Annotated in this window: 96 protein-coding genes, 9 tRNA genes and 1 other RNA gene (1 of these 106 running past the window's edge); 45 read left to right on the top strand and 61 right to left on the bottom strand. The window is 66.5% G+C overall.

Annotation, left to right across the window (positions count from 1 at the left end):
• The 5 genes from KJ554_13240 to KJ554_13260 form a co-directional block, all read left to right on the top strand.
• A partial coding sequence (locus tag KJ554_13240; protein MBU0743300.1) for a DUF4837 family protein occupies positions 1 to 267 on the top strand: 267 nt, incomplete at its 5' end.
• Positions 268 to 374: 107 nt separating this feature from the next.
• Entirely contained in the window at positions 375 to 1,655 is a 1,281-nt protein-coding gene (locus tag KJ554_13245; GenBank protein MBU0743301.1) for a nodulation protein NfeD, read from the top strand.
• Position 1,656: 1 nt separating this feature from the next.
• Positions 1,657 to 2,418 carry a slipin family protein gene (locus KJ554_13250; protein ID MBU0743302.1) on the top strand — a complete coding sequence of 254 codons (762 nt, stop codon included), beginning with the start codon at positions 1,657 to 1,659 and terminating at the stop codon, positions 2,416 to 2,418.
• Positions 2,415 to 3,197 (top strand): porin family protein, encoded by a 783-nt coding sequence (locus tag KJ554_13255; GenBank protein MBU0743303.1) that lies wholly within the window; start codon positions 2,415 to 2,417, stop codon positions 3,195 to 3,197. Before KJ554_13250 ends, KJ554_13255 begins: the two co-directional genes overlap by 4 nt.
• Before the next feature lie 244 nt (positions 3,198 to 3,441).
• The gene (locus tag KJ554_13260; GenBank protein MBU0743304.1) at positions 3,442 to 4,281 is read left to right on the top strand and encodes a ParA family protein; all 840 of its coding nucleotides are present in this window, start codon (positions 3,442 to 3,444) and stop codon (positions 4,279 to 4,281) included.
• A 26-nt stretch (positions 4,282 to 4,307) separates the two neighbouring features.
• Here KJ554_13260 and KJ554_13265 read toward each other — a convergent pair whose 3' ends face one another.
• Both KJ554_13265 and KJ554_13270 read right to left on the bottom strand, forming a co-directional pair.
• Positions 4,308 to 4,967: an MBL fold metallo-hydrolase gene (locus tag KJ554_13265; GenBank protein ID MBU0743305.1), complete on the bottom strand. Its 660-nt coding sequence runs from the start codon at positions 4,965 to 4,967 to the stop codon at positions 4,308 to 4,310.
• Positions 4,968 to 5,029: 62 nt separating this feature from the next.
• A complete protein-coding gene (locus tag KJ554_13270; protein ID MBU0743306.1) occupies positions 5,030 to 6,364 on the bottom strand; it encodes an inositol-3-phosphate synthase in 1,335 nt (444 codons plus the stop codon).
• Between the two features lie 365 nt (positions 6,365 to 6,729).
• On the opposite strand from KJ554_13270, the gene KJ554_13275 reads away from it, so the two are divergent.
• The 32 genes from KJ554_13275 (at position 6,730) to KJ554_13430 (ending at position 37,200) form a co-directional block, all read left to right on the top strand.
• Positions 6,730 to 7,809 carry a DegT/DnrJ/EryC1/StrS family aminotransferase gene (locus tag KJ554_13275; GenBank protein ID MBU0743307.1) on the top strand — a complete coding sequence of 360 codons (1,080 nt, stop codon included), beginning with the start codon at positions 6,730 to 6,732 and terminating at the stop codon, positions 7,807 to 7,809.
• A gap of 129 nt (positions 7,810 to 7,938) precedes the next feature.
• A complete protein-coding gene (locus KJ554_13280) occupies positions 7,939 to 8,661 on the top strand; it encodes a sugar transferase (GenBank protein MBU0743308.1) in 723 nt (240 codons plus the stop codon).
• A gap of 142 nt (positions 8,662 to 8,803) precedes the next feature.
• Positions 8,804 to 9,832 carry a Gfo/Idh/MocA family oxidoreductase gene (locus tag KJ554_13285; GenBank protein ID MBU0743309.1) on the top strand — a complete coding sequence of 343 codons (1,029 nt, stop codon included), beginning with the start codon at positions 8,804 to 8,806 and terminating at the stop codon, positions 9,830 to 9,832.
• A gap of 15 nt (positions 9,833 to 9,847) precedes the next feature.
• Positions 9,848 to 10,975, top strand: coding sequence for a glycosyltransferase family 4 protein (locus KJ554_13290; protein MBU0743310.1), 1,128 nt, complete (start codon positions 9,848 to 9,850; stop codon positions 10,973 to 10,975).
• Positions 10,976 to 11,038: 63 nt separating this feature from the next.
• A tRNA-Gly gene (locus tag KJ554_13295) sits at positions 11,039 to 11,114 on the top strand.
• 148 nt (positions 11,115 to 11,262) lie between these two features.
• A tRNA-Cys gene (locus KJ554_13300) sits at positions 11,263 to 11,337 on the top strand.
• A gap of 113 nt (positions 11,338 to 11,450) precedes the next feature.
• Positions 11,451 to 11,538 (top strand) — tRNA-Leu (locus tag KJ554_13305).
• 64 nt (positions 11,539 to 11,602) lie between these two features.
• A complete protein-coding gene (locus KJ554_13310) occupies positions 11,603 to 12,748 on the top strand; it encodes a glycosyltransferase (GenBank protein ID MBU0743311.1) in 1,146 nt (381 codons plus the stop codon).
• Entirely contained in the window at positions 12,745 to 13,722 is a 978-nt protein-coding gene (locus tag KJ554_13315; protein MBU0743312.1) for a glycosyltransferase, read from the top strand. The genes KJ554_13310 and KJ554_13315 overlap by 4 nt, the downstream gene beginning before the upstream one ends.
• A 196-nt stretch (positions 13,723 to 13,918) precedes the next feature.
• Positions 13,919 to 15,826, top strand: a complete 1,908-nt coding sequence (gene dnaK / locus KJ554_13320; protein ID MBU0743313.1) for a molecular chaperone DnaK — start codon at positions 13,919 to 13,921, stop codon at positions 15,824 to 15,826.
• Between the two features lie 289 nt (positions 15,827 to 16,115).
• Positions 16,116 to 16,973 (top strand): RNA polymerase sigma factor RpoD/SigA, encoded by an 858-nt coding sequence (locus tag KJ554_13325; GenBank protein MBU0743314.1) that lies wholly within the window; start codon positions 16,116 to 16,118, stop codon positions 16,971 to 16,973.
• A 54-nt stretch (positions 16,974 to 17,027) separates the two neighbouring features.
• Positions 17,028 to 17,104, top strand: a tRNA-Val gene (locus KJ554_13330).
• A 90-nt stretch (positions 17,105 to 17,194) separates the two neighbouring features.
• Entirely contained in the window at positions 17,195 to 19,114 is a 1,920-nt protein-coding gene (gene thrS / locus KJ554_13335) for a threonine--tRNA ligase (protein ID MBU0743315.1), read from the top strand.
• A gap of 210 nt (positions 19,115 to 19,324) precedes the next feature.
• Complete coding sequence (gene infC, locus KJ554_13340; protein MBU0743316.1) at positions 19,325 to 19,822, top strand: translation initiation factor IF-3; 498 nt, start codon at positions 19,325 to 19,327, stop codon at positions 19,820 to 19,822.
• A gap of 81 nt (positions 19,823 to 19,903) precedes the next feature.
• Positions 19,904 to 20,107 (top strand): 50S ribosomal protein L35, encoded by a 204-nt coding sequence (rpmI, locus tag KJ554_13345; GenBank protein MBU0743317.1) that lies wholly within the window; start codon positions 19,904 to 19,906, stop codon positions 20,105 to 20,107.
• Positions 20,108 to 20,145: 38 nt separating this feature from the next.
• Positions 20,146 to 20,499: a 50S ribosomal protein L20 gene (rplT, locus tag KJ554_13350; protein MBU0743318.1), complete on the top strand. Its 354-nt coding sequence runs from the start codon at positions 20,146 to 20,148 to the stop codon at positions 20,497 to 20,499.
• A gap of 76 nt (positions 20,500 to 20,575) precedes the next feature.
• On the top strand, positions 20,576 to 21,604 hold the full coding sequence (pheS, locus tag KJ554_13355) for a phenylalanine--tRNA ligase subunit alpha (protein ID MBU0743319.1): 1,029 nt from the start codon (positions 20,576 to 20,578) through the stop codon (positions 21,602 to 21,604).
• Positions 21,601 to 24,057 (top strand): phenylalanine--tRNA ligase subunit beta, encoded by a 2,457-nt coding sequence (gene pheT / locus KJ554_13360; protein ID MBU0743320.1) that lies wholly within the window; start codon positions 21,601 to 21,603, stop codon positions 24,055 to 24,057. Before pheS ends, pheT begins: the two co-directional genes overlap by 4 nt.
• A 59-nt stretch (positions 24,058 to 24,116) precedes the next feature.
• Positions 24,117 to 24,389 (top strand): cell division protein ZapB, encoded by a 273-nt coding sequence (gene zapB, locus KJ554_13365; protein MBU0743321.1) that lies wholly within the window; start codon positions 24,117 to 24,119, stop codon positions 24,387 to 24,389.
• A gap of 68 nt (positions 24,390 to 24,457) precedes the next feature.
• The gene (locus KJ554_13370) at positions 24,458 to 24,751 is read left to right on the top strand and encodes a cell division protein ZapA (protein ID MBU0743322.1); all 294 of its coding nucleotides are present in this window, start codon (positions 24,458 to 24,460) and stop codon (positions 24,749 to 24,751) included.
• A gap of 18 nt (positions 24,752 to 24,769) precedes the next feature.
• Positions 24,770 to 24,945, top strand: a non-coding RNA gene (gene ssrS, locus KJ554_13375) — 6S RNA.
• A 68-nt stretch (positions 24,946 to 25,013) separates the two neighbouring features.
• Positions 25,014 to 26,576, top strand: a complete 1,563-nt coding sequence (gene rny, locus KJ554_13380) for a ribonuclease Y (GenBank protein ID MBU0743323.1) — start codon at positions 25,014 to 25,016, stop codon at positions 26,574 to 26,576.
• Between the two features lie 50 nt (positions 26,577 to 26,626).
• A complete protein-coding gene (locus tag KJ554_13385) occupies positions 26,627 to 27,505 on the top strand; it encodes a bifunctional 5,10-methylenetetrahydrofolate dehydrogenase/5,10-methenyltetrahydrofolate cyclohydrolase (protein MBU0743324.1) in 879 nt (292 codons plus the stop codon).
• Positions 27,502 to 28,404: a polyprenyl synthetase family protein gene (locus KJ554_13390; protein MBU0743325.1), complete on the top strand. Its 903-nt coding sequence runs from the start codon at positions 27,502 to 27,504 to the stop codon at positions 28,402 to 28,404. Before KJ554_13385 ends, KJ554_13390 begins: the two co-directional genes overlap by 4 nt.
• A 176-nt stretch (positions 28,405 to 28,580) precedes the next feature.
• Positions 28,581 to 30,491 carry a 1-deoxy-D-xylulose-5-phosphate synthase gene (gene dxs, locus KJ554_13395; GenBank protein MBU0743326.1) on the top strand — a complete coding sequence of 637 codons (1,911 nt, stop codon included), beginning with the start codon at positions 28,581 to 28,583 and terminating at the stop codon, positions 30,489 to 30,491.
• An 18-nt stretch (positions 30,492 to 30,509) separates the two neighbouring features.
• Positions 30,510 to 31,394 carry an NAD(+)/NADH kinase gene (locus KJ554_13400; GenBank protein MBU0743327.1) on the top strand — a complete coding sequence of 295 codons (885 nt, stop codon included), beginning with the start codon at positions 30,510 to 30,512 and terminating at the stop codon, positions 31,392 to 31,394.
• 1 nt (position 31,395) lies between these two features.
• Positions 31,396 to 33,165 (top strand): hypothetical protein, encoded by a 1,770-nt coding sequence (locus KJ554_13405; GenBank protein MBU0743328.1) that lies wholly within the window; start codon positions 31,396 to 31,398, stop codon positions 33,163 to 33,165.
• 41 nt (positions 33,166 to 33,206) lie between these two features.
• Positions 33,207 to 33,283, top strand: a tRNA-Arg gene (locus KJ554_13410).
• A gap of 202 nt (positions 33,284 to 33,485) precedes the next feature.
• Positions 33,486 to 33,866, top strand: coding sequence for a hypothetical protein (locus KJ554_13415; protein ID MBU0743329.1), 381 nt, complete (start codon positions 33,486 to 33,488; stop codon positions 33,864 to 33,866).
• 81 nt (positions 33,867 to 33,947) lie between these two features.
• Positions 33,948 to 35,243, top strand: a complete 1,296-nt coding sequence (locus KJ554_13420; protein ID MBU0743330.1) for a nucleotide sugar dehydrogenase — start codon at positions 33,948 to 33,950, stop codon at positions 35,241 to 35,243.
• A gap of 29 nt (positions 35,244 to 35,272) precedes the next feature.
• Complete coding sequence (locus KJ554_13425; protein MBU0743331.1) at positions 35,273 to 36,217, top strand: SDR family oxidoreductase; 945 nt, start codon at positions 35,273 to 35,275, stop codon at positions 36,215 to 36,217.
• A 26-nt stretch (positions 36,218 to 36,243) separates the two neighbouring features.
• Positions 36,244 to 37,200, top strand: coding sequence for a polysaccharide biosynthesis/export family protein (locus KJ554_13430; protein MBU0743332.1), 957 nt, complete (start codon positions 36,244 to 36,246; stop codon positions 37,198 to 37,200).
• Between the two features lie 18 nt (positions 37,201 to 37,218).
• Here KJ554_13430 and KJ554_13435 read toward each other — a convergent pair whose 3' ends face one another.
• The gene (locus KJ554_13435) at positions 37,219 to 38,220 is read right to left on the bottom strand and encodes a flippase-like domain-containing protein (protein ID MBU0743333.1); all 1,002 of its coding nucleotides are present in this window, start codon (positions 38,218 to 38,220) and stop codon (positions 37,219 to 37,221) included.
• Between the two features lie 297 nt (positions 38,221 to 38,517).
• Between KJ554_13435 and KJ554_13440 the strand changes: the two genes are divergently transcribed.
• The 4 genes from KJ554_13440 to holA all read left to right on the top strand — a co-directional run bounded on the left by KJ554_13440 (position 38,518) and on the right by holA (position 42,318).
• Complete coding sequence (locus KJ554_13440; protein ID MBU0743334.1) at positions 38,518 to 39,228, top strand: sugar transferase; 711 nt, start codon at positions 38,518 to 38,520, stop codon at positions 39,226 to 39,228.
• A 141-nt stretch (positions 39,229 to 39,369) separates the two neighbouring features.
• Positions 39,370 to 40,791, top strand: coding sequence for a sigma-54 dependent transcriptional regulator (locus KJ554_13445; GenBank protein ID MBU0743335.1), 1,422 nt, complete (start codon positions 39,370 to 39,372; stop codon positions 40,789 to 40,791).
• Entirely contained in the window at positions 40,778 to 41,287 is a 510-nt protein-coding gene (locus KJ554_13450; GenBank protein ID MBU0743336.1) for a hypothetical protein, read from the top strand. Before KJ554_13445 ends, KJ554_13450 begins: the two co-directional genes overlap by 14 nt.
• Positions 41,287 to 42,318, top strand: a complete 1,032-nt coding sequence (holA, locus tag KJ554_13455; GenBank protein ID MBU0743337.1) for a DNA polymerase III subunit delta — start codon at positions 41,287 to 41,289, stop codon at positions 42,316 to 42,318. Before KJ554_13450 ends, holA begins: the two co-directional genes overlap by 1 nt.
• A gap of 154 nt (positions 42,319 to 42,472) precedes the next feature.
• Here holA and KJ554_13460 read toward each other — a convergent pair whose 3' ends face one another.
• Entirely contained in the window at positions 42,473 to 42,826 is a 354-nt protein-coding gene (locus KJ554_13460) for a hypothetical protein (protein MBU0743338.1), read from the bottom strand.
• A gap of 153 nt (positions 42,827 to 42,979) precedes the next feature.
• Between KJ554_13460 and KJ554_13465 the strand changes: the two genes are divergently transcribed.
• A complete protein-coding gene (locus KJ554_13465) occupies positions 42,980 to 43,369 on the top strand; it encodes a PqqD family protein (protein ID MBU0743339.1) in 390 nt (129 codons plus the stop codon).
• Positions 43,370 to 43,436: 67 nt separating this feature from the next.
• Here the strand turns inward: KJ554_13465 and KJ554_13470 are convergent.
• From KJ554_13470 to KJ554_13520, 11 genes are all read right to left on the bottom strand, one after another.
• A tRNA-Arg gene (locus tag KJ554_13470) sits at positions 43,437 to 43,513 on the bottom strand.
• Between the two features lie 86 nt (positions 43,514 to 43,599).
• Positions 43,600 to 44,124: an adenine phosphoribosyltransferase gene (locus KJ554_13475; GenBank protein MBU0743340.1), complete on the bottom strand. Its 525-nt coding sequence runs from the start codon at positions 44,122 to 44,124 to the stop codon at positions 43,600 to 43,602.
• A 17-nt stretch (positions 44,125 to 44,141) separates the two neighbouring features.
• Positions 44,142 to 44,858 carry a LysM peptidoglycan-binding domain-containing M23 family metallopeptidase gene (locus KJ554_13480; GenBank protein MBU0743341.1) on the bottom strand — a complete coding sequence of 239 codons (717 nt, stop codon included), beginning with the start codon at positions 44,856 to 44,858 and terminating at the stop codon, positions 44,142 to 44,144.
• Between the two features lie 327 nt (positions 44,859 to 45,185).
• A tRNA-Pro gene (locus KJ554_13485) sits at positions 45,186 to 45,263 on the bottom strand.
• A gap of 44 nt (positions 45,264 to 45,307) precedes the next feature.
• Positions 45,308 to 45,817 (bottom strand): small multi-drug export protein, encoded by a 510-nt coding sequence (locus tag KJ554_13490; GenBank protein MBU0743342.1) that lies wholly within the window; start codon positions 45,815 to 45,817, stop codon positions 45,308 to 45,310.
• Entirely contained in the window at positions 45,810 to 46,481 is a 672-nt protein-coding gene (locus KJ554_13495; GenBank protein ID MBU0743343.1) for a protein-L-isoaspartate(D-aspartate) O-methyltransferase, read from the bottom strand. The genes KJ554_13490 and KJ554_13495 overlap by 8 nt, the downstream gene beginning before the upstream one ends.
• A complete protein-coding gene (gene surE / locus KJ554_13500) occupies positions 46,478 to 47,251 on the bottom strand; it encodes a 5'/3'-nucleotidase SurE (GenBank protein ID MBU0743344.1) in 774 nt (257 codons plus the stop codon). Before surE ends, KJ554_13495 begins: the two co-directional genes overlap by 4 nt.
• Positions 47,248 to 47,937, bottom strand: a complete 690-nt coding sequence (locus KJ554_13505; protein MBU0743345.1) for a glycosyltransferase family 2 protein — start codon at positions 47,935 to 47,937, stop codon at positions 47,248 to 47,250. Before KJ554_13505 ends, surE begins: the two co-directional genes overlap by 4 nt.
• A 126-nt stretch (positions 47,938 to 48,063) precedes the next feature.
• Positions 48,064 to 48,516, bottom strand: coding sequence for a response regulator (locus KJ554_13510; GenBank protein ID MBU0743346.1), 453 nt, complete (start codon positions 48,514 to 48,516; stop codon positions 48,064 to 48,066).
• Positions 48,513 to 50,417: a PAS domain S-box protein gene (locus KJ554_13515; protein ID MBU0743347.1), complete on the bottom strand. Its 1,905-nt coding sequence runs from the start codon at positions 50,415 to 50,417 to the stop codon at positions 48,513 to 48,515. Before KJ554_13515 ends, KJ554_13510 begins: the two co-directional genes overlap by 4 nt.
• Positions 50,414 to 52,066 (bottom strand): SDR family oxidoreductase, encoded by a 1,653-nt coding sequence (locus KJ554_13520; protein MBU0743348.1) that lies wholly within the window; start codon positions 52,064 to 52,066, stop codon positions 50,414 to 50,416. The genes KJ554_13515 and KJ554_13520 overlap by 4 nt, the downstream gene beginning before the upstream one ends.
• A gap of 530 nt (positions 52,067 to 52,596) precedes the next feature.
• Between KJ554_13520 and KJ554_13525 the strand changes: the two genes are divergently transcribed.
• Both KJ554_13525 and KJ554_13530 read left to right on the top strand, forming a co-directional pair.
• Positions 52,597 to 55,008, top strand: a complete 2,412-nt coding sequence (locus tag KJ554_13525) for a GldG family protein (GenBank protein ID MBU0743349.1) — start codon at positions 52,597 to 52,599, stop codon at positions 55,006 to 55,008.
• On the top strand, positions 55,008 to 57,551 hold the full coding sequence (locus tag KJ554_13530) for a GldG family protein (GenBank protein ID MBU0743350.1): 2,544 nt from the start codon (positions 55,008 to 55,010) through the stop codon (positions 57,549 to 57,551). Before KJ554_13525 ends, KJ554_13530 begins: the two co-directional genes overlap by 1 nt.
• Here the strand turns inward: KJ554_13530 and KJ554_13535 are convergent.
• The 27 genes from KJ554_13535 to uvrC all read right to left on the bottom strand — a co-directional run bounded on the left by KJ554_13535 (position 57,548) and on the right by uvrC (position 89,701).
• A complete protein-coding gene (locus tag KJ554_13535; protein MBU0743351.1) occupies positions 57,548 to 58,576 on the bottom strand; it encodes a right-handed parallel beta-helix repeat-containing protein in 1,029 nt (342 codons plus the stop codon). The genes KJ554_13530 and KJ554_13535 overlap by 4 nt on opposite strands.
• 85 nt (positions 58,577 to 58,661) lie before the next feature.
• Positions 58,662 to 59,624, bottom strand: a complete 963-nt coding sequence (locus tag KJ554_13540; GenBank protein MBU0743352.1) for a hypothetical protein — start codon at positions 59,622 to 59,624, stop codon at positions 58,662 to 58,664.
• Between the two features lie 450 nt (positions 59,625 to 60,074).
• Positions 60,075 to 60,151 (bottom strand) — tRNA-Pro (locus tag KJ554_13545).
• A gap of 87 nt (positions 60,152 to 60,238) precedes the next feature.
• Positions 60,239 to 60,625, bottom strand: a complete 387-nt coding sequence (locus KJ554_13550) for a MerR family transcriptional regulator (protein ID MBU0743353.1) — start codon at positions 60,623 to 60,625, stop codon at positions 60,239 to 60,241.
• 27 nt (positions 60,626 to 60,652) lie between these two features.
• A complete protein-coding gene (locus KJ554_13555; protein MBU0743354.1) occupies positions 60,653 to 61,666 on the bottom strand; it encodes an NAD(P)-dependent glycerol-3-phosphate dehydrogenase in 1,014 nt (337 codons plus the stop codon).
• Between the two features lie 17 nt (positions 61,667 to 61,683).
• A complete protein-coding gene (gene plsY, locus KJ554_13560) occupies positions 61,684 to 62,349 on the bottom strand; it encodes a glycerol-3-phosphate 1-O-acyltransferase PlsY (GenBank protein ID MBU0743355.1) in 666 nt (221 codons plus the stop codon).
• A gap of 12 nt (positions 62,350 to 62,361) precedes the next feature.
• Entirely contained in the window at positions 62,362 to 63,672 is a 1,311-nt protein-coding gene (gene der / locus KJ554_13565) for a ribosome biogenesis GTPase Der (protein MBU0743356.1), read from the bottom strand.
• A 93-nt stretch (positions 63,673 to 63,765) separates the two neighbouring features.
• On the bottom strand, positions 63,766 to 65,067 hold the full coding sequence (locus KJ554_13570) for a DUF512 domain-containing protein (protein MBU0743357.1): 1,302 nt from the start codon (positions 65,065 to 65,067) through the stop codon (positions 63,766 to 63,768).
• Positions 65,068 to 65,328: 261 nt separating this feature from the next.
• Positions 65,329 to 65,404: transfer RNA gene (locus KJ554_13575), tRNA-Gly, on the bottom strand.
• 55 nt (positions 65,405 to 65,459) lie between these two features.
• On the bottom strand, positions 65,460 to 66,404 hold the full coding sequence (gene miaA, locus KJ554_13580) for a tRNA (adenosine(37)-N6)-dimethylallyltransferase MiaA (GenBank protein ID MBU0743358.1): 945 nt from the start codon (positions 66,402 to 66,404) through the stop codon (positions 65,460 to 65,462).
• Positions 66,405 to 68,207, bottom strand: a complete 1,803-nt coding sequence (gene mutL, locus KJ554_13585; GenBank protein MBU0743359.1) for a DNA mismatch repair endonuclease MutL — start codon at positions 68,205 to 68,207, stop codon at positions 66,405 to 66,407.
• 95 nt (positions 68,208 to 68,302) lie between these two features.
• Positions 68,303 to 70,477, bottom strand: coding sequence for a GAF domain-containing protein (locus KJ554_13590; GenBank protein ID MBU0743360.1), 2,175 nt, complete (start codon positions 70,475 to 70,477; stop codon positions 68,303 to 68,305).
• A 93-nt stretch (positions 70,478 to 70,570) separates the two neighbouring features.
• Positions 70,571 to 73,225: a DNA mismatch repair protein MutS gene (gene mutS, locus KJ554_13595; GenBank protein ID MBU0743361.1), complete on the bottom strand. Its 2,655-nt coding sequence runs from the start codon at positions 73,223 to 73,225 to the stop codon at positions 70,571 to 70,573.
• Positions 73,222 to 74,295: an SPOR domain-containing protein gene (locus tag KJ554_13600; protein ID MBU0743362.1), complete on the bottom strand. Its 1,074-nt coding sequence runs from the start codon at positions 74,293 to 74,295 to the stop codon at positions 73,222 to 73,224. The genes mutS and KJ554_13600 overlap by 4 nt, the downstream gene beginning before the upstream one ends.
• Positions 74,292 to 75,464: a hypothetical protein gene (locus KJ554_13605; GenBank protein MBU0743363.1), complete on the bottom strand. Its 1,173-nt coding sequence runs from the start codon at positions 75,462 to 75,464 to the stop codon at positions 74,292 to 74,294. Before KJ554_13605 ends, KJ554_13600 begins: the two co-directional genes overlap by 4 nt.
• A gap of 18 nt (positions 75,465 to 75,482) precedes the next feature.
• On the bottom strand, positions 75,483 to 75,779 hold the full coding sequence (locus KJ554_13610) for a LapA family protein (protein ID MBU0743364.1): 297 nt from the start codon (positions 75,777 to 75,779) through the stop codon (positions 75,483 to 75,485).
• A 30-nt stretch (positions 75,780 to 75,809) separates the two neighbouring features.
• Positions 75,810 to 77,144 carry a tRNA (N6-isopentenyl adenosine(37)-C2)-methylthiotransferase MiaB gene (gene miaB / locus KJ554_13615; GenBank protein ID MBU0743365.1) on the bottom strand — a complete coding sequence of 445 codons (1,335 nt, stop codon included), beginning with the start codon at positions 77,142 to 77,144 and terminating at the stop codon, positions 75,810 to 75,812.
• 15 nt (positions 77,145 to 77,159) lie between these two features.
• Positions 77,160 to 78,497 carry a tRNA (N(6)-L-threonylcarbamoyladenosine(37)-C(2))-methylthiotransferase MtaB gene (mtaB, locus tag KJ554_13620; protein ID MBU0743366.1) on the bottom strand — a complete coding sequence of 446 codons (1,338 nt, stop codon included), beginning with the start codon at positions 78,495 to 78,497 and terminating at the stop codon, positions 77,160 to 77,162.
• Between the two features lie 82 nt (positions 78,498 to 78,579).
• Positions 78,580 to 80,592, bottom strand: a complete 2,013-nt coding sequence (locus tag KJ554_13625; GenBank protein ID MBU0743367.1) for a 30S ribosomal protein S1 — start codon at positions 80,590 to 80,592, stop codon at positions 78,580 to 78,582.
• A gap of 318 nt (positions 80,593 to 80,910) precedes the next feature.
• A complete protein-coding gene (cmk, locus tag KJ554_13630) occupies positions 80,911 to 82,413 on the bottom strand; it encodes a (d)CMP kinase (GenBank protein ID MBU0743368.1) in 1,503 nt (500 codons plus the stop codon).
• Positions 82,410 to 83,510, bottom strand: a complete 1,101-nt coding sequence (locus KJ554_13635; GenBank protein MBU0743369.1) for a histidinol-phosphate transaminase — start codon at positions 83,508 to 83,510, stop codon at positions 82,410 to 82,412. The genes cmk and KJ554_13635 overlap by 4 nt, the downstream gene beginning before the upstream one ends.
• Positions 83,511 to 83,540: 30 nt before the next feature.
• Positions 83,541 to 84,293: an rRNA pseudouridine synthase gene (locus KJ554_13640; protein MBU0743370.1), complete on the bottom strand. Its 753-nt coding sequence runs from the start codon at positions 84,291 to 84,293 to the stop codon at positions 83,541 to 83,543.
• Positions 84,277 to 84,993: an SMC-Scp complex subunit ScpB gene (scpB, locus tag KJ554_13645; GenBank protein MBU0743371.1), complete on the bottom strand. Its 717-nt coding sequence runs from the start codon at positions 84,991 to 84,993 to the stop codon at positions 84,277 to 84,279. Before scpB ends, KJ554_13640 begins: the two co-directional genes overlap by 17 nt.
• Entirely contained in the window at positions 84,990 to 85,841 is an 852-nt protein-coding gene (locus KJ554_13650) for a segregation/condensation protein A (protein MBU0743372.1), read from the bottom strand. The genes scpB and KJ554_13650 overlap by 4 nt, the downstream gene beginning before the upstream one ends.
• A gap of 12 nt (positions 85,842 to 85,853) precedes the next feature.
• On the bottom strand, positions 85,854 to 86,837 hold the full coding sequence (trpS, locus tag KJ554_13655; protein ID MBU0743373.1) for a tryptophan--tRNA ligase: 984 nt from the start codon (positions 86,835 to 86,837) through the stop codon (positions 85,854 to 85,856).
• Positions 86,838 to 86,936: 99 nt separating this feature from the next.
• Complete coding sequence (locus KJ554_13660) at positions 86,937 to 87,842, bottom strand: site-specific tyrosine recombinase XerD (protein ID MBU0743374.1); 906 nt, start codon at positions 87,840 to 87,842, stop codon at positions 86,937 to 86,939.
• The gene (gene uvrC, locus KJ554_13665; GenBank protein MBU0743375.1) at positions 87,839 to 89,701 is read right to left on the bottom strand and encodes an excinuclease ABC subunit UvrC; all 1,863 of its coding nucleotides are present in this window, start codon (positions 89,699 to 89,701) and stop codon (positions 87,839 to 87,841) included. Before uvrC ends, KJ554_13660 begins: the two co-directional genes overlap by 4 nt.
• Before the next feature lie 51 nt (positions 89,702 to 89,752).
• On the opposite strand from uvrC, the gene rpsT reads away from it, so the two are divergent.
• The gene (gene rpsT, locus KJ554_13670; protein MBU0743376.1) at positions 89,753 to 90,004 is read left to right on the top strand and encodes a 30S ribosomal protein S20; all 252 of its coding nucleotides are present in this window, start codon (positions 89,753 to 89,755) and stop codon (positions 90,002 to 90,004) included.
• Between the two features lie 83 nt (positions 90,005 to 90,087).
• Here the strand turns inward: rpsT and dapB are convergent, their stop codons facing one another.
• From dapB to KJ554_13765, 19 genes are all read right to left on the bottom strand, one after another.
• A complete protein-coding gene (dapB, locus tag KJ554_13675; protein ID MBU0743377.1) occupies positions 90,088 to 90,822 on the bottom strand; it encodes a 4-hydroxy-tetrahydrodipicolinate reductase in 735 nt (244 codons plus the stop codon).
• Between the two features lies 1 nt (position 90,823).
• Positions 90,824 to 91,729, bottom strand: coding sequence for a 4-hydroxy-tetrahydrodipicolinate synthase (gene dapA / locus KJ554_13680; protein ID MBU0743378.1), 906 nt, complete (start codon positions 91,727 to 91,729; stop codon positions 90,824 to 90,826).
• Positions 91,722 to 92,549 (bottom strand): diaminopimelate epimerase, encoded by an 828-nt coding sequence (gene dapF / locus KJ554_13685; GenBank protein ID MBU0743379.1) that lies wholly within the window; start codon positions 92,547 to 92,549, stop codon positions 91,722 to 91,724. The genes dapA and dapF overlap by 8 nt, the downstream gene beginning before the upstream one ends.
• Positions 92,546 to 93,778, bottom strand: a complete 1,233-nt coding sequence (locus tag KJ554_13690; protein ID MBU0743380.1) for an Ig-like domain-containing protein — start codon at positions 93,776 to 93,778, stop codon at positions 92,546 to 92,548. Before KJ554_13690 ends, dapF begins: the two co-directional genes overlap by 4 nt.
• A gap of 3 nt (positions 93,779 to 93,781) precedes the next feature.
• Positions 93,782 to 94,699, bottom strand: a complete 918-nt coding sequence (gene argF, locus KJ554_13695) for an ornithine carbamoyltransferase (protein ID MBU0743381.1) — start codon at positions 94,697 to 94,699, stop codon at positions 93,782 to 93,784.
• Between the two features lie 46 nt (positions 94,700 to 94,745).
• Complete coding sequence (gene hslU, locus KJ554_13700) at positions 94,746 to 96,158, bottom strand: ATP-dependent protease ATPase subunit HslU (GenBank protein MBU0743382.1); 1,413 nt, start codon at positions 96,156 to 96,158, stop codon at positions 94,746 to 94,748.
• On the bottom strand, positions 96,095 to 96,649 hold the full coding sequence (gene hslV, locus KJ554_13705; GenBank protein MBU0743383.1) for an ATP-dependent protease subunit HslV: 555 nt from the start codon (positions 96,647 to 96,649) through the stop codon (positions 96,095 to 96,097). The genes hslU and hslV overlap by 64 nt, the downstream gene beginning before the upstream one ends.
• A gap of 28 nt (positions 96,650 to 96,677) precedes the next feature.
• Positions 96,678 to 97,628, bottom strand: a complete 951-nt coding sequence (locus tag KJ554_13710; GenBank protein ID MBU0743384.1) for a tyrosine-type recombinase/integrase — start codon at positions 97,626 to 97,628, stop codon at positions 96,678 to 96,680.
• 24 nt (positions 97,629 to 97,652) lie between these two features.
• Positions 97,653 to 99,017 (bottom strand): methylenetetrahydrofolate--tRNA-(uracil(54)-C(5))-methyltransferase (FADH(2)-oxidizing) TrmFO, encoded by a 1,365-nt coding sequence (trmFO, locus tag KJ554_13715; protein ID MBU0743385.1) that lies wholly within the window; start codon positions 99,015 to 99,017, stop codon positions 97,653 to 97,655.
• On the bottom strand, positions 99,017 to 101,662 hold the full coding sequence (gene topA / locus KJ554_13720; GenBank protein MBU0743386.1) for a type I DNA topoisomerase: 2,646 nt from the start codon (positions 101,660 to 101,662) through the stop codon (positions 99,017 to 99,019). Before topA ends, trmFO begins: the two co-directional genes overlap by 1 nt.
• Positions 101,663 to 101,685: 23 nt before the next feature.
• A complete protein-coding gene (locus tag KJ554_13725; GenBank protein MBU0743387.1) occupies positions 101,686 to 102,024 on the bottom strand; it encodes a DUF494 domain-containing protein in 339 nt (112 codons plus the stop codon).
• 85 nt (positions 102,025 to 102,109) lie between these two features.
• The gene (gene secA, locus KJ554_13730) at positions 102,110 to 105,136 is read right to left on the bottom strand and encodes a preprotein translocase subunit SecA (GenBank protein MBU0743388.1); all 3,027 of its coding nucleotides are present in this window, start codon (positions 105,134 to 105,136) and stop codon (positions 102,110 to 102,112) included.
• Positions 105,137 to 105,157: 21 nt separating this feature from the next.
• Positions 105,158 to 105,838: a hypothetical protein gene (locus KJ554_13735; protein ID MBU0743389.1), complete on the bottom strand. Its 681-nt coding sequence runs from the start codon at positions 105,836 to 105,838 to the stop codon at positions 105,158 to 105,160.
• A 19-nt stretch (positions 105,839 to 105,857) separates the two neighbouring features.
• Positions 105,858 to 108,044 (bottom strand): transglycosylase SLT domain-containing protein, encoded by a 2,187-nt coding sequence (locus tag KJ554_13740; protein ID MBU0743390.1) that lies wholly within the window; start codon positions 108,042 to 108,044, stop codon positions 105,858 to 105,860.
• Positions 108,041 to 110,863 carry an immune inhibitor A gene (locus tag KJ554_13745; protein MBU0743391.1) on the bottom strand — a complete coding sequence of 941 codons (2,823 nt, stop codon included), beginning with the start codon at positions 110,861 to 110,863 and terminating at the stop codon, positions 108,041 to 108,043. The genes KJ554_13740 and KJ554_13745 overlap by 4 nt, the downstream gene beginning before the upstream one ends.
• 24 nt (positions 110,864 to 110,887) lie before the next feature.
• A complete protein-coding gene (guaA, locus tag KJ554_13750; protein MBU0743392.1) occupies positions 110,888 to 112,438 on the bottom strand; it encodes a glutamine-hydrolyzing GMP synthase in 1,551 nt (516 codons plus the stop codon).
• 19 nt (positions 112,439 to 112,457) lie between these two features.
• Positions 112,458 to 114,002, bottom strand: a complete 1,545-nt coding sequence (purH, locus tag KJ554_13755; GenBank protein MBU0743393.1) for a bifunctional phosphoribosylaminoimidazolecarboxamide formyltransferase/IMP cyclohydrolase — start codon at positions 114,000 to 114,002, stop codon at positions 112,458 to 112,460.
• Positions 113,981 to 114,886 (bottom strand): phosphoribosylaminoimidazolesuccinocarboxamide synthase, encoded by a 906-nt coding sequence (locus KJ554_13760; protein MBU0743394.1) that lies wholly within the window; start codon positions 114,884 to 114,886, stop codon positions 113,981 to 113,983. The genes purH and KJ554_13760 overlap by 22 nt, the downstream gene beginning before the upstream one ends.
• A gap of 65 nt (positions 114,887 to 114,951) precedes the next feature.
• Positions 114,952 to 115,343, bottom strand: the end of a protein-coding gene (locus tag KJ554_13765; GenBank protein MBU0743395.1) for a DNA internalization-related competence protein ComEC/Rec2. It continues 2,140 nt past the right edge of the window; 392 of the gene's 2,532 nt are visible here — the last part of the coding sequence; its start codon lies beyond the right edge, outside the window; it ends in the stop codon at positions 114,952 to 114,954.

Below are 115,343 nucleotides of genomic sequence, written 5' to 3' on the forward strand. Positions count from 1 at the left end.
CACCAGGAGGAGCTCGACCCCGTGTCCTTCGTATGGTCGCACGAGACGATCGCCGGGCTCCGGGCCGTCAAGCTCGCCGGCAACTGGACGAGCCGCCGGGTGGAGGTGGGCGGCCCGTTCTGGTGCTATTTCGTCGCGGACGAGGCGCGCGGGCGGATTTTCTGTCTCGACCTGCTCGTCTATGCTCCGAACAAGGAAAAGATGGATTTTTTCAGACGGCTGCGGGCCCTGCTGGAGACGTTCTCGCTCACGGCGCCCGGAACCTGATGCGGAGGAGGGACATGCAGGCGAGGCTTCCGGACCCTATGACGCGGCGTAGAGCGATCGCGCTTGTCCTGTGCATTTCGGCGGCGGTACTGTGTCCGGCGCCGCTCATGCAGGCGGCGGCTGCGGCGGAGAGCGGATTCGCCGATCCTGAATCCCCGATCGTTCTGGTCTTGCACTGGCAAGGGGGCATCGGCCCCATCGCCGTCGAATACCTGACGGAAGGGATCGTCCGGGCCGGGGAGCAGCGCGCTGAACTGCTGATCCTGGCCCTGGACACGCCGGGCGGTCTGGATACGTCCATGCGCGACATGGTCCGGTACATTCTTGCCTCGGAGGTGCCGGTGGCGGTCTTCGTCTGGCCGGCCGGATCTCGCGCGGCCTCGGCGGGCGTTTTCCTGCTGGCGGCCTCGCACGTGGCCGCCATGGCGCCGTCGACCAACGCCGGGGCGGCCCATCCGGTGAACATGGGCGGCGAGATGGACGAGGTGATGTCCGGCAAGGTGACCAACGACGCCGTCGCCTATCTCACGGGCCTGGCCGCGGGGCGAGGTCGCAGCACTGGCTGGTGCGAAGACGTCGTGCGCGAGAGCGTCTCCGTTCCGGCGGATAGCGCACTGGCCCTGGGCATGATCGACGTAGTGGCGGCGGATGTCGGTGAACTGATCGTCTGGTGCGACGGGCGCTTCCCGGCCGGGGGCGGCGCCGTGATGCGGACCGCCGGCGCCTGGGTCGTGGAGATGCCGCTCAGCTGGCGGCAGAAATTCCTGCGTACGATAACCGACCCGAACATCGCGTACATCTTCCTCATGCTCGGCATCTATGGCATCTTCTTCGAGTTGAGTCGGCCCGGCGCCGTGCTGCCGGGCGTCGTGGGTGTGCTGGGACTCCTGCTGGCAATGCTCGCCTTCCAGGGCCTGCCGGTGAACTACGTGGGGGTGCTGCTGTTGCTGCTGGGCGTTATTCTGCTCCTGCTCGAGATCAAGATCACCAGTTACGGTGCGCTGGCTGTGGGGGGGACGGTTTCCCTTTTGCTCGGGTCGGTCCTGCTCTTCGAAAACGCAGGTCCCCTGGGTACGCTGTCTCTCAAGCTGGTGTTGCCCGTCGTGGTATTCACGGTGTTGCTGATTCTCGGGCTGGTGGGCTTGGGCCTGAAGGCGCAACGCAAACCGCCCGCGTCGGGTCAGCAGGCCATGACGGGTATGATCGGGTCGGTAGTCAAGGTCGTGGCGGACGCCACTGATGGCGGATGCCAAGGCGTGATCGCGGTATTCGGCGAGTATTGGTCGTTCGATGCTGACACTCCCGTGCGCGTGGGTGACCGCGTGATCGTGACGGGGTGCGAAAATGGCCGGGTGCGCGTGCGTCCGGCTGCCAACCCGGGAGGCTGACATGCAATTCCTGACCTTGGGCGTGGGGCCGATCATCCTGCTGGTGCTGGTGATCCTGGCGAATGCCGTCCGTATCCTCCGCGAATACGAGCGCGCGGTGGTGTTCAGGCTGGGGAGGCTGAATGGGGTCAAGGGGCCAGGTCTGATCCTGCTGATACCGGTGATCGACCGCATGGTCAAGATCAGCTTGCGGACGATACCCATGGACGTGCCGCCCCAGGACGTCATCATGCACGACAATGTGTCGGTGAAGGTCAACGCCGTCATCTACTTCCGGGTCGTGCAGCCGGACAAGGCCGTGATCAACGTGGAGGATTACCTGTACGCCACCAGCCAGGTCGCCCAGACCACGTTGCGCAGCGTGATGGGGCAGGTGGAAATGGACGATCTGCTGTCGAAACGGGACCAGCTGAACCTCCAGATCCAGGAGATCATCGACAAGCAGACGGATCCCTGGGGCATCAAGGTCAGCACCGTCGAGATCAAGGACGTCGATCTGCCGGTGGAGATGCGCCGCGCCATGGCGCGGCAGGCCGAAGCAGAACGCGAGCGGCGCGCCAAGGTCATCCACGCCGACGGCGAACTGCAGGCCAGCCATAAGCTCGCCGAGGCCGCAGCCATCATCTCCCGGGACCCGGCCGCCATCCAGCTGCGCTACCTGCAGACCGTGACGGAAGTGGCGCGGGAGAACAACTCGACGACGATTTTCCCGATCCCGGTGGACATCATCAGCCACCTCCTGAACCGGAAAGACAAGGAATGACCGCCCTTTTGCCCAGATGCGGCGTCCGGCGGTGTCCCCTGCTGCCGGTGGCCGCCGCGGCATTGCTGGCTGTGTGCACCCAGGTCGCGGTCTCCTACGCCGACGCATATGTGCTCGAGCCCAAGCGTGGGCGCACCAGGCCTGTCTCCGAGGCGAGCCTGCCGGTCGAGGCGGCGTGGGGTCTCTCGGTGGTGGTCGGCGCCAGCGCCGGCGGCGACGTCTTCCGTGTGAAGGAAGAGCTGACCACGGACTGGACGGCGCCGGTCGCAGGGGAGACTTTCCAGGCCCAGCGGTTCACGGTGACCCTGGACGAGAGTGTCCTGCTTGGCTTCTGTCTGGCGCGCCGCATGACACCGCGGGGCTGGTTATGCGTCGATTTCTCCTGGACCGAAATGGATGCCACCGCCCTGGCCAATGACTCCCAATTCGTTAAACTCGTGCACTACGACACCTTGACGATGGTGTGGATCGGCCTGGGCTGGGAGCAACGACTGCTGGACACCCCGCTTGCACCCTTCCTCAGTGCGGGTGTGGGCTACCTGGACGTGAGCGCCAGGGCGGATTACCTGTCGCAGTCGAAGCTCGCACCCAGGATCGGCGCGGGCGCGTTCTACAGCCTTGCCGGTGCCTGGCGGTTGCGGGGGGAGATCTCGGATACGGTCGTTCAGTTGAGATCAGAGGGGATCACGGAGGCGAACTGGCCTTTGACTGCGGCGTACAAGGAGGTGGGGCCGCAACACCTGATGGGTTTGTCCTTCGGATTGGCCGTACTCTTCTGACAGAATGTCCCGATTATGAGAATAAGGCATATAATCGATCCATAGATCCAGCCATTCATTAGTTAATGTATTACCTTGATTGTATATCGTATTTGGCTGTGCCGTATGTTATTAAAGAATATTCACGTTCGCGCAGAATGACATGACTGTACATTCGGGTTGCATGCAAGTGTCGATTGCGTTTAATTGCATGCTTGTCGTCTAGCTGTCGTGAAACGTCCTCGCGCCGAACAGGGAGTATTCCATGGGCAATGTGATCGCCGTCGTGAATCACAAGGGAGGGTCGGGCAAGACGACCACCGCCTTGAATCTGGCCGCCGGACTGACCCGATACAGCGATATCACCTCCTCCTGCCTCGTCATCGACATGGATCCGCATTGCTGCGCAACATCCACACTGCTCGGGAAACCGGATGGCGAACCTCCGGCCCGTTCGATCTTCGACGTGTTACGCCGGGCCATCACACCGCAGGACGGCATAACCTCGACGGTCTTCGACGAGAACATCGACGTGATACCTTCCAGCCCGTCACTGGACAGCATCTCCCGCACCCAGATCACCGACCGGCTGGTGAAGGTGACCCAGGGGCTGGCCTCCTCGTACGGCTGGATCATCATCGACACGCCGCCCAACCTGGGGATCCTCACGCAGAACGCCCTGGTCGCCGCCGATTACGTGCTGATCCCGACGCCGTGCACGGGGCTGGCCGTATCGACGATGGACCAGCTGCGCGCGACCATCGAGAAGGTACAGGAACGTCAAAACATCTGGCTGCAGATAATTGGTGTGCTGGTGACCCTCAAGGACGGTCGTACGGACCTGCAGAAGCACGTGGCTAAGCAGATGCGCAGCCAGTTTAAGAACGCCGTCTTCAAGACCATGATCACCAACAACATCAAGATCGAAGAGGCGCCCTCGCACTTCAGGAGCATCTTCTCATACGACTCGGGCTGTCTGGGAGCTTCCCTGTACCGGGATTGGATCAAGAGCGAGTTGTTGCGGCGACACAAGCTGCTCGAGAAGAAGAAGGGCGACAAGCTGGAGGCCCTCAACACCGCCGCCCTGCAGGCTCCGAACAAGTAGGGTTCCGCGGGTATCGGGTCGTGGAATCAGTCCAGGCGCACGAAGGGATTGCTCGCCATCTCTTCGCCGACAGTGGTCGCAGGACCGTGCCCCGTATGGAGCACGGTCTTCTCGTCCATGGTGTAGACGAGGGTGCGGATGCTTCTGGCGAGCGTGTCGAAGTCGCCGCCCGGCAGGTCGGTCCGACCGATCGATCCCGCGAAGATCACGTCTCCAACCAGGGCGCTGTCCCCGAAATGAAAGATCAGATGGCCGGGGCTGTGGCCGGGTGACTGGAGCCAGCGCAGGTCGCCGCCGGCGAAGGGCAGCTTGCCCCCGGCTCCGGCCGGCAGCAACTCCCAGCGCGGAGTCGCCACCGGGAGGAACCCGTACATGGCGCGGGCGCCATTGAGGTTCTCGATCAGGGCGCGATCGTGAGGATGCACCAGCAGGGGGAGATCCCATTCGGCCTGAATCATGGCGGCGGCGGAGATGTGATCGAAGTGGCAATGTGTACAGAGCAGGTACGACAGTCTGCAGGCGGAGGCTTCGACTGCGGCCAGCAGCACGTCCGGGTCATCGCCGGGATCCACCAGCGCCGCCACGCCGGCGGCCGGGGACGAGAGCAGGTAGGCATTCATCAGCAGCGGACCGACGGTCAGGCAGCGCAGTTCCCAGTCCGTGTGCTCGAGGCCTGGCAGGGGCATGTCGATTCCCGGTCTTCAAGGGAGAGGCCGGCCGCTTGGCCGGCCCCCTTCTGCGGTCGGCGTCACCGATCGTCCAGGGAGACATCTTCGTAGTACTCCCGGCCGAGGTGTGTGATCAGCTCTTCGCCCATCATCCAGCGCAGGGTGTTCTTGAGTTTCTTCTGCTGGATGAAGAGGTCGTGTTCGGGATAGAGCCCCTCGGGAGTGACCGGGCTCTTGAAATAGAAGGACAGCCATTCCTGGATCCCGGAAAGACCGGCGCGTCTGGCCAGGTCGAGGAAGAGTGCCAGATCGAGCACGATCGGGGCGGCCAGGATGGAGTCTCGGCAGAGGAAATCCACCTTGATCTGCATGGGCATACCCAGCCAACCGAAGATGTCGATGTTGTCCCAGCCCTCCTTGTTGTCGCCGCGGGGCGGGTAGTAGTTGATCCTGACCTTGTGGTAGAGGTCGCCGTAGAGATCCGGGTAGAGCTCCGGCTGGAGGATCGTGTCCAGTACGCTCAGCTTCGATTCCTCCTTGGTCTTGAAGCTCTCCGGATCATCCAGGACTTCGCCGTCGCGGTTGCCGAGGATGTTGGTGGAGAACCAGCCGTTCACTCCAAGCAGGCGGGCCTTGAAGCCGGGGGCGAGGATGGTCTTCATCAGCGTCTGGCCCGTCTTGAAGTCCTTGCCCATCGTGGGCGTGCCCGTCTCCAGGGCCAGCTGCTCCAGGGCCGGGAAATCGGCGCTAAGGTTGGGCGCGCCGTTGGCATAGGGTATGCCCATCTTGATGGCCGCGTAGGCGTAGATCATGCTCGGCGCGATGTCGGGATGATTGTTGCGCAGGCCGTTCTCGAAGGACTCTACCGTCTGGTGCACGTCGGACGGCTTCATGTAGATCTCGGTGGATCCGCACCAGACCATGACCAGTCGATCGCAACCCTTCTCCCGCTTGAAGTTCTCCATGTCGGCCATCAGCTGCTCGGCGAGCTCCATCTTATCGGCCCCCTGCTTGACGTGGGTGCCGTGGAGCTTCTTGACGTAGTAGTTGTCGAACACGGCCGGCATGGGTTTGATGGCGCTCAGCTCGGCCTCAAGTTCCAGCAGGAGCTCCCGCGGCAACACGCCGGCGGTCAGCGCGGCATCGAAGATGGAATCCTCGAAGATGTCCCAGCCGCCGAATTCGATGGCACCGAGATCGGCCAGGGGCACGAAATTGCGGACCAGGGGCTGGCGGTTGTCCGTCCGCTTGCCCAGCCGGATATGTCCCAGCTGGGTGAGGCTGCCGATGGGCAGCCGAAGCCCCTTGCGTACCGCGATTACTCCGGCCATGAAGGTCGAGGATACGGCGCCCATGCCTGGCGTGAGAATGCCCAGCTTACCTCCTGCAGGCTTGACTTCCAGGCCAGTGGTCATGTCTAGCTCCTCTCTTTGCTGCTATTTTCGCTCATGCCGGCGGGGTGTAGACCGGGCGGCAAGACAGTGGCGACGAGGATTCCGGCGACGGCGGCGCCTCTGGGCGGGGTCATGCCGGCATGAAGGTCGACTCGCACGAATAAACCTCATCGACGTATGAACGCAAGCCTTTTGTATGCCCCGGTGCCGATGTGTAATTTTTCTTTCGCGCGCCAGGATTCTGGTATATTAATGGCTTCCAACGCAAGGAACATATTTTGCCGATGGGCAAAGCAACCCGGCGCTGCATTTTCCCCGAGCCGGCAGCCGATTTGCCGTGGGGACGACTCCCAGCCATAAGGAGATTCACGTCCATGACGCGCCAGATGATGGTCCCATTTCTCGACCTCAAGGCCCAGATCGCGCCGCTGCGAGCGGAACTGGACGCCGCGATCGCGGATGTCGTGGACAACACCGCGTTCATCCTCGGCGACCGATTGGCCGGCTTCGAGCGCGATTTCGCGAGCTTCTGCGGTTGCCGCGAGGCCGTGGGCGTCGATTCCGGCACCCAGGCCCTGCACCTGATCCTGCGCAGTATGGGTGTGGGGGAGGGCGACGAGGTCGTCACCGTGCCCAACACCTTCATCGCGACCGTGGAAGCGATCGTGTACACCGGTGCCACGCCCGTCTTCGTGGATGTCGATCCCGACACCTGGCTCATGGACCCGTCCGCCCTCGCAGGCGCCATCACGCCGCGCACCAAGGCCATCCTTCCCGTGCATCTTTTCGGCAACGTGTTGCCGTGGGACGAACTGGTGGCCGTGGCGGGGGATATCCCGCTGGTCGAGGATGCCTGCCAGGCTCACGGGGCTCGGTTCGACGGCCGCAGGACCGGGAGCCTGGGGCTGGCAGGTGCCTTCAGCTTCTATCCGGGCAAGAATCTCGGCGGTTTCGGGGACGGCGGCATGGTCGTGACGGACGACGCCGACATGGTCGCGCTGCTGCGCAGTCTGCGTCACCATGGCCAGGGTGATAAGAACCTGCACGACCACATCGGCTACACGGGCCGCCTCGACGCACTGCAGGCCGTCGTGCTGGACATCAAGTTGAAACATCTGGACACCTGGAACGCGAAGCGCCGGGAGGTGGCCGGACACTACCGCGAGCGTCTCGAGGGGACGTATCGCATGCCGGCCGTGGTTCCCGGAACGGAACCCGTACACCATCTTTTCCCCATCCAGGATCGCGACGCCGCAGGTCTGATCACCCGCTTGAAGGAACATAACGTGTTCTGCGGCAGGCACTACCCGGTTGCATGCCACCTCCAGCCGGCATTGAGTGGATTAATCGCCGAAGGCACATCCTACCCGGTGGCGGAAGACTTGTGTGAAAATATCGTTTCCTTGCCGATTTTTGCAGAAATGACGCATGAAATGGTAGACTTCGTGTGCGATCTTCTGCTATAATACGCGAAGATTCGTGGCCAGTGTGCTGCGCTCCGGGGGGCATCGAGTAAAGGAAGGAGCTTGATGGCAACAAGCTAACGCGTTTCCAAATGCTGCATCACTCTGATCTGGCAGAGGGAGAACCTACACATGAAGGAAGACGCGGTGGCTTTTTCGGCTGTTGCAGCTGAGGTTGTGTCCTCCGGTCCAACTCTCTACCTGGTAGCCGACACGTCACGATCAGCCAGTTTCCGCGGAAAGCTCAAACGCTACAGCGATGTCCTTTTATCGGGCCTCGCGGTTGCGTTGTTGTCCCCGCTGCTTCTGGTGATCTCGATCCTGGTCAAGAGATCCAGCCCCGGTCCCATCCTGTTCGTGCAGGAGAGGGTTGGCAAGGACGGGGTGCCCTTCCCGTTCCTGAAATTCCGAACCATGGTCCATAACAGCGACGACGCGATCCATCGTCAGTTCGCCGCCATGTTCATCAACGGGAACGAGAAGGAAACCGCCCAGGATAATGTCTTCAAGATGACCGATGATCCGCGCGTGACGAGGATCGGCGCCTGGCTGCGCAGGACGTCTCTGGACGAGTTGCCCCAGTTGATCAACATCATACGCGGCGAGATGAGCCTGGTCGGGCCACGACCGCCCATCGCCTACGAACTGGATCACTATCAGCCCTGGCACCACGAACGCCTGCGCGTCACGCCCGGGCTGACTGGTCTCTGGCAGGTGAGCGGTCGCAGCAACGTGACCTTCGAGGAGATGGTCCGACTGGACATCCACTACATCAACACGTGGTCCTTGCGTATGGATCTTGAGATCATGCTCAAGACGCTGCCGGTGGTTCTGAGAGGCACCGGAGGCTATTGACAGTTCCCGCAAACGAGGGATAATCGCTCAAGCTCCTGCCTCCCGACACGATACAATGAACAAGGCCGGCTTGTGCAGAGGCACCGGCCGGCTTTACTATGTCTGATCGCCCAACACCGAGACGGGAACGAAGGAGATGGCAATGCTGAGGATGGCAGCCGTGGGATGTGGCTACTGGGGGCCGAACCTCATCCGGAACTTCAACAATCATCCGGACGTGGACCTCGTCGCCATATGTGATCTCAAAGAGGACAGGCGCCGGCACATGGCCAAGCTCTATCCCCAGGCCAAGGTCACGGCGGATTTCGCGGACATCGTCGCGGACGATTCGATACAGGCCGTGGTCGTGGCGACGCCGGTCTCCACACATTTCCCGCTCGGCAAGGCCGTGCTGGAGAGCGGGAAGCATCTCTTCATCGAGAAGCCCATGGCGGCCAGCGCCGAGGAATGCCGCCAGCTGGTGGACATCGCCGTCTCCCGCAGGCTGCAGATCATGGTCGGCCACATATTCCTCTTCGTGCCCGCGGTGCGCAAGATCAAGGATCTGATCCAGAGCGGGGATCTCGGGGAGATCTACTACGTCAACATCCAGCGCGTGAACCTCGGCATCTTCCAGAGCGACGCCAACGTCGTGTGGGACCTGGTGCCCCACGACGTAGCCATGCTCAACTACCTCTTCGAATCGACACCGACCCGGGTGTCCGCCACCGGCAAGTGCTTCGTCCAGCGCGACAAGGGCCTCGAGGACGTGGCGTTCGTCACCCTGGAGTATCCCGGCTCTCAGGTGGCGCACCTGCACGTGAGCTGGCTCGATCCCAACAAGATCCGCGAATCGACCTTTGTCGGCAGCAAGAAGATGGTCGTCTATGATGACGTGGCGATGACCGACAAGATCCGGATCTACGACAAGGGCGTGGACGTCATGCCCCACTATGACGGTTTCGGCGAATTCCATCTGGCCTATCGCCATGGCGACATCCTGATCCCCAAGATCGCCCAGCTCGAACCGCTGAAGGTCGAGGCCGGGCATTTCGTGGATTGCGTCCTCGGGCGCGCCCAGCCCTTGAGCAACGGGGCGCTCGGCCTGCAGGTCGTCGAAGTGCTGGAGAAGGCGTGCGTCTCCATCAAGGATGGCGGTAGTCCGCAGGAGCTGACCTTCACTACGGTATAGCCCGGTGGGTGCAGTGTGAGCGAACGACCGTTGCGCGTGGCCATGATCGGCCAGAAGGGCTACCCTCCGGTCCACGGCGGCATCGAGAAGCACGTGGCCGAGCTGGTGGCCCGGCTGGCCCCGGCCGGCGTGGAAGTCACCATCTACAGCCGTCCCCACTACAGCGACGCGCACGGCCCCACGCTGCTCGCTGGCGTCGATGTCCGGCGCCTGGCGAGCATTCCCACCAAGCACTTCGATGCCATCAGCCATACCGTCGCCTGCACCGTGGATGCCGTCTGGCGGGGGTACGACATCCTGCACTATCACGCCCTGGGACCTGGCCTGCTGTCCGGGATTCCCCGCTGGGTCGCCGGGCGCCGGACCGTCGTGACGGTGCACGGTCTGGACTGGCAACGCGAGAAATGGGGCCGGGTGGCGCGGGGCATCCTCCGCCTCGGCGAGCACGCCTGCGTCCGCTTGCCCGACCGCACCATCGTGGTATCGCACGCTCTGCAGCAGCATTTCCGGGAGCGGCACGGCGCGGAGACAGTGTGCATACCCAACGGCGTCTCGCAACCCGTCCTTCGCCGGCCCCGTCTGATGTCGAGTCTCGGCGTGCGCAAACCCTACATCCTCTTCGTGGGTCGGCTGGTGCCTGAGAAGGGCTGCCATCTGCTCACGGGCGCGTACGCGTCCCTGCCCGGGGAACTGCGCGAACGGTTCTCGCTGGTGATCGCGGGCGATGCCGGTTTCACCGAGCGATACGCCGACCAGCTGCGGAAAACGGCGGGGGAGGAAGTCCTCTTCACGGGCTTCGTGCACGGGGAGGTGCTGGACGAGTTGTACACGAACGCCGAGCTGGTCGTCCTGCCGTCCACGCTCGAAGGCCTGTCGATCGCCTTGCTCGAGGGCATGAGTTACGGGAAGTGCTGCCTGGTGAGCGATATCCCGCCGAACACGGAGGCCGGAGGCGACTGCGTCCCGTACTTCTCTTCGGGCGATGCGCGCGCCTTGACGAACCGCATGGCGGAGCTGCTCGCCGCTCCCGCCGACCGGGCGCGTTTCGGCGCTGCGGCCAGGCGCCGTGTGCTGAAGGCTTATTCCTGGCAGGAGGCGGCCGACGCCACCCGGAACGTCTACCGCACGCTCATGGCGCGGTGATTTTCCTGTTTGACTTTCAAAGCGGCTTGCTTGATATTCTGCTTCCCGAAAGATGCATGTTACGCGGGAATAGCTCAGCTGGTAGAGCACTACCTTGCCAAGGTAGATGTCGCGGGTTCGAGTCCCGTTTCCCGCTCCAGACAGGAGGGCACGAACGTGTCCTCCTTTTTTTGTTGCCAGAGCGGGGATGCGTGGCTGCGGTTCATTTCTGCCGGGCTCACCGACGCGGCCGGCGGCGCGGCGGGCTTGACAGATGTTGTCCAGAACATCATCCTATAGCTTCCGGAGGCGGCATAGCCAAGTGGTAAGGCGACGGTCTGCAAAACCGTTATTCCCCGGTTCGAGTCCGGGTGCCGCCTCCAGTTCCGACACCGGCTGCGGCCGGTGTTTTTCTGTCAGATCCGTCCGTGCGTAGCCGACAACTATACGGGCGGTCGTTGACACGCCGTATAGGCTGTTCCATGATCCGACCGTCGCCGGGGTGGCGAAACAGGTAGACGCAAGGGACTTAAAATCCCTCGGAGCGTTGCTCCGTGCCGGTTCGAGTCCGGCCCTCGGCACCAGTATCGGGCCCTGACCCTACGCGATGGGACAGGGCCGTACCTTAGTGCGCGGGAGACGGATCCGATGCGCCTTGCATTCCTTTCCATCGGTCGTCACATCCATACCGAGCGCTGGATACTCTGGTTCGCCGAGCGTGGGCACGAGTGCCACCTGCTGACCGTCCAGCCGGGCGAGATCCCCGGCGTCGCGGTCCACGACATCCGCGCCGGCAGCGGTCCCAAACCCCTGCGCTACGCCTTCTCCCTGCGCCGGGTCAAGACGCTGTTGCGCGATATCGGGCCCGATCTGCTCAACACGCACTTCCTGACCGGCTATGGCTATTGGGGTCACTTCAGCGGCTTCCATCCCAACGTACTCACCGTCTGGGGCGACGACATCTACCTGACGCCGCACGAGAACGCGCTGAAGCGCTGGCTCGCCGAGCGGGCGCTGCGCTCCTGCGATGCGCTGACCGGCGACTCCACGGACATCCTCGCCGCCGCCGCCGCCATGGGGGCTCGCCCCGATCGGGCGTTCCGGGTCCTGTGGGGCGTGGACTTCGCGCGTTTCCGGCCCGGATCGGCCGCGGCGTGGCGACGGGCACAGGGCTTCGCGGACGATCACCTGCTCTACTTCTCGCCGCGGTCCTTCACCCAACCCTACTACAACATCGACGTGGTGATCGAGGCCGCGGCCCGCGTGATGTCCCGGGAGCCCCGGGCGCGCTTTCTCTTCTCGGGTTACGAAGGGGATCCCGCCCCCTTCTGGGCTTCGGCAGAGGAAGCCGGCATCGCCGGCGTCGCCAAGTTCCTGGGCCGCATACCGCACGAGGAGTTCGCGACGGCTCTCAACGCGGCCGACGTCTTCATCTCGGTGCCGTCGGTCGACGCTACGGCGGTCAGCCTGCTGGAGGCGATGGCCTGTGGCGATGCCATCGTGGTCTCCAGCCTGCCCTCGTCTGTGGAGTGGATACGCGACGGCGTTTCCGGTCTGGTGGTCGAGCCGCGCGATGCCGGCGGTCTCGCCCGTGCGCTGCTGCGCTTCGCGGCGGACGCGGACCTGCGCCGTGCATGCGGCGAGGCGGCCCTGGCGACCGCCCGGCGGGAGGCGGGTTTCGGGCAGAACATGCAGCACGTGGACGACATCTTCCGCTGCCTGGCCGGCACGGGGGGTTCCTGGCCGGTGTCCGTCGTCTTGCCGGGCCTGCAGGCACGGGGGGGACGGTCATGAGCATGCGGCTCAGCGTGGTCGTGCCGACCCATGACAAGCTGTCCCAACTGAAGCGCTCTCTCGCGGCGTTGGCAGCGCAGACCCTGCCCGCTGCGGAGTGGGAGCTGCTGGTCGTCGATGATGGCTCTGGCGACGGCACCGCCGCCTGGCTCGAGACCGCGTCGGAAAGCTGGTCCGGCCGGCTGCGCGTCGTCTCGCCGGGGCGCAACCTGGGCCGGGCCGCAGCCCGCAACCTGGGCGGGGGAGAGGCAGCGGGAGAGTGGATCCTCTTCCTGGACGACGACATCGTCGCACCGCCCACCCTGCTGGCTTCCCACGTCGACCTACTCGCGAACCATCCCGGCTGCGGAGTCATCGGTCTGGTCCGGACCGCGCGCGAAGTCATCGACGGCCCGCATTTCCATTACATCGACTCGCGTGGCGTCGCCAAGGTGAGCGGGGAGCTAGTGCCCGCTCGTTATCTCGTCACACAGAACACCTCGTTTCCCCGCGCAGCCTTCGTCGCCGTGGGCGGTTTCGACGTGAGGTTCTCGGCATACGGTTTCGAGGACATGGAGCTGGGATTCCGTCTGGAGGACGAGCAGGGCATCCGTTTCCTGCCGTTGCGCGAGCCTGTCCCCGAGCACATCCATCATCATGGGCTCGGGGCGTGGCTGGCCAAGAAGCGGGAATGCGGACACGGCCCGCTGCAACTGCTCGCGGAGCTGCACCCGTCCCGCCTGCCGGAGATGAAGCTGGATCTGGTGATGGACGTTTCCGGCGGCGGGCGCGCACCCTGGCACGTGAGGGTCGCCCGTACCCTGGCCCTGGGCCCCGTGCGCACCCTGTTCGAATCGGTCGCCCGCAACTGGCCCACAGCCAAGTCGTACGCCCCCGTGCTGTTTCCCCTCTATGCAAAACTGTTGGATGTACTGGTCCTTGCGGCCTACTGCCAGGGCTTGTCAGAATTCGGCCGTACTGATGGCAAAGACTGACATGAGTATGACATAATGTCTGAATGTTGACAGTTGTCTGGACGCGGCACATATTGTCAAAGATCTCTCAACCTGTATCTTGTAAATATATAATGAATTACGGCATTTGAGCCAATACGGTCGATTGGCACGGGGATTGTATAGGTGCACCTGAATTCGTGCTTTCGGCCCGCGTCAAGATAAAAGGGAGAGTGTTATGGGCAAGATCATCGGCATCGACCTCGGGACCACCAACAGCGTCGTCAGCGTGATGGAAGGTGACGAGGCCAAGGTCATTCAGAATAAAGAGGGCAACCGCACGACACCGTCGGTCGTCGCCTGGAACAAGAACGATGAACGTCTGGTCGGTCTGCTGGCCAAGCGCCAGGCCGTGACGAACCCCGAGAACACCGTCTATTCGATCAAGCGCTTCATGGGGCGCAAGCACAGTGAAGTCGCCAACGAGATCAACGAAGTTCCCTACACCGTGGTGGCCGGTCCCAACGGCGATGCACGCGTCAAGACCGTGGCCGGCGAGTTCGCGCCGCCCGAGATCTCCGCCATCATCCTGCAGGCGCTCAAACAGACGGCGGAAGAGTATCTGGGCGAACCGGTCAGCGAGGCCGTCATCACCGTGCCCGCTTATTTCAACGACAGCCAGCGGCAGGCCACCAAGGACGCGGGCAAGATCGCAGGTCTCGACGTCAAGCGCATCATCAACGAGCCCACCGCCGCGGCCCTCGCCTACGGGATCGACAAGAAGAAGGAAGAGACCATCGCCGTATTCGATCTCGGCGGCGGTACTTTCGACATCTCCATCCTGGAGATCGGCGACGACGTCTTCTCGGTGCTCGCCACCAACGGCGATACCCATCTCGGCGGCGACGATTTCGATCAGGTAGTCGTGGACCATCTGGTGGACACGTTCTTGAGGGACGAGGGCATAGACCTGAGCAAGGATCCCATGGCCCTGCAGCGCCTGAAGGAGGCCGCCGAGCGCGCCAAGTGCGAACTGAGCACGTCCGGCCAGACCGAGATAAACCTGCCCTTCATCACCGCCGACCAGGCCGGGCCCAAGCATATGACGCTGACCCTGACCCGTGCCAAGTTCGAGGCGCTCGTGGAGCATCTCGTCGAGAGCACTGTCGCTCCCTGCCGCGCCTGCCTGAAGGACGCCGGCCTTACGTCCGCTGACATCGACGAGGTCATCCTGGTGGGCGGTTCCACGCGCATGCCCTCGGTCCAGGAAAAAGTGAAGGCCATATTCAACAAGGAGCCGAACAGATCGGTCAATCCCGACGAGGTCGTGGCCATGGGCGCAGCCATCCAGGGCGGCGTGTTGAGCGGCGAGGACCTGGGCGTGGTGCTGCTCGATGTCACGCCGCTGACCCTGGGTATCGAGACCCTGGGTGGTGTGCGTACGTCCCTGATCGAGCGCAACACCACGATCCCGACCAAGAAGAGCCAGATCTTCTCCACGGCGGCCGACAACCAGGATACCGTGGAGATCGTCGTCCTGCAGGGTGAGCGGGAGATGGCCATGGACAACAAGACCATCGGACGTTTCCAGCTCACCGGCATTCCGACGGCGCCGCGGGGCATCCCGCAGATCGAGGTCAGCTTCGACATCGATGCCAACGGCATCCTCTCGGTGAGCGCGGTGGACAAGGCCACGGGCAAGGAGCAGTCCATCAAGATCCAGGCCTCCAGCGGGCTGAGCGAGCAGGAGATCGAGCGCATGGTGAGCGACGCCGATGTCCATGCGGACGAGGACAAGAGGAAGCGCGAACTGATCGATGCCCGCAACTCGGCCGATAGCGCCGTGCATCGGGTGCGCAAGAGCCTCGACGAATTGAAGGACGATATCGACGAAGTCCTGAAATCGGAGGTGGAGTCCAAGATCAGGGCAGTCGAGGAGACACTCAAGGGCGACGATGCGGCCATCATCAAGACGGCGACCGATTCCCTGATGCAGTCCATGCAGAAACTGGCCAGCAAGGCCTACGAAAAGGCCTCCGCCGCTAATGCGGCGGCCGGCAAGGGCCCTGCGGGCGGGGAGGCTGCGGCTGAGGCGCCGGGCCAGGCGGATACTGTCGATGCGGAATACGAGGTGGTGGACGACTGACACCGCCGGTATGGCAGTCGTAACCGCGAGCCGAGCCGACCGTTGGGCGGTTCGGCCCGTTTGCCGAGAAAAACGAGAAAACGAGTACATTTAAGATTTGACAGTGTAGGATCCGAAATATATGATCGTAGTGATAATGAATTTGAATATATGTTGTAGGTCGCACGAGAAATGAGGGAACACGGCCCACCCCTTCTGCGTTGATGAGTGGCTGTCTTTCTTGTAACAGCAAGGGATTACACGACACCCAGTTCCAACCCGGTCGGGAAGCGGAGTTCCAGGAGGTTCCGTGTACGAAATAGAACTGAGCAGCGATCGTCGCGAGGACGCGAGTCTGCAACATTACCTGCAGACGATCGGCAAGTACAAGCTCTTGACCAAGGAAGAGGAGTTCGAACTGGCGCGTCGCATCCGCGGCGGCGACAAGGATGCCCTCGACCATCTCGTGAACGCCAACCTGCGCTTCGTGGTCAGCGTCGCCAAGAAGTTCCTCAACCAGGGATTGAGCTACATGGACCTGATCGCAGAGGGCAACATCGGCCTGATCACCGCCGCCAAGCGCTTTGACGAACGGCGGGATTTCCGGTTCATTTCCTACGCCGTCTGGTGGATCAGACAGGCCATCCAGAAGGCAATCGCCGAGCAGACGAACACGGTACGTCTGCCGATCAACCGCACCCAGCAGGCTCAGCGGATGAAGAAGGCTTCGCGTCGACTCGAGCAGCTGCATCACCGCAAGGCCACCGAGGAAGAGGTGGCGGCCGAGCTGGGTCTCACCCTGCGCAAGATGAACCAGATACGCAACGCGAGCCGGCCCCTGGCCAGTCTCGACGAGAGCGTCTTCGACGACGAGAGCATCAGCCTGGCCGAGACCCTGGCCGATCCCGACGAGAAGACGCCGGAAGAGTATCTCCTGACCGGGGAGATGCTCCTCGAAATGCGCCAGGCCCTGGAGAAGCTGACGCCGCGCGAACGCAGCATCATCATACGCTACTACGGACTCGGTGACGACGAACCGGCCTCGCTGGAGACCATCGGACAGGACATAGATCTGAGCCGCGAGCGGGTGCGCCAGATCCGCAATCAGGCTCTCGGCAGGATACGTCATGCCGTGTCCGGCGGGCGTCTGCTGGATTACCTGAATTGAGCTCCCCGGGGTTGACAACACGCCGTGTCGGGAATAGCTTTCTGTCTACCGCGTGGGAGATTAGCTCAGCTGGCTAGAGTACCTGCTCGACACGCAGGGGGTCACTGGTTCGAGTCCAGTATCTCCCACCAATGAGATGACCAGTGATGGGGTGGGTCCAGGGGATTCACCTCATCTTTTTGACGAATCGGGCCCCGGGCCGTCGAGAGGAGCGAGTCGCCATGGCTCAGATGCAGTTGACCCTGCCGGACGGCAACACGGTCGCGGTCTCCGAGGGAGCCTCCTTCAAGGACGCCGTCGGTGAGATAGGCGCCGGACTGTTGCGCAACGCGGTGGCCGTGACCCACGACGACGTGCATTACACCCTCGACGAGAACGTGCCGGGCGCGGGCAGGCTGCAGGTCATCACGCGTGACTCGGCGGAGGGTCTGGACACGCTGCGCCACTCCGCGGCTCATCTGCTCGCCTGGGCCGTCCAGGAACTCTACCCGGGCGCCAAATTCGCGTTCGGGCCCGCGATCGAGCACGGTTTCTATTACGACTTCGATCGCGAGGAGCCCTTCGCGGAGGAGGACCTGACGAAGATCGAGGACAAGATGCGCGAACTGGCTGCACGCAAGGTGCCCATCGTTCGCAAGACCATCACCGCCGCTCAGGGACGCGAGATCTTCGCCGGCCAGCCCTACAAGATCGAGCAGATCGAGAGCCTGGGCGAGGCGTCCCTGTCCGCCTACGTCATGGGTGGATTCACGGATCTCTGCGAGGGGCCGCACGTGCCGGGGACGGAAGAACTCAAGGCGTTCAAGCTGTTGAACGTAGCCGGCGCCTACTGGCGCGGGGACAGCGAGAACCAGCAGCTGCAGCGGATTCACGGCACGGCATTCTACAAGAAGAAGGACCTCGACGCGCATCTCGCCATGCTGGAGGAGGCCCGCCGGCGCGATCACCGCAAGCTGGGGCGCGAACTGGATCTCTTCGGCGGCATGGACGAGGCGGGCCCCGGCCTATCGTTCTGGTATCCCCGCGGGGACGTACTGCGCGAGGAGATCATCGGCTTCTGGAAGACCCTTCACCGGCGCGACGGCTACGTCACGGTGACCACGCCCCACATCTCACAGGCGGATCTGTGGGACACGTCGGGTCACATGCAGTTTTACCGGGAGAACATGTACGTCTTCGAGCAGGACGACCGTACCTACGTCGTGAAGCCCATGAACTGCCCCGGCCATATCCTGATCTACAAGCGGCACAAGAGGAGTTACCGCAATCTGCCGGTGCGATACGCGGAGCTCGGCACCGTCTACCGCGCCGAGTTGCGCGGTACCCTGCATGGCTTGATGAGGGTGCGCGGCTTCACTCAGGACGACGCGCACATCTTCTGTACGCCCGCCCAGCTGGAGGACGAGGTCTGCGGCGTGCTGGACCTGACCAAGGAGATCCTGGGCACCTTCGGCTTCGACGAATTCAAGGTCGAACTGTCCGTGCGGGACCCGCAGAACAAGGACAAGTACGCGGGCACCGACGAGGAATGGGAGATGGCGGAGAATTCCCTCGTCAGCGCCCTGGCCAAGCACGGCCTGGGTTACACGCGCGAGGAGGGGGAGGCCGTCTTCTACGGTCCCAAGATCGACATCAAGCTGATCGACGCCATCGGCCGCAAGTGGCAGGCCACTACCGTACAGTTCGATTTCAACCTGCCGCGCCGCTTCGAAGTCGTCTACGTCGATCAGGACGGCCAGGAGAAATATGTCTACATGGTCCACCGAGCCATCATGGGCTCGCTGGAACGCTTCATCGGCATCCTCACCGAGCATTACGCCGGCGATTTCCCGCTCTGGCTGGCCCCCGAGCACTGTCGGATCCTGTCGGTCAGCCGCGATCACCATGCCTACGCCCAGGACGTCGCCAAGAGGCTTTTCGATAAGGGCTTGCGGGCCCATGCCGACGTGCGCGACGAGAAGATAGGCTACAAGATCCGCGACGCGGAGACGATGCGTGTGCCGTACATGCTCGTCGTGGGACAGAAGGAGGCCGCAGCGGACAGCGTGGCCGTACGCGTCCGCCACGGGGGTGATCTGGGCGAGCGGACCGTGCAGGATATTAGCGAGCTCATGCTTGACGAAATCGCTCGCAAGAAGTAGGTTAGGGACCGGTCGGAAAGACCGCGCCGGGAAATTTCAGCCAAGCGGAGGCACAGCCTCCCACCGTTATCGGCCCCTTGCCGGGAAGGAACGGTTCGCGTCAGAGATGGGAGCGGACCGTTGTGTCCGTTTTTTTCTTGGCGGGGCATCAGAGCACACATTCAGGAGGTACGTGAGATCAGAGAGGAGAAGACGCTACGGGTTAATCGCATGATTCGCATACCCCGCGTCCTCGTCGTGGACGAGGACGGCGAACAGCTGGGGGTGATGGAAACTCGCGACGCCCAGGCACTCGCTGCGGAGCGCGGACTCGATCTGGTGGAAGTGGCGCCCACGGCCAGGCCGCCAGTGTGCCGCATCATGGACTACGGCAAGTTCAAGTACGAGCAGAGCAAGAAGGCCCGTCGTGCGCGGGCAGCGTCACACACCATCAAGGTGAAGACGATCAAGTTACGCCCCAAGACCGATGAACACGACTACAACTTCAAGAAGGAGCACATCATCTCCTTCTTGCAGAAGGGGCACAAGGTCAAGGTCATCATGCAGTATCGCGGCCGTGAACTTTCTCACATGGAGCTCGGTATCGAGTACTTGAAGGAACTCGTCGAGGAAGTGGCAGAATACGGCAAGCCGGAAGGTCGGCCCAGCCAGGAGGGACGCACGGTCTCGCTGGTCCTGATGCCGGTCAAGCAGGACAGACCAGAATAGAACGAGACGATACCCGTCTTGACCGCAGCCGAGCCGTCAAGGTCGCGGGAAGCCATCTCGTTGCTGAAAGGTGAAGACAAGATGAAAGGTCCGAAGATGAAGACGAACCGAGCCGCGGCCAAGCGCTTCAAGCGTACCGGCTCGGGCCGCGTGAAGCGCAACCACGCTTACCATGGCCACCTGTTCACCGCCAAGAGCCCCAAGCGCAAGCGCAACCTGCGCAAGGCGACCATGCTCGACTCCGCAGACATGGCCCGGGTCAACAAGATGCTGGCCGGCAACTAGGAACCTAGAACCGAGATCATCGAGCAGGAGGCAGAACAATGCCGAGAGCAACCAACAATCCCGCCGCGAGGCAGAAGCGCAACAAGGTGATGAAGCAGGCCCGGGGCTACGTTGCCGGCCGCGGTTCGCAGTTTCGCATGGCCCGCGAACAGGTCGAACGCGCCCTTGCGCAGGAATACAAGGATCGCAAGCGCCGCAAGCGTGATTTCCGCAGGCTCTGGATCACCAGGATCAACGCGGCGGCCCGTATCCAGGGCTTGAGCTACAGCCATTTCATCAACGGCTTGAAGAAGGCAAACGTGCAGATCGACCGCAAGCAGCTCGCCGATCTCGCCGTGCGTGACATGGACAGCTTTGCCAAGCTGGCCGCGGTAGCGCGAGACGCCCTGTAGCGGGCGGCGGATCGATGGCCTGCTCGTAGCCACCTATCGACGCAGTCATTGCCGAGGCCGTCAGGAGGCCCGATCGATGCAGGAGATGCTGGAACGTCTGCGCGCCGAAGGACTTGCTCTGATCGAGGGCGTGTCCGCCGTGCCGGAGGCCGAAAAGGCCAAGGTGGCGCTCTTCGGGAGGAAGGGCACGCTCACCTTGCAGTTGCGCAGGCTCAAGGACCTGCCGGCGGAACGGCGGCCGGCCGCCGGCGCCGCACTCAACGCCCTGAAGCAGGAGTTGAAGGGACTGCTGGCCGCACGCCAGGCCGCCCTCGTGGTTCAATCCGACGCCGGAGCGCGCGCCGACGTCGACCTGAGCTTGCCTGGCCTGCCCTCTGCAGCCGCCGGTTCCTGCCATCCCTTGCCTGCGATCATCAAGGAGATCTGCGACATCTTCCACGGCATGGGATTCACGGTGGCCGAGGGCCCGGACGTGGAGCTCGACTGGTACAACTTCACCGCCCTGAATTTCCCGACCGATCATCCGGCGCGCGATAGTCAGGACACCTTCTACATCAACGAGAAGCTGCTCCTGCGCACGCAGACCTCGCCGGTGCAGGTGCGGACCATGGAACAGCGGGAACCACCCCTGGCGGTGGTGGTGCCCGGCCGCGTCTACCGCAACGAGGCGGTGGACGCCTCCCACGCCGCGGAGTTCTTCCAGATCGAAGGCCTCTACGTCGACGAGAACGTGAGCCTGGCCGACCTCAAGACCTCCGTCACCCAGTTCATCCGCACGCTCTACGGTCCCGACACGACGATTCGCTTCCGGCCCCATTACTTCCCCTTCACCGAACCGTCGGTGGAGGTGGACATGCGCTGCTTCGCTTGCGGCGGAGACGGCTGCAACGTGTGCGGGCGGACGGGCTGGATAGAGATAATGGGCGCTGGAATGGTGCATCCCAACGTCTTCACCGCGTCCGGCTACGACCGGGACGCCTATACGGGCTTCGCCTTCGGTCTCGGCATCGACCGCATCGCCATGCTCCGCTACGGCATCGACGATATCAGGCTCCTCTACGAGAACGACCTGCGTTTCCTCCATCAGTTCAGGGGTGTGAGTTGAAGATCAGTCTGAACTGGCTCAGGGATTACGTGCCCTGGGAGGGCACCGCCGAAGAGCTTGCCGAGCGACTGACGACCAACGGGTTGAACGTGGAAGCGGTCGAGGAATTCGTCCTGGCCTACCCGGGCGTCGTGGTGGCCCGCGTCGTGGCGCGCGACACACATCCCGACGCCCACCGGCTGAGCCTCTGCACGGTCGACGATGGCCTGGGCGTCCACCAGGTTGTGTGCGGCGCTCCCAACGTGCGCGAGGGATTGTCCGTCCTTTTCGCTCGACCGGGCGCGGTATTGCCTAACGGCATGAAACTGAAGAAGAGCAAGATCCGCGGAGTCGAGTCCCACGGCATGATCTGCTCGGCGTCCGAGCTCGGCCTGAACGAGGAGAGCGAGGGCATCATCGAACTGCCGGACGGACACGCTCCCGGCACACCAGCCGACGAACTGTACGGCTACCGCGACATGGTTTTCGAGATCGAGGTCACGCCGAACCGGCCGGACTGGCTGTGCCATCTGGGAGTCGCGCGCGAGGTGTCCGCCATCAACGGCGCCATGCTGCGGATACCCACGGTCTGGTCGCCGCCCAAGACGGGCACGGACAGGCTGGACTTCACGGTCGAGATCGCAGATTTTTCCGATTGCCCGCGCTATACCGCCCACATCGCGCGCAACCTCAGGGCGGGTGCCTCGCCCCGCTGGATGCAGAACCGACTGCGGGCCGTGGGGGCGCGGCCCATCAGCAACATCGTCGACATCACCAACTACGTGCTGTTCGAGACGGGTCAGCCGCTGCACGCCTTCGATCTCGAGAAACTCCACGGCAACCGACTGTCCGTGCGCAGGGCCGTGGACGGCGAGCCGTTCCGGACCCTGGATGGTCAGCAGCGCGAACTGGGCAAGGACGATCTCGTGATCGCCGACACCGCCGGATCCGTAGCCCTGGCGGGCGTCATGGGCGGGGAGGGCTCCCAGGTCTGCGCGAAAACGCGGGAACTCCTGCTCGAAAGCGCGTATTTCGATCCCGGCATCGTGCGGCGCACATCCCGGCGCCACCAGCTCCTCAGCGACTCGTCGTATCGATTCGAGCGGGAAGCCGACTGGGAAGCGGTCAAGCAGGGCGCCAGGCGGGCGCTTCATCTCCTGCAGGAGCACGCCGACGCCCATATCGAGGCAGGCTTCGTGGACAGGCAGGACCCGGATCGCCGGGAGGCGGCGCCGGTCACCCTGCGCGTCGAACAGGTCAATCGGCTGCTGGGAACACGCATCACCACCATCGAGGCCGTCGAGCATCTCCACGCGCTCGGCCTGCCCTGCCAGCCCGTGGGCCAGGTGCGGGACAGGGCCGATGCGACCGGCAAGCTCCTGGTCACGGTGCCCAGCTTCCGGCGGGACATCCACGAGGAAGTGGATCTCATCGAGGAAGTGGCGCGAATCTACGGGTATGACAATATCGAATCCGCCTCTCATTTCCGGGGACGGGCGAGTGTACGCCGCCGCCGCCTCGACTGCGTGCGGGACGCGATGCGGACCCACCTGGCGGCGGTCGGCTACAGCGAGATCGTCACCTCCACCTTCATGGCTCGTGGCGAACTCGATCGGCTCGGGCTAGCAGAAGACGACCCGCGGCGCGAGCTGCTGTCGGTCCACGATCCCCGGCACGGCGGCGAGACGATCCTGAGATCCACGCTGACACCCTCGCTGCTGGCGACGGCACGTCACAACCTCCACGCCGATCGCGCGACGCCCTTCCGCCTGTTCCAGCTCGGCAAGTCGTTCCTGGCGGCGGAGAGTGGTCGATACGGGGGCCGCCACGCGGACGACGAACTGTTGCCGCGCGAGACGCAGACGCTGCAGCTGGCCGTGATCGGCCGGACGGACACCGTATACGGGGATGTCCCGGCCGATCTGCTGGAGATCAAGGGGACCTTGCAAGCCCTGGCCGACCAGCTGCGTATCGGGCTCGCGTTCGCCGGTGATGACAGCGAACCCTACCTCCAGCCAGGACAGCAGTGGGCGGTCACGGACGAGGCGGGTCGTGGAGTGGGTGTCGCGGGATCCGTGTCTCGCCGCTGCCTGCGGGCTTTCGACCTGGAGACCCCGGTGGCCCTCGCGGAGATCGACCTGCTGCGCCTGGATCTCGAACCGAGACCGGTGCGATACGAGGGCTTTTCCCGCTTCCCGGCCGTAAAACGAGATTTATCGCTGGTCACTCCGGCCGGCGTCACCTTCGAGCAGGTACGGCAACTCGTTGTGCAGAAGGGCGGTCCGTTGCTGGAAAACGTCGCGCTCTTCGATCTGTTCAAGGGTGGAAACCTCGAGACCGGAACCGCCGCTCTGGGAATTCGCTTGAAGTTCCAGTCCGCCAAGAGTAATCTGAAAGGGAAGGCTGTAGACAAAGCCATCGACGCCATCATCGGCGCCCTGCATGCAGAGTTGGGCGTGTCATTGCGTGGATGAGCCGCAGCCCTTCTGGTAAAAGATGAATGGAGTCCTCTAACCGGAAGGTAAAGAAAGAAATGCATGAAGACAGCTTTGAGCTGTTGGAGGAGAAGGTACTGTCGGCTGTGCGGCGCATACAAGAGCTCAAGACCGAAAATGAGTCCCTGACCGTGCAGTGTGACGAGTTGACGAGCCAAGTCGAGGCTCTCAACGACAGGGCGAACCGGGCAGAGAGCGATCTGGCTGCTGCCCGGTCCCAGGTTGCGTTGGTCGACCAGATGGAAGGCAAACGCAAGTTAATCGAGGAGAAGGTGGGAGGCCTTTTGGATAAGCTCGATTCCATCGCATAGCAGCTGGGGTTAGCGACAACTGCGACTGGTGGATCGACCCGGGGGCCGGATTCGTGGGAAGTAGTCAAATGTCCGATCCCAGTAGCGTTAACGTGACCATCTTTGGTCGGGAATATACTTTGCGTGGCGACGCGGAGACTGCGTACGTCCAGAAGGTCGCAGCCCTCGTGGATGAGAAGATGCGAGAGATTTCGGCTCAGTCCGATCTCGCTTCGACCAGCAAAGTGGCCATTCTCGTGGCCGTCAACTTGGCGGACGAACTGCTGCGGGAGCGTCAGAAGCACCAGCAAGCCCTGAATCTCCTGGACGAGAGGACAGGGCAGATCGCCGCCTACCTCGACAAGGAGATGGAAAAGCTCTGAGGATCGTACGGAGAGCGGGATTCCCTGCTTGGTCCGTGATGTGTCGAGTCATTTGAGCCAACACTCTGACTGTGGGACCTCGAGTTCCCGAGCAGCGGTCAAGCCCGCAAGGGAAGGCCAAAACCCGGGACAGGGGACCCGACCTGAAGCAATTGGTTCAATTGCTTCCGACCACACGACTTGGCGGGGAATCTTGCGATCTTCCCCCCCGGTTTATCTCTGGATCCCTCTTTTCCTTCCGAAATACCGGAAGGAGTACAGCATGAATCAAGTGCCGACGACGGCCTGGATGGGTCTGATCGCCGTCGCTTTCTTTTTCCTCGGCTGGTGGTGGAACAAGCAGCGCGTAGCCCGCCTCTTCGGCGACACCAAGCGCGAGCGCGACCGCCTCATAACCGACGCCAGGCGCGAAGCCGATAACATCCGCAAGAGCGCCGATCTCGAGGCCAAGGACGAGATATACCGCGCCCGTCAGAAATTCGAAGCCGAGACCGAGGCCACCCGGCGCGAACTGGCCAAGCGCACGGAATACCTCGATCAGCGCGATTCCAGTCTTAACAAGAAGGTCACCTACGTGGACCACAAGGAGGCCAAGCTGGAGCAGCGCGAGACCGAACTGAAGCAGCAGAGCGTCGAGGTCGAGGAGCTTCGCCTGAAGTTCCAGGAGAAGCTGGCGGCGCAGGTGGTCAAGCTGGAGAGCATCGCCGGTCTAAGCGCCGATAATGCCCGCCAGCAGCTCATGGACCGCATGATATCCCAGGCGCGCCTCTCGGCCGCCAAGAGCGTGCAGGAAGTAAGGGAGGAGGCGGAACGTACGTCCCGGCGAGAGTCACAGAAGATCCTCAGCCAGGCCATACAGCGCTATGCCGCGGAGCACGTGGCCGAGACCTCGGTCTCGGTGGTCGACCTCCCCAACGACGATATGAAGGGCCGCATCATCGGGCGCGAAGGCCGGAACATCAGGGCCTTCGAACTTGCGACCGGCGTCGACGTGATCATCGATGATACCCCCGAGGCGGTGATCATCTCAGGCTTCGACCCGGTGCGGCGCGAGGTCGCCTGCCAATCCCTGCAGCAGCTCATACGCGACGGGCGCATCCATCCGGGCCGCATCGAGGAAGTGGTGCAGAAGACCAATGCGGAAATGCAGGAGCGGATCCGAGATATCGGCGAGCAGGTCTGCCTCGAGCTGGGACTGCAGAACGTCAATCCCAAGCTGCACCCGTACATCGGGCGCCTCCACTACCGCACCAGCTACGGCCAGAACCTCTTGTTGCACAGCAAGGAAGTGGCCGGCGTGGCGGCCGTCATCGCCGGGGAACTTGGGCTCGACGCCAATCTGGCCAGGCGCTGCGGCTTCCTCCACGACATCGGCAAGGCGGCGGACCACGAGTTCGATGGCCCCCACGCCCTGGTGGGAGCCCGGATCCTCAAGAAGCTGGGCGAACACAGCCATGTCATCAACGCTGTCGAAGGACACCACCAGGACGTCGACGCGGAGTCGCCCTACACGTACATCACGGCCGCAGCCGACGCCGTGTCGGCTTCGCGACCGGGCGCCAGGCGCGAGAGCTTCGACAACTACATCAAGCGGTTGGAGAACCTCGAACGCATCGCCGAGAGTTTCGAGGGCGTCGACAAGTGTTACGCCATCCAGGCCGGCCGCGAGGTGCGTGTCCTGGTCAACCACGACAAGATCTCCGACGCCGAGGCCGTGTTGATGGCCGAGGAGATCAGCCGTCGCGTAGAGGGTGAGCTCGAGTATCCCGGGCAGATCAAGATCATGGTCCTGCGCGAGTCGCGAGCCGTGGCCTATGCCCGTTGAGGACGGGATCGAGCCGCCAACCGGTAACCGGCAGCGAACGGGAGAGACCTGTGGAGAGTCGTAAGCTGTCGGGTGCCGTGGTGCGTGACGCCGTCTTCGCGTGTCTCGCCCGTGGCGTCGAGACTTCGGGGCGTAAACCCGGACTGGCCGTCGTCCTGGTCGGAGACGATCCGGCGTCGTGCGTCTACGTCGCCGGCAAGGGGCGCGCCTGCGAGAAGCTGGGTTTCCACCACGTCACGCACCACCTGCCGGCGGATACGAGCGAAGGCGAGATCCTGCGGCTGCTCGCCGCCTTGAACGACGCGGCGGACATCCACGGCATCCTCGTGCAGATCCCCCTGCCCGGTCACATCGACGCGGCGCGCGTACAGGCTGCGGTCGCGCCGCGCAAGGACGTGGACGGCTTCCACCCCGAGAATCTCGGCCGCCTCCTGGCCGGCCGGCCCGGCTTCGTCCCGTGCACGCCGCTGGGCATCATCGAGATGCTCCGTCACCACGGCGTGGAACTGGCCGGGCGCGAGGTGGCCATCGTCGGCCGCAGCGTGATCGTGGGGCGACCCCTGGCGATGCTCCTGTCGCTGAAGGCGGAACTCGGCAACGCGACCGTCACCCTCTGCCATTCCGCCACCCGCGACCTCGCAGCCGTCACGCGTCGCGCGGACCTGGTCGTGGCTGCCATGGGCGTGCCCGGCGCCCTGGATCGGGATCACGTCGCCGAAGGCGCGGTCGTGGTCGACGTCGGCATCAACAGGGTTGAGGACCCCGCGGCGAAGAAGGGCTATCGCCTTGTCGGCGACGTGGCGCCGGATGCGCTCGACGGCTGGGCGTCGGCGTACACTCCCGTGCCCGGCGGCGTGGGTCTGATGACGATCGCCATGTTGATGCGGAACACCTGGGAGGCCATGGTGCAGCAGGAGCAAGCACGTTGAATCGTGGGGACGGATTGGACGCGGCCCTGCCGAGGGAACGCCGGGTCGTCGACAGCCGACTGCGGCGGATCATGCGGGCACAGAAGGGCGTTCCCGCCAGACTGCGGGCGGCCATGGCGCATTCGCTCTTCAGCGGCGGCAAGCGCCTGCGGCCGGTGCTGCTGTTATGGACTTACGACGCCTTGAAAGCCCGGCGTGCGTCCTCGCGCGACCGCGCCCTGGATGTGGCGTGCGCCATCGAGCTGTTACATACCTACTCGCTCATCCACGACGACCTGCCGGCCATGGACGACGACGTCCTGCGCCGGGGCGTGCCGACGTGCCACATAGCCTTCGACGAGGCTACGGCCATTCTGGCCGGGGACGGCCTGCAGGCGCTCGCCTTCGCCGTCGTGGCCGGCGTACCGCGCCGCGGCGCGGCCCTGGTGTCCCTGCTGGCGACCGCGGCCGGGCCATCCGGCATGGTGGGGGGGCAGCAGGAGGACCTGGACGCCGAGGGGCGGACCCCGGACGCCGCGCTGATCAGACGCATCCACCGGGGCAAGACCGCGCGACTGATCTCGGCGCCCATGGCCGCGGGCGCCCTGCTGTCCGGCGCCGGTGAGGCGTGTGCGGCCCAGGTGGCGCGGGCCGGTTTGCAACTCGGCATGGCCTTCCAGGCGAACGACGACCTGCTCGACGTCGAGGGCGACACGGAGAAGCTGGGCAAGACCGCCGGCAAGGACGCGAAATCGGGCAAGGCCACCTGGATCAGGCTGGCGGGCGTACGGGCGGCGCGCCGCCGCACCGCGGCCTACGGGCGCCGGGGATTGCGTCTGCTGGCGGACTGTCTGCCCGACAATGCGCACGCGGCGCGGCTGCTGGATCTCGGTCGGCTGCTGTGGGATCGAGAAAGCTGAAAGCAACCGGCGTGTCCAGGCGTTGGCGCTGACCGTGCCGGACGGCGGAAGTGCCCTTTACGGTTGCCAATCCAGGCATATCCGGACTACTTTTGTGGTTGCCGGGAAGCGCGGATGGGCCCACCCCGGGCGCGTGACGTGAACGCGTCCAGACTCGAATGGCCGGGAACCGATCAATGACCTCGATCCTGCACAACCTGACCGGTCCGGAGGACCTCGCACATCTTTCGCCCGCCCAGCTGGAAGGGTTGTGCGGCGAACTGCGCGATGAGATCATCTCGACCGTGGCGACGACTGGCGGTCATCTCGGCGCCAGCCTCGGCGTGGTGGAACTGACGGTCGCTCTGCACCACCTCTTCCACTCTCCCGCCGACAAGATCATCTGGGACGTGGGGCATCAGGCCTACGGCCACAAGCTGTTGACCGGGCGGCGCGAGCGCTTCGACACCCTGCGCCAGGAAGACGGCATCAGCGGCTTCCCCAAGCGCAGCGAGAACCCGCACGACGCCTACGGCGTGGGACACGCCAGCACGTCGATAAGTGCCGCCCTGGGATTCGCGAAGGCCCGCGATCTCAAGGGGGAGGGCAACGCCGTGATCGCCGTGATCGGCGATGGTGCCCTGACAGGCGGGTTGGCCTACGAGGGGTTGAACAACGCCGGCCAGACGCAGACGGACCTGATCGTGGTGCTCAACGACAACGAGATGAGCATCTCCCCGAACGTGGGCGCCATCGCCAAGTACCTGACGCGCATCACGTCGGGACAGCTCTACACGCGATTCGAGGCGGATCTCTGGCGCATCCTCGGCAGGTTCCCGCGGGGCAAGACCGCCCAGAAGCTGGCGGGGCGCATCAAGGACGGGCTGAAGCAGATAATCGTCCCCACCATCCTCTTCGAGGAGCTGGGTTTCAAGTATTTCGGCCCCATCGATGGCCACGACCTGCCGCTGCTCGTCAAGACCCTGGATTCCGTGCGCAAGCTCAAGGGACCCGTGCTGGTGCACGCGGTCACGCGCAAGGGCAAGGGGTATTCCTTCGCCGAGAACGACCGTCCCCGCTACCACGGCGTGGGCAAGTTCGACCGCAAGCAGGGCCTGAAGCCGAGCGACGGCGGCACGCCCAGCTATACTTCTGTCTTCGGACGCGCGCTGGTGCGCGCCGCGGAGACGGACGACCGCATCGTGGCGATCACGGCCGCCATGCCCGAGGGCACCGGACTGGACCTGTTCCGCGACGCCCATCCGGACCGCTTCTTCGACGTGGGCATCGCCGAGCAGCACGCGGTCACCTTCGCCTGTGGTCTCGCCTGCGAGGGACTCAAGCCGGTGGTGGCCATCTACTCCACCTTCCTCCAGCGGGCCTACGATCAGATCATACACGACGCGGCACTGCAGAAACTGCCGGTAGTCTTCGCCATCGACCGTGCCGGTGTAGTGGGCGAGGACGGTCCGACACACCACGGATCTTTCGATCTCACCTACCTGCGCGCGATCCCCGACCTGGTGATCATGGCGCCCAAGGACGAGCACGAGCTGCGCCGGATGCTGGTAACGTGCTTGGCTCACGAGGCCGGCCCCACGGCCCTACGGTATCCGCGCGGTGCCGGACAGGGCGTACCCCTGCCCGACGACGTCGAAACGCTCGCCATCGGCAAGGGGGAACCCCTGCGACGGGGAGACGACGTCTGCCTGCTCGCCGTGGGCAGCATGGTGGCGCCGTCGGTCGAGGCCGCGCGGCGTCTCGCCGAGGCGGGCGTCGAGGCCACGGTCGTGAACATGAGGTTCGTGAAACCCCTGGACGAGGAAATCCTCCAGACGGCCTACGCCCACCATCGCCTCGTGGTGACCCTCGAGGAGAACACCCTGGCCGGCGGTTTCGGCGCCGCCGTGCTGGAATGGGCGGCGATGCACGCGCCCGAACCCGTCACGCCGACCCTGTCGATCGGGATACCCGACCAGTTCATGGCACACGCTCCCCGCAGCGCCTTGCTCACCAGGATGGGGCTGGACGCCGATACGATCGCCGAGCGGGTCCTCACACGCCTCAACAGCCGAGACGGCGTGAGAGCCCGTTCCGCCGGCCTATAAACGCTCGAGGTCTAGCTCATGGGTCTGACGACCATTGGTCTCTTCGGCAATCCCGAGAAGGAGGAGATCGGCGGCGCCATCGCGCACGTCATCGAGCGGAGCAAGGCCGAGGGCATCGCCACGGCGGCCCAGCGGGAGCTCGCAGCGCTGGTCGACGCGGAAACGCGCATCTGCGAGTCCGCCGAGTTGGCGCGCGTCTCCGATGTGATCATAACGCTCGGCGGCGACGGCACCATGCTGAGGGCCGCGCGTTCCCTGGACGACAGCGATACGCCCCTGCTGGGTATCAACCTCGGCGCGCTCGGTTATCTCACCGACGTGCCCCTCTCGGAGCTCGACGACGCCCTGGACCAGCTCATCAGCGGCGACTACACGTCCACGCCGCGCGCTCGCGTGCTGGGCGTGGTCCAGCGGGACGGGGAGGAGGTTGCCCGCTGCACGGCGTTGAATGACATCGTCGTCAACATGGGACCCCTGCCCCGCGCCCTGCATATGGAAGTGCGCCTGGACAACGTGACCCTCGGACGCTTCCTGGGCGACGGCCTGATCGTCAGTACGTCCACCGGTTCCACCGCCTACAACCTCTCGGCGGGCGGTCCCATCATCCATCCGGGCGTCAGCGCCCTAGTGGTGAATCCCATCTGCCCCCATAGTCTGGCCATCCGGCCTTTGCTGGTCCCTATCGAGAAGACGGTCGAATTACGGCTGCACTACGTCGGCCGCGGGGCCACCCTGACGGCCGACGGTCAGGAGGCCACGCCGCTCCAGGAAGGGGACAGGATCGTCTACCGCCGGGCCGACGAACCGGTCTATCTCGTCAAGTTTCCCAGCAGCGATTTCTTCCGCGCCATGCAGAGCAAGCTCCAGTGGGGAGCCATCAACCGCCGCCAGACCGGTCCTTGAAATGCTCGTCGAACTGCGCATCAACCAACTGGGCCTGGTCGACGAACTGGTGCTGCCCGTCGCGAGCGGTCTGACGATCCTGACCGGCGAGACCGGCGCCGGGAAATCGATGATCGCCGGCGCCATGGCCCTGTTGACGGGCCAGGCGGTTCCCAAGGACCTGGTGCGCGGCGGCGAAGAACTCGCCTGGGTGGAGGGCGTCTTCGATCTCTCCGCGCGGCGCCGGACGTGTGCTCGCCTGCGCAAGTGCGGAGTCACGCTGGGCGCGGACGGGATGCTCGTGACAAGGCGCGAGATCAGGCGCAACGGGCGTAATCGCGTGGTCATCAACGGCATGTTGTCGTCCCTGGCCCTGTTGCAGCAGATCGGCGCCGCGTTGCTCTCGGTGCAGAGCCAGGATCAGCAGCGCGAGCTCTCGCGCCCCGCCTTCGTCCGCGACCTTCTGGACGAGATGCTCGAGTGCGCTGATCTGCGCGGCGCCGTGCGGGACGCGCATGCGGCCTGGCGCGCTCTGGACGCTGACCTGGAGTCGCGCCGGCAGGAGGTGGCGGCCGGCCGCGAACAGCTCGACATCTGGCGGTACCAGCGCGACGAGCTGGCCACGGCGTCGCTCGACGTTGACGAGGAACCCGGCCTCGACGAGTCCATCGTAGTGAAGCGACACGCGGCCGAGTTGCAGGAGAGCGCCGCCGCCGCCTTGCAGGCGCTCACCGGCGGCGAGATCGACGCGCAAGGTCTCCTCGGCCGGGCCTTGCGGGCCCTCTCGGCGGCCGAGGGCAAGAGCGCGCGTCTCGACGGGGCGCTCGGGCAGCTCCGGGAGGCGGAGGCGGCGGCCGCGGAGGCGGCGGTGGCGATCGAGCGATTCCTCGACGCCATCGACCTCGATCCCGGCGGTCTCGACGAGCTGGAAGACCGCAAGGCCCTCTATTGCGAGCTGCGGCGCAAGTATCGGCGAGATGTGCCCGACCTGCTCGAGTATCTTCGCCTGCTCACCGAGCGCATCGCGAGGCAGGAATCGTCTACGGATGACCTGTCTGCCCTCGCCACCCGCCGGGACGATGCCGCGCACGCCGTTGCCGGGGCCGCACTGGAACTGCGGCGTCGGCGCATCGCCGGCGCGGGCGGCGTGAGCCGGCTCGCCGAAGAGGTCATACGGCCCCTGGCCCTTCCCGATCTCGAGCTGCAGTTCTCGGTCTCGCCCCGTCGCGCCGCAGAGGGCGGGCTAGACGTGGACGGCGAGCTCTGTGACGTGCGCGCCGACGGCGCGGACGAGGTGGACCTGTTCGTTCGCCCAAACCCGGGGGAACGTTCCGGCAAGGTGGCGGAGATCGTATCCGGCGGCGAAAGATCGCGTATCCACCTGGGCCTGACGGCCCTGAAGCGAAGCGGCAGCGAGCCGCCCCTGCAACTCTTCGACGAGATCGACGCCGGTCTGGGCATGGATCGGGCCCGGCCCACGGCGAAGCTGCTCCGACAACTCGCGCGTGGGGGCCAGGTGATCTGCATCACCCATCTGGCCACCGTCGCCGTGTACGGGGACGATCACTGGCGGGCGCGGAAAGAGGTCAGGCATGGGCGAACGCTGCTCGCCGTCGACCGTCTCGTTGACGCGGCGCGTACCGATGAGGTGGCCCGGCTGCTCGGCGGCGAGGAGACCGCCGAAGCCGACGTGGACGCGGCCGGCCGGGCATACGCCCGGGATCTGCTCCGGGAGGCCCGGGAAGAGTTTGCGTCCGGCGGACTGCAGGGCGATCTTGGAGATGGCGGTTGACCGGTTCGATGGCGATACACATACTTGCTGCCGCTCATGGTGCGCCCGTAGCTCAGCTGGATAGAGCGCTTGCCTCCGGAGCAAGAGGTCGTGGGTTCGAATCCCGCCGGGCGTACCATCCCTTACCTCTCGAAGACGGATCATGTGGACGAAGATCTTCCTGCTCCTGGCTCTCTGGTGGTTATGGCGCGCGTTGTTGCGTCTGGGCCGCCGGTCACGCCGGAGGCGCCCCGCCGGGAGCGGATCCCCCCGCGAAGGCACCACCCGGCCGCAGAGCGGCGACCGGGATCTCGGAGATCTGACCCGACAGGACATCAGCGATGCTGATTACGAGGAAATCCCGTAAACCCAGTGACGATTCCCCCTTCCGCTCCCGCTTCCGGGATCCTGGGTCGGGAGCCTTTTCGCTGCGCCAGTATCTCCGTTGCCGGGATGAGCTCTTCCAGCGGATCGTGGTCACGGTCGTCCAGTCCTGCTTCGTGGTCTTCCTGGTGATGTTCAGCCGGACCCTCCATCGCATGTTCGAATCCCACGGGCAGGGCGTGGCCGGCTGGGTGGAAATCGTCTGTCAAGTCCTGTTGCTGCTGTTCGTCCTGCTCTTCGTCGGGCGGGTGGTGAACAATGTACGCAACATCAAGTGGTTGCGCGGTGAGATGACCCGCTTGCGCCGGGAAACGGACAGTCTGGACACGAGGGGTTGATGCCCCGCCGCGATGTGGCACCCTCCTTGCAAACGGGTACCTGGACCCCTCACGAACACCATCGGTCTCATAAAGGATAACATGAAGATCTGCAACAAGTTCGAGAGCAGGGAAGCGCGTCTGGCCGTCATCGGGCTGGGCTATGTCGGGTTGCCGCTCGCCATGGAATACACCAAGCAGGGTTTCGAGGTGGTCGGTATCGATCTGATGCGGGAAAAGGTCGGCCAGCTGAACCGTGGCGAGAGCTACATCATCGATGTTCCCTCCGCGGACGTGCAGAGCGCCTTGGCGACAGGGCGCTTCAAGGCGACGACCGAGGCCGCTGATCTCGCGACCTGCGACAGCGTGAACATCTGCGTGCCGACGCCGCTGGGCAAGACGCAGGATCCGGACATGACCTACATACAGTCGGCGGTCGACGCGATCGTGCCGCACCTGCACAGGGGCATGCTCGTCATCCTGGAGAGCACGACCTATCCGGGCACCTGCGAGGAAGTGATCCTGCCGCGCCTGGCCGAGACGGGCCTGATCGTGGGGGAGGATTTCTATCTGGCCTTCTCGCCGGAGCGGGTGGATCCCGGCAACCCGGTCTACCACACCAGGAACATCCCCAAGGTGGTCGGCGGCGTCACTCCGGACTGCACGGCCGCGGCGGCCTGTCTCTACGGTCAGGTGATGGATGCGGTGGTGCCGGTCTCGACGGCCCGCGTCGCCGAGACCGTCAAGCTCCTGGAGAACACCTACCGCAGCGTGAACATCGGCCTGGTGAACGAGATCGCCCTGCTCTGCAACTCGATGGACATCGACGTCTGGGAAGTGATCGAGGCCGCCAGCACGAAGCCGTTCGGCTTCATGCCCTTCTATCCCGGTCCCGGGCTGGGCGGCCACTGCATTCCCATCGATCCGTTCTATTTCTCCTGGAAGGCGAAGCAGGTCGGCATGGAGGCGCGTTTCATCGAGCTGGCCGGACACGTGAACGGATCGATGCCGCGGCACGTGGTCAATCTGGTGGCCGACGCCCTCAACGAGGTGATGCGCTCGATCAAGGGCAGCCGCATCCTGGTCGTCGGCGTGGCGTACAAGCCCGACATCGACGACGTGCGGGAATCCCCGGCCCTGGATATCATGGAGATGCTGCACAAGCGCGGGGGAGAGGTCTGGTGGCACGACCCCCATGTCGAGGCGCTGAGCGGCTTGACCGGAATACGGAAACTGGATACCTGGTCGGTCGCGGCCCTGGACGGCTTCGACGCGGCCGTGATCGTGACGCCCCACCGGGGCGTGGACCACGGGCTGCTGCTGGAGGCGGGGCCCATGATCATCGACACACGCAATGCGCTCAAGGGCAGGCGCAGTGACAAGCTGGTGCGGTTGTAACCCGCCGGCGCCATCATGGAGGATATCGGATGCAGAAGGCCTTGGTGACCGGAGGAGCGGGCTTCATCGGCTCGCATCTCGCCGCGGCGCTCGTGGAGCGCGGCTGGGACGTTACCGTCCTGGACAATCTGTCCACGGGCAAGTTGGCGAACATGGACACGTTCCGCGACAGGGTGAGGTTCGTGGAGGGATCGATCGCCGACGCCGCGACGGTGCAGGACTGCTGCCGCGGCGTGGATGTCGTCTTCCATCAGGCGGCCCTCGCCTCGGTGCCGCGGAGCGTCGATGATCCGTTCACCTCCAACCTGCACAACATAGACGGGACGTTGCAAGTCCTGCTGGCGGCGCGGGACGCCGGGGTGAAGCGACTGGTCTATGCGGCCAGCAGCTCCGCCTACGGCGACTCCCCGACGCTGCCCAAACGCGAGGATATGCCCAGCGCGCCCATGTCACCCTACGCGGTACAGAAATACGTGGGCGAGCTGTACCTGAAGGTCTTCGCGGATCTGTACGGCCTCAGCTCGGTGGGATTGAGGTACTTCAACGTGTTCGGCCCCCGGCAGGATCCCACCAGCCAGTACGCCGCGGTGGTCCCCATTTTCATCACCAAGCTGCTCGCCGGCGAGTCCCCGACCGTCAACGGCGACGGCAGCTATTCCCGCGACTTCACCTATATCGACAACGTTGTCCATGCTAATATGTGCGCGGCCGAAGCGCCCGACCCGGGCGGTATCACCGTGAACATCGCCTGCGGCGACCGCTTCACGCTGAACGAACTGTACGAGGCGATCCAGGAATTCGTGGGCACGCGCCTGGAGCCCATGCACGGACCGGCCAGGACAGGCGACGTGCCGCATTCGCAGGCGGACATCGCCCTGGCACGAGAGGTCATCGGCTACACGCCCCAGATCGATTTCACGACGGGCTTGTCTCGCACGGTGGCCTGGTACAAGGAACAATCGGCCCGGGTATGAGCTACGGGCGCCGAACGGGGGAAAAGATGTCACGCAGTCTCTGCATCGCGACGTTCATGTTGGCCCTGGCCATGTTCGCCATGACGGCCGCCGCACAGCCGGGCGAGAGCCTCGCCGAATACCGTCTCGGCGCGGGTGATGTCGTGCAGCTGAACGTGCTGCAGCAGCCATCCCTGGACCGGAGCCTGCTCATCAGGCCGGACGGCACCGCGGTCATCCCGCTGGTGGGCGAAGTGGAGATGGCGGGCCTGACGGTCTCCGGGGCCGAGGAACTCGTCCGGCAGAAACTGCGCCTTTTCAACCATGACATCGTCGACATCTCGCTCACGGTGACCCAGTACAACGCCCTGCGCATCTACGTCCTCGGCGCCGTGGTCGCACCCGGCAGCTTCACCTTCGATTCATCGCCGACCTTGTGGGACGTCCTGCGCGAAGCCGGCGGCGCCGACCCCGGCGCCAACCTGGCCGCGGTGCGCGTCATCTCGATCACCGGCAACACCACGACCACGCAGACCTATGACCTCACGGGACTGATCACCGGCACGGGCGGCGCTCCCCAGATCTTCCTGAGAGCCGGCGATACGGTGATCGTGCCCGGCGAGGAGGGTCTGGCCGCGGCGCCGGACACGGGCGTGCAGGTCTTCGGCGGCGTGGCGTCTCCCGGCACCTACTCCCTCACCGAGCCCACGCGGCTGATGACGGTGCTCATGCTCGCGGGTTCGCCCCTGGAAGCCGCGGCCCTCGACAGGATCTGGTGGGTGCACGACACCGGCGGCGGTCGTTACAGCTCGCGCCTGATCGACATCTCGAGATTCATCGAGAAGGGGGACATGTCCGGCAACCCGCTGATACATCCCGGTGACACGATCGAGGTGAAGCGCAGCGTCCCGGGTTTCTTCCGCACGGTCTACCCGCTGATTCTCGGCTCCATCTCCACGGCTGCGGCGATCATCTTCACCATCGACCGCGTCAGCAATCGCTAACCTGCAGCTTGGCCCGTTTCACTCCAGGCCCGCGCCGTCGAGGCGCGGGCTTTCCGCGTGCGGGTCCGGGGGGTCGAAGAGAACGCGCCGGGCGCCGGCGAATACGGCCAAGCCGATCAGAACTGCCAGCCAGAGTGTGACCAGCCGCACGAGCAGAGCTACCGACAGGGCGGCACCGCGCGGTACGTCCAGGCTCGACAGCAGCAGGACGAGCGTGGCCTCGGTGCCGCCCAGACCGCCCGGGAGGAAGGCCAGCGAGCCGGCGAGGGTGGCCGCGGCATAGATGAACACGGAGGGCCCGAGTCCGATGTGGTGACCCAGGTGCCCGCAGATGAGCCAGAGGCTGAGACACTCGCAGAACCAGGCCGCCACGCTCAACGACAGGGATGCGGCGGCGGTCGAACCGCTGGTCACTGCGGGCAGCCAATTCAACGTGTCGCGTACCTCCTCGGCGCGGTCACGCAGTCGGGACGACCGGGAGAGGCGGGAGATCATGGCCGTCTGCAGCCGCCCGGAGCGCAGGGAAGCCACGGCCAGCACCAGGATGAGCAGGGCGCCTGCGCGGGCGGCGGTGCCTGCGAAAAGCCCATCCCACCAGAAGAGCCCCACGGCCGCGAGCAGCAGGATGGCCAGCACGTCGGTCAGCCTCTCGGCGATGAGCACCGACAGACCGGCCGACAAGGGAACGCCACGCTTGTCGCGCAGGTGCACGGCCTTGTAGATCTCACCCAGCTTGCCGGGAGTGACGACCATGGCGAAGGTCGCGAAGAACAGGGCCCAGGATTCGCGTCTGGGCACTTCGAGCGAGAGACGGCTAAGGTAAAGGCTCCAGCGGCCGAATCTCATGAGGTAATTGGCCAGTGAGAGACCCACCAGCAGCGGTATCCCGGTGGGCGGGAAGCGGGCCAGACCCTGGCGGAAATCGTGCCAGCCGAGCACGAATCCGAAGATGGCATAGACGAGGCATCCGGCCGTCAGCCAGAGCAGAAGAGGCTTGATAACGTTGAGAGCGCGGTTCATCGATTCTCCCGAAGTTGCCGTCAGGTATCTACATATGCCTGATGGATAGGAAAAAATCAAGGCAGGAGGAGCGCCGCAGATCGAGCTTGTATTTTCGGGCTTATTGGTGTAGTCTGAAGACATACACGCTCGGGAAATATTGAAGGTTTTGCAACCTTTGCGTCTGCGGATCGCATTTACTGCTGTTCTTGCGGTGGGGCCCTGGGGGGAGAGGCAGTGAAGGGTTTGACGGGCACATATCGATCTGGCAGTGACGGCCGTCTGGGTCTGTATCCCGACGATGAGCCGCTATCCGGGATGGGTTTGCTGGAGGCGCGGCGCCATCTCGAGGAATTCGACGTTCCCGAGGCGTCGCAGAACTATATCATCGGACCCAAGAGATCCGTCGACATCGTCATTTCGGTTTTCGCCTTGATCCTGTTCGCGGTCTTGTTGCCGCTGATCGCCGTCGCGATCAAGATCGATTCCCGCGGACCCGTCTTCTTCCTGCAATCGCGCATCGGCATCGACCGGCGGCTGCGCCGCAAGTCGCCCTGCTCCACCTGCCCGGAGCGGCGGCGCGTGCTCTATCCCGGCAAACCCTTCCGGATCTACAAGCTGCGCACCATGCGCCTGGACGCCGAGGCGACGGGCCCCCAGTGGGCCACCGAGAACGATTCGCGTATCACGCGCGTCGGGCGCATCCTCCGCAAGACGCGTCTCGACGAATTCCCGCAGTTCATGAATGTCCTGCGCGCCGAGATGAGCGTCATCGGGCCCCGCCCGGAGCGGCTGTGCTTCATCAGGCAGCTGGAGCACGACATCCCCCTCTACCACGACCGTCTGATGATCCTGCCCGGCATCACCGGCCTCGCCCAGGTGATCAACGGCTACGATACGGACGTCGATTCCGTCCGCCGCAAGGTCGCCCTGGACAAGCAGTACATCAGCAACATCGGCTGGCGCACGGACCTGCGCATCCTGCTGATGACCATCCGCACCGTCCTGCAGGGCGAAGGCGCCCTCTGACCCGTCCAACGATCCTCCCGCGATGGGTGGTGGGTTCACGCCCGCCAACTGCGTCTTGCGCCGAGGAGGCGCCGGCCTGATAATCGCGTCCGAGATCCGGAGTCGTTCCGGTCGTATCACATCTGCTGGTTCGGAGATGCCATGACGCCCCAGCTGCTCGTCATCGACGATCAAGCCCAGATCCGCCAGTTCCTGCGCGAGGCCCTCGGCGCCGAAGGTTACGCGGTGGAGACGGCCGGCACGGGCGACGAGGCCGTGACGCGGTTGACCGAGACCATACCCGACCTGGTGCTGCTCGATCTCAGGCTTCCGGACACCAGCGGCCTGGATCTGATGCGCGAGATCCATCGCCAGTTCCCCAGCATGTGCGTGGTCATGATGACCGCTTTCGGGGAGATCGAGACCGCGGTCAAGGCCATCAAGGCCGGCGCCTTCGACTTCATCCCCAAGCCCTTCAACCTCGAGCAGCTGCTGCACGTCATCAAGCGGGGGCTGGAGACGTCGCGACACGCCCGTGAGCTCTATACCTTGCGCCGCCAGGGCGACTCCTACTTGCATTCGCCGGGCATCGTCATGAGCACGGCCCCGGCGATGCAGGACATCTACGAGACCGTCCGCAAGGTCATCGTCGGCGACAAGACCACCATCCTCATCGAAGGGGAATCCGGCGTCGGCAAGGACGTGCTGGCGGGTTTGATACATGCGTCCTCGCCGCGCAGCGCCGAGTCGTTCCTGGAGATCAACTGCGCCGCCTTGCCGGAAAAGCTCCTCGAGAGCGAGCTCTTCGGGCACGAGCAGGGCGCCTTCACCGACGCCTTGCATCAGAAGCCGGGCCTGCTGGAGCTGGCGCACAGGGGCACGCTGTTCCTGGACGAGATCGGGGAGATGAGTCTGACCCTGCAGGTCAAGCTCCTGCGGGTCCTGGAGAAGCAGACCTTCCGCAGGGTCGGCGGTGTGCAGGACATCAGCGTGGACGTGCGCCTGATCTCGGCCACCAACCGCGACCTGTCCCGCATGGTGGCCGAAGGCGCCTTCCGCGAGGATCTCTACTACCGGCTCAAGGTGATACCCCTGCTCATCCCGCCGTTGCGGGAACGGCCGGAGGATATCCCGGCCCTGGCCGATCACTTCCTCCGGGTATACAACCTGCAATTCCAGAGGAATTTCGAAGGCTTCAGCGCCGGCGCCACGGCGGCGATGGCCGCCTATGCCTGGCCCGGCAACATCCGGGAATTGCGCAACGTGCTCGAGCGGGCGGTGCTGCTTTCCGACGGGAACACCTTGTCCGCCGCGCAGTTGAATCTGCCCGGCGCGGGGGAGGCGCGGTCGCTGCCGCTGTGGGGGGACCTGGCGTCGGCGCTCGGCGGGGATCTCTCCGATGACGGCATTCCGCTGCCGGACATGTTGGCGCGCATCGAGGAACATTTCGTCAGGCATGCGCTGGAAGCGGCCGGCGGCAACCAGTCGCACGCCGCCAGGCTGCTGGGCCTGAATCGCGACAAGCTGCGCTACCGGATGAAACAGTACGGTCTCAACAAGGACGAACCTCGTGAGCGGGCGTAATAAGCTGAGTCACATCCTCTGTCTCCTGTTGCCGTTGTTGAGCGGCTGCGGCGTGTATTCGTCATCTTCCGGACGCATCGACGAGTCGATCCGCAGGGTGACGGTGCCCTATCTGGAGAACCTTACCGCCGAGCCCAACATCGAGGTGGAGTTGACAGAGAACATCATCTCGGCGCTGCAGGACGACAACACGCTGCGCGTGGTGGAATTCCCCGACGCAGCCACGGAACTGACGGGCAAGGTGGTACGCTACAACCTGCGTGAAGCCTTCACCTCCAGCAATCTCCAGGTGGACGAGTACCAGGTTCAGATCATGGTGGAACTGACCATGCGCGTGATCGAGACGGGACAAGCCTTGTTCGAGAAGAAGCGCATCACCGGCACGGGGAACTTCGCCGTCGACGAGGCCGGCGGCAGCGCCGAGGCCGACGCGCGGGCGTTGGCGGCGGCCGAGATCGTGCGCGAGGTTCTGGCTGCAGTCGTGGAGGACTGGTGATGGCGTACGGCCGCGGTAGCAGATCCGGCCCCGATTTCCAGCAGCTGCGCGACGAGCTGGCACGAGAGGCGTATCGCCCAGTTTACCTGCTGGCGGGCGAGGATGCGCATCGCATGGCCGGGGTGGTCACCTACCTGAAGAAGAAGCTGCTGGGGGAGACAGATGCGGCGTTCAACTTCCATGCGTATGACGGGGACGACGCCGAGGTGGGCAACGTCGTCCAGCAGGCCCTCAGCTATCCAATGATGTGCAGCCACCAGGTGATCTGCGTGAAGCGCGCCGAGAAGCTGGTGACCGACGCCGGCGCCGAGGCGGGTCTGATCAAATACGTCAAGAAGCCGGCTGCCGAGACGGTATTGATACTCATGTCCGATAAAGTAGATGGCCGGCACAAATGGGTAAAAGCCTGCAAATCGGCAGGATGTTTCTTCGATTTCTCACCACCGCGCGGTCGTGATCTCGTTGGCTGGGTCATGCGCACTGCCAGCAGCCAGGGCCTGAACATGGGACAGGAACTGGCCGAACTCCTCACGGAACTCATCGGCGACGACCTGAACGTTCTCAGCGGCGAGATCGAGAAGCTCGCGCTGATCACCGCCGATTCGAAAACGCAGCTCGATGACGGGAAATTGCTCGAGGTCATCCTGGAGCAGCGCGCCGTCGATCCTTTCGAACTGGTCAGGCTGCTGGGTCCCGGTCAAGGCGCGGCCGGATTGCGCGTGTACCATCGCTATCTCGCCGATGGACGGTCACCCTACGAGCTGGCGCCGTTGTTGATCTGGCGGGTCAAGCAGGTGGCACAGGTGGCGTCCCTGCGGCGGGAAGGAGTGGACCCAGGTCAGATGCCCGGTGTCATCGGCGCGTCGCCGTATGCAGTGAAGCAGGCCCGTGAGACTGCAGATCGGTGGGGTGACGCCGGGGTGAGAAAGGCCCTGCGGGCCTGCATGCAGTGCGAATCCGCTCTCAAGAGCAGCCCGTTGGGACCGGAGAAGGTGTTGGAGAGGGCGATTCTGGATATCTGTACGAAATGAAACGCTGACGCAATTACCCCGTAAAGGATAATGTAAAAATGAATTAAGAAAAATGTAGAATCTCGACCGGCAATGACTTAACATAATATACATTATGCGCAATACTTTAAGTCTGTGACCCTATCGATTCCGGCACAACAGCTTGCTCCTTCTCTCAGGTAATGGGAACGCGATCCGCGAATTCATCGATGATCGGCAGACGGCACACCTCACCCGACAGCGCCTTGACGAAACCGATCACCGACAGCGTCAGGCAGACGATCATGGCGACCAGATGCAGGACGATGGTCAACAGCAGTCCGATCAGGGGCAATCGCCCCAGTGTGGCGTCGATGATGTTCAGCACGACATACAGCACGACCTCGGCGAAGAAGAGCGCGAAGCCCTGGCGGCAGTGGCCGGCCAGGAACGCACCCTTCTCCTTGACGGCCAGGATGGGGACGAAGACGAAGAAGCTGAGGTAGCACACGGCACCCAGCCAACGGTCGTTGTTCGTGGTCTCGGGCATGATCCTCTCCCCCGCATTCCGGTTTGTTGCCGCCATCATATGCCACCCGCCCGCATAAATCCACTACGTCCGACCGGACTTGTCCGGTCGCTGCGAAGCTGCTACGGTGCGCCCATCGAGCATGTACGCGGATGGACAGGAAGGTGGCCGCCTTTGTTCGGGTTCAAGAAAACGCCGAAGCCGGACCGCTGGAAGGGGCGGAATGTCCTGGAACTGGTACCCGTGCAACTGGTCGCCCACGAGGCCTCCGGCACGGATGGGCTTGTCCGGTTGCTGGAGCCGCGCTTCAGGGATCGTCTGCTGGGTAGGATCCTGCAGCCGCGGTTGCCTCGGGAGCGCGCCCACGTGAAGGTGGAGCTGGACGCGCGGGGCAGCGACATCTGGCGCGCCATCGACGGCCGGACCAGCGTCGCGGAGTTGGTCGGGCTCTTCGTCGCACGCCATCCAGACGATTCGCAGCAGGCGCCGGAAAGGGTCTGGCGCTTCCTCGCGGTCATGGAGCACCACGGCTTCATCGAGCTCGAGCCTACCACCGAGGCCTGAGCCGTGTTCCCCCCGAAGACAAAGCCGCGTTCCTGAGAACGCGGCCGTATCCAGGCGAGTCTCTGGATGGTACCCCAGACAGGGCTCGAACCTGCGACCCCTGGTTTAGGAAACCAGTGCTCTATCCAGCTGAGCTACTGGGGCCCTGAACTCTCTGCCTCGCGTGACATCATAGCCACGCGGTGCGGACTCCGCAGCCCGCGGCACCGGTGAAGGCCGGGAATCGGAAGCTAGCCGTCTCCGGAATATTTGACAAGTGAAAATACTGGTGTGCCCGCCAGGCGCGATCTGCCCTCCAGATCCTCCAGTTCGACCAGGAAGAGCTGCGCGGCGACCGTGGCGCCGAGTCGCGTCACGAGTAGCTGCGCGGCGGCGGCCGTCCCGCCGGTGGCGAGCAAGTCGTCCACGATCAACACCTTGTCGCCGGCGGACAGGGAATCGTCGTGAGCCTCGAGGGCGGCCGAGCCGTATTCCAGATCGTACGCGACAGAGACCGTCCGGCCCGGCAGCTTGCCCGGCTTGCGCAGGATGATCAGCGGCTTGCCCAGCTGGCGGGCCAGGGGTGCGGCGAAGATGAAGCCGCGCGATTCCAGCGCGGCGATCTTGTCGAAGGCCGTGGCAGAGATCAGGTCCGCGAGGCCGTCCAGGGCGGCGCGAAAGGCGTCGGGTCTCTCCAGCACGGGTGTGATGTCCCGGAACAGGATGCCCGGCTGCGGGAAGTCGGGCACGTCGCGGATCACGGTCTTCAGGTCCATGGTGGCTCCTCGCACGGTCAGCGCAGCAAACGAGCCGGATCGACGGCCTCGTTGTCCCGGCGCAGCTCGATGTGCAGATAGGGCTGGTTCCCCTCCGCCGGCGCGCCGGTCAGGCCCAGGCCGTCGCCGCGCAGCACGATCCGGCCGGTCTCGACGTAGACGTCATCGGAGGAGAAGGGTCCGAGTACCGTGGCGAATCCTCCCCCGTGCTCGATGATCATCAGCCGGCCGTAGCCGTCCTGCTCGCCCACGTAGCGGACGACGCCGTGGGCGGGAGCGACCACGTGTGCGCCCCGAGCATAGGCCATGTCCACCCCGGTGTGGCGGGTGGTGATCCGGCCCTGGCGCTGGTCGCCGAAGGAACGCAGCTCGGCGCCCGCGGTCCCGGCGAAGGGGCGGCGCCAGCGGGTGCCGGCGGCGCGCGTGAGTCCGAACGGGCGGGTCACGCGCAGCCTCTGCGCCGGGTGGATGAGATCGCTCCTGAGGCCGTTGTCCCGCTTGAGTGCGGAAACGGTGGTGCCCGTCAGCTCGGCGATGCGGCCCAGGTAGTCGCCCGGGCGCACCACGTACCAGCCGTCCTCGGAGGCGGCGAGAACCGGCGCACCGGCCATGGCCAGCACGAGCGTGATCAGCGAGGCGGCGAGAAATACGACGCGGTCATTCGCGAATCCTGGCAGACCGCGAATGCGTTTGCCCGACGGTGATCCAGGACGGTTGTCGATCATGGTGATCATGGCGTCACTATTCCCGTTCGCGGCTGATGCGAGCTCGGAGATGGCTTCTTGCGAGCCAGGCACGAGAGATAGCGACTACCTCGGGACCTGTCAAGGCCTCTCCTGTGCGATTGCCGGGTTTGCCAAGGGATGCCCGCCGGAAGTGCGACTGACTGGCTGTCGGCAGGTTTGCACGTGAAACCGTCCACCAAGTGGCACGCTCCCTTCGGGACGCTTCGGTGAACGCGGCCGTCCCTTGCGCCGTCTACCTTTTCCGGTCTGACGGCCATGGTGGCAAAGAGAAACGGGCCGCTTCATCGGCAACCCGTTCCCCATCTATAAGTTCTGTGGTCGGGGCGAGAGGATTTGAACCTCCGACCCCCTGCTCCCGAAGCAGGTGCGCTAACCGGGCTGCGCTACGCCCCGACCGATTACCAGACCGTGGAGGGCTCTCCAGCGAAGCCCAATATCTACACGTTGGACCAGAGGTGCAAGACCCCCATCGAAACGAGCGTCACCAGGATTCCGGCGACGCAGATGCCAAGGATGATACACGGGATCGAAAAACGCAAGGGCAGCCTGAAGAGGTAGGCGGCCACCGAGCCGGTCCAGGCGCCGGTCATGGGCAGAGGGATGGCTACGAACAGGATCAGGCCGATGGCCTGGTAGCGGCGTATGAGTCCGCTGCGGCGTTCGGTGCGCGCGAAGAGCCAGGTGAAGAAGCGGTCGGCGCGGGCGAAGCGGCGCAGACGGCGCTCGGCCGGGCCCAGCAGGGTCAGGATCGGCAGCACCGGCACGAAGTTGCCCGCCGCCGCGATCAGGAACGTGAGCACCGGATGCGCGCTGCCGAAGCTGGCGGCCAGGGGCGTATAGGCGTAGGGGATGGCGCCGCGCAGCTCGAAGATCGGCAGCGTGGCGATCGCGAAGATCGCCAACGGCGGCGGCAGGTGCTCGGCCCATTCGAGTATCTGTTCACGCATCGGCTGCGCTCCCCGTCAAACCCGACAGCATCGGCACGAACCGGCAGGGAACCGAACGTTCGACCCGCGCCTCTCCCCCGTGCTTGCGGTAGCGGTATAGGGTCTGCTCCTCGCCCGCGCCGATGGGCAGGACCAGCGTGCCGCCTTCGCGCAGCTGGTGGAAAAGCAGGGACGGCAGGCGGGCCGGACAGGCCGTGACGACGACCGCGTCGTAGGGACCGCGTTCGGGCACCCCGTCGCCGCCGTCGGCGGCGTAGATCTCCACGTTGTCGTAGCCCAGCTCGTCGAGCCTGCGCGCCGAACGCAGCGCCAGGGGTTCGATGCGCTCCACGCTCACCACCGAGCGGCACAGGTGCGAGAGCACGGCCGCCTGGTAGCCCGATCCCGTGCCGACCTCCAGCACGTGCGCGTCGCCGCGCAGTTCCAGCAGGGCGGTCATCAGGCCCACGATGAAGGGCTGGCTGATGGTCTGACCGTAGCCGATGGGCAGGGCGCAGCCGTGATAGGCGCGGTGGCGCAGCAGGGTGGGCACGAACAGGTGGCGCGGCACCTTGTACATGGCCGCCAGCACCTGCGGGTCGGCGACGCCTGCGCCTGCGAGCTGGTCGGAGACCATGCGTCGGCGGGCCACGGCGTAGTCGGTCGCTGCGGCGCGGCTCCTCATGGTTTCAACGGTCCCTCGTGGTTGAGCCCGGACAGCCGGGCGAGCATGATCTCGTGGGTCAGGTCCACGCGCAGGGGCGTGACGACCACGTAGCCCGCCTGGCTGAGGGTGGCGTCCGTGTCGGGCACTTCATCCCAGGTGGGGCCGTTGCCGCCGATCCACAGGTACGGCTTGCCGCGGGGATCGAGCTGCTCGGTGATGACGTCGCTGTATTGCCGGCTGCCCAGGGGGGCGACGCGCACGCCGCGGATCTCGTCCGCCGGCAGGTCGGGTATGTTGACGTTGAGCAGGGTGTTGCGGGGCAGCTCCTGGTCGAGCAGCGCGTCGAGGTGGCCGCGCAGATAAGCCTCCACGGTATCCCAGTGTTCGGGCCGCCAGCTGGTGCAGGAGACGGCGTAGCTGGGCAGGCCCAGGATGGCTCCCTCCAGCGCCGCCGCCACGGTGCCGGAATAGGTGACGTCCTCCCCCATGTTCGAGCCGTGGTTGACGCCGCTGATCACCGCGTCGGGGGGGTCGTCCTTGAGGATGTGCTCCACGCCCACCAGCACGCTGTCGGTCGGCGTGCCGGTGACGGCGAAACGGCCGTCGCCGTAGTCGATCACACGCAACGGGACGCGCAGGGTGAGGCTGTGACTCGAGGCGCTCTGCTGGTCGGCCGGCGCCACGGTGGTCACCCGGATGTCGTCGCGTTCGGACAGCACCCGGGCCAGCAGGTTCAGGCCGTGGGCGTCGATGCCGTCGTCGTTGCTCAGCAGGATGTGCCGGATCATCGTCGATCTCCTCGTCTGGCCTCGCGGCGCAGGCGGTAAACGAGCCTGAAGAAGCGCACCGTGTCGCGCAGGGGCCTGATGGAGCTGCCCTGTTCGCCGTACACCGCCGCCGTCGGCACAGAGCCGATGCGGGCGCCGCGCCGCGCCAGTCGGACCAGCACCTCCGACTCGAAGTCGTAGTTGGCGGTGGTCGTCTCCAGGCCGTCCAGGACAGCTACGCGCAGCAGGCGGTAGCCGTTCTGCGAGTCCGGGATGGGACAGCCCGCCAGGCGGCTCACGACCCGGCTGGTGAAAACATTGGTTGCCTTGCGGATCCAGGGCATGTCCGCGGTCGCGTCCATGCGCGTCCCGACGACGATATCAAAGCTAGCAGATAACGCGGCGTCCAGGAAGGACTGCATCTCAGCCGGCAGGTGCTGGCCGTCGGCGTCCATGGTGAAGGTCCAGTCCCAGCCCGCGGCCAGGGCGTGCTGGAAACCGGTCAGCAGGGCCGCACCCTTGCCGCGGTTCTGCGCGTGGGTGGCGATTTCGGCACCGTGGGCGCGGGCGACGTCGCCGGTGCCGTCGGTGCTGCCGTCGTCCACGACCAGCGCACGGATATCGGGCTGACGCTCGCGGATCTCGTCCAGCAGCGGCCCCACAAACGAGGCCGCGTTCAGGGCCGGGAGGATGACGCCGACGTGCATGGTGGGAGCACTCCGATAATCAATGATCACCCTACAAAGGGGCTGGTACTGGCGAGAAACCGACTGGAAGTCACAGTTCGAAGCATAGGCGCGAACGAGACCAGATCCAGATTCATCAATAGCCTGCTAGTCCCCGATCAGTTGGCGCACCCGACCCATGAAGGCTTCCGGATCGATCGGCTTGTCGACGAACATCTCCGGCTTGACCAGCCCCTCCTCGCGCATGGCCGCGATCATATGGCGCAACGATTCGCGCAGGCAGTCAAATGGCCGCTCCTCGGTGTTGGCGGCGGCGGAGTCTAACTCTTCAAGGGAGGCGGCGACACCGGTCAGCATAAGCACCGGAATGTCCTTCAGTTTCTCGTCCCTTTTCAGCTGTTTGAAGAGGGTGAAGCCGGTCTTTTTTGGCATCATCACATCCAGGACGATCAGGTCGACTGCGTTCTCCTGGATTATTTGCCAGCCCTCACTGCCGTCATTGGCGGTCAGGGTCTCGATCCCCCCCTCCTCTAGCACCACCGAGAGGAACTTCACGGCGTTCACATCATCGTCGATGATCAGAACCTTCTTGTCGCTCATGTTCCACTCCTCGAATTGGGATGGGATAACGGCAGGATAACCCTGAAGAGGGCGCCCCTGTCCGGTTTGGACAAAATGATGATTTCACCGGCGTGTAACCGGATGATCCGGCTGGTGAGGGCAAGGCCGAGGCCGGTGCCCCACTTCTTCTTGGTGCTGAAGAATGGAGTGAGCACGTTCTTACGGACCTCCTCGGTCATCCCCACACCGTTGTCCTGGATCTCGACCAGGACTTGACAACCCTGGCCGCAGGCTGTGCGGCAGACTATTTCCGGTGTTTCCCCCTCTTTGTACTCCTTCATGTCACAGGCGTCCAGTGCGTTCGTCAACAGGTCCATGAAAGTCATGTGGATGAGGCCGGGATCGCAGTGGATCGTCGGCAGGTCAGGGTCCAATTCGACCCGCAGCGCCACACCATTCTCGGCAGCCACCTGGCGAATGGCCCCGGCGGTTTCGTTGACCATGGCGTTCAGGTCGGTCGGCTCCGTTTCGATCTGCCAGTTCCGTGCGTACTTCAACATCTTCCGGGAGAGGTCGCTGATCCTCTGGAAGCCGTCTTCGATCATCTCGCACCCCTCGCGGATACGATCCCGCCGGTCCCTCTTCAGCCCGACCTGGACGATGTACAGCCCTCCCCGCAACGTGTTGAGCATGTTCTTGATCGCATGCTGGATGGCGGTGACGGCGCGCCCTATAGCGACGGCCTGTTCCGACTCGAACAGCTGCTGTTGCAGTTCCCTCTCGGTGGTGACGTCCTTGCTGATGCCGAGGGTGCCGATGGCCCGCCCCTCCTGGTCCCGCAATCGCGAGAGGGTCAACAGCACGTGGCGCTCAGCGCCGTCGCTTGTCTTGAACCGGGTCTCGATGTTGGCCACGTAGCCCTGCCCGGCCAACCGGCTGATGGCCTTGGCCCGTTCCTGTGGATCGGCGAAGAGGGTCTCCATCGGCAAGCCGATGACCTCGTCACGCCTGAATCCGAGCGCCTGCTCGGCCCCTCGGTTGAAGGTCTCGATTTGCCCGGCTGGGTTAACGGTGATGATCAGATCGGCGGAGTTCTCGACGATGCCCTCGAGGTATTTGAGGGTGCGACGCAGCTCGGTCTGATGGGCCTGCAGCTTGGTGGCCATCGAGTTGAAGGATTCCTGCACCAAGCCGATCTCGTCGTCTCGTCGCGAGTCGAACCGGTAATCGAGGTGGCCGGCCCCGAGAGCGCCGATGCCGTCGACCAGGCTCCGCAACGGCGCGACCAGCAGTCGGCGGAAGGCGATCAGCAGGCCGCCGATTCCCAACACCATGCCCAGTACGGCGGCCAGGGCCAGGAGTCCGTTCAGCTCCGCGATCTGGCGGTCGATGTCGGCAAGGGAGTACTCGGTGTGCAGAAAACCGAGCAGCGGACCTGAGTTCAGGTGGGCATGGCAGCCCGCGGTTCGACACCCGGGCTCGTTCAGGATCGGCGTGACCACCTGCAATACCCGGCCGCCGTCCACTCCAGGCAAGATCTGCTGGTGCTGGTCCAGGCTGGCGGTTGGCAGAGAATCGTCGGCGTGACACTGGGCGCAGGTCCGATCCTCGCGTGCCATTATGGTGCCGGGTTCCATCAGACGGGAGACGGCCACCAGTCCATCCGGGTGAGACACGAGGCAGATCTCGCAATAGGTAGGACTCCAGCCGGCGATATCCTCGATGTATTCGCGGACCCCGCTGTTGTTGCGGCTCATCATCATCTCTTGGATGCCGCTGCGAATCGAGGTGGAGTTGAACTGCAGGACGTCGTAAGCCACTTCGTTGGCCGCCCGACGGCCGATGTAGCTGCCGAGAAAGCCAGTACCGAGTAGGATGACGAGAACCGCAATGACCACCACCGCGCTCATCCGCCAGGCCAGCTTGCTGCGTCGTTTCATGTTGCCGAGCTCGCCTTCCGGGGCAGGGGCCCGCAACGATTCTCGATCTGGCGGAGCAGGTTCTCGAAGATAACCCCGTGGAAAGGCAAGAGCACTAGCCAGTATAACCGGCCGAAGAGCGACCGGGTGTCGAAGTAAGCAACGATGACCACGCGGCGCTCTTTCCCTACACGCCGCACGAGGAACTCGAGCCAGGCCCGGCCGGGCAATTTCATCTCCGACCGCAACAGGAGGCGGCGCCCCGGCCGCAGGTCCTCCACCCGCCAGAAATCGATGACGTCGTTGATCTGCAGGCTGCGCCGCGCCCGCCGGCCACGGGCCGTGCCGACCCCGAAGAACACGCGATCAATCATTCCCCTCAATCTCCACATCCAGTTGTTGTGGAACCAACCCTCCTGGCCGCCGACCTGGCAGAAGGATTGGAACAGGTCGGCGGGCGATTGCTGCGTGGGCAATGAATACACTGCCCTGTAGCGCGGCCGCGGCGTTACCTCGTACAGCTTGAGCGCGAGCTCGTGCGCCGGCGGGTAGGCATCGGACCAGCGGGTGGCGACGTTGTCCTGCTCCTCGCGGCTGAATGCGAGCAGCAGCGCCTCGCGGTACCCGAGCGGGCAGAATTCGAGATGCTGCCGTATGTGGTCGTTCTCGCAAACGGTGTCGCTCTTCAATCCGTCCATCAGGCAGAACACGATCGGCCCGGGCACCGGGGTGATCAGGCTGAGGAAGTACGAATGCAACCGCAACGCGGACAGGGGGCTGCGAATGAACGAGCGCCGCACCCGCAGGAGATCGGCCAGGTTCCGCACCATTTGCTCGTACGTGAGGATATCCCGCCCGCCGATGTCGAACGACCGACCGGCCGTTTCCGGTTTTTCGAGCACGCCGACCAGGTATTTGACCACGTCCCGGATACCGATCGGCTGGCACAGCCGATTCGACCACCGGGGAAACAGGATGATCGGCAGGTTCTGTACCAGGTGCTTGAGGATCTCGAAGGAGGCGCTGCCCGAGCCGATGATGATGGAGGCCCGCAGGATCGTCACCGGTACACGACCCTGCTGAAGGGCGCAGGCCACCGCCTGCCGGCTACGCAGATGTTCCGAGGGGGCGGTCTCGGCACAACCGACACCGCCGAGGTAGATGATGCGCTGGACGCCGGCTTTTTCGGCCGCCTGGCGGATGTTCACGGCCGCCTCCAGATCGGCTGCAGCGAAACGCGCCTGCCCCATCACCATCGAGTGGATCAGGTAGTAGAGGGTATGCACCCCTTGCAGTGCCGGCCCGAGTGTTCCCGGGCACATCGCATCGGCCGCCACGATCTCGGCCCGGGGCCACCGTTCCGCGAACCGCATGGCGTCGGCCCGGACCATGGCACGCACGCAATAGCCACGGGCGAGCAGTTCGGGGACCAGCCGGCCCCCGATGTACCCGGAGGCGCCGGTGACGGCCACGAGCCCGTCGTCAGGCCGGGGTGTAGTGTCGAGATCGTGGCAGAAGAGTGGGTCGGGACAACCGGGACAGGCAGGCGATCCGGCCAGTTCGGGATCCCGCAGGATCCCAGCCTGTCCCCAGTTGGGAAGCCGGTCGGAGCTGAAACCCCTGTCCAGTCGGTGGGTGAAGTTCCGGATCTCCGTGCGGACGGCGGCCATGCCGGCCCCGGACTGGAGGCTGGCTTCCCCTGCGGCCAGTCCCGCCGTGGAGACGGCCTTGTCCGACGAATCCACCATTCTGCTCCATTCACGGAATCTAGGCGAGGGAAGGTCAATCGAAGCGGGGTAAATCACCACCGTCCAGGAATGGTTCCCCGCATCCGGATTATAGACCCATATATCCCACTGAACTAGTATATAATCTTAGCAACCGCCCATTCCTCGCCCTGTTGCCGGTCGGCGATAGATATCCGGCGATGTGGGCATTCGTCGGTCACCCGGCGACCGGGCGGGCAATAGGAGGTTGATATTTCCAATAGCGGGCCTACGGTCTGGTCGGGCATCAGGTGCGCGAGCTTTCGAACGTATCTTTCCCGGCAGGATGGCATGTGGCAGTATAGAATGGACGGGGTTCTGAGGGTCAGGCATTTGATATCGGTTGATTTCAATTGTTACTCGATCGCGAGTATGATTGGCTCTATGGAAGGAGCGTAAGTACTAACGCCGCTTGCAAAGGTATTGCGTACCAAGTGACGAGGGGGGCTGCCATCAAATTCATCACCTATTTCCTGATCCTGCTGGCGCTGGGACTCGGCGAACGTAGCCTAGGGCCCCACGGCACGCGACTGACCACGCTGCTGGCCCTCTGTGCTGTGCTTCCGCTCCTGTTGCGCGGTCTCTGGCTGATCGACTGGCGCATGTGGCGGGCCTCGCTCCCCGGTCTCGCCGCGATCGCGACTGCCGTCTGCTGGTACACGACCGCGGACGCCGCGCAGTACTTCGCCCTGGGGGCGTCGCTGGCCTGCCTGTCTATCGCGGTGCGGCGCACCGTCCCCCGGGACGTCCTGGCCGACGCCTCACCGGCATCTACGGTCATCGCCTTCGCCCTTTTCGTGGCCGTCCGGGACCATCTCGACCTCTGGACCCAGCTGATCACTGCCTCCATACGGACAACGTTCTGGTTCTCGAATCTATGGGGGCAGTCGTTGCGTCTGGGGCCGACCTATTCCGGCCTCTGGCTGTTGGTCGCCTGCCTGCTGGCGCTGGTGATGATCGCCACCGGAACGCGCCACCGGCCCTGGCGGCTGATCGCCGCCTTCGTGCTGCTGCCGCTGCTGGCCTTGGCCGCCATCCCCTTGCGCGGCCTGGTGCCGACCCACTATCACGGCGCGCCGGCGACCGCCGTCCTCGCCTGGCGCCTGGTCCAGTTCATCCTGCTGCTGGCGCCGGTAGCTCTGCTGACCGCGACCCGCGGCCGGGACGAAGTGTTGGCGGCACAAGCCCCGCCGCACGCCGCCCCTTGGCGCGGGATCGCCACGGTTGCGTGTGCGGCCGCGGCTCTGGGCGGTCTCGTGCTGTTGAGCTGGAGCCGGCCCGTTCCTTGGCATCCCGGGCGGGTCTTGATCGACACCCGCGGGTCGTTCAACATGGAACCCTTCCGCTGGGGCGCCTACGCCCGCGATGTAGCCCAGGGCGCTTCTCTGGCCACGCTGCCACATGTGCTGGGCGCGTACGGTTTCGCGACGGCGGCATCTGACACCATGATCGACGCTGCCGCGCTGGCCGAGACAGACGTCCTGGTGGTCATGAATCCCGACACCTTCTACACCGAAGCCGAGCACGCGGCCGTCTGGGAGTTCGTCGACCGCGGAGGCGGCCTGCTGGTCCTGGGTGATCACACCAATATCATGGGTGTGATGGAGCCCTTCAACGCCCTGCTGCAGCCGGTGGGCATCGGACTGAATTTCGATTCAGTCATTCCCAGGGTCGACCGCTGGTCTTGGTACGGCTGCATGCGTTTCCACCCCCATCCGCTGACACGGGGCCTGCGCGACGAGGCCGAGATCAAGCTCAGCGTGGGCGCCAGCCTGACGCTGGCAGCCGGGGCGATTACCTTGTTGAGCGGACGGGACGCCTACGCCGACGCCGGCAACTGGGACAACGCGCAGGGTGCCTACCTGGGCAACATGGCCTTCGACCGGTCCGAGATCGAGGGTGATCTGCTCCTGGCTGCCGAGGCGCCCTACGGCCGGGGAAAGGTGATCGCCTTCGGGGATACCTCGCCCTTCCAGCGCACCACCGTCAGCCTGTCGCACGAGCTGATGGCCAGGATCTTCAACTATCTCGGCACGCCCGGCGGCGCAGTGGCCGGGCGGCAGGTGCGCGGCGCCGGCGCGATACTGCTGGTCGTCGCCGGGACTCTGCTGCTGGCGCTCGGCAGGCGCCGCCCCATGGCGCCGGCGGTGTTCGCCATCCTGGCCTCGATCTGGCTGCTGGCGCTGGCAGGGCACGCGACATTCGCCCTGCCGCCGGCGCCGGTCGGCGAGAACGTGGCGTGGCTGGACCTGTCCCACGGCAATCGTGTGGACCTGCATGCCGGCCGGGATGACGGTCTCGGCGGTCTGCAGAACCATCTGTGGCGCCACGGCTACGTGCCGCTGGCGATGCGCGCGTTCGACCGCGACCGGCTGCTGGCCTCGGAGCTCTTCGTCACGGTGGCGCCGGCCTTCCCCTATTCTCGGCACGAGTGCGCCGCCCTGCGCGCCTTCGTCGAGAACGGGGGCCTGCTGATCGTGTCCGCCGGCTACGAGGAGCGCAACGGTGCCGCGGACCTGCTGGCTGAATTCGGCTATGCTGTCGGTTCCACGCCCCTGGGCTCGGCGCACGTCGCCGAGACGCTGCTCACGGGACAGCGTGTCTACATGCACGAATCCTGGCCGGTGCTCCAGCCGGCCGGCCAGGGCGAGATCTGGGTCCGGTGCTGGGGGTACCCCATCGTGGTCTTCGAGACGTTCGGGGCGGGCGGTCTGCTGGTGATCGCCGATTCGATGTTCCTCAGCGAGAAGAGGCTGGAGAGCCCCGACGAATTCGTCGAGGAGAATATCGATTTCCTCCGCGCGGCGATCGAGACCGCACGGCAGCGGATGGGAGGTGAAAAGTGATGCGCCGTTTCTGGCTCGCCCTCTGGCTGGCCGTTCTGGCTTGGGACGGTTTCTCCCCGCATATCGAATCCGCGGCGGCTCCCCCGCTGGCCTGGGCGGCCCTGATCGCCTGCGGCCTGCTGTTGATCTCGCGCCGGCGCGGCGACCAGCCCCTCTTCACCCGGTGGCCGTCCGTGGTGTGCGCGCTCGCCGCGTGCGGCGCCGGCTGCCTGCTGCCCTGGCCAGAAAGGGTGGGACCGCTGCTGGTCGCCGGTGGGCTGATACTCGGGCTGGTCCCCGTGCTGAACCGGTTGACCCGGGGCAACAACTGGCGGATACCGTCGGCCGCCGGCGGCCTGTTGTGGCTCAGCGCCGGCGTGTCACACGCTTACCGGGTATGGGAGGCGTCGTATCACGACCTGGACTTCATGGCCGGACCGCTGGCTGCGTTTTACCGTCTGTTAGGCCTGCCGGCGGCCGCTGATCCGCCGCTGGTGCATCTGCAGGTGGTCGGCAACCTGCAGACGATCGATTGCACCCTCGAGAAGCTGGTGGGCCATCCCCTGCCGGTGATCGTTGTGGCCGGCCTGGTCGCGATCTTCCTGCTGAACGGCCGGCGCGCCGGTTGGCGCCTGCCGTTGCTGCTGCTGTTGCTGGCGGCCGTCTACGCCTTCTTCAGGTCGGCGGCCCTGGGCCTGGCTCTCGAGCAGATGAACGAGGCCGGCATCTACTACCGGCGCATCTGGGTCTTTGGCAGCCTGCTGCCGCTGATCCTGTTGCTGACGTGGGTTGTGCCGCCGCTGCGGCATGAACGGGGCGCCGACCTTGCACCGGCAGGGCGCGTGTCGGTCGCCGCCACCGGACGCGGATGGACGGATCCGCTGCTGGCGGTCCTGCTGGGTGTCGGCCTGGCCGGTGCCCTCGGCTTCTACGATCCTGGCGATCCCAAGCCCGGCCGTGTGATGATCGACGAGAACCATTCCAACTGGGAGTGGTCGACCGTCGCGTTGAACACCGAGAGCTACGGCGTGCAGACCGTCTACAACTACTCCGAACTGGTGCGCTACCTGCGCCACTTTTACGCGGTGGACCAGAACTTCGCGGTGCTCGGCGACAGCCTGCTCGCGGCTGTGGACGTGTTGATTCTCAAGACGCCGACCAAACCCTATGCGGACGCGGAAGTGGACGCCGTCGTGCGCTTCGTCGAGCGGGGCGGCGGCCTCTGGCTGGTGGGCGATCACACCAACGTCTTCGGCATGAGCACGAACCTGAACAGGGTGGGCCGGCATTTCGGCATGACCTACAACTACGACGCGGTCATAGACCTGCTGACCTACGGTCGGCAGTACTACCGGCACCCGCGTCTGTTCGCCCACCCCTCGCTGCGCCACCTGCCGCCACTCTTGCTGGCCACTTCCTCCAGCATGGTCGGCCCGCTGCTCAGCCAGCCGGTCATGATCGGCCGTACCCTGCTCTCGGACCAGCTTGACTACTCCGTCAACGCGTTCTTCGGGGATTTCCGGCCGAGCGCCGGCGAATCCTTCGGCGCGATGCTGCAATCCGTGGCCGTGCCCCGCGGCCGCGGTCGCGTGCTGGGCTTCAGCGACAGCACCATCTTCTCGAACTTCTTCATGTTCATCCGCGGCAAGCCGGAGCTGGCCCTGGGCAGCGTGGCCTGGCTGATGTCGACCAACCGGTTCGGCTGGGTGCGTCACGCCCTGCTGGCGATGGCGGGGATCGGCGCGCTGCTGCTTCTGGTGCGGTTGCCGCGACAGCACGGCGCGGCGCCCTTCGTCCTGCAGATGATCCTGGCCACTCTCTTCTTTGCCCTGACCGCGCGGGCGCTCGATCGCTGGACCGCGGCATGGTCCACGCTGCCGCGGCCGCACACTCCCCTGCCCACGGTGGCCTTCGACCGCGGCAAGACCGACTACGACATCCCGGACATCCGGGAGGTCGCCGATGAATCGCCCGCCAGCTTCCACACCTTCTACGTGTGGACCCAGCGTACGGGCTGGATCCCGACCACCGGGCTCTTCGAGGACTGCCTGGCCGCTGCGCGGGCGACCGTGCTGATCAGGCCCAGCGGCCACTACCATGCCACCGAACTGGCGGAACTGGAGGACCACGTGAGGCAGGGTGGCGGTCTGCTGGTGCTGGACTCGCCGCACAGCCGCCACTCGGCGGCGCAGTCGATCCTGCAGGCGTTCGGCATGGGCTTCAGCCCCGCGGAGATGGAGAGCGTCACGGTCAGCCCCGCCGCCGGCGGCCTCGAGACGACCGAACTGCACCACGTGCGCGGCGTGACCGGCGGCCGGCCGGTCCTGGTCGCGTCCGACGGCACCGCCGTGCTCGCGTACACGGACTTCGGCCGCGGCAGGGTAGTGGCGATGTGCGCCGCGGACAACTTCACCGACGCGGTGATGGGTACCACCTCGGCCGTCCCCACGCCGGAGCAGCTGGCGCTCTATCGGATCGAGTACCTTATCTTCGAGGAACTGCTGGATACCGCTGGGGCCTGGCCCGCCCGCGACGGGGAACCGCCGGCAGGAGGTGGCGGCTAGTCTGCGTCGTGGCTCCGCAGCCAATCCCGCCACAGGACGAGTACGCTGTCCGGCACCTCCGGCAGGGGATCCCCGCGCCAGAGGCGCGCCCCCGCCTGCGCTTCCTCTTCCGGAAGCAGATGCTGCCCCTCGCGATCTAGGAACCGCGGCCGGCGGCGGATGTTGCCGTCGGTCCCCACGTAATCGGAGCAGACGCCGCCGGCGGCCCCGCCCTCGTTCTCCCAGACCTGGTTGCCGCGGAAGGTGGCGGGCGCGTCGTCGTCCAGCTGGAAGACGGCGCTCTCGCCGCGGTTGTAGGCCAGGACGTTCTCCACGATCAGGGCCGGCGAGGAATCGCAGTAGATGCCGCCGCCCCCGCTGCTGGCGGCGTTGCCGACGATCGTGTTGGCGTAGATGACCGGGCAGGAGTTGAGGGCCAGGATCCCGCCGCCGCTGACGGCGCTGTTGTCGAAGATCAGGTTGTTGTAGACCAGCGGCGCACAGTCCTGGTAGGCGGAGATCGCCCCCCCCAGATAGCCTTCGTTGTCGCGGAAGACGTTGAAGGCGATCACCGGGCGGCAATCGTAGTTCGTGTAGACGCCCGGACCCAGGTAGCCCAGGTGGTCGCGGAAGACGTTGTTGATGATCAGCGGGCTGCTGCGGTGCAGGTAGATGCCGCCGCCGCCCGAGTTGGCATGGGGCCGGCGGCCGTTCTGGAGGGTGAGGCCGGCGATCGTGGTCGTGGAATCGATGCCGCGGCCGAAGAGGCAATAGCGATCGCCGGCGGCGTCGATGATCGTCGAATCGGGCCCCGCGATACCGATCAGCGAGACGCCTGAACGCAGGGTGAAGCTGCCCCGGTAGGTGCCCGGGTTCAGCAGCAGGGTATCTCCCGGTGCGGCGGACTGCAGCCGTGCGGCCAGACCCTGGACGGAATCGGCCGGAGACGGGAACGTGTCGATCCGGGCGGCGGCGGCGGGACCGCCTGTCAGTCCGCAGGCGAGGCCCACGGCGAGAAACATCAGGATCGCGGCGCGGCGCGGCATGCGACTCCCTCGCTGCTCGCGAAGGTGCCGGGGACCGGAGCCCCCGGCACCTCGTGTTTGATCCGTTCTCCGCGGGGAGAGCGGACTACTTGCGGTACTGGGTCTTGACTTCACCCCAGCTGCAATCGTCGTTGCTGACCTCGCAGGTCGGACCGATCGTACATGCGATACCATCGGTACAACCCGTAGTGCCGCTCGTGCACACGGTCGCTGCGGTGCAAGCGCCGGCTGCCGACGTACAGCTCTGGCCACCCGTACAGGTCGGACCGAACGTACAGGCATTGGCTGCGGAGGTGCAGTTGATGCCGGCCGTACAGCCGGTCGCGTCGAAGGTGCAGGCGTTGCCTCCGGTACAGCCGGGACCCGCGGTGCAGGTGCCGTCGGCGGAGGTACACGCCGTACCCAGAGTACAGGCGTCGGGACCGGTCGTGCAGTTCAGGCCACCGGTACACTGCGTGCCGATGGTACAGGCGTTCGACCCGAAGGTGCAGTTCTCACCGAGCGTACAGTTGGTACAGTCGGTGCAGACATCCCACGTGCAACGCACGCCGGCCGTGCATGCGGCAGGCCCGAACGTACAGTTGGCACCCAGCGTGCACCAGGCGCCGGACGTACAGGTCTCGCCGGCCGTGCACCCGGAGATGCTGGTGCAGGTTCCACCGACCGTGCAACCGGAGCCCTGGGTACAGGATTCCGCGCCGGTGCACAGAGGCGTCTGTGTGCAGTCGAGTGCCGCCGTACATGTCTGGGCCGTACAGAGAGAACCCTGCGTACACCCTTCCTCTTGTGTGCAGAGTGCTGTCCCCCCACTGGTTGTTTCGTCGAACTTGTCGGGGTTGCCGGCGACGGTTTCCGCGGCGATGGCCGCGTCACCCACCCGCCAGACTTTCTGCTGCATCCCGTTTGCAGACAGGTCGGAGATGTGCTTGTACAAGGGCGATTCAACATCAACCTCTCCTGCGATCCCCCGGGCGAATGCCGGCGTCGATCCCAGGACGACGGCGAGCACCAGCACGGTGCAAGCCATCAATAGCATTTTCTTCATCATGATTATCACCCCCCTTCAATAGATGCTGTTGTGGCGATCGCCCGCGAAGAGCGCCGCTGAGGCGGACCACAACATTCGTGCAGGGGAAAAGCCTAGCATATCGGCGCACAGAATTTTCAAGAATCATGTGGGCAGTGGCTCTGCTTCTGTATGTAAATTCACCGGGGGTAAAAAATGACTTCTGCCTTCTGGAATTTGACAGTCGCAATACCGATCTTCTTAACCTAACTTGTCGCGTGTTCAACCACTTGAGGACTCTTGACCAAGGGAGAATGACAGATCAACGTGGAACGGGGATACGGATCGATCGAGCCGGAATCACCGCGAATCCCACCGGGAAGTTGAGGGGATGCCACGTAGGAGGGTGACCCGGAGGTGAATCGAGAAACTGCGGCGGGAAAAAGGAATCGGGCCACCGTCGGGCAACCCGTTTCAAGACTTGTGGTTCTCTGGTCGGGGCGAGAGGATTTGAACCTCCGACCCCTTGCCCCCCATGCAAGTGCGCTACCGGACTGCGCCACGCCCCGACCGAGATGTCCCAGCACGGGCGATAACCCGCGCGGTTCGACAATCTAATACGCTCCCGTCGGCATCACAAGCGCGGAATGGTCTGGTCACTCCCCCTTGGCCTTCATCTCCTTGAGGAGATCCATGACCTCCTTCAGCTCGCGTCTGAGGTGGGCGATCCGCTTGCCGCGGTTCTGACCCTCGAAGAGCGATTCCTGCGGTTGTTCCTGTTCCTTGGCCGCGGCGCCGCGCTTGTGTTCGCGCAGGTGCTTGCGGGCGCCCTCGATGCGGTAGCCTTCCTCCTGCAACAGACTGCGGATCGTCAGGATCTCGTCGATATCCTTCTTGCGGTAGTTGCGCGCGCCGGAGCGGGCCCGCTTGGGCTTCAGGGTGGGGAACTCGCTCTCCCAGTAGCGTAGGACGTGCGGTTCCACGCCGGTATGCTCGGCGACTTCGCGTATGGAGTAGTAGAGCTTGTCGGGTAGTTCCGCCACGGGTCCTCTCCCATCAATCGACGATTCTCATTCGTGCTCCGAACGCAGGGCCCGTTCCATGAGATCCTGCATCGCCTTGGACGGAGCCTTGCCGGAGAATAGCACATCGTGAACTTCTTGGGTAATGGGAAGTTCGATCGAGTGCTTCGCACTCAACTTCAAGGCTGCCTGCGTCATGACGGCTCCCTCGACCACCTGGCAGGCCTGTTTCAGGATGGATTGGGGGTCCTGCGCCGCACGCGCGACTGCCTCTCCGTAGTTGCGGTTGCGCGAATGGCGGCTCGTGCAGGTCGTGATCATGTCGCCGATGCCCGACAAGCCGTAGAAGGTCTCGAACTGGCCGCCCAGGGCGATGCCCAGCCGGGCCAGTTCCTTCAGTCCCCTGGTCATGACGGCGCCGCGTGTGTTGTCGCCGTAACCCAGCCCGTCGGCCATGCCGACCGCGATGGCGATGACGTTCTTGAAGGCGGCGGCGATCTCGACCCCGACCAGATCGCGGTTGGTGTAGACCCGCACCGTCGGACCGCTCAGGTGCTGTTGCCAGTCGTGCCAGCTCTCGCCGCGTCCCGACAGGACCAGGGCCGTCGGCAGGCGCAGGACGACCTCCTCGGCGTGGCTGGGGCCCAGCAGCACGCCTATGCGATGGGGATGGCCCGCGGCGTCGTGGAGCAGCTCCTCCTCCATCACCGTGCTCAGGCGCTTCAGAGTGCTCAGTTCCAGCCCCTTGCTCAGACAGATGACCGGCACTTCGGCCTTGAGGCGGCAGTCGCGCAGGGCGTGGGCCACGCCGCGCACGGTCTGACTCGGCAGGATGAAGAAGACGGCGTCGGCCCCGCCGACGGCTTCCTGCAGGTCCAGGGTGGCTGTCATGTTGGCGGGCAGGATCAGATCGGGAAAGAAGGCCGGATTGGTGTGCGTGTCCCGGATGGCCGAGATCTGGTCGGCCTCGATGCCCCAGAGCACCACGTCCCGCCACGACTCGGCGAGATGGCGACCGAAGGCCGTGCCCCAGCTGCCGGATCCCAGGATCGCTGCGCGCATTGTCCAGCCTTTCGCCGCTAGCCGGTCGTCCTGTCGTCCAGGCCGTTGGACTCGAGGGGTTTCTCCGTCCCCGCCTGCAGGCGCTTGATGTTGGTGCGGTGCTTGACCAGGACCCAGAGGCAGATGACAAGCGTGAACACGAAGATGGTCTTGGAGAACTGCTCCGAACGCAACTCGAAATAGCCCACGGCGATGGGCAGCACGATGGCGGCGACGATGCTGCCCAGGGATACGATCCGGGTGATCGCCATCATGATCGCGAAGGCGCCCAGGGCGACGAGCGTGGGGTAAGGCGCCAGCACGAAGAAGGCGCCGCTGGTGGTCGCCACGCCCTTGCCGCCGTGGAAGCCCACGAACGGCGACAAGGTGTGGCCCAGGGCCGCCACGAAACCGGCGAAGATGCGCCACAGGTCGGGCGGCAGGTGCAAAGGTGTGGGCTGTCCCCCGGGCCAGGTCGCGGTCACCGCCGTCATGGCCAGCACGGCGACGGCGCCCTTGGCCATGTCCAGCAGCAGCACCAGCAGGCCCCACCAGGGGCCCAGGGTGCGGAAGACGTTGGTGGCGCCGAGATTGCCGCTACCATGCTCGCGCAGGTCGATGCCCCGCAGACGCTTGGCGACTATGAAGCTGAACGGTATGGCGCCGAGCAGGTAGGAGAGCAGAAGAACGAGTATCAGCAGCATGTGATGCACCTCTCAATGCTTCTTGAGCTTCACGAAGATGCGACTTCCCTCGAAACCGAATCGCGCGCGTATCTTGTTGTTGATGAACCTCACGAAGCTGCGGTCGAACCACTGGGGATTGTTGACCGAGAGCATGAACACCGGTGGTGCCGTGTCGATCTGCGTCGCGTAGTAGACCTTGCCCGTGCCGCCGCCGTGGAAGCGCGGGGGCTGCTTGTGGATCACGCCCTCCAGGTAGGCGTTGAGCACGCTGGTCTCGACCCTGCGCAGGCGCGCCTCGTGCACGGCCCAGACCGTTTCCAGGACACGCCCGCTGCGCTGGTGCGTGTGCGCCGACAGGGTGAACCACGGAGCGTAGGTCAGGAACGGGACCTCGCGGCAGAACGTCTCCCAGACCCCAAGATGCGTATTGTGGTCCTTCTCCACCAGGTCCCACTTGTTGAAGGCCACCACCACGCCCTTGCCGCTGTCGTGTATCAGGCCGGCGATCTTGGCGTCCTGGCTGACGGTCCCGTCGCTGGCGTCCACCATCAGCACGGCCACGTCGCACTGTTCCAGGGCGAGAAATGTGCGCATGTTGCTGAAGGCCTCGACGGCTTCCTGGACGCGCGACTTGCGGCGAAGGCCCGCCGTGTCGATCAAGCGCAGGGTGCGGCCATGCCAGCGCAGGTCGGTGTGGATGGCGTCGCGGGTAGTGCCCGCTATTTCGCTGACCAGGGCGTCCTGTCGGCCGGTGAGCAGGTTGAGCAGGCTCGACTTGCCCACGTTCGGACGGCCGAGGATCGCCACGCGAGAGTCGCAGGGGGCCTCGACGGTCTGCTTGGGGAAGTCCGCCGCGACCCGGTCGAGAAGGTCGCCGATGCCGTGGCCATGCAGGGCGCTGATGACGTGGGGCTCCCCCAGGCCGAGGGAGTAGAACTCCGCCGCGCTGAGACGCTGATGCTCCTTCTCCACCTTGTTCACGCAGAGGACCACGGGCTTGCCGCTGCGTCGAAGATGCTGGGCGATGGCGTCGTCCCAGCTGGAAAGGCCGCCCGAGCCGTCGACCATGAAGAGCACCACGTCGGCCTCTTCGATGGCGTCGTGGGCCACCTCTGTCACCAGGGCGTCGAAGCGCGAGACCTCGTCGCCGAAGGGAACGATGCCGCCGGTGTCCAGCAGCAGGAAGGCATGGCCGGCCCAGTCGGTCAACTCGGCGATGCGGTCGCGCGTCACGCCCGGTGTCTCGTGGACGACCGAGCGGCGCTGACCGATGATGCGGTTGAACAGCGTCGACTTGCCCACGTTGGGGCGGCCGACGATCACCACCGTCCTGGTCGACACGTACCCTCCCGGCGACTTTAAGCGATAGCCGCAACTGGTTGATATTTAAGATCATTAAGAGTCACGCGGTCGCTCACGCAAAGTCAGGAGACGTTAGCCCAAAACGGCCCAGAAGTCAATCAGGCCTTCTTCGTCCGGCACGTGGAGGCGGTGCGGCTGCCCGGCGGCGATGGCGTCCAGCGTCAGGTCGTCGAGTGCCAGGTCGTCGCTGTTGAACATGCGGGGCGGCAGCAGGACGTCGCGGATCGGAGCGACAGGCAGTGCGTCCAATGCGCGGCGCACGTCCCCCCCCGAGAGCAGGCCGGCCACGGTCACGCTGGCGCCATAGAAAAAGTTGTCCACACCGACCACCTCTATCTGCGGCAGATCCGGGCCGCTCAGCACGGGCGTCAGGCGCTGGTCGAAGGCGGACTTGCCCAGCCGACCGGTCAGGATGGTCAGCGGGCGACGCGGCAGCGCACCGGTCGCGCGGCGGCGGGTCAGGCCCGCGGACCAGCAATGTTCGAGGTTGCGGGTGATGCCGATGCCGTTGTCGAGCTGCGCGAGGTCGTCGTACTGGCCCAGCGGCGGGAAAGGACGGCCTGCCAGCAGGTAGAACTCGTCGCTGAGGTGCACGAAGGCCGGACCGCCGCCGGCGCGCAGCCGATCCTGCCAGGCGTGCACCTGATCGATCGTGGCCGCGGCCAGACCGGGGGGCACGGATTCCAGCTTCGTCAAGCCCTCGCGATGCGCAGACAGGCCCACCGGCACCACGGCGAGCGTCTCGACGCCGGGCCGCAGGGCCGCCAGGTCGGCGATGGAGCGGTCGAGGATCCCGCCGTCGTTCCAGCCGGGGCAGAGCACGATCTGGGTGTGGACGGTGATGCCGCCGTCGGTCAGCCGCCGCAGGAGCGCCAGCACGTCGATGCGCCTCTTGATGCCCAGCATGCGGGTGCGGACGTCGATGTCGGTGGCGTGCACCGACACGTACAGCGGCGTCATCCTCTGCTCGATGATCCGCTCGATGCCGCGCCGTCCCATCGACGTGAGCGTGATGTAGTTGCCGTACAGGAAGCTGAGCCGGTAGTCCTCGTCCTTGACGTAGATGCTCGAGCGCATACCCGCGGGGTTCTGGTCGATGAAGCAGAAGACGCAGTCGCAGGCGCAGGTCTTGAACTCCATGGCGGCGAAGCATGACGTGACCTGGTCCAGGGCGTGGGGTGCCAGGCTCACCCGGGTCTCGTCGCCGTCGGCACGACGGATGGTCAGGACCATCTCGTCGCCGCGCGGCATGTAGTAGTACAGGTCCAGCATGTCCTCGACCGGCCGGCCGTCGACCGCGGTCACGGCGTCGCCCTCGCGCCAGTCGTGCAGCTTGCTCAGCGGCGACGGGAAGGGCTGGATCAACCGGATCATCGTCAACCTCGGTGGCGAAGTGCACGGATGCCCGTCCGCGCACGGCGGGGGAGCTTCCCCCATGATAGAAAGACGGGTCGCGCCTGCGCAACCCGTGAGGACGCCGCGAGGCTGGCCCGGTCCCGCAGGGTTCGTGCCGAGGAAGACCTCGATGCGGGCTGAGAAAAATCGGCCAGACCTGGACCAGACCTGGACCGAACAGAGTTACACGAAACGCGGGGAGTCACCGATCTGGTAACTCCCCGCGCTGCTTAAGGTTGCTGGAGCGGGCTACGGGGCTCGAACCCGCGACCACCAGCTTGGGAAGCTGGTGCTCTACCAACTGAGCTAAGCCCGCACCGCAACCGAGAAGTTAAGCCGAGGCGGCGGGTCGTGTCAAGCCGCCGCGGCCGTCAACCCTTCGCGACGGCCCGACGCAGCAACGCCTCGATCGCCTCCAGGAGGCGGGGGTCGTCGGGATCGCCGTAGGCCTCCCGCGTCTGGGCCCTGAACCAGGTCCGCTGCCGCTTGGCGTAGCGCGCGGTGCTGGCGACGATGCGTTCCCGCGTGTCGGGCAGGGAGCGGTCCCCGACCAGGTGCAGGACCAGATCGTGGTAGCCTAGGGTTCTCAGCCCGGGGGCGTCTGGGCCGAACTCGCCCAGCAGCTCGCGCGTCTCCTCGAGCCAGCCCGCGGACAGCATCCCGGCGGTGCGCGCGGCGATGCGCGAGCGTAGCGCGCTGCGTTCGCGGTCCAGCAGGACCAGGGGGAAGGACAGGCCGAGTGCCGGATCGGCTTCGCGCGCGCTCATGATCTCGGTCATCGTCCGTCCTGTGAGCCGGTGGATCTCCAGCGCGCGCTGGCTGCGGTAGCGGTCGTGAGGATGGATGCGCGCGAAACTGGCCGCGTCCACCCTGCGCAGGCGCTCGCGCACGGCCGCGTCGTCCAGGGCGTCCAGGTCGGCCCGGACCCCGGTCAGATGCGGCGCGGTCCGGGGCACGGCGAAGAAACCGTCCCGCACCGCCGTCAGGTACAGGCCGGCCCCCCCCACCAGGAGGGGCAGGCGGCCGCGGGAGCGGATGTCGTCCACCGCGCGGCAGAAATCCTCGCGAAAGAGCTGCGCCGAATAGAGCTCGCGGGGAGACAGGAAGTCGACCAGGTGGTGCGGGCAGGCCGCTCTCTCCTCGGCAGTGGGCTGGGCCGTGCCGATGCGCAGGCCGCGGTAGATCTGCCGGCTGTCCAGGGAAACGATCTCGATGGGGTGGCGCCGCGCCAGCGACACGGTCAAGGCGGTCTTGCCCACGGCCGTGGGCCCCGCGATCACGGGACAGACGCCGCACGTGCCCGCCCGCGCGCCCACTCAACGTCTCCCGAATCTCTTCTCGAGCTCTTCACGCGTGAACTGGATGAGGGTCGGGCGCCCGTGAGGGCAAGAAAGGGGCTTGTCGGTGGCGAAGAGCCGGTCCAGCAGGTTCTGCATCTCCGGTTGCGTCATCAGGGCACCGGCGCGCACCGCGCCGTGACAGGCATAGCTGGCGAGCAGATCGTCGTGGGAGGCGTTGTCGGCCCGGCCCGTCTCGGACAGGTCGTCAAGCACGTCGAGCAGGAGCTGACCCTCGCGCCAGTTCTTGAGTGACGAGGGGATGCCCTGGACCAGGATCGAGTGCCCCCCGAAGGGCTGGATGGCGAAGCCCAGCTTTCCCAGTTCGGCGGCGTGAGACTGGTAGGTCTGCACCTGCATGGGCGTGAGGTCGAGGTTGACGGGGAACAGGAGCTGCTGCACGGGCACGCGGGGGGATGTCTCGCCCAGGGTCTTGCGGGCCTCGTTGTAGAGGATCCGCTCGTGGCTGTTGTGCTGGTCGATGATCAGCAGCCCGCCCCGGGTCTGGGTGCAGATGTAGGTCCGGTGCAGTTGCCAGAACGGAGCCTGCCGCCCCGGCTCTCCCCCGCCGGTGCCCGGGAACGGGTCGGCAGCGATAATCCGGGCCTCACGGCCGTCGGCGCCGTCGAAGAGCGACGGTTGCCCGTCGGCGGGCGCGCCGCCCGGAGACGTGAAATGCCTGCGCAGATAATCCTCCTGAGCTTCCGCGAGGCTCTGCAGGGGGCCGCGGTTGGACGATGGCGCATCGACGGGCGCCGTCCCGTCGTCCGGCGCGAAGGCGGGGTCGGCTCTCAGATCGAGACCTTCGCGCAGCGCGGTCATGACCATGCCGAAGATGTGGCGCTCCAGCACCAGGCGCACCTCGCTCTTGGTCGGATGTACGTTCACGTCCACGTCCCCGTGGGGGATGTCCAGAAAAAGCAGGACGACTGGATGCCGTCCCGGCGGGATGACGTCCTTGTATGCCAGCCGCACGGCCTGCGCCAGCGCGTTGCTCTCGACCGGCCGCCGGTTCACGTAGAAGAACTGCTGCGCGCGGCTGATCCGGGTCAGGGTGGGGCGCGAGGCGAGGCCTCCCACACCGATTCCCCCCTCCACGCGCTCGAAGCGGCCCAGGTGCTCCAGAATCTGGGCGCCGAGGAGATCGCGCACGCGCGACGGCAGCGAATCGGCGGGCAGGAGATCCAGCAGCGTCGTGCCGTCGGCCGTCAGGCGCCAGCGCACTTCGGGATAGGCCAGAGCGATGGTGGTGACGGTGTTCAGGACGGCTTTCTTCTCGGCCTGGGGCGTCTTGAGATACTTGCGCCGGGCCGGCGTGTTGTAGAAGAGATCCTCGATGGTGACAGTGGTGCCGCGGTTGCGCGGAGACGGTTCGCGCCGTTCGACGACGCTGCCCGCCACGCGGATCATGCCACCCACATCCTCGTCGGCGGTCCGGCTGACCACAGTGCACCGACTCACCGACGCGATGCTGGCGAGGGCCTCGCCGCGGAAGCCGAATGATGCCACCTGCGTTATGTCGGCGGCCGAGATGATCTTCGAGGTGGCGTGGCGTTCGAGGGCCAGCGGGAGCTCGCGGTAGGGTATGCCTTCCCCGTCGTCTTCCACCACGATGGCGGCAGCGCCGCCGTCCGTGATGGAAATCCCGATGTTGCCGGCCCCGGCATCCAGCGCGTTCTCGGCCAGTTCCTTGACCACCGAGGCCGGACGCTCGATGACCTCGCCGGCGGCGATGCGGTCGACCGAGGCGCTGTCCAGTATCCTGATGGGATGGCGAGGCATCGCGTCGTCGGCTCCCGTGATCCGTGGTTTCGATGGGACGGCAGGCCGGATGCTGCCGAGCAGGAGCCTAAGATAACGGCAGGCTGCGAGAATCGTCAATCATCGTCGCGCGACCGGTTGGTCAACCTGTGCAGGGCGGTGTCCACGAGTTCCTCCGGGGAGGTATCACGGCCGGGATAGAGGGCGCGGCCGACGCGCACGACCAGCTCGGGGTCTCCCGCCACCTCGCGCAGCGCCAGGACGGCGCGTTGTTCGAGGTGGGCCACGGCGTGGGTCTCCTCCGGGGCGACGACGAACAGCTGTCCTTCGTCCCCGGCGAAGAGCAGGTCAGAGGTCCGCAAGCGGGCGGCCAGGGGTTCCAGGTGCGCGGCGGCGGATATGTCCTGTCGATCACAGACGAAAGCGGAGAGGGAAAAGGCCACGTGGTAGCGATCCGCCCGGTCGATCTCGCGCGCCAGCGTCAGCAGCAAGGTGCCGGGGACGGCGGTGGCGGGTGCCGCGTCCCGCACGGTGCTTCTCTGGGAGCGGGGCTCGCCGGCAACGGCCGGCAGATTGGCCAGGTGGCGCGCCAGGACGCCGTCGAAGGCCGTGAAGGACGAACTGTCGCCGGGGTGCAGCCGATCCTTGTCGATCAGGATGAAGCCGGAGACGGCGGCGTTGCCGGGACCGCGCACCGCCAGGCAGGACCGCGACGGGCCGTCCATGAAACCGGGCGCGGTGACGGTGATCAGCCACCCAGCGTCGCCGACACGATCGATCAGCTCGCGGGCCGCGGCCCGCCGGGGATCGATCCCGGGTGCGGGATCCCCGGGGAACACCACGTCCCTGGCGCCGGTCAGCCTCCGCAGGAACTGGTCGAGCGTGGCCCGGCGCTGTGCCGTGTCGCCGTAGTCGCGACGGGATTCATCGCCGAGAAAGGCGGTCAGGGCGCGCAGCCGTTCACAGTGATCACGTTCCTCGCAGCGGCGCAGAAGGTCCGTCAGCCGGTGGTCGAGAAAAGCCGCCACGGAACCGGCGCGCGCCTGGAAACGATGGGCGTCGGCGGCGGCCCCGAAACGGATGGCCAGCACCGCCCGGACCGGGGCAGGGCCGATGGGCAGGAAGAAGATGGACAGACCGTCGCCATCGCCGGCTGCGTCTGCATCAGCCTGACGGACCACCACCGGCTTTGCGCTCTGGAGGACGTCGTCCCAGGCGGGGTGCTGCTGCGGGATGGCGCCGGTGTGGGTCTCGCCGGCGGCGGTGCCCTCGGCAAGCAGCAGGGCGCCGTCATCGAGCACGATCCCCAGCGATGCATGATCGGCACCCAGGGCCATGGCGAGGGCCGCGGACCAGCCGGCCAGGACCGTCTCCAGCTTCTCCTCTCCGCCGGCCAGTTCACGGAATTCACGGCTCAGGTGCTTGCGCATGTGGCCGGTCCACATGTGGCGATCCCCGGTCGTGATGTGCAGGATGCCGGCGATGGCGTCGCCGACGGTGCCGAGATCGGCAAGATGCGAGGCGTCGAACACAGGTTCCCCATGCCCGACGTTCACGTTCAGAACGCCGAGCAGGTCGCCGTCGTGGACCAGTGGCACGCACAGGGCGGCGGCGAGCTGTCCACGCTCGGGGCGCGTGTCTCCGTGCTGCGGCTCGCGCACGAGCTCGGGGAGACGCGACCGGGCCACGCGACCCGCCACGCCCGTGTCCAGGGGCTGCCGCGTGTGGTACAGGGTGCGTGCGCTCAATCCCCTGGCCGCGGCGATGAACAAGGCCTCCGCACGCGAATCGTACAGCATGAGGGATCCGGAGGTACCGCCCACGGCGGCCATGGCCAACGACAGCAGCCAGGGCAGCAATGCCTCCCGGTCGTGGGCGTCCCCGATGCGGCCCAGCGTCTTGAGGGCTGCGTCGAGATTGCCTGTCGCGTGGACGGGGCCGGGCGTGTCCGGCTCCTCTGTGTTGGCGGTGGGCAATGGAGCGCCGCCGCCGGCGAGCAACATCTCGAATTCCTCGGCGCCCACCGCGAGCAGGGATCCGGTCTCGGCCGCCCTGCGGAGGGCGTCTTCGGAGCGCCGCTCAGGCGGCGTCACGACGTGCGTCTTGGACGGGGGTGAGAAGCCGGAGAAATCCGGTCGGACAGGCAGCCCCATGATCTCGGCCAGGGGCGTGCCGAGTGCGGTACCGGGTGGATCGACCACGCCGAGCAGGCGCACGTCCGCGCGCCGCCGGCAAACAGCCAACAGCGGTATCTCCCCCTCGCCCGGCCTGTAGAAGATCACGTGCCACATGGCGGACCGATCCGTTGCAGGGTTCGACCCTCTCGCATCCAGTATAGCATCGGCGGCTGGAGGGACACCTGTAGATTCGAGGGCCGCGGCCATTTACCCGAGTTGCTTCTTGATGCGCGCGAGCCAGAGGAAGGCGTCGAGAGGGCTGAGGGACTCGAGATCCAGTTCGCGCAGGCCGTCCAGGGCGTCCCGTTCACCGTCGGTGAACAGCGAGAGCTGTCGGTCGGGAGCGGCGAAGCTGTCGGCCGCCACGGAGAAGGCGGCGCCGTCCGGCAGACGATCCGGCGCCAGGGCGCGGGCGTCCTCGGCCGTCATGGTCGCCAGCAAGGTCTCGGCGCGCCGCAGCACCGGTTCAGGCACGCCGGCCAGGCGCGCCACGTGGATGCCGTAGCTCTTGTCGCTGCAGCCGGGTTTGACGGCGTGCAGGAAGATGATCCTGCCCTCCCACTCCTTCACGTCCATGCGCAGGTTCACCAGGCGCGGCAGCCGTGATTCCAGCTCGGTGAGTTCGTGATAGTGGGTGGCGAAGATGGTGCGGGGACGGGGGCCGTCGTCGTGATGCAGGAACTCGGTGATGGCCCAGGCCAGGGACAGGCCGTCGTAGGTGGACGTGCCGCGGCCGACCTCGTCCAGGATCACCAGACTGCGCCGGGACATCTGGTGGAGGATGCGCGCCGACTCGCTCATCTCCGCGAAGAAGGTGGATTGGCCGCGGGCCAGGTTGTCGCTGGCGCCCACGCGCGTGAAGATGCGGTCCGCGAGGCCGATGACCGCGCGGGCGGCGGGCACGAAGCCGCCGGCCTGTGCCATGATCGTCAACAGCGCCACCTGGCGCAGGTAGGTGGACTTGCCGCCCATGTTGGGGCCCGTCAACAGGAGCACCTGGCGCGAGCCGCTGTCCAGCAGGGTGTCGTTGGGTATGAAGTCGTGATCGAGCAGGCGCTCGACCACGGGGTGGCGGCCGCCGTTGATGTCCAGCACGAGCGAGTCGTCGCAGACGGGGCGGCAGTAGCCGCGCTGCTCGGCGATCTCGGCGTAGGCGAACATCAGGTCCACGGCGGCGAGCAGGCGCGAGCTGCGGCGGATCTCGTCCAGGCGCCCGGCGACGGCGCGGACCAGGCGGCCGAAGATCTCGCTCTCCCGGGCCTGGATGCGGTCCTCCGCTTCCAGGATGGTCTGCTCGGCCCGCTTGAGGTCCTCGGTATGGAAACGCGCCGAGTTGACCAGGGTCTGTTTCTGCTGGTAGTCGGGCGGCACCTTGTCGCGGTGCTTGTTGGTCACCTCGAAAAAATAGCCGAACACCTTGTTGAAGCCGACCTTCAGCGTGGGGATGCCCGTGCGTTCCCTCTCCCGGGTCTGGAGCGAGGCGAGATATCCCTTGGTGTCGCTGGCGACGGACTTGGCGGCGTCCAGTTCCGCATCCACGCCGGAGCGTATGATGTCGCCGGGTTTCAGCTGGGCCGGCGGCTGGTCGGAGAGGGTGGACATGATCTCGACCGACAGAGCGGCCAGATCGGGCATCGCCAAGGCCCACTCCCCCGCCGGGTGGCTCCCGTGGCCGAAGGCCAGCACCTGGACTGCCACCTCGTGCGCAGCCTGCAGTGAGTTGCCGAGTTGCCGCAAGCGAGCGGGGCCGATGCGGCCGGAAGCCGCGTGCACGGCCCAGCGGTCCAGATCGCCCACGTCGCGCAGCGCGCCGCGCACGTCGCGACGCCAGTCCCTGTCCGATACAGCGCCGTCCACGCCGGCGTGCCAGCGCGCCAGCTCCTGCAGATCGGTCCAGGGTTCGGCCAGCCGTCGTTCGAGCAGGCGTCTACCCATGGGTGTGAGGGTGGCGTCCAGGTGGTGGACGAGCGTGCCTTCGCCCCGTTCACCCCGGAACGTGCGAAACACCTCCAGATTGCGCAAGGTCTCCTCGTCGAGCAGCAGCCGGTCTGCGCGCGCTGTGAAGACCAGCGACGTGATCTGCTCTGGCTTGCGCAGGGCGAGCGAGGTCAGGTAACGCAGCAGCGCGCCGGCTGCGCCGACGGCGGGGGCGCGCGACTCGTCCTCCAGGCCGAAGGGATCCAGGCTCAGCACGCCGAAATGATCGAGCAGCGTCTCGCGGGCGAAGGACGGATGGTACCAGGCGGCGCTCACGGTGTTGATCACGGTGCCCGGCATGGCGCGCCGCCAGGTCCGGCAGAGCTCGGCGTCGACTCCTTCGGAGAGGATCACCTCGCGGGCGTCGTAACGCTCGCACAGGGACGCCAGGCTGGCGTCCTCCTGGCCGCAACGGAACTCGCCCGTGCTCGCGTCGAGAACCGCCCAGCCGGCATCGCCGCCGGTGCCGGGCGCATACGACAGGCAGAACACGCCGCCGGCACCCTCGACCAATTCGGGGGCCGTGGCGGTCCCGGGGCTGACCACCTTGACCACCGCGCGCTTGACCAGACCCTTGGCCTGCGCCGGATCCTCCACCTGGTCGCAGATGGCCACGGTCAGACCGGCGGCGAGCAGCCGCGCGAGATAGGTGTCCAGGGCATGGTGGGGTACGCCGGCCAGGGGTACCGGGTTTTCGCTGTTCTTGTCGCGCGTGGTGAGGGTGACGTTGCAGGTCTCGGACAGCACGCGGGCGTCGTCGAAGAAGGTCTCGTAGAAGTCACCCATGCGGAACAGCAGCAGCGCGTCGGGATGCGCTCGCTTTATCTCCAGGTACTGGGCGAGCATGGGCGTCAACTTGGGAGACGAGGCCTGCCGGGAGCTCATGGGGAATCGTCTGCCTTGACCGGCAACGGGTCGAGATCGTAGCTGGCGCGCAGGAGGGCGGCCTGGTCGCGCGCCTGGGACATGCCGGGGTACGAGCCGGCGCGCAGCTTGTAGAGGGTCAGCCCGCGCTCGTCGGTCACCTCGCTGATCAGCAGCCCGGGAAGGCGCTCGCGCCAGTCATCCAGGAATTTCAACGCGCGGGCCCTGTCGGCGAAAGCGGCGAACTGGAGGGCGTAGCGTCCGGAAGCCGTTGCCGGCGCCGGAGATTCTTCCCCGAACGGCGTGGAATCGTGCGCGCTCGCCGACGGAGCTTCGAGACTCCGCTGCAACTCCTCCAGACGCAGCTCCTGCTCGGCGACGAGGGCGGCGGGCAGGGAGCGCGAGAAGCGGTGTTCCAGTTCGCGGCGAAGGCGGATGGCGTACTGGGGGTCCGTCTCGGCCGCCAGCATCCAGTCCACCAGCAGGATCTCGGCGCGACACGGCGTATCCTCGGTCCGGCCTGCCATCTCGAGGTAGCGCCGGGCCAGCGCCGGCTCGCCGTCGGCCAGCGCGAGTCGGGCCAGCAGATAACGGGCCCGGTCGTAATCGGGATCGCCCGGGGGCACGGCGGCCAGGGCGCCCCGGCTGCGCGCGACATCTCCCCGGGCGCGCCAGGCCAGTCCGCCCAGCAGGGTCGTGGAGGCCGCGGTCTCGCCGTTCCCCAGGGCTATTTCCTCCAGCGAGGCGATCGCCGCCGCGTAATCGCCAGCTCCGAAAGCCTGCCAGGCGGCGTCTGCGAGGAGCAGGTTGCGCGCCGGGGAGCCGAGATCGGGGGCGTCGAGCAACTCGCGTCGCAGTTCAGCGGCCTCCGCCGGGGATTCCGCGAGACGGAAGCGCCAGTAGAGAGACTGCGGGGTGGCGGCGTCGTTGGCCGTTAGTGCGGCGGTGAGTTCGCGGGCGTCCGTGAAGCGGCCCACGGCGAACAGGGAGCGTACGTCGTGCCAGTCGCCGCTGGGCGGATCCGTGCCGCTGGCGACGGTTGCCGAGGCAACGGCGACGAGCAGGGCCGACCTCAGCACCGCTCGCCTCATGCCGGCTCCCCGTAGGACGCAGGAGGAGCGAACGACGCGAAACTGCCGCAGTCGCGGCAATACCAGCGCACGCCCCGGGACTGCGCCGCACAGACGCGGCAGGTCCAGCTCCGGGGGCCCTCGGGGATGAACAGGGTGGACCAGACGCGGGTGAAGTCGCTGTCGGGCAGATCGTTGACCAGGATGCGCAGATACCCCGCCGCCACGGCCGGGGTCAGGCGCGGATCGCCTCGCTTGCTCTCGAGCATGCTGACCGCCTGTTCGCGGTCGCCGATCTTCTCCTGCAGCAGGGCCAGGGCCAGCCACAGGGAGGGCGGGGCGTCATCGTCCTGGCAGGCGGACTCGAGGATCGGGATGGATCTCTCGAAGCGACCTGCCGCCAGAAGGGCTTTCCGCAGGACCGGCAGCAGCAAATCGGCGGCGGCGGGAGCCAGGAGCAAACCCTCGGTGGCCAGCTCGGCGGCGCGTTCGTGGTTCTGCTCGCCGAGATGCGAATAGGCGCGCACGTAGAGCGCGAGGTGTCCGCGAGATCCCGTCTTGTCCACGGTCCTGGCCAGGCGGCGTGCTTCGCCGTGATGCCCCGCCTGAGCGGCGCGCACTGCGCGGTCCAGCTGGAACAGTTCGTACTGGTCGGCGAATTCGGCGGCCGCTTCCGCCGGGGCGCGCTTGGCGCCTTCCTTGAGGGCGCGCGCTGCACCGTCCTCCTGCCCCTGTCCCAGGAACTGCCGGAAGCGCGCCCGCCAGAAACGGGGAGCCGAAAGATTGTGACGCAAAAGGGAGTCCAGCAGATCGCCGGCCTCGTCCCACAGCTCCAGGGACAGGAGGTCCTCGGTGAGCGCCAGGGTCACGGAGATCCTCTTGTGGGGCGGCAGCCCCGGGCGGGCGTTCAACCCGCGGTGCAGGGCGGCGGCCCGGCGCGGATCCCCGGTCAGGCGCAGCAGGTTGCCGAGCTGCAGGTAGGGATCGACGGCTTGCGGTTCCTGGTCGATGGCTTCCCGCAGAGCCTCGATCGCGCCGGCGGTATCGCCGGCCAGCCAGAGTTCCAGGCCGTGCGTGTAGGCGTCCTCGGCCACGCCGTGGCCGACGCGCCGGCGTAGGAGCAGGAACAGTGCCGCCGCCGCCAGCAGCACGGCCAGGGCGATGAACCACGCGGAAGAGAATGCCGCCATCTGCTTGTCCTCCGTGGCTTAGTCCAGTTCGCGCAACGGCAGCGAACGCAACTCGGCGATCTCGTTGTCACGGTCCCTCAGATCGCGCCCCAGGGCGCGGAGTCGGTTGCGCAGCTTGACTTCGCGAATGCCGCCGACGACCAGGCTGACGAATATGCCGGCGAGGAACCCGCCCAGCATCACGTAGTAGAGGGGGATGGCCAGGAACTTCCACCACAACAGGTCCAGGTCAACGGATTGATCGCTGTTCTGGGTGAAGAACATGGCCATGGCGATCAAGACGAGCAGATAGAAGATTCCCTTGATGACCCACACGATTACACCTCGCGGCTGGTTCGAGTCGATTCAAGCCAATTCGGCGAAAAAGGTCGTCGCCTCGCAACCGGTGATGCGGATGTCGAGCACGTCGCCGACGGCGGCGTTGCAGTCCTTCAACAGTACCTTGCGGTTGTTCGGCGTTCGTGCCTTCAGCGCCCCCTCCGGCCGGCGGGCTCTCCCCTCCACGGCTGCTCTTCTGCAGTGCCCGATCTCCTGCGCGGCGAGTTCCTGCCAGATCTCGTCCTGGAGACGCATCACCTCGGCCAGGCGTTCCTTCTTGACCGCGATGTCGACATCGTCATCCAGCCTGGCCGCGGGGGTCCCCGGCCGCGCCGAGTACTTGAAGTTGAAGGTCTGATCGTAGCGGACCTCCCTCACCAACTCAAGCGTCAGTCGGAAATCGTCGTCGGTTTCCCCCGGGAAGCCCACGATGAAATCGCCCGAAAAGGTCGCGTCCCGGACCAGACGTCGCGCCGTCTCGATCAGGGAGAGGTACTGGTCGCGGGTGTAGAAGCGCTTCATGCGCCGCAGGATGCGGTCGCTGCCGCTCTGCGCCGGCAGGTGCAGCCAGGGGCAGACCTTGTCCAGCGAGCCGATCGTGCCGATCAACCGCTCGTCCATGTCGCAGGGGTGCCCCGTCAGGAATCGGATGCGCGCCAGGCCGTCGATCCCGGCCACCTGGCGCAGCAGGCCGGCGAAATCCAGACCGGGCGCCCGATAGGCGGTGACGTTCTGGCCGAGCAGGGTGACCTCGTCCCCTCCCGCCGCGACGATGCCGCGGATCTCGTCCAGGATGGCGGATGGAGCCTTCTCGCGCTGGGGACCGCGCGTGGCCGGGACGATGCAGTAGGTGCAGCGGTAGTCGCAGCCCTTGTGGATGGTCACCAGGTGAGAGTTGTTGGCGGGATAGGCCGCCGGCGGAGCCACGTAGTGCATTTCCGCGAGATGGCCCGTGGCCAGCGGCGGGGTGCGGGCGGCGCCCGACAGGAGCCGCGCCAGCATCCGGGGCAGCTGGGCGTACTGGTCGACGCCCGCCACGAGATCCGCGTGCCCCTCTCCCGTGGCCAGCGCGCCGGAGAGACGCTCGGCCATGCAACCGCAGACGCCGATGATGTCGGCCCGGATCTGCCCACGGCGCCGCAGGCTGCGCAGCTCGCCGATGCGGCTGAAGACCTTGTGCTCGGCCAGTTCCCGGACCGAGCAGGTATTGAGAAGGATGATGTCGGCCGCGGCCGGGTCGCTGGCCAAGGCATAGCCGCTGCGCGTCAGGATGCCGCCGATGGCGGACGAGTCGTAGGTGTTCATCTGACACCCGTAGGTCTCGATGTAGACCCTGCGGCTCGCGGCTTCCGAAGAGGACATGTCTGCTCCGTGTACTCAGTCGCCGGGCGCCGGCGCCACCTCGTCGGCGTACAGGGTGTCGTCGCGGAAGCCGGCCGGTTTCAGGACGACCATGGCGCCTGGCTCCCAGGTGTCGGGAACCGACACGGCAGCGTAGTTGCCGGTGGTGGCCTGACGCCGATCCGGCGCCGGTCGGTCGGTCTCCACCGTGGCTTCGTGCCAGTGGCCGATCAATCGCGTCTCGAACGCGCGGCGCTTGCGGCGGCTCAAGCCCCTCAGGACACGCGAGCGCTCGGTGACGGTCTCCGTGTGGACGGGCCGCATCTCGGCCGCCGGCGTGCCCGGACGCGGCGAAAAGCGGAACACGTGCAGATAAGATAGGGCCGACCGTTCGATAAAGCTGCGCGTGGCGGCGAATTCGTCGTCCGTTTCGCCCGGGAAGCCCACGATCACGTCCGCGCCGATGCCGAAATGGGGCGAAAGCCCCGCGGCCGCCTCGATCGCCCGGCCGGCGCTGGCCACGTCGTACGGCCGACGCATCCGGCGCAGAACCGTGTCTGAGCCACTCTGGAGCGAGATATGAAGATACGGTCTCAGGTTCGTGCATGTCTCGAAGAGTTCCAGCAGGGGCGGGCGAATCTCCGTCGGGTGGATGCTGCTCAGGCGGAAACGCATGGACGGAAAGCGCTGCAGAACCTGCGCGAGCATCGTCACGAGCGCCTTGCCCAGTTCCAGATCCTGGCCGTAGCCGCCGAGATGCACGCCCGCCAGGACGATTTCGCCGAAGCCGCTGCCGCGCAGCACCTCGATCTGGCGGCAGATTTCGGCGACGGGCCGGGACCGGTTCGGCCCCCGGGCCCGCTGGATCAGGCAATAGCTGCAGTTCAGATCGCAGCCGTCCTGGACCTTGACGAAGGCGCGGGTGCGGCCGTCGAAGTCGGTGATGTCGTGGGACCGGAAGACGGCGTGAGGCTGGAAGTCCGCCACCTCGATCAGGCGCGCGTCGGCCGCGAGCAGACGCGGCAGCCATTCGGCGATGTCCTCGCGTTCGTCGAGCCCGAATACGCCGTCGAGCTCGGGCATGGCGGCCAGGGCGGCGTGCTGGGTCTGGGCGTAGCAGCCGGTCACGACCACCTTGGCGTCGGGCCGGCGCCGTTTCACGGCGCGCGAGAGCTGACGGCACTTCTGATCGGCCTTGAGGGTGACCGTGCAGCTGTTCAGCACGTAGACATCAGCGTCCGCGTCCCAGGGCACGGTTACGTAGTGCAGCCCGGATGGCAAGCGCGCCTTCATGACCTCCGTGTCGTACTGGTTCAGACGACAGCCCAGGGTCTGGAAGGCTATGCGCACGGTTCGTGTGTTCTCGTTCGTCATCACATCCGGTCCGGGACACACGGCGGGGGTGGAATCGGCTTCCACCCCCGCAGTTCAGGGACGACCCGGTTCCGCGAGGGAACTAGGAATCCTGTTTCTCGTCCTCGGTGGTCGCGTTTTCCTCTGCCGCCACCTCGACGGGCCGATCGGTCGGCGTCTCCTCGGCCGCTACCGCCTCGATCGACATCTCCTCGGCCGGCGCGGCCGCGGTCGATGCTTCCTCGGTCTCCGTCTCCTCGGTCGGAGCGGTCTCCGTCTCCTCGGTCGGAGCGACCGCGGCCGATGCTTCCTCGGTCTCCGTCTCCTCGGTCGCTTGCGCCTCGAGTGCGAGGGCCGCCACCTCGGGCACGTCGTCCACGGACAGGTAGTCGTCGTCGATAGACGCGGGGTAATCGTCGTCACCATGCTCGGCGTTGGCGCGGGCTGCGGCGTTGTCTTCCTTCTCGGCCGCGCGTTCGGCCGCCACGACGTCCTCGAGCAGCGGATGTTCGGCGACGAACTTGTCCAGCTCCTCGCGCGGCTGGTCCTTGAAGTACTCGGCCACCGACAGGACGATACGGCGGTTCTCCGCGTCCATCTTGATCACGTGCAAGGGCAGGGCCTCCCCCTCCTTGAAGTGATACTGCGGCTTCTGGATCTTGGGGATCACCAGGTGGCCGACGGGCACGAAGCCTTCCAGCTCGTTGGAGATCTCCACGACCATGCCATGGTCCAGCATGCGGATGACCTTGCCCTCGACCTGGCGCCCCACGGGGTAGTCCTCGGCGAGCGTCGGCCAGGGGTTCTCCTGGAGCTGCTTGATGCCGAGGCTGATGCGCCGCTTGTCGGCGTCGATGTCCAGGATCTGGACGTGTACCGAATCGCCCTTGCGTACGATCTCCTTGGGATGGCGTACGCGCTTGGTCCACGACATGTCCGAGATGTGCACCAGGCCGTCGATGCCCTCCTCCACCTCGACGAAGGCGCCGAAGTCCGTGAGGTTGCGCACGCGGCCCTCGATGATGGTGCCGACGGGGAAGCGGTCGCTCAGGGACAGCCAGGGATCCGACTCGGTCTGCTTGAGTCCGAGCGAGATCTTCTCGTTGTCCTTGTCTATCTTCAGGACCATGACCTCGACGACGTCGCCGATGGACAGGATCTTGCTCGGATGCTTGATATGGCGCGTCCAGGACATCTCGCTGATGTGGATGAGCCCCTCGATGCCCTCTTCCAGCTCCACGAAGGCGCCGTAATTGGTGATCGAGACGACCTTGCCCTGCACGACGGACTTCTCCGGATACTTCGCCTCGACGTTCTCCCAGGGGTAGGACTGGAGCTGTTTCAGACCCAGGGAGATCCGTTCGCGTTCGCGGTCGAAGTCAAGGATCTTGACCTCGATCTCGTCGCCGATGTTGACGACCTCGCTCGGATGCTTCACGCGGCCCCAGGAAAGGTCCGTGATGTGCAGCAGCCCGTCGATGCCGCCCAGGTCCACGAAGGCGCCGAAGTCGGTGATGTTCTTCACCACGCCGGTGCGCACCTGGTCCTTGTCGAGATCCCGCATCAGCGTCTTCTTCTTCTCCTCGCGCTCGCGCTCGAGCACGATGCGGCGGCTGACCACCACGTTGCGGCGGCGCTTGTTCTTCTTGATGATCTGGCACTCGATCTCCTGGCCGATCATCTGGTCCAGATCGGGGACCTGGCGCAGCGCGACCTGCGAGCCGGGCAGGAAAGTGTCGACTTCCCAGAGCTTTACGACCAGGCCGCCCTTGATGCGGCGGTCGACGATGCCCTTGACCACGTCGCCGGCCTCGTGGGCTATCTTGATCTTGTCCCAGACCTTCAGGAAGTCGGCGCGTTCCTTGGACAGGACCACCAGACCGTCCTGGTCCTCCAGATGCTCCAGGAAGACGTCGAACTCGTCGCCCTCGTTGATCTCCGTCGCGCCGAATTCGTCGAGAGCGATGATGCCCTCGCTCTTGAAGCCGATGTTGAGCAGGACCTCGTTCTCGCGGACCTCCACCACGATACCCTTGAGGATCTGCCCCTCCTGGATCTCGTTGAGAGTCTCCTCGTACTGGTTCAGCAGCGCCAGCATGGCGTCGTCGTCCAGCATCTCGTCCTCGGCGTAGTCGCGGTTGACGATCGCGGTCTCGTCGAAGGTGGTGGTCAGCTTGGGCGCGACAGGACCGGTCGCTTCATAACCGTCGTTGTCGTAGGTATCCCGCGCAGACTTGGCGTGATGCAGTCGGTTCTCGGGGACTGAAGGAGTCCGCTCCAGCGGAGCTTCATCCCCCGTGTTGGGGTTGGGATTCATTTGTGGTTCCTCCTAAAAGACGTATTTACCCGACTGGGCAGCCGGGCATCGACAGAATATACACCAGCCTCCCGGCGCATGCAAGCATTTAAGGGAGTGGAGCGGAAGGACGTGCCGTCACGCGCGGGACGCCGGCGACGACTTGCCGAAAACGCGCAGCTCCTTGCGGCGGACGGTGTCCTGCTGGCGGTTGGCGGCTTCGCGCTCCCAGGCCGAGACGGGGACGCGGGCGCTGGAGCGCGACAGCATCTCCCGGTAGATGTTTTCGAAGAGACGGGCCACGGCGCGGTTGACGTCCTTCTCTGACATGCGCGTCCGCAGAACCCCCAGGGCATAGAGCCGCACCGGCGGTGCGATCCAGATCTCGAGGGGCGACCTGGGCGAGCCGCCGGGTTCGGGGGACAGTGTGCCGCGGCAGAAGATAGGCAAGGCGGGCGCGCCGGTCCGCTGCATGATCATGCCCAGCCCGTTGCGCACCGGCCCCGGCTGACCGAAGACGCGACGCGTGCCCTCGGGGAAGAACAGGATGTTCGCGCCCTGCGCGAGGAACGAGGCCGCCAGGTCGAAGGCCGAGGCGTCGTAGATGGATCTCTTGATGGGCACGGCATCGATGAAGCGGTACACCAGGCGCGAGGGCCAGAAGCGGAAGAGCTCCGCCTTGGCGATCGCGCGCAGGGGATAGACGTCTTCCACCGCAGCCCCCAGGAACGGAGGGTCCCAGCTGCTGATGTGGTTGGGAGCCAGGATGGAACCCTGCACGCCTCTGACGTGCTCGCGGCCGTATACGCGCAGGCCGAAGAATCTGCCCAGCGCGCCGAAGATGGCGTAGGCCAGGCGGTACTTCCAGTGCACCCGGGACCGTCTCGGCATGACGTCGTCGGGCAGGGGCCGCTTTTCGGCGAGTATGTGCAGAACGGCCTCGGTCGTGACCTCCAGCTGTTCGTGGAGCAACATGTCGCTGTTGTCGATCAACATGGCGTCCGGTGAAACGGCCAGCGGGCTCTCATCCCGCTGGCTATCGAGGCGGTCGCGCTCCGCCAATTCGCGCAGCACCTCTTGTCGGTCGATCGAGACGCCCCGGCGATGATGCTGCCGCAGACGACGGTCGGCGCGCGCCTCGAGCGTCGCCTCCAGGAAGATCTTGGCCGACGCCAGGGGGAAGACGACCGAGCCTATGTCGCGACCCTCCATGACCACGCCCCGGGCGCGCCCCAGCGCCCGCTGCCGTTCGACCATGCACCGGCGGACCTCGGCATGAGCGGAGACGGCGGAGACGCGGGATTCCACGGCGGGAGTGCGGATCGCCGTGGAGATGTCGCGCCCGTTCCAGGTGACCTGGGTATCGCCGCGCGCGGTCTCGAGGCGCAGATCGGCGGCGTCGAGCAGCGCGGCGAGACCTGTCGCGTCGCCGGCGGCGATACCGCGCTCGGCAGAGGCCCAGGTCAGCGCCCGGTACATGGCGCCGCTGTCGACGTAGAGCAGATCTAGTTTGTCCGCGAGCGCACGCGCGGTCGTGGACTTGCCCGATCCGGCCGGACCGTCGATGGCGATGACGGTGTCCGGCGGCACCAGCCGCGCCGACGCGCCACGAGGGGGACGTCTGAGTGGTTCGCCGCTCAAGCCAGTATCTCCCTCAGCGCCCCGATGCAGCGCCGGTTCTCCTCGGGCAGCCCCACGCTGATGCGAATGGCTCCGTCGCCCAGCCCGAAGGCGTTCATGGGTCGCACGATCACGCCACGGGCCAGGAGCTTTCGCGTGAGCGCGTCGGCGTTGCCGGGACAGCGCACGAGGATGAAGTTGGTCTGCGACGGCGTGATCCCCAGCCCCAGTCCCGTCAGCTCGCGCGCGAGATCCTCCAGCCATAAGCGGTTGTGGGCGGCGCGCGCCCGGGTCGCCTCCTTCTCCTTCAGGACCGCCAGCGCGGCCGCCTGCGACAGGGCGTTGACGTTGAAAGGCTCGCGTGTCTTTTGCAGCTCGGTGATGAGATCGCGATGGGCCACCGCATAGCCGACCCGCAGTCCCGCCAGGGAGTGTATCTTGGAGAACGTGCGGGTGACCACCAGGTTGGGGTGCTCCCCCAGCAGGGACAGCGTCTGGGGGTAGTCCGCGGCGGCGACGTACTCGTAGTAGGCCTCGTCCACCAGGACGATCACGCGCTCGGGCACGTCGTTCAGGAAGGCGTCGAACTCCGCGGCCGTGTTGTAGGTGCCGGTGGGATTGTTGGGATTGCAGACGATCGCCAGCTTGGTGGCGTCGTCCATGGCCGCCGCCATCGCGTGCAGGTCGTGGCGATCCCCCGCGTCCAGGGGAACGGCCCGGCCGCATTCGAAATGCACGCCGCAGGTCAGCGGATAGACGATGAAGCTGGGATGGCCGAACACCACGTTCTCCCCCGGCGAGACGAGGGCCCGGATGAACATGTCGATGACCTCGTTCGAGCCGTTGCCAAAGATGAGGTTTCCGGGAGCGACTCCCAGATCGTCGGCCACGGCGTGCGTCAGCTCGTAGCACGCCGCATCGGGGTAGCGGTTCAGGTCGAGGGCGGCACGGCTCACGGCTTCCAGCACGGACGGCAGCGGTCCTTCCGGATTCTCGTTGCTGGCCAGTTTCACGACGCTGTCCAGCCCCAGTTCGCGCTGCACTTCGCTGATGGGCTTGCCCGGAGAGTAGGGGCGGGTGGCGACGATCCCCGGCCGGAAGAGTTGCTTGAAGTCCATGAGGCCTCCTTGCTGTTTAACTGGCTGCGCTCAGTCCCGCAAACCGGCGCAGATCATGAGGGAAGCCGTTTCGTCCCGGTCCAGTTCGCGGAATTCGCCCACCGGCAGGTCGGCCAATTCGATATCGCCGACGCCCGTGCGGTGCAGGGCTTCGACCTCGGCGCCCACGGCCCTGAACATGCGCCTCACCTGGCGGTTGCGCCCCTCGCGCAGGAACATGCGCCAGCGACGGCCGTCGTGCCCCACGGGCGTCAATCTCGCCGGCAGGCAGGGCCGTCCGTCCAGGCAGACGCCGCCTTCGCGCAGCAGGGGCAACGCCCTTTCGTCGAGCGGTCCGGCCAGCACGATCTCGTAGGTCTTCCAGACCTCGCTGCGGGGACGGCAGAGCGCCTGGTGCAGATCCCCGTCGTCCGTCCAAATGAGCAAGCCGCTGGTGTCCGCGTCAAGGCGCCCCACGGGGACCGCGCCGTCCGGCAGGCCGTGGCGGGCCGCGTAGACGTCGAGGCACGGCTGGCGCCCCTGCGGGCGCAGCGAGGAGATCACGCCGACGGGCTTGTGGAAGGCGAAGACCCGCCACCGCGCGGGCCATGACACCGGGCGGCCGTCCACCGTTACCGCGTCGCTTGTCGGATCGATGCGCCGGCCCAGCTCTGCAATCACCACGCCGTCCACGCAGACGCGCCCCGCGCGTATCAAGCTCTCGACTGCGCGCCGGGAGCCGAGGCCGGCGCGCGCCAGGAATCTGTTGAGGCGCGGCAATGCGGGCTCAGACCGCCGGTTCATCCGACAGCTCGTCGTCGCGGGCAACCTGGCCGGTGTCCACCGCCGGGTCAGTCTCCGACTCGCCCGCCGCGGCTTCCTCGTGGCGCACGACCACGATCTCGTCGCCATGAACGGCCACCGTCTCGAAATCCTCGTCCGAAACGTCCTCGCCCATTTGCGCGGCGAACCTCTTGATCTCCTCGCGGTCGTTGATGATGCCCTCCAGCTCGGGCAGAGCGGGCAACTGGTGGAGACCCTTCAGACCCATGTAGTTGAGAAACTCGCGGGTGGTCCCGTAGAGGATGGGATTGCCGACGGTCTCGCTGCGGCCGGCGACGGTGATCAGGCTGCGCTCGGTCAGGGTCGAGAGCACACCGCTGACCTGCACGCCCCGGATGTCCTCGATCTCCATGCGCGTGACCGGCTGCCGATAGGCGATGATGGCCAGCACCTCGAGGGCCGCCTGGGACAGGCGGACGTAGCGGCGGCCGCGGTAGAGCTTCTGGATCAGAGGGGCGTACTCCGGCCGCGAGGCGAGTTGCCAGCCGCCGCCGAACTCGACAATGGTGAAGGCGCGGCCCTGCGCCTCGTAGTCGGCGTTGAGCTCGTCTACGGCCTCGCGGAGGATCTTGGCGTCGCCGTCGCCGAAGATGGCCCGGAGGCGGATCGGGGTGAGCGGCGTGTCGGTCGCGAACAAGAGGGCTTCGAGGTCCTGCTTCACGAGTCCACCCCCCCCCCGGACGCGGCGGCGGCCTGCTTGCCGGCGCCGCTCACCCAGATGGGTCCGTTGGTCTCGGTCTGGAGGATGCGCAGCACGCCGCGCTTGGCCAGCTCGAGGATGGCCATGAAGGTGACGACGACTTCCATCTTGATGTGATCGTCCTTGAAGAGCTCGTCGAAGCGGAGCGTGGCCCCGCCGGCCAGGCGCGACCGGATGAGCTTGACCTTCTCGGTGACGGTGTAGACTTCGCGCGTGACGTTGTGCACCGCCTCCTTGGTCACCCGTTCGAATACCTGCGAGAGCGCGAGCAGCAGCTCGTACATGTTCAAGCGAAGTGCCGGCGGTTCGGTGTTCTCCCCGAGGAAGGGGTAGCGCTGCTCGCGCACGTGGAGGCGGCCGCGCTCCCGTTCCCGTTCCTGCAGGTGCCGGGACATCTCCTTGAATCGTTTGTACTCGAGCAGACGGCGCACCAGCTCGGCGCGCGGATCCTCGTCGTCGAGCTCCTCGTCGTGGGGCTGGGACGGGAGCAGCAGGCGCGACTTGATGCGCACCAGAGTGGCGGCCATGACGATGAAATCGCCGGCCAGGTCCAACGACAGCGCCGTGATGACCTCGAGATAGCCGAGGTACTGCGCGGTGATGTCGGCTATCGGTATGTCGTAGATGTCGATCTCGTCCTTCTGGATCAGAAAGAGCAGCAGATCGAGCGGTCCCTGGAAATCGGGCAGGGCGATGTCGTAGGCCTCGCTGGTGTGGAAGTACTCCAGCTCGGGCGGCAGTTCCCAGGAAATGACGCGTTCGCCGTCGGCAGCGGGTGCGGGCGTGTTGTCTCTCGCGGACTCGTTCAAGACGGCTCCTTGTCAACCGACCTGCATGGTGTCGTGTATCCGGGCCATGGTGTCGCGGGCCTTGGCGCGGGCTCGCTCGCAGCCGGAGGCGATGATCTCGTCGACGTGCGCGCTGTCGGCGGCGAAGGCGGCGCGGCGCTCCCGCAGGGGCGCGAAATAGGTGATGACGCCCTCGGCCAGCTTCGACTTGCAGTCCACGCAGCCGCGAGCGGCGCTGCGGCATTCACGCGCGGTCACGTCGGCCTGCTCGGGCAGGAACTTCGTGTAATAGGTGTAGATGGCGCATACGTCGGGGTTGCCGGGATCGCTGCGGCGCAGGCGCTGCGGATCGGTGAAGGCCGTCTTGAGGGAGGTGCGGATCTCGTCCGCCGAGGCGGCCAGCTCCACCGTGTTGCCCAGGGACTTGCTCATGCGCTTGCCGTCGGTGCCGGGGAAGCGCCCGAACCTGGTGACGAGCGCTGCGGGCTCGGGGAAGAAGTCGCCGAAGTGGTGGTTGAATCGCCGGGCGATCTCGCGCGTCAGCTCCAGATGCGGCAGCTGGTCCTCGCCCACCGGCACGGCGTCGGCCCGGTAGGCCAGGATGTCTGCGGCCTGCAGCACCGGATAGCCCAGGTGTCCGAAGCTGATCTCCCCCGAGAGGTTCAGGTCGCGCACCTGCTCCTTGAAGGTGGGGTTGCGCTCCAGCCGGCCCAGGGAGATGAGCATGCAGAACAGCAGGTAGAGCTCGGCGTGCTCCTTCACGGCGGACTGGACGAAGATGACCGAGCGTTCCGGATCCAGGCCGGCGGCCAGCCAGTCCAGCACCATCTCGCGCGTGTTCGAGCGGATCTCCCCCGCCTTGTCCAGGGCTGTGGTCAGCACGTGCCAGTCGGCGACCATGAAATGGCAGTCGTACTGGTCCTGGAGCCCGATCCAGTTCTCCAGGGCGCCGGTGTAGTTGCCCCAGTGCAGGCGGCCGGTCGGACGGTTTCCGCTGAGGATGATCTTCTTGGCCAAGTGAGACGTTCCTTTGCAAGTCGTGAGAGGCCTCGAGCCGAGTCCAGGGCGTGCGCGACGAGCGCCAACGTTACCATCGGTGCCGACATCTGTCAAAGCTCAGCGACGGCGGGCCCGGGGATGGGCGTTGCGATAGGCCTCGGCCAGGAAGGCGCGGTCCACGTGGGTGTAGATCTCCGTGGTGGTGATGGCCGCGTGCCCCAGCAGCTCCTGCACGACGCGCAGATCGGCGCCGCCCTCGAGCAGATGCGTGGCGTAGGTATGGCGCATGGTGTGCGGCGTCACCTCGACGGCCACGCCGGCGGCGAGGGACGCCTTCCTGACGATGGACCACACCGAGACACGGGAAAGACGGCCGCCGCGCCGGTTCACGAAGAGAGCCGGAGAGGTACGCCTGCCCAGGAGCCGGGGGCGCCCCGCGGCCAGGTAGTCGCCCACCGCGCGGAGAGCCGGCGCACCCACGGGGATGATGCGCTCCTTGCCGCCCTTGCCGCGCACGCGCAGTGATGCGTCACGCTGATCTAGATCCGGCGGATCCACGCCGCACAGTTCGCTCACGCGCAGGCCGCATCCATACAGCACCTCGAGAATCGCCCGGTCGCGCGAGCCCGCCGGCCGGGCGGGGTCGGGAACGCCGAGCAGGCGTCCGATCTGGTCAGTGGACAGCACTACCGGAAGTTTTCGCCCGATCCGAGGCGAGAGCAGGGTGAGGGTCGGGTCGTGCTCGGACAGTCCCTCCACGGTGAGGAAACGATGGAAGGAGCGCAGCGTGGAGACGAGCCTGGCCCGCGAGCGCGATCCCAGGCGGTCGGCGCTGGAGAGCAGGTAGGCACGCAATTCCTGCGGCCCGGTGGACGCCGGATCCGTCAGGGCGTGCGATTCCGCCCAGCCGCGCCAGCCCTGGAGGTCATGGGCGTAGGCCTCCAGACTGTTGGCGGCCAGCCCCTTCTCGGCGGCGGCGTGCGACAGGTAGGCGCCGATGGCCTCGTCCCAGCCCCCGCTCATCGATGGTGCTCCTGCTCGAGGGCGAAGAAGGCGATGATGCGCTCCACGTCGCCGCGGTGAAGACCCCGGACGGCGCCGAGTTCCTCGGCTCCGGCGGCGCGAATGGCGTCCAGCGAATCGAAATGATGCAGGAGCGACAGCTTCTTGACCCGGCCGATGCCTGGGATACGGTCCAGGGCCGAGTCCGTCACGGCGCGGGAACGCAACAGGCGGTGGTAGGTTATGGCGAAGCGGTGCGCCTCGTCGCGAATCCGCTGCAGCAGATGCAGGGCGGGGCTGGAGCGGGGCAGGCGGACCGGCGGCAGTCCCCGCTCCCGGTGGATGACCTCTTCCCGTTTCGCCAGTCCCACCAGCTCCACTTCGTGCAGGCCGAGGGCGGCCAGCGCTTCACGCGCGGCCGAAAGCTGACCGGCGCCCCCGTCGACCACGACCAGGTCGGCCGGCGCGCGTTTCTTGTCCAGCAGCCGGCGGTAATAACGCGTCAGGACCTCGCGCATGGAAGCGAAGTCGTCGCCGCCCCGGACCGTGCGGATCCGGAAGCGCCGGTAACGCGACTTGAGAGGGCGCCCCCCCCTGAAGAACACGAGGGAAGCCACCGTTTCCCGTCCCTGCAGGTTGGAGATGTCGAAGCACTCGATGGTTTCCGGCACCTTGCGCAGGTCGAGCGCGTCCTGCAGGGCCAGGGCGCGGCCGGGGGCGACGCGCCGGACCCGCGTCTGGTCCCGGAGCCTGTGCTCGTTCAACTTGTGGGCCGCGTTGGCCAGCGCCATGTCCACGGACTCCTTGCGCGGCCCGCGTCGCGGCCTCACGATCGCCACGCGCCGCCCGCACAGACCGCTCAGCCTCTCGCGCCACTGCTCCTTGTCGGGCAGGACGTGCGATACCAGCACGACGGACGGCAGATCGCCGGCGCGCGGATAGTATTCGCGGCACAGCTGCGCCAGGAAGGCGGGGGTGTCGCTGGCGAGCCGATCCTCGAGCAGGAAGTGGTGGCTCGTCATGATCTTCCCCCCCCGGATGCGCAACACCACGCCACAACCGGTGGTCCCGTCACGGACGACTCCGCACGCGTCCAGATCTCCGGTCAGCCCGTAGACGCGGCCGACGCCGTCGAGGGCGGCTTCCAGCAGGGCGAGCCGGTCGCGGACCTTGGCCGCCTCCTCGTAGCGTCGTGCGCTGGACAGGGCGGACATCTCGGCGCGCAGTTCGTCCAGCAGGCCCCGCTCCTGGCCTGCGAGATAACGGATCAGCGCGAGGACCCTGCGTCCGTAGGCGACCTGCGTGTCGTAGTCGACGCAGGGGGCGCTGCACCGCCCGATCTGCCAGTCGAGGCAGGGGCGCGGGACGGTCTGCTCGGGCAGATCGAGGTGACAGGTGCGAACCTGGAAGACGCGCGAGACGTGCTTGAGAGTCTCGCGCATGGCGCGGACATTGGTGTAGGGTCCGAAGTAGCGGGCGCCGTCGTCGACGATCCGTCGCACCACCTCCACGCGGGGATAGGGTTCCTGCAAGGTCACGCGCAGGTACGGATAGCGCTTGTCGTCCTTGAGCCTGATGTTGTAGCGGGGGCGGTACTCCTTGATCAGCTGGTCTTCCAGGACCAGCGCCTCCGCCTCGTTGGCCGTCGCGATGTAATCCACGTCGGCGATGTTCCCGACGAGTTGCTCGGTCTTGGGATCGTGTTCGCCGGAGCGCTGGAAGTAGGAGGCGACGCGCGGGCGCAGCCGCGCCGCCTTGCCCACGTATATGACCTTGCCGCGCTTGTCCTTGTGCAGGTAGACGCCCGGTGCGTTCGGGAGCAGGCGCAGCTTGCGCTCCAGGGCGGAACGGCCGTTTTTCTGCCGGTTGCGACTTGACATCCCGATGTACCCCTGCTAGTTTGCCTCGGTTGCACTGAAGGAGGTCACGACGTGCCGCACCACAAGAGTTGTAAGAAACGCATGAAGACCAGCGGCGAGCGTCGCCTGTCCAACCGCGAGAACCGCACCGAGATGCGCACCGCCCTCAAGCGATTCAAGGTTCTCGCCGGGACCGAGGAGAGAACGCCAGAGGCGTTGAGCGGCATATACCGTATGCTCGACACCCAGGCGCGCAAGGGGGTCATCCCCAAGTCGCGCGCGGCCCGCCTCAAGTCGCGCATGGCAGCGCTCTACACCAAGTAGGGCGCCGCAGGCCGGATCGATCGCGGCTTCCGACAAGCCCAGGCACCAGGGGTCGCCCACGAGGCGACCCTTCTGTTTGTTCCTCAGGCGCCACCCGCCAGGATGTCCTCCAAGGTGTACAGCCCGGGTGTCCCCCGGGCGGCGAAGCGCACGGCCGGGACGATGCCGCGCAGGAAGGCCCGACGCGAATGCGCGCGGTGGGTCACCACCAAGGTCTCCTCGTCGTCGCTGATGATCCAGCTGTGCTCCCCGGTCACGCCGCCCACCCGCACGCTGTGCGTGGGCACCTTGCCTCCCCCGCGCTTCGCCTCCCAGGCCAGGGCGAGACTCCGGGCCGTACCGCTGGGCCTGTCGATCTTGTGGCGATGATGCGTTTCGATCTGCTCGGGCATGAAGCCCTCGGGCAAAAGGGTGGCGAGCTGTTCCAGCACCAGTTTCAGGACGGGGATGCCGATGCTGAAGTTGGTGACGAGCACCACCACCCGCTCGTCGGCGTAGCGGCGCAGCATCTCCATCTGCGACTCGTCGTGGCCGGTGGTGCCGATCACCAGCGGGGCGTCGGCGGCCGCGCCCCCCGCCAGCAGTCCCGCCAGGGCCGTCGGCAGGGAGAAGTCGACGATCACGCCTCCCCGCGGATGGATTTCGGGCAGCCGGTCCTGGGGCGTCAGGGGCAGGCGGGGATGGAAGTCGCCCGCGGGACTGTCGTGGCCCACCTCCGTCACCAGGCCGCACAGCGCGAGATCGCCGGTCGCCTCGATCAGCTCGGTGACCAGTCGGCCCATGCGTCCTTCGGCGCCGTGTACGGTGACCGCGATCATCTCACGCCTCCGCCTGCAGCAGGCCGGCCAGGGGGCCGTCGTGGAAATCACGCAGCCAGGCGCGGCTCTCCGCGGTGGCCGTCGCCAGGGGCAGCCGGGGATCGGGCCGGCAGTAGCCCATGAGGCTGAGCAGCTCCTTCGCGGGAACGGGATTGGTCTCGCGGAAACAGGCCTCGACCGCCGGGGCCACCGCAGCGGCGATTGCCGCGGCCCGCGCCTCGTCCCCCGCGCACCAGGCTTTCCACATGTCCACCAGGGTGCGCGGCAAAAGGTTGCCCAGCACCGAAACGGCACCCTGGCCGCCGAGTCGGAAGATCTCGAGGTTGAGGCCGTCGTCGCCGGAGAACACCTGCAGGCCGGAGGTCCGACAGATGGCGTCGATCTGACGGAGATCGCCGCTGGCCTCCTTGACCGCGACCACGTTGGGGTACCCGGCAATGGCGCGCACGGTCTCGGGCAGGATGTTGACGGCGGTGCGTCCGGGCACGTTGTAGATCACCAGCGGTATGTCCACAGCGTCCGCGACGCTCGCGTAATGGGCGATCAGGCCGTGCTGCTGGGGCTTGTTGTAGTACGGCGCGATGAGCATCGCCGCGTCGATGCCCCAGCCGGCCGCCTCCCGCGTCAACTCGAGCGTGCTCGCGGTCGCGTTGGTCCCCGTGCCGGCGACGACCGCACAGCGGCCGGCGGCCAGCTCGACGCACTTGCGCACCAGCCATTCCCTCTCCGCGACCGACAGCGTAGCGGCTTCCCCCGTGCAACCGACGGGCACCAGCCCGGCCACACCGGAGCGCACCTGCCGGTCCACCAGCCGCTCCCAGGCCGCCCGGTCGATCGCGCCGTCCGCGAAGGGCGTCACGAGCGCCGTGTAGATGCCCGGCGGCAACGTGTAGCGCGACTCAGTCATGGATGATCACTTCCCCGCTGAAGACGGCGACCGCAGGTCCGATCAGTCGCAGGCGCGTCTCGCCCCGCACCCTCTGGATTTCGATCGTCAACCTATCGCCACCGCGTGTCAATAGATCGACGGGGGATGCGGCCAGGCCGAGCGTCGCGAGAACCAGGGCGACGGCCGAGGCGCCCGTGCCGCAGGCGAGGGTCTCGGCTTCCACCCCGCGCTCGTAGGTGCGGACCAGCCAGGCTTCCCCGTGCGCCTCCCTGGCGACCCAGTCGACATTCGTCCCGGCCGGCGCGAAGGCCGGATCCTCCCGGAGTATCCGCCCCCAGTGCGATACCGCGACGGCTTCGAGATCGTCGACCGGAATGACCAGGTGGGGCACGCCGGTGTTCACGCTGTGCAGCCTGTCGAAGGGATGGGCGGCCGCGACCGAGGCGTCGAGGACCAGGTCGCGGGGCGGCGGCAGAGCCACGGCGACCGCGTCGCCTGGGAAGCCGCCGCCAACGGGGCCGGAGGCCGTGGCGCAGACGCCGCCGCCCTCCCCTACCAGTCCCAGCTCCCTGGCGAACGCGAAGGCGCAGCGGGCGCCGTTGCCGCACATCTCGGCCTCGCCCCCGTCGCGGTTGTAGTAGCTCATGGCGAAGTCGGCGGTCCCGTGCGGGCCGATCACGATCAGGCCGTCGGCCCCGACACCCCGGCGCCTGTCGCAGAGACGCGCCACCAGCGGGGCGTCCACCGCGAGTGCGCAACGATCCAGGTCGTCCCGCGCGACCATCAGGAAATCGTTGCCGGCGCCGTGCATCTTCACGAAGGGCAAGGCTCGGGTCATTCGTCGGCCCCTTCCGCCGGTCGGGTCGTATCGGGCGGCGCCGGCGCCGGCGACAGGGTATCGGTCGCCACGGGCGAGGGCGTCGGCGGCGTAAGGCAAGGTCGCAGCGAATCGGACACGGCCGGCAGCCGGAGGAAGAGGTCGAGGCCGGGCTCGATCTCCAGCGGTTCGGCCGTGACATAGGGTTCCCACCGCCAGAGCACCGTGTCGGGCGTGGCCACCGAATCGGGCAGGGCGCTCAACAGGCTGTCGCCGTCCAGGTCCGCGAACAGGATCGCGCGCACCGGCCCCGGTCCCGCCGGCGTGAAGACCGTGGTGTCGCCCGGAAGCACCGCCGTCCGGCCCGGGGGCGGCGACTGCGCCGGAAGGGGCACGAAACCCGTGTCGCTGTCGGCGATCTTGTGTGTCCAGCCGAAGAGAGCCCGATCGCCCGCGGCTAGGCTGTCCATGATACCCAGCAGCCGGCCCGGCGTCCGCTGGTCGAAGAGCGTGTGGGCGCCCGCCTCGGCCGCCGGCACCTTGGCCGAGAGGCTGATCTCGACGGGCAGCAGGCGCTGGGGCTCGTTGTCGGACGGGCGCTGGTCGCCGTTGTGGTCGAGGAAAGCGCGCAGGAGGTACGGTCCGCCGGGAACGGCCAGCCAGGGCAGGACGAAGCGCCCGGTGCTGTCGGCCTCGGTCCGCCGCAGGATGTCCTGCCGGAAGTACTCGAGCGTGTCCGGGGGCACCGCGTACAGCTCGACCACGGCGCCGACGGCCGGCCCGTCCTCGAAAGACAAACGGCCGCTGATCGTACCCGAAGGCACACTGTCGGCGGTGGCCAGGGGATAGCGGCGCGACCGTGCGCTCTTGACGCGGTGGACGTCGGCGAAGCCCCGCGGTATCTCGACGACGATCACCGTGTCGGGCGGCAGCGGATCCCTGAATTCGATGGTGGCGCGGCGGCGGCCGCGCCACTTGGTGCCCTTGATCTCCAGGGGCGGGTAGAAATGGACGAAGCGCGGCGCGGGCAATGGATCCACCTTCTCGGAGAAGGAGATCTCGATCTCGTGCAGGCCGGCCAGGCCAACCGTTCCCGAATCGGGATGCACGCGCACGACCGCGGGGGGTGTCAGGTCGGCTGGTCCGCCGCCCGGCGGTTCGATGGTCGCGCAGGCGGCCGCCAGGCAGATCGCCAGGGCGAGAGCCGCGGCGGCGGCCCTGTCCCTGCGGATGCGGCGGCCGGCAGCCACGGCCTATGGCACCAGCAGGGCGATGATGGCCCGCTGGATGTGCAAGCGGTTCTCGGCCTCGTCGAAGACCGCCGAATGGGGGCCGTCCATGACCTCGTCCGTGATCTCCTCGCCCCGGTGGGCAGGCAGGCAGTGCAGGACGATATGGTCGTCGCCGGCCGCCGCGAGCAGGCCGGAGGTGATCTGGAAGGGCGCGAAGTCCCGGCGACGCTGCACGGCCTCGTCCTCCTGGCCCATGCTGTAGAAGGCGTCGCTGTAGATGACATCGGCCCCCGCCACGGCGGCCTGTGGATCGTGCATGATGCAGTAGGAAGCGCCATCGCGCTCGGCCGCGTCCATGATCGCCGGGTCGGGATCGTAGCCCTCGGGGCAGGCCAGCACGAAGTTGAAGGGGAAGCGGCGCGCGGCGTTGAGCCAGCTGTTGGCCAGGTTGTTGCCGTCGCCCAGCATCACCACCGTCTTGTTCTCGATGGTACCCAGATGCTCCTCGATGGTCAGGATGTCGCCCATGACCTGGCAGGGATGGAGCAGATCGGTCAGCCCGTTGATCACCGGCACCGTGGCGTGCGCCGCCAGCGCATCGACTTCGGCCTGGTCGAACCAGCGGATCATGATGCCGTCGACGAAGCGGCTGAGCACCTTGGCCACGTCGTACACGGATTCGCGCGTGCCCATGCCGATCTCCTTGTCCGTGATGAACAGGGAGCTGCCGCCGAGCTGGCGCATGGCCAGCTCGAAGCTGACGCGCGTGCGCAGGCTAGGCTTGGCGAAGACGCAGGCCAGGGACCGGTTGGGATGGGTGTGCGGCAGTTCGTGCCGGCGGGCCAACGGCTTCTGCTCCTTGGCCAGGTCGAGAATAGCGCGCAACTCCTCCGACGTGAACCTGTCGATCGACAGGAAGTCCTTCTGACCCAGCTTCATCTTGCCTCCTCGCGGGACTCCGTCCCGCCGCCGCCCCGGGGGCGGATCAGAGAATGTAGCGGCTCGTATCCTCGTCGCGCACCACGTGGGCGAGCCGCTTGTCCACGAAGGCCGCGTCGATGGTCACGGTGCCCGTGCGGGCGTCGGGGACCTCGAAGAGGAGTTCGTCGAGCAGTTGCGCCATGATCGTCTGCAGACGCCGGGCGCCGATGTTCTCCAGGCGCTCGTTGAGCTCCTGGGCGTAGCGCGCCACGGCGGCGGCGGCGTCGTCGGCGAATTCGAGCTGGCAGCCGTCGACCCCCAGCAGCGCCGTGTACTGCTTCAGCAGGGAGCTGTCGGTCTCCTGCAGGATGCGCAGATAATCCGCCTCGGTCAGGTTCGCGAGTTCCACGCGGATCGGGAAGCGCCCCTGGAGTTCCGGAATCAGGTCGCTGGGTTTGCTCATGTGGAAGGCGCCGGCCGCGATGAAGAGGACGTGATCGGTCCGCACGGGGCCGTACTTGGTGGTCACCGTCGAGCCCTCGACCACCGGCAGCAGGTCCCTCTGGACGCCCTCGCGGCTCACGTCGGGCCCGCTGCCTCCCTTGCCGGACCCGGCGATCTTGTCGATCTCGTCGATGAAGATGATGCCCCCCTGCTCGACCAGCTCGACGGCGTCCTGCGCCAGCCGCTCCGAATCGACGCGGCGGTCCAGCTCCTGGGCGAAGAGCTGCTTGCGCGCCTGCGCGACGGGCAGGACGGTCTCCTTGGTCTTGCGGGGAAACAGGTTGCCCAGGCTGTCGCCGAAGGAGGCGTCCATCTCCTCCCCGGCGGCGGTGAAGATGTTGGCGATGGGCACCTGCTGGCTCTGGGTGGTGATGGTGACATCGCGCTCCTCGAGGGCCCCGTCGCGCAGCTGCTGGCGGATCTTGTCGCGGCTGCGTCGCCAGCGCTGTTCGCGCTCGGGGTCGCCGCCGGCCAGGGGCGGGAAGAGCGTGTCGATGAGGCGCTCCTCCACCACCAGCTCGATCTCGGTGCGCAGCAGTTCCTCCTTGCGGCGGCGCAGCAGCGAGATGCCGTGCTCGAGCAGGTCGCGTACCATGGAATCCACGTCGCGCCCCACGTACCCCTTCTCCGTGAACTTGGTCGCCTCGACCTTGATGAAGGGCAGGCCGGCCAGTTGCGAGAGGCGTCGCGCGATCTCCGTCTTGCCCACGCCGGTCGGCCCGATCATGATGATGTTGTTGGGCACGACCTCGCGCCTGATGTCGTCGTCCAGGCGCAGGCGGCGCCAGCGGTTGCGCAGGGCGATGCTGACCGCGCGCTTGGCATCGTTCTGGCCGATGATGTAGCGGTCGAGCTGGGCGACGATGGCCCGGCAGGTCCATCCGGACGCCTCGCTGTGGGAAACGATGCTCAATTTGGTTTCTCCTCGCCGCCGAGCGTCAGCAGGGTAACATGGTCGTTGGTGTAGATGCATATCTCGCCGGCCAACCCCATGGCTTCGCGGCACACGGCATCGGCCGCGAGGTCCGTATGGCGCAGGAGTGCGCGCGAAGCCGCGAGGGCGTAGGGCGCTCCCGACCCGACGGCCGCTGAACCCTCTTCCCCTTCGATGACGTCGCCGTTGCCCGAAACGGTGAAGATCGCCTCGCTGTCCATCACGAGCAGCATGGCCTCGAGACGGCGCAGGATGCGGTCGCTGCGCCACTCGCGCGCCATCTCCACCGTAGCCCGGCGCAGGTTGCCGCGGTACCGCTCCAGGTGGCCTTCGAACTTCTCGAAGAGGGTCAGGGCGTCGGCGGCGCCGCCCGCGAAGCCGACCAGCACCTTCCCCGCGAAGAGGGTGCGCACCTTTACCGCGCCGCGTTTGGCCACGGTGTTGCCCATGGTCACCTGGCCGTCGCTGGCCATGGCGCCCTTGCCGTCCCGCAGGATGGCCAGGACCGTCGTGGATCGGAGTCTCTTCATCTCGCTCCTTCTGCGGATCCTTGCGCGCTCACTCCGCGCGTGGATGGGCCTTGCGGAATTCCTCCCGCAGTCTGGCCCGGGAGAGATGCGTGTAGATCTGGGTCGTGGACAGGTGCTCGTGCCCGAGCAGTTCCTGCACGACCCGGATGCCGGCGCCGCCGTCGAGCAGATGCGTGGCGAAACTGTGTCGCAGCGCATGGGGCGAGATGCCTCTCAGCCCGGCCAGCTTCCCGGCGTGATGAGCGACCCGCTGCTGCACCGTGCGGGGAGCGATGCGCCGTCCCCGCCGGCCCTCGAAGACCGGCCTTCGGGCGGCCGCGGCCGTCAGGGTGCCGTCCAGCAGGGACAGGGTGACGCCGGGGTCGAGCAGGCCCTCGAGATGTTCGCGCAACCGGCGCGCCGTGATGCCGAGCAGGGGCAGGATGCGCTCCTTGTCGCCCTTGCCAAGCACGCGTATGCGTTCGCACGGAAAATCGAGATCCGACAGATCGAGTCCCACGACTTCGGCCAGGCGCAGGCCGAGTCCGTAGAGTACCTCCAAGATGGCGCGGTCGCGGCGGCCGCGGGGCGTCGACGCGTCGGGCTGCTCGAGCAGGGCTTCGATCATCTCCTCCGTCAGGTCGCGCGGAAGTCTACGCGCTCGGCCCGCGGAGGTTCCCCGGGCGAGGCTCTCGGGCACGGCCGCCAGGACACCGGCCAGGTGGAGGTAACGGGCGAAGGCCCGGATCGCGGCGATCTGTCGGGCGACCGTGGCCTGGGCGCGGCCGCGGCGGTGCAACATGGCCAGGTGATCGCGCACGGCGGTCCGCTCGGTGAAAAGGACACGCCAGTCGTCGTCCCCGGCGGCGGCGGGCAGGTGGCCGCAAGCGCGGCAGGTGGCCATGAACTGGGAAAGATCGCGCAGGTAGGCCTCGACCGTGCGTGCGCTCGCTCCCCGCTCGATATCGATGTGCCGAGCAAATGCCGCGACGTGATCCATGCGCTTCCTCCCGGCGAGAATCTATCACCGGGTCGAGTCGGCGGCAAGCAGACGCTGCAGCGACGGCGAACGCAGGTGGCGCGTCAGGCTCTCCCGGCTGCGCGCGGACAGGGCTTCCCGGCGTTGCCGCCTCGCGCCGCGTCCGCGTGGCGGCTGAGCCAGCGGCGGCAAGAGGCCGAAGTTGACGTTCATGGGGGTCAGCCTACCGCCGGTTCCGTCGAAGAGGAAGCCGTGCAAGAGTGCGCCGAGCAACGTGTCCGACGGCCAGGGCGGGAGCCGCATGCCGCGCAGTTCCGCCGCGAGGCTCCAGGCGGTCGTCAAGCCCGAAGCGATGGATTCCACGTACCCCTCAACCCCGGTTATCTGTCCCGCGAAACGCAGGCGGGGCCGTGCGGCCAGCGCGAAGGCGCGGTCCAGGACGCGGGGCGTGTCCAGGTAGAAATTGCGGTGCAACTGGCCGTAGCGGACGAATTCCGCCCGCCCGAGACCGGGGATCATGCGAAAGACGCGCCGCTGCTCCGCGCGTTTCAGCCGCGTCTGGAAACCGACCAGGCCGTACAGGGTGCCAGCCCTGTTCTCCTGGCGCAGCTGCACCACGGCATGGGGCCGCTTCCCGGTGCGGGGGTCCGCGAGACCGACCGGACGGAGGGGGCCGAAAGCCATGGTCTCGAGCCCGCTGTCCGCGATCTCCTCGATGGGTTGGCAGCCGGCGAACAGGTGCGACCTGTCGAAGTCGCGGACTCCGGCCCGCGCGGCCCCCGTCAGTGCGGCGTGGAATGCCTCGTATTCCGGCCGCGTCAGCGGTGCGTTCAGGTAGTCGGCCTCCCCCTTGCCGTAGCGGGCCGCGCGGAAGAGCGCGTCCAGGTCGAGGGAGTCCAGGGTGACGGTGGGAGCGATGGCGTCGAAGAAATACAGGCCCGCCCCACCTGTAAGCGCCTCGAGGCGGAGCCGCAGGTCCGCCGAGGTCAGGGGCCCGGTGGCGATGATCCAGAACGCGTCCCCGGCAACGTCCGGCGCGGTCACCTCGTCGCGCACGATCTCGATCAGGGGATCGCCGGCGAGCAGGGCTTCGATTCGAGACGAGAACAGCTCCTTGTCCACCGCCAAGGCGGCGCCCGCGGGCACCGCGCATGCGCGCGCGACCGCGAGCAGGCGGCACCCCGCCGACGCCAGCTCCGCCTTGAAAAGACCGGATGCGGCAGTGGGGTCGACGCTCTTGAGGGAGTTGCTGCAGACGATCTGGGCCAGCGCCTCGCCCTGGTGGGCGGGCGTCTCGCGCGCGGGGCGCATCTCGTGCAGGACGACCGGGATCCCGAAGCGCGCGAGCTGCAGGGCCGCCTCGCAACCGGCCAGACCGCCGCCGGCGACGTGCACGGGGCGGATCGACATCAGGACGTCTTCTTCCGCGGCGCTTTCCTGGCCGTCTTCCTGGCCGTCATCTTCAAGGTTTTCTTCGCGGTCTTCTTGCGGGTCGTCTTCTTGCGCTTGGCCGCGGAAGCCAGCAGCGCGAGCGCCTCGTCCACCGTCAGATCCTCCGGATCATCTCCCTTCGGCAACGAGGCGTTGAGCTTGCCGTCGGTCACGTAGGGACCGTACCGTCCCTTGAGGACCTGCAGGGCGACTCCGGTGGCGGGATGAGGACCGACTTCCTTGAGGACCGGGCGGCGGTTCTTGTTCCGGATGCGCTCGAGAGCCTCGTCGAGGGTGACGGTGAAGAGCGTCTCCATCGACTCGACGCTGGCGAAGACCCGGTCGCACTCCACGTAGGCCCCGTAGCGTCCGAGCCCGGCACGGACGCGTTTTCCCGATTCCGGATCGACGCCGATCTCGCGCGGCAGGGACAGGAGCCGCAGGGCGAGTTCCAGATCTACCCGGGACGGGTCCGTGCCGCGGCCGAGACTGACGCGCTTCGGCTTGGGGCCGCCATCGACGACTTCGCCGAGCTGCAGGTAGGGGCCGTAGGGCCCGATCAACACGAAGATGGGCAGGCCGGATTCCGGATCGCTGCCGATGGGTACACGGGACCTGTCCCGGGCCTCCAGGAGGTCCGCCGCGCGTTCCGGCGTCAACTCGTCGATCAAGAGGTCCACGGGCAGGGTGGCACGCTGCGCCTCATCGCCATCGCCGCATTGCACGTAGACGTAGTTGCGCCCGATGCGCACGCGCAGCTCCTTGCCGGTCCGGGAATCAACGCCCAGGGGGATGTCGGGATACTCGATGCCGGGCAGTTCACGCTCGATGGCCCGGCTGAGACCTTCTTCCCCCGCGTCGTCCCCCTTGTAGAAGCTGTCCAGGAATGCGCGGCGGTCCAGCTTTCCGGCGGCTATGTCGTCGAGGCCCTCCTCCATGCGGGCGGTGAACTTCAGATCGATGTAATGCGAGAAATGCCGGCGCAGGAGATGGATCACTGCCATGCCGACGTACGTGGGCAGCAAGGCTCCCTTCTTCTTCACGGCGTATTCACGCTGCTGGATGGTGGAAATGGTCGGGGCATACGTGGAGGGGCGACCGATCCCCTCCTCCTCCAGCCGCTTGATGAGGGAGGCCTCGGTGAAGCGCGCGGGCGGCGCGGTGACGTGGCGCTGGGGCTTCACGCCGGCCAGGGAGATCTCGCTGGCGTCGTCCCCGATCTCCTCGCCCTCGCCGATCTCGGGAAGCAGGCTGTCCTGTGCCGAAGAGCCGGCGACGCGATAGAAGCCGGGGAAGCGCACGACCGAGCCGGTGGCGCGGAAGACGAGGTCCCGTCCCCCCGTCGACGCCTGGAGATCTATCGTCGTGCGATCGAGGATCGCATCGGCCATCTGAGACGCGATGGCCCGCTGCCAGATGAGGCGGTAGAGCGCGAGTTCGTCCTTGCCGAGATACCGCGACATCGCGTCGGGCGTGCGCAGCATGTTGGTGGGCCTGATGGCCTCGTGGGCCTCCTGGGCCGACTTCGCCTGCGTGCGGTAGCGGCGCGGACCGGCGGTGTACTCGGTGCCGAACTCGGCCCGGATGAACTCCGCCGCCGCCGCGAGCGACTCCTCGCTCATGTTCAGGGAGTCGGTGCGCATGTAGGTGATCAGACCCTCGCGGGAACCGCCCAGATCGACGCCCTCGTAGAGACGCTGAGCCACCTGCATGGCACGCCGCGGCGACATGCCCAGGCGGGAGCTTGCGGCCTGCTGCAGGGTGGAAGTGATGAAGGGCGGCGAAGGACGCTTGCGCGTCTCCTTGCGCGTGACGGAACCCACGCGCCAGGGGAGCGACGATGCGCTGTCGCGCGCGAGGGCGGTGGCCGTCGCCTCGTCCAGGTGAGCCAACGAGGCCTTGAGCAGCCGGCCGGTGTCGGGATCGAAATCCTTGCCCGCGGCCACGCGGTTGCCGTCGAGCTCGGTCAGGCGGGCGACGAAAGGATTGCCGCCGGCGCTCAGCGTCGCCTCCAGGTCCCAGTACTCGGCCTCCCGGAAGCGCAGGCGCGCCTCCTCGAGTTCCACGATGAGCCGGAGAGCGACGCTCTGGACGCGTCCGGCGCTGAGCTTGGTCCGCACCTTCTTCCAGAGCACCGGCGAGAGTGAGTAGCCGAAGAGCCGGTCGAGGATGCGGCGCCCTTCCTGGGCGCTGACGACCGACAGGTTCACGTCGCGGGGCGTTTCGAGCGCCTTGGCGATGGCGGTGCGCGTGATCTCGTGGAAGGTGATGCGCTTGACCGGAACCTTGGGCTTGAGAACCTCGAGCACGTGCCAGCTGATGGCCTCGCCTTCGCGGTCCTCGTCGGTGGCGAGCAGAAGCTCGTCCGCAGCCCGCATCTGCTTGCGCAGGGACGCGACGTGCTGCTTGCTCTCGCGGCCGATCACGTAGATGGGGCCGTAGTCCTCGTCGACGTTGACGCCGAGCCGAGCCCAGCTGCGCTTGCGCAGCGCGGCCGGGATCTCCGCCGCCGAACTGGGCAGGTCGCGGATATGACCGTAACTCGCCTCAACGCTGTATTCGTCTCCCAGGAATTTCTCTATGGTGCGGGCCTTGGCCGGGGATTCGACGATGATCAGCTTCAAACCGGCTCCTCTTCCCGTCGGATTCAATGCGGACGCGGAACGTGGCTGCAACCCGGCGAATCTTCCTCGTCGGGGAAGGCGAAGATGAGATGGTCCAGGAGTTCCTCGACGTCCACCCGCTCGAGGGGCGCGCCGCCCAGCTGCGAGGCGTAGTGGATGATCAGCTCCCTCTGCTCGTTGGGTATCTCGCCGCGACGGCTCAATTCCAGCAGGTAGCCGCGCGCCTCCGAGGACAGCGCCTGCTGCTCCAAAGCGTCGAAGTGCCGAATGCCGCCGTTGCCGCCGTACAGGTGCATGGCCGGTTCGTCGTCATGGAGCATGTGGATCAACAGTTGTCGAACCTTGTCGCTGAATCTGTTCAAAGCGTCCTCCGCAACGTGGGCACACTCGCCGAGCAGGGCGGAAACGCTAGCACAGGGGAAGCCGCGCCGCAAGTATGGCGGATATTCAGAGGCCACAGCACTTCTTGTACTTCTTGCCGCTTCCGCATGGGCAAGGTTCGTTGCGCGACACCTTGGGCTGCTTGCGCACCGTCTGTTGCGGTCGTCCCGGCACGGGAGCCGCGGCGCCGGCGGGCGGCGGGACTCCCGGCGTCTCCCCGGCGGGAGGTTGCCCGCCGAGGTAGCCCATCTCGGCCTTCTTGGCCTCCAGCTGCTGGGTATGAGCGGCGGGCGGCTCGGGACGCTGGACGAGTTCGGCCCGCATCAACAGGCGCACGCTGTCGTGCTCGATGGTGTCCATCAGATCCTGGAACATGTGGAACGACTCCGCCTTGTATTCCACCAGCGGATCCTTCTGTGCGTAGGAACGCAGACCGATGCCGCTGCGGAGCATCACGAGCTGGTTGAGGTGGTCCTTCCAGTGCTCGTCGATGACCTGCAGCTTGACGAAACGCTCCAGCTGGCGCATCACGTCGGGAGTGAGGCGGGTCTCCTTCTCGCGGTACTTGTCGAGGGCGGCTTCCGACAGACTCTCCCGCAGCGCCGTGTGCCCGATGTGCAGGCGCTCCTCGCCGGTGATGGGCAGGGGCGTGAGGAAGAGGCTCTGGAATTCCTGCGCGAGCTCGTCGAATTCCCAGTAATCGTTGGCCTGGTTCGGATCGGCGCGTTTTTCCGCCAGGGCGTGCACGACGCTCAGGACATCCTCCTGCACCAGATCGGAAATGTCGTCGCCGAGCAGGATCTCGCGCCGCAGGGCGTAGATGACTTCGCGTTGCTTGTTGACGACGTCGTCGTATTCGATGAGGTGCTTGCGGATGCCGAAGTTGTGGCCCTCGACGCGCTGGGCGGCGCGCTCGATGGCCTTGGTGACCATCGGGTGCGTGATGACTTCGCCCTCCCCGACGCCCAGGCGGTCCATGATCTTGATCAGCTGCTCCGAGTTGAACAGCCGCATCAGGTCGTCCTCGAGCGACAGGAAGAAGACGGAAGCGCCGGGATCGCCCTGGCGGCCCGCGCGGCCGCGCAGCTGGCGGTCGATGCGACGGCTCTCGTGCCTCTCGGTGCCGATGATGTGCAGGCCGGCGGGCTCTCCCGCCACCTCCGCGGTCTCCTTGTCGTAGCCGCTGCCGGGTGGCAAGCCGAGCAGGCTGGCCATGGCGATCTTGATGTCGGTGCCGCGGCCCGCCATGTTGGTGGCGATGGTCACGGCGCCCTTGCGTCCCGCTTCGGCGACCACCTCTGCCTCGCTCTTGTGGTGCTTGGCGTTCAGGACGTTGTGGTTGATGCCGCGTCGCTTGAGCAGGCGGCTGATCAGCTCGCTGACCTCCACCGTGGTGGTTCCCACCAGCACCGGCAGCCCCAGCGCGTGCAGCCGCTCGACCTCCTCCACGATGGCGTTGTACTTCTCCTTCTTGGAGCGGAACACCACGTCTTCCTGGTCCTGGCGGCGCACGGGTTCGTTGGTGGGGATCTCCACGACCTCCAGGTCGTAGATCTGTCCGAACTCGGCCTCCTCGGTGACGGCCGTGCCTGTCATGCCGGCCAGCTTCTCGTACATGCGGAAGAAGTTCTGCAGCGTGACGGTGGCCAGCGTCTGGGTCTCCTTCTCGACCTTGACGCCCTCCTTGGCCTCCAGGGCCTGGTGCAGGCCCTCGCTGAAGCGCCGTCCCGGCATCAGGCGGCCGGTGAACTCGTCGACGATCTGGATCTTGCCGTCCATGACGACGTACTCGTCGTCCTTCTCGTACAGGGTGTAGGCGCGCAGGAGCTGGTCCACGTTGCTGATCAACTCGTTCTTGGTCGCGTAGGCCCGCTCCACCTTCTCGATGGCCTCCGTCTTCTCCGCTGCGGACAGGCTGTTGTTCTCCTGGATCTCCCCCACGTTCACGGCCAGGTCGGGCAGGACGAAGAAATCTGGTTCTTCGGCGGCCAGAATCTCGCGTCCCTGTTCGGTCAGATCGACCGAATTATGCTTCTCCTCGACGACGTAGAGCAGGGTCTCGTCCGCCTCCCACATCGCCTTGTCGCGCATGAATCCTTCCTCGGTACGGTTGATCGCATCGAGAACGCCGGGCAGCTGGGCCAGGCGACGGAAACGCTTGTTCTTCGGCGCGCCGTGTGCGACGCGCAGCAGCGCGAGGGCCGTCTCCGGATCGATCGCGACCGCGTCGCCGTCCTCGGTGGCTCCCCGGAACGTCTTCTCGACCTGGCCCAGCCACTCGTTCACCAGGCGGTTCTGCTGCCTCACGAGACGCTCGACGCGGGGGTTGAGCTCTTCGAAGCGATGCGTCGATTTGTCCACGGCGCCCGAGATGATCAGGGGCGTGCGGGCCTCGTCGATCAGGACGGAATCCACCTCGTCCACGATGGCGTAATGGAAGTCGCGCTGGACGAGATGTTCCCTGCGCACGGACATGTTGTCGCGCAGGTAGTCGAAGCCGAACTCGTTGTTGGTGCCGTAGGTGATGTCGGCGTTGTAGGCCTCCCGGCGCTCGTCCGGAGTCATGGCGTTGATGATGTAGCGCACGCTCACGCCCAGGAACTCGAGCACGCCGCCCATCCATTCCGCGTCGCGTCGCGCCAGGTAGTCGTTGACCGTGACGAGGTGGGCTCCCCGGCCGGTCAGGGAGTTCAGGTACAGCGGCATGATCGCCACCAGGGTCTTGCCCTCGCCGGTGGCCATCTCGGCGATCTTGCCCTGATGCAAGACGATCCCGCCGACGATCTGCACGTCGTAAGGCACCATGTCCCAGACGGTCTCGCGTTCCCAGACCGGCCACGCGGCCTTGCGCTCCGCCAGACGGCGACAGGCTTCACAGACCGTGCCGAAGGCCTCGGGCAGGAGGTCGTCCGTCGTCTCCCCGTCGGCGAGGCGGCGGCGGAACTCGCCGGTCTTGGCGCGCAGGGCATCGTCATCGAGGGCCGCGAGCGGTTCGCGGGCGGCCTTCACTTCATCCAGCAAGGGTCGGAGCTTCTTGAAGTCGCGCTGCGACTTCTGGCAGAACAGCTTCTCGAGGAGGTTGGCGAACACCATTTCTCGGATCACTCCCCTTGGCTAGACGAACCAGGTGGTGCAGAACTGGATGACGGCAGCCGTCGCGAGGGGCATCGTCAGGTTGTCCCAGCGTCCCGGAGTCCAGCGCTCCATCGTGGCGGACATAATACCGCCGGCCACGGTGAGCAGCAGGGAAGCGTCGCTGACCAGCGAGATGGCGAGCATCGAGGCCAGGAAACAGGCAGTCGTGCCGACCCAGGTCTTGTTTCCGCGCTTGCTCACCACGGGCGCCCGGGTGCCGGTGCCCTTCTCCAGGCCGAGTTGTTGCCGGCGGTAGGAAACGGCCTGGCCCACGATGGCCGCCGCCGAGTCGCCCCAAGATAAGCACAGGATGCCCGCGGCCGCCGGCACGGACGGGAAGAGGAAAGACGTGATCGTGGCCGCGATCATCATCACCGAGGCGCCCGACAGGGTGTAGCGCTCGTCGCGCCTGAAGATCAGCGGGAAGGTCCGGTAGAACCACAGGGCCCAGCGCTTGGTGGCCAGGCGCGCCATGTCGATGGAGATGACGAAGACCGTCGCGGCCGCCAGGCCGATCGTGCACAGATGCTCGTCGATCAACAGCACCCAGATGGCGAGGATCGACGATGAGATGTGTATGGCCTTGCGGCCCCATTCGACGCTCTCGCGCCAGGTGCGGGGCTGAGGCTGGGGAGGCCTGCGGGTCTTCGGATGGGTCATGGTCCGGTTTACCTGCCGATCAGCGCGACACAGGAGCCGATTGCTGCATGCCTTCGGCCCCACGCAGTATCCAGGCATAGATCTGACGGTCGATCAACACCTTTTCGACGTAGCGCCGGGTTTCGGGATAGCCGATCCAGGCCAGGAACACCGCCGGCGGCGCCCCTTCGCCCAGCTGGACGTCCCAGCGTTTGACGGCGGACGGTCCGGCATTGTAGGCCGCCATCATGCGGTAGGGATCGCCGTCGTAGCGGCGGATGCTTGCACCCAGCTGATCCAGACCGGCCGCGAGGGAAGCGGACAGCCTCCTCCAGACGACCTCGCCGTCGTGGTAGCCGCGTCCCGGATAGTGGAACGGCATGATCTGCAGCCAGCCCAGGGCGCCGGAGCGCGAGCGGACCGCGGGATCGAAGAGCGATTCGTTGCGCGCGACCGCCAGGACCAGCGCCGGATCGACGCCGCCCTCGCGCAGCAAGTCCTCCACGAAGGGATCCGCGGGCACAGGGTAGAGCAGGAGCAGGCTCTCGTCGGGCGAGAGGCCTGGACGCTTGAGGTTCACGACGGCCGCGAGCTGACCCCGGGCGTCGTCGATCTGCAGGGCCAGTCCGAGCAGAAGATGCTTCTCGAGATCCGAGCCCGCACGGGCCACCAGTTCGATCAGCGGCGTCTCCGACGACGGGAGGGCGCCGGCGGCGCATTGGACCATGGCGCTGGCCAGCGCCCAGTCGAGGGCCCGTTCGCGCCAGGGCGCGGCGCCCATGGCGGCGCTGACGGCTTGCCGGACCGCAGGCCCAGGCGGCGAGTTCGCTCCCTCCTCCGCGATCACCTGGTTCAAGGCGCTGACGTACGCGCGCCAGTGGGGTTCGGACCCGCCGGCATCCTCTGCCAGGCGCACCCCGAGCCGGGCCCAGGCCAGCCAGGTCCGGCACCGGGCCGCGGATTGGCCTGCGTAGACCGGCGGCGTGGACAAGGGCGCGGCGCGGCCGGCCCCGACGACATCGGCGGCGTCCCCGCTCCGGCCTCCGCTCCTGCCGGTGCTGCCCTCCGCCAGGAGCTCCCCCAGGACCGCAGAGGCGCGGTACATCCCCTTGTGCGCGGTGAGTGCGACGACGCGCTCGATCTCGAGGCGCACCCGCTCGATGACGCTGCGCTTGCCGCTGCGTTCCGCCGCCAGTTGCGCGGCCCGCAGATTCGTCACCACGCTGCCCCAGTAACCGGCCGAAGCCTGCTTGTCGGCCGCTCGGCGCAGATAACCCGCCCGATGCTCGGGGGCAATGCCCGGCAGAGCCGCCAGCTTCTCGGCCGCGTCGGCCGTATGGCCGAGCAAGCGCCAGCGGCCGCTCAACCAATGCTCCTGGAGTTGCGCATCGACAGGTGGATCCGGGTACAGGCCGAAGTGTCTTCTCAAGGATGACGTGGGCAGGACGGCGGCACCTAGAGCTGCGCGCAGCGCCGGATCGTAGGGACTGCGGTCGATGTCCCGGGACGTGAGACCCGGATCGTGCAGACGCGCCAGGAACAGGACTGTGCGGGAATCCACGGGCGCGGCGGGCAACAACGGAAGTCCCAGGTGCCTGCGGTGTCGCGACCAGACGGCCCAGCCCGAGTCGCAGTCGTAGGGTCCTAGTGCGAGCAGCTCGGGCCAGAAAACGTCTGGCCGGGCCGCGTGACCGAGACTTTCGCCCAGGGCGTTCCGGCGAAGCGACCAGACGAAACGTTCCAGGTCGTCGACGGCGCCGGCTGGCAGGACCGTCAACAGGGTGCCAATCGTGGCGAACGCGCCTTGGGGATCGCCGCCGCCGGCCTGGTCGAGCGCTCGTTTGGTCAGCACCTCTTCCCACAGCGCCGACGGCAGGCTCGCGCGGTCGTTTCGTGCCAGGCTGTCACGCTGTTCCCAGACCCGGAGCCGATCCGCCAGCCAGGCGAGCGCTTCCCCGTCGGTGGCGAAGCAGGACAGGAGCCCGGGGGCGCTCTGCAGGAATGCCCCCGGATCGGTTGCAGCCCGCCGCCAGGAGCCGCTCCACGCCTCGGACCAGTGGGCGGGCTCGAACAGGCCAGCGGGCCAGCCGTCCTCGCTCACGACGTCATCGATCGTGCGGCAACGACCCACGCGCAGATCCTCGACGAACGGGTCGACCAGCGGCGAGGCCGATGCCGCCACGGAGAACAGGACGATCGTCAGGGCCAGGGTCCGTCCAGGGCTCATCTGATCAGGGTCACCTTTCTGCTCATGGCGCGTGTGTCGTCGTAAGCGACGAGCCGCAACACATAGACGCCCGCCGGTGCCGGGCGTCCCTCGTCGTCGTGACCGTCCCAGTCCATCAGATAGGAACCGCGGGCGAGCCACCAGCCGCGTACCTCACGGCCGCGCAGATCGAAGACGCCGAGATGGCTGGCCAGCAGCTCGGTCTGCACGAGGAAACGCGTCGCCGTGCCGAAGGGATTGGGCCGGGGCGGGCCCAGGCTCAACGTCACCTCCGGCGGAGGCGTGCCGAACCGTCCCGCACGCGAGACGACCTCCCCGACATCGATACGGACCCTGGCCCGCAGCATCGTGCGCTGGTCCCGGGACGTCGGGGGCAGCACCATCTGAGCAGCCGGGATCAGCATGTCCGCCGGCGATTGGCCGTTCGGCACTCCCCCCTCCCAGACCGTCGTCCAGCCGGTTCCGTTGTCGAGGCTGGATTCGACCGTGATCCATTCCGGCGGTTCCCAGGGCCAGGACAGGGCTAGACCGCCGCGGGCCGCGTCCCAGACGGCCGCGAACGGCGACGGCGACGCCGGCACGGGAACGAGATCCAGGCGAGAGACGAGCCAGCCGCGCCCGCGCCAGAGCGAAGGGTCGCTCGTCAGCCGCAGGCGCAGCCGCGTCCAACCGGTGGCCTCGGCGGGCAGGGGAAAGAGGTCAACGCGCCACAAGGGCGCGGCGCCGTCCGTAAGTTCCCCGCCGCCGATGAAGGCGGGCTGCCCGTGCAGGGGGTTGTCCGCGGCGCCGTCCACGGCACCATCGTAACCGCCGAACGGCGTCAGCGTCCGGTACGAACCGTCGTCGGTCCGCGCGGTCACCTGGGCGCCGTCGATTCCGCGTCCGGGTTCCCAGGCATGTGCGTCCAGCGCGTGGACGAGGCGCAGGACGCCGGAGCCTGTCGCGAACGGCGGCGATTGGAGCCGGGCGTCGGAATCGTTCCCGTAGACGACGTCCGGCCACGACGTGCCGTCCGTGTAGGCTTCGCCGGTGCAGGCGAGCACGGGCGTGCCGGGCAGGCCGACCGCGGCGCCGGTGGTCCAGCGGTGCCAGGAGGTGCCGTCGATGTCTGGCGAGACGTCCAGCCAGTCCCCCGGCCAGGTCGCCGCGAAGTCCAGGGGCGCGGCGGACTGGCGCCACAGCCAGGTCCGCGTCACGAGGTCGAGCGAGGCGCCGTCGCGACCGAGCCCGATCAAGAAGGTGGAGGTCGCACCGTCGGGCGGCGGGCCGTCGGGCAGCCAGACGATCGGTTCGGCCAGGGTCCACACGCCCTCGCCGGCCGGCAGCAGGTCGCGTTGCACCTGGTCCGTGCCGGGGGAGAAGGTCCCCCAGTCCGAAAGCCCCGTGAGGTGGGTCACGACGATCGAGAGCGATGCGTCGCCCTGGTCGGGGCCCAGCACGGTGATGCCGATGAGCGAATCGCCTCCGGCCACTTCCGGCATCAACAGCACGCGCAGCCCGTGGCCGGGCAAGTCGTACGTCACCGCCACGCTGTCCTCGAGCAGGGAGAAGACGCAGTCGATGCCGCTGGGGCCGTGATAGCCGTTGCTGGAGGGCACGGATTCATCGTTCCAGGCGAAGGTGCCGTCGGCGCCCGGAAACATGTCCTCGGCCGCGCCGAGCGAGAGTCCGTTCGCCAGGTCCGCGTCGCCGTCGGCTTCTACCAGGCGGACGCGCAGATGGGGCTTCGCGCCGCCGGAGTCGGCATCGTCCCGAACCGATCCGTCCACGTGGTAGACCAGCAGACGGGGGGAGGTCAGCAGAGCGTCGAAGGGCGCGTCGCCGTAACCGCCCCGCACCTCCAGCAGGAAGTACTCGCCGGGGACCGTGTCCCCCACCGGAAGCTTGAGGACATCGTGGGTGCCGAGCGTCACGGTTCCGTGGCTGCCCCGGCCGGGTTCCGCGACCTCGACCCAGCCCAGTTGCGCGGCGCTGTAGGCGTCGAGCAACGCCGCCCCGCTGCCGTCGCCGCGTCCCCAGGCACCCGCGGCCATGAGGCTGAAGACGCCCAGACCGCCGCGGCTGACGGAGCTGTCGGCCCCGGGCGACAGGGACAGGTCGTAACGGTCCTCCAGACCCAGCAGGTGCGCCGTCTCGTGGACCCAGACGCCGAGGCCGCTGCGCAGGCTGGCCACGGCGTAGTGCTGCGCGCCCACGCCGTCCTGCAGGTAGGGCTCCTCCAGGAAGTATTGCAAGGGGATCACGTACCCGCCCACCGGGTCGTTCTCCCTCCCGGGCGCCGCGTGCAGGATGAGAACGCCGTCTAGGAAACCGTCGCCGTCCGCGTCCGCCGCTGCGAAAGGTACGCCCGCGGCGTCGGCGCCCCGGATGGCCTCGCCTGCCAGCGCGCGGGTGCGCGCGTATCCGAACGGGTTGAAGAGGTCCGAATAATCGACGGCATCGCCGGTCAGGTGCACCAACGGCGCCAGGATGATGCGCAGCCAGCCTTCAGACCGGCTGGCTGCGGTGAAGTACCGCTCCAGCGTTTCCCCGTCGAGCCCGGCGAGACGCGGTGCGAGTTCGACTGCGGGATGCCAGTTCGGGACGAGGCGGAAGTCGGCGAAATCGACGGGGATCACCAGCAGTCCGCAGGAGAACGGGGTCTTTTGCTCGCCGACGCTCGCGGCCCTGAAGGCGGCGCGTCGCTCCGTGCGCCACCGGGACAGCTCGGTATCACCGCCCGGGGCCGGATCGGCCCCGCTCGCGCAGGGCCCGCGTAAGCATGCGACCGTCCCCAGCAGGACGGCCGCCGCGTACGATCTCGGGAACCTGCGTTTCACGGCGCTCATCATGGACCGTGTGGCTCACTCCCATTCGATGGTGCTGGGCGGCTTGCTGCTGATGTCGTAGACCACGCGGTTGATGCCGGGCACCTCGTTGATGATGCGGTTGCTCACGCGCGCCAGCACCGCGTCCGGAATGCGGGCCCAGTCCGCCGTCATGCCGTCCCGGCTGGTGACGGCGCGCAGGGCCACCACCGCCTCGTAGGTGCGCTGGTCGCCCATGACCCCGACGGTCCGGATGGGCAGCAGCACGGCGCCCGCCTGCCAGATCCGCTCGTACTCGCCGCTCGCGCGCAGCTCCTGGATGAATATATGGTCGGCCTGCTGCAGGAGTCTAACCCCGTCGCGGGTAACCTCCCCCAGGATCCGCACGCCAAGCCCCGGGCCGGGGAAGGGATGGCGCATCAGCAGGGCGTCGGGAATGCCCAGGCTGCGCCCGACGCGCCGGACTTCGTCCTTGAAGAGCTCGCCGAGGGGCTCGATGAGTTCGAAGCCCAGCTCCTCCGGCAGGCCGCCCACGTTGTGGTGGGTCTTGATGACGTGGGAGGGTCCGTTCACGGAGACGGACTCGATGCGGTCCGGGTAGAGGGTCCCCTGGGCCAGGAACGCGAAGGGGCCGAGGTCCGCGGTCGCGGACCTGAAGACCTCGATGAAGGTGTTGCCGATGATCCTGCGCTTGAGTTCGGGCTCGATCACGCCGCGCAACCCGTTCAGGAAGGCGTTGCGGGCGTCGATGCGCAGGACCGGGCGGTGCAGGAAGGCGTTGAGCGTGCGCTCGACCTCGCTGGCCTCGCCGAGCCTGAGCAGGCCGTTGTCCACGAAAACGGTGTGCAGACGATCTCCGATCGCCTGGTCGATCAGGGTGGCGGCGACGGTGGAATCGACGCCGCCCGAGACGCCGCACAGGACCCTGCGGTCGCCGACGCGCTCGCGGATCTCCGCCACCGCGGTCTCCGCGAAGGTGTCGGCCGACCATGCGGTGTCGATGGCGCAGATGTCGCGACAGAAGTTGCGCAGGATCTGCAGGCCGTGTTCGGTGTGGACCACCTCGGGGTGGAACTGCACGCAATAGAAGCCGCGGCCTTCGTCGCCGGCGGCGGCGAAAGGTATCGAGCCGGAGCTGGCGAGTGCCGTGAAACCAGCGGGCAAGGCGCCGACACGGTCGCCGTGGCTCATCCAGACGCCCTGTCGGTCGGGCGTGTCGGCGAAGAGGCGGCTGCGGGCTCCGCGCTCGATGGTCGCGGGTCCGTACTCCCGGTTCGCCGAGGCCTCGATCTTGCCGCCGAGCGTGCGGCACATGAGCTGCATGCCGTAGCAGATGCCGAGCAGCGGCTTGCCCTCCGCGAAGAGCTCGCCACCTATGTCGGGCGCGCCGTCCTCGGTGACCGAGGAGGGACCACCCGAGAGAACGACGCCTCTGATCTCGTCGCGTCCGAGCAGCTCCCGGTAGCGGTGGTACGGGTATATCTCGGAGAACACGCCGACCTCGCGCAGGCGTCGCGCGATGAGCTGGGTGTACTGGGAGCCGAAATCGAGGACCGCCACCTCTGGCTGGGGCCGCTTATGGTTCATGGTCGAGATCCTGTCCCGCTCAATGGCGGAAATGTCTGCGGTTCGTGTGTATCAGGGTTACGCCGAGGCGCTCGGCGGCCGCGATGACCTCCTCGTCCCGGATCGAGCCGCCCGGCGCGATGACGCCGGCCACGCCGGCCGCATGCAGGTGCTCGATGCTGTCGGCGAAGGGGAAGAAGGCATCGGAGGCGCAAACGCAGCCGCGCAGCTCGAGTTCCTGGTCGCCCGCCTTGCGGATGGCGAGGCGGGTCGAATCGACCCGGCTCATCTGTCCCGCGCCGATGCCGAGGGTGCCCTCGTGGTCGCCGAGCACGATGGCGTTGCTCTTGACGTGCTTGCAGACGCGCCAGTTCAGCGACAGGGCGTCGCGCCGGTGCTCATCCGGCGCGGGCCCGGCGACGTGTCGCCACTCCCGCAGTTCCGGGAAGCCCTCGTCCTCCTCCTGATGGAGCTGCACCTGTCCGAAGGCACGCCCCTGGCCACGCGTCGCCGCCGTGAAGATATCGAGATCGCAGGTGAGCACGCGCAGGTTCTTCTTCTTCTGCAGGGCGGCCAATGCGCCGGAGGTGAAGGATGGCGCCAGCACGACCTCGCAGAAACGCCTGCGCAGGATCTCCGCCGCATCGTCGTCGACTTCGCTGGTGAAGGCGAAGACGCCGCCGAAGGCGGATTCGGGATCGCAACGCAGGGCGCGCTGCAGGGCGAGGGCCGGCGAGGGACCGGCACCCACGCCGCAGGGATTGGTGTGCTTGACGGCGGCGCAGCAGACGCCCTCGAGATCGCCGATCAGCTTGGCCGCCGCGATCACGTCGACCAGGTTGTTGTAGGAGAGCGTCTTGCCGTTGCACTGGCGCATGCCGAGACCCGCGAGCGGATCGTCGGGATCGTCGCCAGGGAGGAAGAGTTCCGCCTGCTGGTGGGGATTCTCGCCGTAGCGCAGCTGCACGCCCAGGTGGCCTTCGTGGATGTCGCCGGCGAAGTAGTCGGCGATCTGGGCGTCGTAGTCCGTGACCAGGGCGAAGGTTTCCGCGGCCATGCGGCGCCGGAATTCCGCGTCGGGGAAACCGTCGCCGGCGCGGCAGGCGAGGATGAACGCCTCGTAGTCCGCAGGATCGCAGAGCGCGCAGACCCGGGCGTGGTTCTTGGCGGCGGCGCGCAGCAGAGACGGTCCGCCGATGTCGATCTTCTCGATGACGTCCACGTGGTCCGCGCCCGAGGCCACCGCCGACGCGAAGTCGTAGAGGTTGCACACCACCACGTCGATGGGTGCGACACCCGATTCGGCCACAGCTGCGAAGTCCGACTCGGAGGCACCCAGGATGCCGCCGAAGATCCTGGGGTGCAGCGTCTTGACCCTCCCGCCGAAGATCTCCGGAAAGCCGGTCACGTCGCTGACACCGGTCACGGGGAAACCGTGGTCGCGCAGGTAGGCTGCGGTCCCACCACTGGCAAGGAATTCGTAGCCGAGCGCCTGGAGGGCAACGGCCAGGTCCGAGAGGCCGGTCTTGTCCGTCACGCTGAAAAGAACGCGCCGCGGGCGCTTCATTTCAGGATCGCGTGCCATCTGCGGGCCTCCGCGGCGAAGAGGATGTCGAGCACTTCCAGGTAGCGCCGGGAGGTACGCTCGAGGATCTCTTCCGGCAGCACGGGCGGCGGGGCTTCCCGGTTCCAGTCGAGGGTGTCCAGGTGGTTGCGCAGGATCTGCTTGTCCCAGCTCGACGGTTCCTCCCCCGGCACGTGCTCGCTGGCGGGCCAGAAGCGGCTGGAGTCCGGCGTGAGCACCTCGTCGATGAGCGTGACCTGTCCGTCGATGGTGCCGAATTCGAACTTGGTGTCGGCGATCAGCACGCCGCCAGCCTTGCCGTAGGCGGCGGCGCGCGTGTAGAGATCCAGGGTCAGGGACGCGAGCTCGGCCGTCGGCTCGGCGCCGATCAGCGCGCTCATGCGGTCCAGGACGATGTTCTCGTCGTGACCGGTCGCGGCCTTGGTCGATGGCGTGAACAGGGGTCGGGGCAGCTGTTGCGACTTGAGGAGGCCCGCCGGCAGCGCGTGGCCGCAGATCGTACCGTCGCGCTGGTAGGAGCGCCAGCCCGAGCCGGTGATGTAGCCCCGGGCGATGCACTCCACCGGGAAGGGCTCCGCCTTGCGGACCAGCATCGCGCGCCCGGCCAGTTCCGCCCGCAGTTCGCGAAAGGGCGCCGGAAACAGATCCGCCTCCGCCGTGACCAGGTGATTGGGAATCTCGTTGAAGTAATCCAGCCAAGCCAATGTCATCACGGTAAGTACGCAACCCCGGCCGGGGATGCCCTGGTTCATCACGACATCGTAGGCCGAGATGCGGTCGGTCGCGACGATCAACAACTCGTCGCCGAGATCGAATATCTCGCGGACCTTGCCCGTGCGGTCCGGCTGCAAGCCGAGATCGACCGTGCTGCGCAACGACTGCATCTTTCTCCCTCGTTGCTGGCGTAGGATTCTAACCGGGGTCGTGAATCGGGCGAGACGCGGGCATGTTACGTGCCTGTTCCCCGGGTGTCAAGGCGAGGGGGTCGGCGATCGACGCCGGTCCGTATGCGCGGCGGTCCGCCGTCTCGCCAGCGGATGATGATGGTGCCGTCGAGATCCGTGCGCAGGCCGCGCAGGGTGTCGCCGCCGGCCGTGAATGGTCCATGGCTCGGATGCCGATGCCGGTTCTCCAGGCCGCAGCTGATCAGGACCGTTGCGGGTCGGAAGGCGTCGAGGAACGCTGGCGTGCTGGAGGTGCGGCTGCCGTGGTGACCCGCCTTGAGCACGTCGATCGGGGCCGACGGCGTCAAGGGCGCAGCGGCCAGCAGCGTGCGCTCTCCCGCCCGCTCGAGGTCGCCCGTCCACAGGCCCCGCACGCCGCCGCGCCAGCACAGCGCCA

The organism is bacterium, from assembly GCA_018814885.1.
In the GTDB taxonomy this organism is placed as follows: domain Bacteria; phylum Krumholzibacteriota; class Krumholzibacteriia; order LZORAL124-64-63; family LZORAL124-64-63; genus JAHIYU01.

Bases quoted from the DNA above. Each gene is read 5' to 3' on its own strand.
- KJ554_13245 (MBU0743301.1), top strand. From the start codon at position 375: ATGCAGGCGGCGGCTGCGGCGGAGAGCGGATTCGCCGATCCTGAATCC.
- KJ554_13250 (MBU0743302.1), top strand. From the start codon at position 1,657: ATGCAATTCCTGACCTTGGGCGTGGGGCCGATCATCCTGCTGGTGCTG.
- KJ554_13255 (MBU0743303.1), top strand. From the start codon at position 2,415: ATGACCGCCCTTTTGCCCAGATGCGGCGTCCGGCGGTGTCCCCTGCTG.
- KJ554_13260 (MBU0743304.1), top strand. From the start codon at position 3,442: ATGGGCAATGTGATCGCCGTCGTGAATCACAAGGGAGGGTCGGGCAAG.
- KJ554_13265 (MBU0743305.1), bottom strand. From the start codon at position 4,967: ATGCCCCTGCCAGGCCTCGAGCACACGGACTGGGAACTGCGCTGCCTG.
- KJ554_13270 (MBU0743306.1), bottom strand. From the start codon at position 6,364: ATGACCACTGGCCTGGAAGTCAAGCCTGCAGGAGGTAAGCTGGGCATT.
- KJ554_13275 (MBU0743307.1), top strand. From the start codon at position 6,730: ATGATGGTCCCATTTCTCGACCTCAAGGCCCAGATCGCGCCGCTGCGA.
- KJ554_13280 (MBU0743308.1), top strand. From the start codon at position 7,939: ATGAAGGAAGACGCGGTGGCTTTTTCGGCTGTTGCAGCTGAGGTTGTG.
- KJ554_13285 (MBU0743309.1), top strand. From the start codon at position 8,804: ATGCTGAGGATGGCAGCCGTGGGATGTGGCTACTGGGGGCCGAACCTC.
- KJ554_13310 (MBU0743311.1), top strand. From the start codon at position 11,603: ATGCGCCTTGCATTCCTTTCCATCGGTCGTCACATCCATACCGAGCGC.
- KJ554_13315 (MBU0743312.1), top strand. From the start codon at position 12,745: ATGAGCATGCGGCTCAGCGTGGTCGTGCCGACCCATGACAAGCTGTCC.
- dnaK (MBU0743313.1), top strand. From the start codon at position 13,919: ATGGGCAAGATCATCGGCATCGACCTCGGGACCACCAACAGCGTCGTC.
- thrS (MBU0743315.1), top strand. From the start codon at position 17,195: ATGGCTCAGATGCAGTTGACCCTGCCGGACGGCAACACGGTCGCGGTC.
- infC (MBU0743316.1), top strand. From the start codon at position 19,325: ATGATTCGCATACCCCGCGTCCTCGTCGTGGACGAGGACGGCGAACAG.
- rpmI (MBU0743317.1), top strand. From the start codon at position 19,904: ATGAAAGGTCCGAAGATGAAGACGAACCGAGCCGCGGCCAAGCGCTTC.
- rplT (MBU0743318.1), top strand. From the start codon at position 20,146: ATGCCGAGAGCAACCAACAATCCCGCCGCGAGGCAGAAGCGCAACAAG.
- pheS (MBU0743319.1), top strand. From the start codon at position 20,576: ATGCAGGAGATGCTGGAACGTCTGCGCGCCGAAGGACTTGCTCTGATC.
- zapB (MBU0743321.1), top strand. From the start codon at position 24,117: ATGCATGAAGACAGCTTTGAGCTGTTGGAGGAGAAGGTACTGTCGGCT.
- KJ554_13370 (MBU0743322.1), top strand. From the start codon at position 24,458: ATGTCCGATCCCAGTAGCGTTAACGTGACCATCTTTGGTCGGGAATAT.
- rny (MBU0743323.1), top strand. From the start codon at position 25,014: ATGAATCAAGTGCCGACGACGGCCTGGATGGGTCTGATCGCCGTCGCT.
- dxs (MBU0743326.1), top strand. From the start codon at position 28,581: ATGACCTCGATCCTGCACAACCTGACCGGTCCGGAGGACCTCGCACAT.
- KJ554_13400 (MBU0743327.1), top strand. From the start codon at position 30,510: ATGGGTCTGACGACCATTGGTCTCTTCGGCAATCCCGAGAAGGAGGAG.
- KJ554_13405 (MBU0743328.1), top strand. From the start codon at position 31,396: ATGCTCGTCGAACTGCGCATCAACCAACTGGGCCTGGTCGACGAACTG.
- KJ554_13415 (MBU0743329.1), top strand. From the start codon at position 33,486: ATGCTGATTACGAGGAAATCCCGTAAACCCAGTGACGATTCCCCCTTC.
- KJ554_13420 (MBU0743330.1), top strand. From the start codon at position 33,948: ATGAAGATCTGCAACAAGTTCGAGAGCAGGGAAGCGCGTCTGGCCGTC.
- KJ554_13425 (MBU0743331.1), top strand. From the start codon at position 35,273: ATGCAGAAGGCCTTGGTGACCGGAGGAGCGGGCTTCATCGGCTCGCAT.
- KJ554_13430 (MBU0743332.1), top strand. From the start codon at position 36,244: ATGTCACGCAGTCTCTGCATCGCGACGTTCATGTTGGCCCTGGCCATG.
- KJ554_13435 (MBU0743333.1), bottom strand. From the start codon at position 38,220: ATGAACCGCGCTCTCAACGTTATCAAGCCTCTTCTGCTCTGGCTGACG.
- KJ554_13440 (MBU0743334.1), top strand. From the start codon at position 38,518: ATGGGTTTGCTGGAGGCGCGGCGCCATCTCGAGGAATTCGACGTTCCC.
- KJ554_13445 (MBU0743335.1), top strand. From the start codon at position 39,370: ATGACGCCCCAGCTGCTCGTCATCGACGATCAAGCCCAGATCCGCCAG.
- holA (MBU0743337.1), top strand. From the start codon at position 41,287: ATGGCGTACGGCCGCGGTAGCAGATCCGGCCCCGATTTCCAGCAGCTG.
- KJ554_13460 (MBU0743338.1), bottom strand. From the start codon at position 42,826: ATGCCCGAGACCACGAACAACGACCGTTGGCTGGGTGCCGTGTGCTAC.
- KJ554_13475 (MBU0743340.1), bottom strand. From the start codon at position 44,124: ATGGACCTGAAGACCGTGATCCGCGACGTGCCCGACTTCCCGCAGCCG.
- KJ554_13480 (MBU0743341.1), bottom strand. From the start codon at position 44,858: ATGATCACCATGATCGACAACCGTCCTGGATCACCGTCGGGCAAACGC.
- KJ554_13490 (MBU0743342.1), bottom strand. From the start codon at position 45,817: ATGCGTGAACAGATACTCGAATGGGCCGAGCACCTGCCGCCGCCGTTG.
- KJ554_13495 (MBU0743343.1), bottom strand. From the start codon at position 46,481: ATGAGGAGCCGCGCCGCAGCGACCGACTACGCCGTGGCCCGCCGACGC.
- surE (MBU0743344.1), bottom strand. From the start codon at position 47,251: ATGATCCGGCACATCCTGCTGAGCAACGACGACGGCATCGACGCCCAC.
- KJ554_13505 (MBU0743345.1), bottom strand. From the start codon at position 47,937: ATGCACGTCGGCGTCATCCTCCCGGCCCTGAACGCGGCCTCGTTTGTG.
- KJ554_13510 (MBU0743346.1), bottom strand. From the start codon at position 48,516: ATGAGCGACAAGAAGGTTCTGATCATCGACGATGATGTGAACGCCGTG.
- KJ554_13515 (MBU0743347.1), bottom strand. From the start codon at position 50,417: ATGAAACGACGCAGCAAGCTGGCCTGGCGGATGAGCGCGGTGGTGGTC.
- KJ554_13520 (MBU0743348.1), bottom strand. From the start codon at position 52,066: ATGGCCGCCGTCCGCACGGAGATCCGGAACTTCACCCACCGACTGGAC.
- KJ554_13530 (MBU0743350.1), top strand. From the start codon at position 55,008: ATGCGCCGTTTCTGGCTCGCCCTCTGGCTGGCCGTTCTGGCTTGGGAC.
- KJ554_13535 (MBU0743351.1), bottom strand. From the start codon at position 58,576: ATGCCGCGCCGCGCCGCGATCCTGATGTTTCTCGCCGTGGGCCTCGCC.
- KJ554_13540 (MBU0743352.1), bottom strand. From the start codon at position 59,624: ATGATGAAGAAAATGCTATTGATGGCTTGCACCGTGCTGGTGCTCGCC.
- KJ554_13555 (MBU0743354.1), bottom strand. From the start codon at position 61,666: ATGCGCGCAGCGATCCTGGGATCCGGCAGCTGGGGCACGGCCTTCGGT.
- plsY (MBU0743355.1), bottom strand. From the start codon at position 62,349: ATGCTGCTGATACTCGTTCTTCTGCTCTCCTACCTGCTCGGCGCCATA.
- KJ554_13570 (MBU0743357.1), bottom strand. From the start codon at position 65,067: ATGATCCGGTTGATCCAGCCCTTCCCGTCGCCGCTGAGCAAGCTGCAC.
- mutL (MBU0743359.1), bottom strand. From the start codon at position 68,207: ATGCCTCGCCATCCCATCAGGATACTGGACAGCGCCTCGGTCGACCGC.
- KJ554_13590 (MBU0743360.1), bottom strand. From the start codon at position 70,477: ATGTGGCACGTGATCTTCTACAGGCCGGGCGAGGGGGAGATACCGCTG.
- mutS (MBU0743361.1), bottom strand. From the start codon at position 73,225: ATGAGCTCCCGGCAGGCCTCGTCTCCCAAGTTGACGCCCATGCTCGCC.
- KJ554_13600 (MBU0743362.1), bottom strand. From the start codon at position 74,295: ATGAGGCGAGCGGTGCTGAGGTCGGCCCTGCTCGTCGCCGTTGCCTCG.
- KJ554_13605 (MBU0743363.1), bottom strand. From the start codon at position 75,464: ATGGCGGCATTCTCTTCCGCGTGGTTCATCGCCCTGGCCGTGCTGCTG.
- miaB (MBU0743365.1), bottom strand. From the start codon at position 77,144: ATGTCCTCTTCGGAAGCCGCGAGCCGCAGGGTCTACATCGAGACCTAC.
- mtaB (MBU0743366.1), bottom strand. From the start codon at position 78,497: ATGACGAACGAGAACACACGAACCGTGCGCATAGCCTTCCAGACCCTG.
- KJ554_13625 (MBU0743367.1), bottom strand. From the start codon at position 80,592: ATGCTGGACGACGACGCCATGCTGGCGCTGCTGAACCAGTACGAGGAG.
- KJ554_13635 (MBU0743369.1), bottom strand. From the start codon at position 83,510: ATGGACTTCAAGCAACTCTTCCGGCCGGGGATCGTCGCCACCCGCCCC.
- KJ554_13640 (MBU0743370.1), bottom strand. From the start codon at position 84,293: ATGAACCGGCGGTCTGAGCCCGCATTGCCGCGCCTCAACAGATTCCTG.
- KJ554_13660 (MBU0743374.1), bottom strand. From the start codon at position 87,842: ATGAGCGGGGGCTGGGACGAGGCCATCGGCGCCTACCTGTCGCACGCC.
- uvrC (MBU0743375.1), bottom strand. From the start codon at position 89,701: ATGTCAAGTCGCAACCGGCAGAAAAACGGCCGTTCCGCCCTGGAGCGC.
- dapB (MBU0743377.1), bottom strand. From the start codon at position 90,822: ATGATCGCGGTCACCGTACACGGCGCCGAAGGACGCATGGGCCGACTG.
- dapA (MBU0743378.1), bottom strand. From the start codon at position 91,729: ATGACTGAGTCGCGCTACACGTTGCCGCCGGGCATCTACACGGCGCTC.
- dapF (MBU0743379.1), bottom strand. From the start codon at position 92,549: ATGACCCGAGCCTTGCCCTTCGTGAAGATGCACGGCGCCGGCAACGAT.
- argF (MBU0743381.1), bottom strand. From the start codon at position 94,699: ATGAAGCTGGGTCAGAAGGACTTCCTGTCGATCGACAGGTTCACGTCG.
- hslU (MBU0743382.1), bottom strand. From the start codon at position 96,158: ATGCATCTACACCAACGACCATGTTACCCTGCTGACGCTCGGCGGCGA.
- hslV (MBU0743383.1), bottom strand. From the start codon at position 96,649: ATGAAGAGACTCCGATCCACGACGGTCCTGGCCATCCTGCGGGACGGC.
- KJ554_13710 (MBU0743384.1), bottom strand. From the start codon at position 97,628: ATGGATCACGTCGCGGCATTTGCTCGGCACATCGATATCGAGCGGGGA.
- trmFO (MBU0743385.1), bottom strand. From the start codon at position 99,017: ATGTCGATCCGCCCCGTGCACGTCGCCGGCGGCGGTCTGGCCGGTTGC.
- secA (MBU0743388.1), bottom strand. From the start codon at position 105,136: ATGGTGTTCGCCAACCTCCTCGAGAAGCTGTTCTGCCAGAAGTCGCAG.
- KJ554_13735 (MBU0743389.1), bottom strand. From the start codon at position 105,838: ATGACCCATCCGAAGACCCGCAGGCCTCCCCAGCCTCAGCCCCGCACC.
- KJ554_13740 (MBU0743390.1), bottom strand. From the start codon at position 108,044: ATGAGCCCTGGACGGACCCTGGCCCTGACGATCGTCCTGTTCTCCGTG.
- guaA (MBU0743392.1), bottom strand. From the start codon at position 112,438: ATGAACCATAAGCGGCCCCAGCCAGAGGTGGCGGTCCTCGATTTCGGC.
- purH (MBU0743393.1), bottom strand. From the start codon at position 114,002: ATGGCACGCGATCCTGAAATGAAGCGCCCGCGGCGCGTTCTTTTCAGC.
- KJ554_13760 (MBU0743394.1), bottom strand. From the start codon at position 114,886: ATGCAGTCGTTGCGCAGCACGGTCGATCTCGGCTTGCAGCCGGACCGC.